This window comes from Janibacter sp. UYMM211 (assembly GCF_040547045.1).
Lineage (GTDB): Bacteria > Actinomycetota > Actinomycetes > Actinomycetales > Dermatophilaceae > Marihabitans > Marihabitans melonis.
Genome location: NZ_JBEPOY010000002.1, coordinates 55,047 through 164,852, shown reverse-complemented (window position 1 = coordinate 164,852; position 109,806 = coordinate 55,047). Strand labels below are relative to the sequence as shown.

The window sequence follows — 109,806 nt, the reverse complement described above, 5'->3', positions numbered from 1 at the left end:
GCTGCGCGACTGCAGCCGGACCGTGTGCGGGTGATCGACGCTCATCTCCGCGACGTCCTCGACGAGCAGGATCCGCTCGTCGGCGGGCACGCAGGCGAGCATCGCGGCGAGCAAGGTGGTCTTGCCGGTGCCGGTGCCCCCGCTGACGACGACCGAGCGACGCTGCGCCACGGCCTGGCGCAGCCGCTCGGCGGTCTCGTCGTCGAGCATGCCGGTGCCGACGAGGTCGTCGAGGTCGCGGTGGCGGTGGCGCGGGATGCGCAGGCTGACGTGGGCTCCCCCGACGACGAGCGGCGGGAGCACGGCGTGCAGACGAGACCCGTCGGGCAGCAGGCCGTCGACCCACGGCTGGGCGTCGTCGAGACGTCGGCCGGCCAGCCCGGCGAGACGGGTCGCCAGGCGCCGCACGTCGACCGGGTCGCCGACGACCACCGGGGCGCGCTCCACCCCTTCGCCGCGGTCGACCCAGACCTGCCCGTCGCCGTTGACGAGGACGTCGGTCACCGAGGGATCGGCGACCACGGGCTCGAGCGGGCCGAGACCCACGAGGGCCGAGCGCAGCTCGTGCTCGCGACGCCGCACGCCCCGGTCGCCCAGGCGCACCGACTCCGCGCGCGCGACCTGCCCGATCGTCGGGACGCTCGGCGTCGCCCCACGCCGGATGAGCTCGTCGGGCGCGCCCGACCCGCTCAGCCCGCCCGGCGCAGCCATCGCAGCTCTCCGCTCCCGTCCGCCCCGGGCACGACCTCGCCGATCTCGCGGGCGACCCGTCCGAGCGGACCGCGGGCCCGCGGGGGGCAGCCGGCACCCTCGTCGCGCGGCACGCCCGGGTGGTCCTCGAGGTGGTCGAGCCAGGGCGCCTGCAGGTGCCCTGCGACCTCCTGCCCCGCCGGCTCTGCGCGGCGCGAGCCCCGGGTGACGAGATGGGCGTCGAGGCCGTGCTCGCGCAAGGACCCGACGACGGCCGCCGCGTCGCGCACCTGTCGCGGGCGCAGGCCGCAGAGCACCACGGCGACGTCGGCGACGTCGAGCCATGGCTCGGCCCGGTGGACGGCCGCGGGCAGGTCGACGACGACGGGGGCCGCCTGGCGCAGGGCGGCGAGCGCGCACCGCACCGCGTCCGGCCCCACCCGGCCCGGGCCGGCCGCCGAGAGCACGGGTGGTCTGGAGCCGGGCAGGTGACGCACGAGCCGGGCGGGGTCGACGTCGCCGTCGAGACCGGCGAGGTCGGGCCAGCGCAGCCCGGGCTCGTCCTCGAGCACGAGGGTCGTGTCGGCGCCGGACCCGTCGAGCAGCCCGTCGACGAGCGTGCCGTCGAGCTGCTGGGCGAGGACCGCCGCGAGCGTCGAGGCGCCCAGACCGCCCGAGGCGCCGATGAGCAGCAGGACGGGATGCATGCCCGACACGCTCCCCCGGCCGCCGCAGGCCCCGCGCGCCCGCCGCCGAGCCTGTGGACGGCGGACGCGGCGCCGTCGCCCCTGTGGACGAGCCGGTCGAAGACGCGGCACGTCGGCAGGGGGCAGACGTAGCGGTGGCCCCGGTCGGGGGGGATCGACCGGGGCCACCTCACGCGCCAGACCCCGGGGGGAGGGAGCTCTGGTGCGCTCGCCGCTACGACCTCCGAGGAGGGAGCGACGTCATCGACTCTACATTCGCAGAAGGATCCGCATCAGAGAGGGGCACAATCCGTTTGTAAGGCTTTGGTAAAGCCGCTGTCACACAAGGCGACCCGCGCGCACGGAGTCCGCGACCCGGGCCCCCTCCTGGGCGGCCTCGACCATCGAGTCGCCGCAGTGGCGCAGCCACAGGCGCACCCCGTCGCTGCCGCCCTGGGCGTAGCCGGTGAGCGATCCCAGGTAGGCCGGCCCGCCCTGCGAGCCGTGACCGGCCTCGGGCACGGCGACCCCCGTCGGGTCGAGCCCGGTGGCCCGCACGAGCACCCGCTCGACGGCGCGGGCGACGAGGGCGTTGCCGACGACGAAGGGGCGGATCGTCGCGATCTCGGCATGGACCACCGCGGCGACGACGAGCGCGGGCGCCTGGTCGGCGCTGCTCATGAGGTCGACGACGCCCGCCAGGCGCACCCTTAGCTCCTCCCCCTGGGGGGCGGGGCCGAGGTCGACGAGCTCGTCGCAGCCCTCGTCGGCGCGCCGCGGCCGGCCGAGCTGCTCGCGGTCCGTCACGAGCTCGGCGGCGGCGACGGTGTGCAGACGGGCCAGCACCTGACCGGGCGCGGAGAGGGCGAGCGAGCCGAGGTGCTCGGTCTCCGCGGTCGCGGCCATGGCGCCGTGGATGACGCGCTCGGCGGGGTCGGGGTGCGGGGAGCGCTCCCGGGCACCGCGCATGAGGTCGCGCACGATCGTGGCGCTGGAGCGCGCCCCGTCGAGCTCGGCGCTCGCCCAGGCACCGCGCACCCGCGACTCGGCGGCGGCCTCCGGGGTGCGGCGGCGCAGGCCCTCGTGCCAGCGCAGCGCGGTGCACGCCTCGCGGGCGCGCTCGCTGGCCGCCGCGACGTCCTCGAGCTCGGCGAGACGATGCAGGGCAGAGACGATCTCGGGCACGACGCACACCCTACGGCGGGCTCGCCCGTAGGCTGTCCGCCCATGACGGGGCTCGACCTGCCGACGGCGCTCGTGGTGGCCGCGGCGGCCGCCGCGCTCGTCGCGCTCGTCACGCTGTACCGCGCGCGCTCGAAGCCCCGCGGCTTCATCTCCGTCGGTGACCAGGCCACCTACGAGACGCTCCACACCGCCTCGTTGGCCGCCCGTCATCTCGCCGACGGGCTCACCGACGACGGCTGCACCCGGGCCGCGCCCTTCCTCCGCGCGCTCATGGCCACCCCGGCCCTGGTGATCTGCGACCGGACCTCCGTCATCGTCTGGGAGGGCGAAGGACGTCACCACCTGCCCGCCGTCGTCGACCAGGCCGCGGCGGCCCTGTCCGGCCGCACCGTCGTCCTCGGGCCCGACGAGGTGACGTGCACCTCGACGGAGTGCCAGGTCCGGGCGGCGGTCATCGCCCCCATCCAGCTCGACACCGGGGTCGTCGGAGCCCTCGCGGTGTACGCGCCCCGCACCTCCGCGGGGCTGACCCGCGCGGTCGAGGAGCTCGCCGGGTGGGTCGCGACGCAGGTCGAGCTCGCCGAGCTCTCCTTCGAGCGCACACGCGCGATGGAGGCCGAGCTGCGTGCGCTGCGGGCCCAGATCAGCCCCCACTTCATCTACAACTCCCTGGCCGCCATCGCCTCCTTCGTGCGCACCGACCCCGCCCGGGCGCGCGAGCTGCTCCTCGAGTTCGCCGACTTCACCCGCTACGCGCTGCGTCGCGGCGGCGCGTACACGACCCTGCAGGAGGAGCTGCGCAACGTCGAGCGCTATCTCGTCCTCGAGCAGGCACGCTTCGGCGAGCGCCTCGGGATCACCCTTCGCGTCGCCCCCGAGGTGCTCCCGGTGCAGCTGCCCTACCTCGCGATCCAGCCGCTCGTCGAGAACGCCGTGCGGCACGGCCTGGCCGCCAAGGACGGGCCCGGCACGGTGACCCTGTCGGTCGCCGACCTCGGCTCCGAGGCCGAGATCAGCGTCGAGGACGACGGGGTCGGGGCGGACCCCTCGGCCATCCGCAAGATCCTCGACGGGCAGAGCCGCAGCGACTCCGTGGGCCTGGGCAACGTCGACGCCCGCCTGCGCCAGGTCTACGGCGAGGGCTACGGGCTCGTCGTCGAGACGGCCCCCGGTGCCGGCATGCGCGTGTCCTTCCGGGTGCCGAAGTTCTCCCCGGCCGTCACCGGCTCGTCCTAGGGTGACACCCATGGCCGGAGGGAGCGAAGCACCTGGCGACGGCCTCGTCGTCCTCGTCGTCGACGACGAGGCGCCTGCTCGCGGCGAGCTCGCGTGGGTCCTCGACCAGGACCCACGGGTGTCCCGTGTGCTCGCAGCCCCCAGCGGCACCGCCGCGCTGGCGGCTCTCGAGCACGAGAGCATCGACGTCGTCTTCAGCGACATCTCCATGCCCGGGCTCGACGGCATGCAGCTCGCGCGGGTCATCAAGCGCTTCGCCGACCCGCCCGCCGTCGTCTTCGTCACCGCCCACGACGCGCACGCGGTGGACGCCTTCGACCTCGACGCCGTCGACTACGTCATGAAGCCGGTGCGCCAGGAGCGGATCGGCGAGGCCGTGCGCCGCTGCCTCGTGAGCATCGAGCGGGCCGACCGCACGGGCGAGGACGACGACGAGACGATCCCCGTCGAGCTCGGCGGGGTCACCCGCTTCGTCTCCCGGGCCGACATCCGCTACGTCCAGGCCCACGGCGACTACGCGCGGCTGCACACGGCGACCGGGTCGCATCTCGTGCGCGTGCCCCTCGCCTCGCTCGAGGAGCGCTGGTCCGAGGCCGGCTTCGTGCGCATCCACCGCAGCACGATCGTCTCGACCCGCCACGTGACCCAGGTGCGCATGGACCAGGGCCGGTGCACCGTCGTCGTCGACGGCGACGTCGAGCTGCAGGTCTCGCGACGTCACACCCGTGCCCTGCGCTCGACCCTGCTGCGGCTCGGCGAGCGGCCGTGACCCACCCTCCCCAGCGGGTCCGGGTCACCCGGACCCGCACGGGTGACACCCGGCCGCGCCGGCCCTCCCTCCACGAGGAGATCGGGCAGCAGAGCCCGCTCGGCGCGGCCTACCTCGACTCCCTCGTGCGCGCGCAGCTGCGCCTGGCCCTCACCGTCGTCGCCAGCCTCGCGCTCGTCCTCGGCCTGCTGCCGGCTCTCTTCGCCCTCGTCCCCGCGGTGCGCGGCGCCCAGGTCGCCGGGCTGCCGCTGCCGTGGCTCGTCCTCGGCCTGCTCGTCTACCCCGCCGCGGTGCTCTCGGCGCGCCAGTACACGCGGGCCGCCGAGCGGATCGAGGCGCAGTTCGCCGACGTCGTCGCCGACCGGTGAGCGGGGGCGGCGGGGTGGCGCGGTGCGCCTGACCGAGGTGGCGACGGGGGCGAGCCTGCCCAGCGTCGGCGCCATCGTCCTCGTGTGCGTCGCGACGCTGACGCTGGGCGTCCTCGGCATGCGCCTGGCCCGCGGCACGAGCGACTTCTACGTCGCGGGGCGGGCGGTGAGCCCGTGGCGCAACGCGAGCGCCATCGGCGGCGAGTACCTCTCGGCCGCGAGCTACCTGGGGGTCGCCGGTCTCGTCTACACCCAGGGCGCCGACATGCTGTGGCTCCCGGTCGGCTACACCATCGGCTACCTCGTCCTCCTCGTCCTCGTCGCGGCCCCCCTTCGCCGGTCGGGCGCCTACACGCTGCCCGACTTCGCCGAGGTCCGGCTGCGCTCCCAGCCCGTGCGCCTGCTGAGCGCCGGTCTCGTCGTCGGCATCGGCTGGCTCTACCTCCTGCCGCAGATGCAGGGGGCCGGGCTCGCGCTGCAGCACGTGAGCGGGCTGCCGACGTGGGTCGGCGGGGTCGTCGTCGCCGCCGTCATCACCGCGGGCGTCGTCGGCGGCGGCATGCGCTCGATCACCCTCGTCCAGGCCTTCCAGTACTGGATCAAGCTCTCGGCGATCGCCGTGCCCGCCTTCGTCCTCGTCTTCGTCTGGCTGCGCGACGGCGCCCCCTCCCCCGTGGCGGACGACCACTGGTGGGAGCCGCTCAGCGGCCCGCGCGAGGACCACCGGCTCTACACGACGTACAGCACCCTGCTCGCCCTGTGCCTGGGCACGATGGGTCTGCCCCACATCGTCGTGCGCTTCTACACCAACCCCGACGGCCGGGCCGCCCGCCGCACGACCGTGGCCGTGCTCGCTCTGCTCGGTCTCTTCTACGTCTTCCCCCCGGTCTACGGCGTGCTCGGCCGCGTGTACCTGCCGGCCGGCGGGGTGCGCGCGGACGAGGTCGTCCTCGGCCTGCCGCAGGCCGTCGTCCCCGGGCTGAGCGCCGACGTGCTCACCGCGATGCTCGCCGGCGGGGCCTTCGCCGCCTTCCTCTCCACCGCATCGGGGCTCGCCCTGTCCGTCGCCGGCGCCCTCGACCAGGACGTCCTGCGCCGCGTCGTGCTGCGGCGCACCGCCGGCGACGCGCACCCCGTCCAGACCTTCCGCGTCGCCGCGGTCGTCGGCGTCCTCGTGCCGCTCGTCATCAGCCAGCTCGTCGACCCGGTCGGCATCTCGCTCGCCGTCGGCCACGCCTTCGCCATCGCCGCCTCGACCTTCGCGCCGCTCGTCATCCTCGGCGTGTGGTGGCGCCGGCTCACCCCGCCCGGCGCGGCGGCCGGCATCCTCGTCGGCGGCACCTGCTCGATCGGCGCGGCGAGCCTGAACATCCTCGGCGGCGGCACGAGCGGCTGGTCCGCCCCCCTGCTCGAGGCGCCCGCGGCGTGGTCGGCGCCGCTGGCGGTCGTCGTCATGATCGGCGTCTCGCTGGCCACACCACGCTCGGTGCCGGCCGCGACCGCGTCGGTCATGGCCCGGCTGCACACCCCCGAGGCCGTGCTCCCCGACCGCTGAGCGCGTCGGACCGACCGCTCGTCGCCGACCCACCAGCCGTACGGCGTGCGGCGGCGCCCACCGGGCGCGCCACGCGCCGCAGCAGGAGACACGGACCTCCCCTCGCCGTCAGGGTGAGCCCAGCCGCGCACGCCGATGTGCGCGCGTCACCCACACCCGGAGGTGATCCCCCATGAGCAACGAGGCTCATGATCTCGGCGAGCGCTACATCGCCGTCCAGGAGTCGAAGGAGTTCGCCGACCTGCGGCGCAGCTTCCGAGGCTTCGTCTTCCCCGTCACCGCGTTCTTCATCACGTGGTACTTCGCCTACGTGCTCCTGTCGATCTTCGCCCCGGGCTTCATGGGCACGAAGGTCGCCGGCAACGTGACGATCGGCCTGATCTTCGGGCTGCTCCAGTTCGTCACGACCTTCGCGATCACCTTCGCGTACGCCCGCTGGGCCAACCGCACCTTCGACCCGAAGGCCGACGCCGTCGGCGCGATGATGGAGCAGGGCGCGAGCCGCGACTTCGAGGGCTCGGGCGACTGGGCCCCGGGTGACGTCGAGCGCGCGCTCGAGGCCGAGCGCCTCGACGACAAGGACCGCAGGTGAGCACCGTGATCGCACTGACCCCCGTCGCCGCCACCTCGGTCGGCAACCCGACCCTCAACATCTCGATCTTCGCCGTCTTCGTCCTCGTGACGCTGACCATCGTCATCAAGGTCGCGGGCGGCAAGAAGACCGCCGGTCAGATGTACACCGGCGGCGCGTCCTTCTCGGGTCGCCAGAACGGCATCGCCATCGCCGGTGACTACCTCTCGGCGGCGTCCTTCCTCGGCATCGCCGGCGCCATCGCGCTGCAGGGCTACGACGGCTTCCTATATTCCATCGGCTTCCTCGTCGCCTGGCTCGTCGCGCTCCTGCTCGTCGCCGAGCTCATGCGCAACACCGGCCGCTTCACCATGGCCGACGTCCTGTCCTACCGCCTGCGCCAGCGCCCCATCCGGGTCGCCGCCGCCACCTCGGTGCTCGCGGTCTCCTTCTTCTACCTCCTCGCGCAGATGGCCGGCGCCGGCGGCCTGGTGTCGCTCCTCCTCGGTGTCGACGGCGCGGCCGCGCAGAACATCGTCATCGCCGTCGTCGGCGTCGTGATGATCGCCTACGTGATGATCGGCGGCATGAAGGGCACCACCTGGGTGCAGATCATCAAGGCCGTCCTGCTCATCACCGCGACGGCGATCATGACCGTGTGGGTGCTCGGCAAGTTCGGCTTCAACCTCTCCTCGCTCATGCAGCAGGCCGTGGACCGCAACCCCGCGGCCGGCGAGAAGCTCCTCACCCCGGGGCTGAAGTACGGGATCAACACGACGACGAAGATCGACTTCATCTCGCTCTCGCTCGCCCTCGTGCTCGGCACCGCGGGTCTGCCGCACGTCCTGCAGCGCTTCTACACCGTCCCGACGAGCCGCCAGGCCCGCAAGTCGGTGGAGTGGGCGATCTGGCTCATCGGTGGCTTCTACCTGCTGACGCTCGTCATCGGCTACGGCGCCGGCGCCCTCGTCGGCCCGGAGGAGATCGCCAACGCCCCGGGCAAGGCCAACGCGGCGGCACCGCTGCTCGCCAACGCCCTCGGCGGATCGGTCCTGCTCGGCATCGTCTCGGGCATCGCCTTCGCGACGATCCTCGCGGTGGTCGCCGGTCTGACGATCACGACGAGCGCGACCTTCGCCCACGACCTGTACAACCAGGTCTTCAAGAACGGCACGGCGACCTCCGAGCAGGAGGTCAAGGTGGCGCGGTACGCGGCCCTCGGCGGCGGTGTCATCGCGATCCTCGGCGGCATGCTCGCCAAGGACCAGAACGTCGCCTTCCTCGTGGCGCTGGCCTTCGCCGTCGCCGCGAGCGCGAACCTCCCGACCATCCTCTACAGCCTCTTCTGGCGCCGCTTCAACACCCGTGGCGCGCTGTGGTCGATGTACGGCGGTCTCATCTCCGCGATCGGCCTGATCGTCTTCAGCCCGGTCGTCTCCGGCAAGCCGGTCGACCCGCTGACGGGCAAGAGCCCGTCGATGCTCCAGGGCGTCGACTTCCACCTCTTCCCGCTCGACAACCCGGGCCTCGTCTCCATCCCGCTGGGCTTCTTCCTCGGCTGGCTGGGCACGGTGACGAGCCGCGAGTTCAACCGCGCGAAGTACGCCGAGATGGAGGTGCGCAGCCTCACCGGTCACGGCGTGGCCGAGGCGATCGAGCACTGATCGTCCCTGATCGGACGGGCGAAGGGGGAGGCCACGGCCTCCCCCTTCGTCGTGCCCGGGGCAGCCCCGGCGGGTCAGTCGTCGCCGATGCCGCGCGCGTGGAGGGCTTCGCCGGTCGCGTGCGCGTCGGCGACGACCCGGACGACGAAGGGGGTCAGCCGGGCGCGCAGGTCGCGCTCGAGACCGCGGGCGAGGGCGGCGTCACGGGTCTCGTGGGCCAGGTCGACGGTCGCGGGCACCGCCCGGAGCACGAGCGAGCAGGCCAGGGCGACCCGCTCCGCGTCGACGCCGAGCGGGCGGAGGGGGCGCAGCACCCGGACGAGGGTGTCGAGCATCGCGTCGACGGGGGTGGTCGTCGTGAGGACGCCGGCGAGGACGACGAGGGCGAGCAGGTCGCCGACGGTCTCGACCGCGCGGGGCCACCCGGACTGCACGACGAGCCAGCCACCGAGGAGCACGGCGACGAGGACGAGGCCCCGCAGGCTGCGCCCGAGCTCGCGCAGCGGGGTGCGCGCGAGCACGGCGAGAGCCAGCGCGACCACGAGCGTGACCACCGCGAGCTGCCAGCTGCGCACGACCGCGAGGACGAGGCTGATGACGACGAGGGCGAGCAGCTTCGCGCCCGCCGGGGTCCGGTGGAGCACGGTCCGGCCCGGGCGGTGCGCCCCGAGGAGCAGCGAGCTCACGCGGTGCTCCGGTAGTGCTCGACGACCTCGGCCGCCTCGCCGTCGGCGGCGACCCGCCCGTCGCGGATCAGCAGGGCGCGGTCGCACCGGGCGGCGAGCTCGAGGTCGTGGGTGACGAGCAGCAGCTGCTGCGGCAGTCCGAGGAGCACCTCGGCGACGTGCCGGGCGTTGCCGAGGTCGAGCAGGGTCGTCGGCTCGTCGGCCACGAGCACGTCGGGCCGGGTGGCCAGGACGCTGGCCAGGGCGAGCAGCTGGGCCTGGCCCCCGGAGAGCGCGTGGACGCTGCGGTCGTGCAGGTCCTCGAGGCCGAAGCCGCGCAGCGCCTCGCGCGCCGCCTCGGCCCGGGCGTGCTTGTCGCGGTGCGAGCGGCGCAGCGACAGGGCGACGTCCTCCCCCGCCGTCGGCATGACGAGCTGGGCCCGCGGGTCGGTGAAGGCGAAGGCCACCCGGCGTCTCACCTCGCGGCCGTGCTCGGCGACGTCGAGGTCGTCGACGCGCACGGTGCCGCTGCTCGCGGGGACGAGACCGTTGACGAGCCGCGCCATCGTCGACTTGCCGGCGCCGTTGGGCCCGACGAGCGCGACCCGGCGCTCGGCGAGCACGACGCTCGTGTCGTGCAGCGCGACGATCTCGCCGTCGGCGGTCGTGCGCCGCACGCTCACCCCGTCGAGGGTGATGCGAGCCATCAGGCGCCGCGGCGCAGCAGCGCCGGGAAGGCGCGGTGCACGGCGGCCGCGACGAGCGCCGTCGCGACGAGCTTGACGAGGTCGCCGGGCACGAAGACGACGTCGACGGCGGCGGCGGCCGACCAGGAGAGGTCCGCGCGCAGGTGCAGCCCGACGATGCCGAGGACGTGGAGGACGACGAGGGCGGGGATCCCCGCGGCGGCGACGAGGACCGGCTGGGTCGCTCGCCCGCGACGGGCGAGGCGCTCGACGAGCACACCGCAGATCGCGACGGCGAGGACCATGCCGACGAGGTAGCCGCCGGTGGGCCCGGCGAAGACCCCCAGCCCCGCCTTGCCGCCCGCGAAGACCGGCATGCCGATCGCGCCGACGGCCATCCACAGGAGGACGGCGAGGACCCCGCGCCGGGCCCCGAGCACGGCACCGGCGAGCAGGACCCCGAAGGTCTGCAGGGTGATCGGCGCGAAGGTCGAGACGTTGATCGCCGGGAGGATCGAGCAGACCGCGACGAGCGCGGCGAAGGAGGCGACGAGCGCCAGGTCGACGGTGGTGGAGCGCGCCTGCACCGGCGACTTCGAGAGGGTGGTCATCATCTGCCTGTCGGTTGGCTGAACGGCGTTCAGTCGGGGGTGAACGGCGTTCAGGCTAGAGTCACCGGAGCGCGGCGTCAACGCGGCGCGCACCCACCCGCGACCCAGCCGAAGGGGGACCCGTGCCCGCAGCGACCCGACGCCCGGTTCGTCGCCGCGCCGACGTCGTCGCCGCGGCGCTGGACCTCCTGGCCCGGGTCGGGCTGCCGGACCTCACGATGCGCGCCCTCGGCGCCGAGCTCGGGGTGCAGCAGAGCGCGATCTACCACCACGTCGAGAGCAAGCAGGCCCTCCTCGGCGCCGTCGCCGACGAGATCCTCGCCCGCGGGCCCCGTCGACGTCCGCGGGCCGACGACGGTCCGCTCGACGTCCTGCGGCTGCGCTGCGAGGACGTCCGCGCCGCGGTGCTCGCCTACCCCGACGGCGCCGACGTCGTCATGAGCATGTGGGCCTTCGGCTTGGGCGGGCGCTCCCCGGTCGCAGAGGTCGACGCGCTGCTCGAGTCCGCGGGCGTGCCGGCCGAGCACGTGACGACGGCCGGGCGCACGGTGCTGCACTTCGTCTACGGGCACGCCTACGACGAGCAGTCCCGAGCCCAGGCGGCCCGGGCCGGCATCGCGACGGCCGACGCCCCGGCCGACTTCGCCACCGGCCTGGGCATCGTCCTCTCCGGGGTGCGGGCGCTGGCCGAGGACGGCCGAGCGGGCGGGTCTCAGCCGGGCTGATCGCCCTCGTCGCCCTCGACGGGGCGGGCCTCGTGACCGGCCTTCCCGTGGGTGCGCCGGTCCTCCTTCATCTCCGCCTCGAAGAGGTGCCGCCGCCCCTCGACGAGCTCCTCGCGCAGCTCGCGCTCGACCCGGCGGAAGGTCTCGTAGTAGCCGTCGTCGTACTCCTCGACGATCTGGAAGCTCCAGCGCCCGTGGAGCACGTTGCGCCCGACCATCTCGCGCTCGACCCGGTCGGCGAGCTCGCCGTGACCGGCCTCGCGCAGCGCGTCCACCCCTTCGCCGAGGGTGAGGTCGGCCGTGCCGCTCATCCGGTGGAAGGTGTAGAGGTGGCCGCGCGCCACCTCGACGGCCTCGAGCGCCTCGGAGATCTTGCCCAGCGCGGAGACCGTCGCGTCGTCGATGCCCTCCGGACGCTCGTGCTGCGGGTCGGGGCGGTCCTCGGCGCTCGTCATGGCACCAACCTAGGCGTGCGCGACCTCTCCGAGCAGGCCTCGGCGCCGGGCTTCTGCGCGCAGCCGCTCGCACGCCTCGTCGTCGGCGCTGTCGAAGAAGGCACCGACGACGTCCTCGAGGTGACCGAGGTCGTGGGCGGCGAAGAGGACCGGCTGGTAGGCCGTGATGTCGTAGTTGAGCGTGCCCATGTCGGCGAGGTCGAGCTCGCGGATCTCCATGTGCGCGTACTCGTCCATCTCGCCGTAGCTCGACAGGATCCCGGCGCCGTAGGCCTTGAGGTCGCCGTCCTCGTGCATGACCCCGAACTCCATGGAGAACCAGAAGACGTCGGCGACGAGCTTCGCCGCGGTCTCGCTCTCCATGCGCGTCAGCGCCGCGCCGGCGGCCTGGGTGATCGCGGCGAAGCGGGGGCTGGCGAGCTGGTTCCCGTGACCGATGACCTCGTGGATGATGTCCGGCTCGGGCGTGTAGAGCGGGCGGCTCGCGTGCCGCAGGTACTGCGTCGAGCTGAAGGTGCTCCGGCCGAGGTCGCCGTAGAAGTCGCGCAGCGGCACCAGACCGGGAGCGGCGATGTAGGACCAGCCGGTGAGCGGCTCGAGCCGCTCCCCCACCTCGTGCAGCTGGGGCACGTGGTCGGTCGGCAGGCCGAGGGCGGACTTCGCCGAGAGGTACTCGGAGTGCGCGTGACGCTCGTGCTTCGCGGCGAGCTCGGCGCTCACGACGCGCCAGATCTCGTGCTCGGCGTCGGTGTAGTCGATGGTGGGCAGCGGCGCACCGCCGGCCCGGTCCCAGGTGAGCGCAGCGGCGGCGATCTCGCCGCGGCGCCGCAGGTACTCGGGGTCGTCCTTGCCCGGGTGCGAGTCGGCGAGGTGGACCTCGACGCTCCCGTCGTCGTGCATCGTCACGGGCGAGTACAGCTGGCCGTCCTCGAACATCGCAGTCCTCCTCGCCGGTCACGCCGTCGTGACCTCATCGGTGGGGTGCACCGTCCCACTCCTGGACGATCTGCGCGAGTGTGCGCGAGATCGGTGGTCAGGTTGACCAGGGTGGGGCGAAGGGGGAGCCGCTGCGGCTGGTCAGGGTGACCAGGCCGGGCGGCGTGCGCGCCCGGACGCGCGCGGACCCGCCGCAGGTCGTCCCTGCGACGGTTTCAGGCCCGGCGGCGTGCCGGCTACCACGCAGTACTGGTCGTGATGACGACCAGTACTGCGTGGTAGCCGGACGCTCAGACGTGGACGGCCAGCACCGGCACGGTCGCGTCGAGCAGGATGCGCTGCGAGACGCTGCCGAGGACGAGCTTGCCGACGGGGGTACGCCGGCGCAGGCCGATGACGACGAGCTCGGCCCCGAGCTCGCGAGCACGGTCGACGACGATGTCGGCCGGGTCGCCCGAGAGGTCGCGCTCGATCTCGTGCTCGACCCCGGCCTCGGCGAGCCGGGCGTCGAGCAGCGGGGCGTCGCTGTCAGAGAGGTAGCGCGGGTCGACGAGGGCCTCCCCCTTCGTCGCGTTGACGACGACGAGACGGGCCGAGCGCAGCCCGGCCTCCTCGATGGCTCGCTCGAGGGCGGCCTCGCCCTGCTCGTTGGGGGTGTAGGCGACGACGATGGTGGGCATGGGGCCTCCTCAGGCCTCGGTGGTCGGACGACGGCGGCGGCTGAGCACGACGGGGATGACGAGCAGCAGCGCGACGGCGATGTAGACGACGACCGCGACCGGCTCGCCGACCAGCGTCCCCCAGTCGCCACCGCTCAGCTGGAGCGACTTGCGCAGCTCGAGCTCGAGGCGGGGGCCGAGGATGACGCCGATGATGAGCGGCAGCACGGGCAGCCCGAAGCGGCGCATGAGCAGCCCGAGCAGACCGAAGACGAGCAGCAGCGCGAGGTCGAAGGCCTGGAGGTTCACCGCGTACGCGCCGAGCGAGGCGAAGAAGAGGATCCCCGCGTAGAGGTAGGGACGCGGCGTGCGCAGCAGCTTCGCCCAGACCGGCGCGAGCGGCAGGTTGAGCACGAGCAGCATCGTGTTGGCGATGAAGAGCGAGGCGATGAGACCCCAGATGAGGGTGGGGTTCGAGGTGAAGAGCCCCGGCCCCGGCTCGATGCCGTAGCTCTCGAGCGAGCCGAGCATGATCGCCGCGGTGGCGTTGACCGGCAGGCCGATCGCGAGCATCGGGACGAGGGTGCCCGCCGCCGACGCGTTGTTCGCGGCCTCGGGGCCGGCGACGCCCTCGATGGCGCCCTTGCCGAACTCCTCCGGGTGCTTCGAGAGCTTGCGCTCGGTGATGTACGACAGCAGCGTCGGCACCTCGGCGCCGCCCGCGGGCAGCGCGCCGAAGGGGAAGCCGAAGGCGGTGCCGCGCAGCCACGGCTTCCACGAGCGCGCCCAGTCGCTGCGGGCCATCCAGGGGCGTCCGACGGGGATGATCTCCGCCGGCGCCCGGCGCAGGTTGGCCGCGACCCAGAGCATCTCGCCGACGGCGAAGATCGCCACGGCGACGACGACGATGTCGATGCCGTCGCTCAGCAGGGGCAGCCCGAGGGTCATCCGCGACTGGCCGGTGAGCTTGTCGACGCCGACGAGCCCGATCGACAGACCGAGGAAGAGCGAGGTCATCCCGCGCAGCTTGCTCGCGCCGAGCACCGAGGTCACGGCGACCATCGCGAGCACCATGAGCGCGAAGTACGACGGCGAGCCGAGGTTGACCGCGACCCGGGCGATGAAGGGCGCGCACAGGACGATGAGCAGCGTGCCGATCGTGCCGGCGAGGAAGGAGCCGATCGCAGCGGTCGCCAGGGCCTGGGCAGCGCGGCCGGCCTTGGCCATCTTGTTGCCCTCGATCGCGGTGATGACCGAGCTCGACTCACCGGGGGTGTTGAGCAAGATCGAGGTCGTCGAGCCGCCGTACATGCCGCCGTAGTAGATGCCGGCGAACATGATGAGCGCGCTCTCCGGGGCGACGGAGTACGTGACCGGCAGGAGCAGCGCGATCGACATGGCCGGGCCGATGCCCGGGAGCACGCCGACGGCGGTGCCGAGGAGCACGCCGATGGCGGCGTACATGAGGTTCTGCGGCGTCAGTGCGGTGCTGAAGCCGTCCATGAGCAGGTTGAGGGTGTCCATGCGACGTCCTGTCAGAGGATCCCGTCGAGCACACCGGGGGGAAGCGGCACCCCGAGCCCGACGTAGAAGGCGTACCAGGAGCCGACCGACAGGACGGCCCCGATGGCGAGGTCACGCACCGGTGTGCGGGACCCGATGACCCACGCGCCGCCGGCGAAGAGCAGGGCGCCGGTGATGGCCCAGCCCAAGAAGTCGATGAGCAGGACGTTGAGCGCGACCAGGGCGACGAGCTGGACGACCGTCGGCCAGTGCGCACCGCCCTCGAGATCGACGTCCTCGCCGGCCTCCTCCTCGCCGCGCTCGCCCCGCAGGATCGAGACCGTGTAGAGGGCCGCGAGCACGAGCAGGCCGATCCCCACGAAGAGGGCGAAGAAGCGCGGGCCGAGGGGGTCTCCCCCTTCGAAGCCGGCGACGACGTCCCAGGTGCTGATGATCATGAAGAGGCCGAGGACGACGAGCAGCGCGACGACGACGAACTGGCCGAAGTCACGCTCCCCCGTCCGCGCGGGCTGCTCGGACGTCGCGGTGACGTCCGCCGGGTCGTTCGTGCTCATACCAGCCCCAGCTCCTTGAGGGTCGTCTCGACGCGGGTGTCCTGCTCCTGCAGGAAGGTGCCGAAGTCGTCGCCAGTGACGAACCGGTCGGTCCACTGGAAGAGACCGAGGACCTCGCCCCACGCGGGCTCGTCGTGCATCTTCGTGAGGAGCTCGATGAACTCCGCCTGCCGGTCTGCGGGCATCCCGGGCGGGCCGATGATGCCGCGCCAGTTGGTGAACTCGAGGTCGATGTCGCTCTGCTTGAGCGTCGGGGCGTCGAGACCCTCGACCGCCTTCGCGCCGGAGACGGCGAGGACGCGCAGCTGGCCCTCCTTCACCTCCTGGTCGAACTCCGTCGCGCCGGACGCGGCGATGTCGACCTTGCCGCCGAGGAGTGCGGGGAGCATGTCGCCGCCGCCGTCGTAGGGGGTGTAGCTCACCTGGCGCGCGGGGATGTCGAGCGCCGCCGCGAGCTGCATCGGGAAGAGGTGGTCCGGCCCGCCCGGCGAGGAGCCGCCGCCGACGCTGACCGCGCCCGGGTCCTTCGTCCACGCCGTGACGAGGTCGTCGATGGTGGCGAAGGGGGAGTCCGCCGGCACGTAGATCGCCTCGGCGTCCTCGATGAGCTGGGCGATGGGGGTGGCGCGGCCGACGGTCGCGTCGGACTTGTTGGTCCGCACGGCGCCGACGACCCCGAGACCCATGGTCATCATGAGGTCGGTGGCCTCGGCGTTGTTGATGAGCTGGGCCATCGCCACGGTGCCGGAGGCGCCGGTGACGTTGAAGACCTCGAAGCGGGCGGTGAGCCCGGCATCTTGGAGCACCTTGACCGCCTGGCGACCGGTCTCGTCGTACCCGCCTCCGGGCTTGTTGGGGATCATCATCCGCAGCCGCTCGGGGCCGCCCTCCTCGCGACGGGTGACCCCGCACGCCGCGAGCGGCGCAGCGAGTCCTGCAAGCAGGAGGCTGCGTCGCGCTATCTGTCCAGGCATGCGGGACATGGTGCACCACAGGGTGACCCGCGTCACCTCGAGTCCACGCCAGTGACAACCCCCCGGTCACATCGTCGAGATGTGCCTCCCGAGCCCCGGCCCGCTCGCCGGTCGAGGGGCGAGCGCAGCGACCCCTTCGTCGGTCGAGGTGCGAGCGCCAGCGCCCCCATCGCTGGTCGAGGTGCGAGCGCCAGCGAGCCTCGAGACCACCCCTTCGCTGGTCGAGGTGCGAGCGCCAGCGAGCCTCGAGACCACCCCTTCGCTGGTCGAGGTGCGAGCGCCAGCGAGCCTCGAGACCCCCCTTCGCTGGTCGAGGTGCGAGCGCCAGCGAGCCTCGAGACCCCCCTTCGCTGGTCGAGGTGCGAGCGCCAGCGAGCCTCGAGACCACCCCGGCGGGGCGGTCAGGGCCGCTGGGCGCGCGGGGCGGTCCGCCCGTCGCCCGGGGCCGAGACCGTGTTGTGCGCTCGCCGAGAGGCGCGGCAGGGTGAGGCCAGCACACTGACGCCGTGCCGACCGGGCACGGGACTCAACGAGGAGGACACGTGTCGGACAGCTACGCACCGAGCGCAGAACTCACCGCGCAGGCCAACGGGCAGGCGGACCTGTTCGATCAGGCCGAGGCCGACTTCGAGGGCTTCTGGGCCGCGCAGGCCCGCGAGCGGATCACCTGGTCGAAGGACTTCGACCAGACCCTGGACTGGAGCGGCGCCCCCTTCGCGAAGTGGTTCGTCGGCGGCGAGCTCAACGCCTCCGTCAACTGCGTCGACCGGCACGTCGACGCGGGCAACGGCGAGCGGGTGGCCATCCACTTCGAGGGCGAAGGGGGAGACACCCGCACCATCACCTACGCCGACCTCCAGCGCGAGGTGGCCAAGACCGCCAACGCGCTCGTCGAGCTCGGCGTCGGCACCGGTGACCGGGTCGCGATCTACCTCCCGATGATCCCCGAGGCCGTCTTCGCGATGCTCGCCTGCGCGCGTCTCGGCGCCCCGCACTCGGTCGTCTTCGGCGGCTTCTCCGCCGAGGCCCTGCACACCCGCATCGCCGACGCCGACGCCCGCGTCGTCATCACCGCCGACGGCCAGTTCCGCCGCGGCAAGCCCGCTCCCCTCAAGGCCGCGGTCGACGCCGCGATCGACCACGGCGACGACGAGAGCCCGGTCGAGAAGGTCCTCGTCGTCCAGCGCACGAAGGGCGACGTCGAGTGGACCGAGGGCCGCGACGTGTGGTGGCACGAGCTCGTCGAGCGCCAGTCCGACACCCACGAGGCGCAGGCCTTCGACTCCGAGCACCCGCTCTTCATCCTCTACACCTCGGGCACGACCGGGAAGCCGAAGGGCATCTTCCACACGACCGGTGGCTACCTCACCCAGGCGGCGTACACGAACTCCGTCGTCCACGACCTGCACCCGGAGACCGACGTCTACTGGTGCACCGCGGACATCGGCTGGGTCACCGGCCACAGCTACATCGTCTACGGCCCGCTCGCCAACGGCGCGACCCAGGTCATCTACGAGGGCACCCCGGACACCCCGCACCAGGGCCGCTGGTGGGAGATCGTGCAGAAGTACGGCGTCTCGATCCTCTACACGGCGCCGACGGCGATCCGCACCTTCATGAAGTGGGGCGACGACATCCCCGCGAGGTACGACCTGTCCTCGCTGCGCGTCCTCGGCTCGGTCGGTGAGCCGATCAACCCCGAGGCCTGGCGCTGGTACCGCGAGCACATCGGCGGCGGCTCGGCCCCGATCGTCGACACGTGGTGGCAGACCGAGACGGGCGCGATCATGATCAGCCCGCTGCCGGGCGTCACCTCGCTCGAGCCCGGCTCCGCGCAGCGCCCGATCCCCGGCATCAGCGCCGAGATCCTCGACGACGAGGGCAAGCCCTTCACCGAGCCCGAGAAGGTCGGCTACCTCGTGCTCACCAAGCCGTGGCCGTCGATGCTGCGCGGCATCTGGGGTGACGAGGAGCGCTACAAGGAGACGTACTGGAGCCGCTTCGGCCCGAAGTACTACTTCGCGGGCGACGGCGCGAAGTACGACGAGGACGGCAACATCTGGCTGCTCGGCCGCGTCGACGACGTCATGAACGTCTCGGGCCACCGCCTCTCGACGGCCGAGATCGAGTCGGCGCTCGTCTCCCACCCCGCGGTGGCCGAGGCGGCGGTCGTCGGTGCCAACGACGAGACGACCGGCCAGGCTCCCGTCGCCTTCGTCATCCTGCGCGGCGACGCCGCGCAGCGCGCGGAGGAGGAGGGCGACGCCCTCGTGCAGGAGCTGCGCAACCACGTCGGCAAGGAGATCGGCCCGATCGCCAAGCCGCGCCAGGTCCTCGTCGTGCCGGAGCTGCCCAAGACCCGCTCGGGCAAGATCATGCGCCGCCTGCTCAAGGACGTCGCCGAGAACCGTGAGGTCGGCGACGTGACGACCCTCGCCGACTCCTCGGTCATGGGCCAGATCCAGGACGGCCTGAAGAAGTAGCCTCGCCGAGGTATGGCAGAAGGCCCCGATCCGGTGACGGATCGGGGCCTTCTGCCATACCTCGCGGGTGCTCGGGGGCGGGTCAGGACGGGTGGGCCTCGGGCCCCTCCGGCGCGCTCTCGTCGTCGGCGTGCTCGGAGTACGAGGTCTCGGCCCGGGTGGGCTGGTCCTCGCCCGGACCCGGCTGCGGCGGCTGCGGGGCCTCCGTGCCGTCGGCGTGCTCGGAGTAGGCGGTCTCGTGCTGCTCGGGACGCTCGCTCATGGCGCTCTCCTGGCGTGGATGGGTGGTCTCGTCAGTCAACCACCGCCACGACGGGGTGGTCCGTGCGAGCAGGCGCCCAACCCTGGGTGAACTCCTCGGTGACCGAGGGCGAAGGGGTGGCGCCTCCCCCTTCGCGCCCGGGAGCATGGGCACCATGAGCGGCCCGGTCCCTCGGTACGGAGATCAGCACGCCCCCCTGGCGATCGCGCACCGCGGGGGCGCCGCGCTGGCCCCCGAGAACACCCTCGCCGCCTTCGGCCGCTCCGTCGCGCTCGGCGTGCGCTACCTCGAGACCGACGTGCGGCTCACCGCCGACGGCGAGCTCATGTGCTTCCACGACGAGGGCCTGCAGCGCGTGACGACCGGCTCCGGCCCCTTCGCCCAGCGCACCCGCGCGGAGCTCGACGCGGTGCTCGTCCGCGGCGCTGACGGCACCCTGGCCCACATCCCCTCGCTGGCCGAGGCCCTCGAGGCCTTCCCCGAGGCGTGCTTCACCGTCGACCTCAAGGACCGCGCGGCGATCGCGCCGATGGCGCGGCTGCTGCGGCGCGAGGACTACGGGCGGCGCGTGTGCGTCGCCGGCGCCTGGGACGGCTGGCTCGAGCTGCTGCGCTCGCAGGCGCCGCACGTGCAGACGGCGCTCGGGTGGCGCTCGCTGACGACGCTGATCTCGACGAGCCGCGCGGGCGCCCCGGTCCCCGCCCGGCTCGTCCAGGGACGCTTCGCCCACGTGCCGCTCCACCTCGGCAGGGTGCCCGTCCACTCCGCCGCGCTCGTGCGCCGCGCCGCCCGCCTCGGCGTGCGGGTCGTCGTGTGGACCGTCGACGACCCCGCGCAGATGCACCACCTGCTCGACATGGGTGTCGACGGGCTCATCAGCGACCGCCCGGACGTGCTCCGCGAGGTGATGATCGAGCGCGGGTCGTGGCCGGGAGAAGGCCGGATCGGCTGGCCCGACGAGGTGGGGGCTCGCGGGTAGGGTTGCGCCGAAGACAGGACGGACCGCGGTCCGTCGCACGCACGACCTCACGCCAGGAGAGAGCCTTGGGCACCCTCGACCGCATGGACCACGACCGCCACGAGACCATCGACCGCTCGGCGCGTCGACTCGTCGGCGAGCCCGCCCCCGGTGAGGGCGAGCGCACCGTCGGCCAGCTCGTCGCCGACGTCAGCCACGATGTCTCTGCCATCGTGCGCAACGAGATCCAGCTCGCGAAGTCGGAGGTGACCGCCGGCCTGAAGATCGGCGGCAAGGGTGCCGGTCTCCTCGGCGCGGCGGCCTTCATCGGACTGCTCGGCCTGATCTTCCTCTTCCACACCATCGCCCAGGTCATCGCGATCTGGCTGCCGGTGTGGGCGGGCTACCTCATCACCACCGCGCTGCTCTTCGTCGTCGCCGGGGTCCTCGGCCTCGTCGGCTACAAGACGGTGACCAAGGCCAAGCCGGTGCCGAAGAAGGCGATCCGCAACGCCCAGGAGACCGTCGAGGCGATCAAGCCGGGGCGCTGAGCACGCCCGACTCCCAGGCGGCTCTCGTCGAGGGTCCCTGGGAGCACCGCTTCGTCGCCGCCAACGGCGCGCGCTTCCACCTCGCCGTCGCCGGGCGCGGGCCCCTCGTGCTGCTCCTGCACGGCTTCCCGCAGTTCTGGTGGGCCTGGCGCGCGCAGATCCCGGCGCTGGCGCAGGCCGGGTACCGCGTCGCCGCGCTCGACCTGCGCGGCTTCGGCGCATCCGACAAGCCCCCCGGCGGGTACGACCCGCTCACCGTGTGCGACGACGTCGCGGCCGTCATCCGCTCTCTCGGGGCGTCGGAGGCGGTCGTCGTCGGTCACGGTCTCGGCGGCAGCATGGCCTGGTCGATGCCGGGCATGCACCCCCGCGTCACCACCGCCGTGGCCTCGCTCGGCATGCCCCACCCCGCGGTCTTCCGGGCCGCCGCGTGGCGGGTCGGTCGTCACCGCCAGGCGACGATCTACGCCCGGGCGCTCGGCTCCCCCTTCGCCCCCGACCGGTGGATCTCGGGCACCCGGACCGTCGAGCAGCACCTGCGCCAGTGGTCCGGTCCGCAGCAGGACTGGCTCGACGACGAGGTCGTCTCCCGATGCGCCGAGATGATGACCCTGCCCTTCGTCGAGCACGCCGCCGACGAGTACCACTCGTGGATGGTGCGCTCACGGGTCACGCCGAACGGCTGGCGCTACATGCACCGCATCAAGGCGCCGATCACCGTGCCGGTGCTCTCGGTGCACGGGCAGGAGGACCCCGCGGTCCTGCCCTCGCTCGCCAACGACAGCGCCCGCTTCGTGCGCGGGCCGCTGCAGCTCGTCACCGTGCCGGGCGCGGGGCACTTCGTGCACGAGGAGCGGCCCGCCGAGCTGACCGCCACCCTGCTGTCCTGGCTGGCCACGGTGCGCCCGCCCGAGCCCGCCTGACCCCGAGCCCGTCTGAGCCCGAGGTCCCGGGCCTCGGATGAGGTCAGGCGCGGCGCTCGACGAAGGGGCGCAGGTACTTCCACGGCAGCGGGCGCACGACCTCGGCGTCCCAGTCACGGGTCTGCCGGCCAGCCGTGAGGAGCATGTCGAGCAGGTGCGCGGTGAAGCCCCACACGTAGAGGTCGTGCACGCCGAATCCGAAGCCCTCGTACTCGTCTCCGACCCGGACGGTGAAGCGGTTGTCCGGGTCGACGAGGTCGGCGACGGCGACGCGCTCGATGCTCGCGACCTCGACCGGGGACGCGACGTCCAGCTCGTGCGGCTCGCGCCACCAGGCCAGCACCGGGGTCACGGAGTTGCGGCTCGGCGTGAGGTAGAGCGGGGGCAGGGTGCCGACGACGTCGACGCTCGCGGGGTCGAGGCCGACCTCCTCCTGCGCCTCGCGGATCGCCGCCGTCGGGGCGTCCTCGCCGGGGTCGACCTGCCCGCCGGGGAAGGAGACCTGGCTCGCGTGCGACCGCAGCTCGGCGGAGCGCTCGGTGAGGACGACCTCGACGACCGGGTCGTCGGGGTCGCTGCCGGGGCGCGGGCCGAGGAGCATGAGGACCGCCGAGCTGCGGCCGGGGTCGTCCGGCGGGGCGAAGCGGGTGAACCACTCGGGCAGGTCGTCCAGGATGCTCGGGACGATCTGCTCGACCCATGCGGGGGGCCGGCTCATGCGTCCTTCTTCGGGGCGAGCTCGTACTTGAGCAGCTTCTCCGCCTTCGCCGGGTCGGTCTCGCCGTCGCCGTAGGACGGGCAGATGCGCGCGACGGGGCAGGCCCCGCACGCGGGCTTGCGGGCGTGGCAGGTGCGCCGGCCGTGGAAGATGAGGACGTGGCTGAGCATCGTCCAGTCGCGCCGGGGGAAGATCGCGCCGATCTCCTGCTCGACGACGACGGGGTCGCTCTCGTCGGTCCAGCCCAGCCGCCGGGCGACCCGGCCGAAGTGGGTGTCGACCGTGATGCCCGGCACCCCGAAGGCGTTGCCGAGCACGACGTTGGCGGTCTTGCGCCCCACGCCCGGGAGCTTGACCAGCTCGTCGAGCCGCCCGGGCACCTCACCGCCGTGGTCGGCGACGAGCGCCTGGCCCAGACCGATGACGGAGCGCGTCTTGGCCCGGTAGAAGCCGGTCGGGCGCAGGATCTCCTCCATCTCCTCCGGGACGGCCGCGGCGAGGGCGGCGGCGGTCGGGTAGCGACGGAAGAGCACCGGCGTCACCTTGTTGACCCCGACGTCCGTCGTCTGCGCCGAGAGGATCGTCGCGACGAGCAGCTGGAGCGGCGTCTCGAAGTCGAGCTCGCAGTGGGCGTAGGGGTATCGGTCGTGGAGCAGGCGGTACCCCTTGCGCGCGCGGCGGGTCCGGGCGAGGGGCGTCTCGAGGGGCGCAGACACATCTCGCACACTACGGGCCGCCACCGACGGTGCATGGCACACTGCCCGGTGTGGACCTCGAAGCAGTGCGACGCGCCCCTCTCTTCGCGACCCTCGACGACGAGGCAGCCCGCGAGATCATGTCCTCGATGGACGCGTTCCGGATGGAGCGCGGCGACGTCCTCTTCCACGAGGGCGACCAGGGCGACCGGCTCTACGTCATCACCGAGGGCAAGATCAAGCTCGGCTGCACGAGCACCGACGGCCGCGAGAACCTCCTGGCGATCCTCGGCCCCGGCGAGATGTTCGGCGAGCTCAGCCTCTTCGACCCCGGCCCCCGCACCGCGACGGCCACGGCGGTTGCCGAGACCCAGCTCATCGGTCTCGGCAACGACCAGCTGCGCCAGCTGCTCGGCAACCACCCGCGCATCGCGGTGACCCTCCTCGCCGCGCTCGCCCGTCGGCTGCGCCGCACGAACGAGAACCTCGCCGACCTCGTCTTCACCGACGTGCCCGGTCGTGTGGCCAAGGCGCTGCTCGAGCTGAGCCAGCGTTTCGGCCGCCCCGTCGAGGAGGGCGTCATGGTCGCCCACGACCTCACCCAGGAGGAGCTCGCCCAGCTCGTCGGCGCCTCCCGCGAGACGGTCAACAAGGCCCTCGCCGACTTCGCCTCCCGCGGCTGGCTGCGTCTCGAGGCCCGCGCCGTCCTCCTCCAGGACGTCGAGCGCCTCAAGCGTCGCGCCCGCTGATCGGTCGTCCCTCGCTGGTCGAGGTGCGACGAATCCTTCGCTGGTCGAGGTGCGACGAAGGAGCCTCGAGACCGCGTCGCCCGGTCACACCCCTTTGCCACCCCCGCTGACGCCCCCTTCGTGACCGAAGGGGGCGGGGTCCGGCGAGCCCGAGCGGGGCGAAGGGGGACCAGCCCTGCGCTACCGCCCCTGCAGGTAGGCGAGCTGGGCCAGCACCGACATCCGCGCGGCGGGCCACACGGACCGGTCGACGTCGGCGTAGACCCGCTCGACGACCGCGTCCGCGCCGTCCGCACCGTCGGCGAGCGCCGCCCGCACCTGGTCGAGCCGCTCGGCGCGGTGCACCCGGTAGAAGTCGACCATCGCCGACGCGTCGGGCACCGTGGGCCCGTGCCCGGGCAGGATCGAGGTCACCGCTCCCCCGCCGGTGAGCGCGGCGATCCGCTCGAGCGAGCCGAGGTAGGCCTCGAGCTCGCCGTCGGGGTGCGCGACGACGGTGGTGCCCCGGCCGAGCACCGTGTCGCCGGTGAGCAGCGCATGGTCGGCGGCGAGGGCGAAGGACACCGAGTCCGAGGTGTGCCCCGGCGTCGCGACGACCCGCAGCTCGATACCACCGGCGTCGAGGACGTCTCCGTCGGCGAGGTCGTCGTGACCCCGCCCGACGGCCCGCACACCCGCTCCGGTGAGACGGGCGAGCCGCGGCGCCCCCTCGCTGTGGTCGTGGTGGCCGTGCGTGAGCACGACCTGCGTGATCCGGGCACCGAGGGCGGCGACGTGGTCGACGACGCGCTGCTGATGGGCCGTGTCGTCCTCACCGGGGTCGACGACGAGCGCGCTGCTCGACCCGGGCGCCATGACGACCCAGGTGTTCGTGCCGTCGAGGGTCATCGGCCCGGGGTTGCCCTGCAGCAGGCAGTACGCATGCGGGCTCACCTGGCCGCCCGCCCACTGCCCGAAGGGGGCGGAGGGCTGCGGCGCGGTGGCGCTCACGGCAGCTCGGCGCGCATGACGGTCCCGGCGCCGGTGTCGACGAGCACGGGCATGACCGGCGCGATCGCCGGCCGCTCCCCCAGCGCGCGCGAGACCGAGCCCGCGGCCTGCAGCTGCTCGAGGCACACGATCGTCGGCGGCATGAGCCGGGCCTCGCCCGCCTCGGCGGCGGCGAGGACGTCCTGCGGTCGCACCCACTCGGCGCGGTCGGCCTCGGTCGTCTCGCCGTCGGGCTCCTGCCCGGGCGGCACCTCGGCGACGAAGAAGCGGGTGTCGTAGCGCCGGGGCTCGATCTCGGGCGTGATCCAGTGCGCGCGGTAGCCGAGCAGGTCCGAGCGCAGCCGCAGACCGGCCCCGCCGAGCAGCTCGGCGAAGCTCAGCTCGCGCCCGACGAGGGCCTGGCGGGCCCGGGCCGCCGCGTCGGTGCCGCCGAGCCGCTCGACCGGGTCGGACCCCTCGTCGTCACCGGCGAGGAGCACGCCCGTCTCCTCGAAGACCTCACGCGCCGCGGCCGCGACGAGGGCGCGCACCTCGTCGGGCGGGCAGTCCATCGTGCGGGCCCAGTCGTCGACGTCCGGGCCGGCCCACGGGAGGTCCTCCGTCGCGTCGCGCAGGTCCACCCCACCGCCGGGGAAGACGTGCATCGACGGCGCGAAGGCCATCGTGCTCACCCGCCGCAGCATGAAGACCTCGAGGCCAACCGAGCCATCGCGCAGGAGCATGACGGTCGCGGCCTGGCGCACCGGGGCCGGGTCGAGGGGCACCTCGAGCAGCTCGCGACCCGCGGCGAAGGGGAAGTCCCGGGTCGTCATCGACGGCTCACGAGATACGCACGCAGACCTCGACCTCGACGCTGGCGCCGAGCGGGAGCACGGCGACCCCGACCGCGGACCGGGCGTGCCGCCCGGCGTCGCCGAAGACCTCGGCGAGCAGGTCGCTCGCACCGTTGACGACCCCCGGCTGCCCGGTGAAGCCGGGGTCGCTCGAGACGAAGCCGACGACCTTGACGACCTGCTGCACCCGGTCGAGGTCGACGGCCGAGGCGACGGCCGCGATGGCGTTGATCGCGCACGTGCGCGCCATCTCCTGCGCCGCGGCCGGGCTGACCAGCCCGGCGCCCTCGCCGACCTGACCGGTCTGCGGCAGCTCGCCGCCGACGACGGGCAGCTGGCCGGAGGTGTAGACGTGGTCGCCGCTGATGACGGCCGGCTGGTAGGAGCCGGCGGGCGTCGCCGCCTCGGGCAGGTCGATGCCGAGCTCGGCGAGACGGTCGGCGACCCGACCCATCACTGGCCCTTGGGTCGCTTGAGGTAGGCCACGAGACCGTTGCCGTCGGGGCCGGCGACGACCTGGACGAGCTCCCAGCCGTCCTCGCCCCACTGGTCGAGGATCTGCTTGGTGGCATGGATCATGAGCGGCACGGTCGCGTACTCCCACTGGGTCATGCCGCCACCCTAGCGACGCCCTCGCGCCGTCTACGCTGCGGAGGTGCCCTCGAGACCGCAGCGACCTCAGGTCGGCCTGCACGTCGTCACCGGCAAGGGGGGCACCGGCAAGTCGACGACCTCCGCAGCCCTCGCCCTCGCGCTGGCGAAGGGGGGTCGCCGGGTCCTCGCGGTCGAGGTCGAGGGGCGTGACGCCCTGGCCCGCCTGCTCGACGTGCCGCCCGGAGAGGGCGAGCGTCCGGCGCTGACGACCGACGCCGGCGGGTCGGTGCACGTCCTCGACGTCGACGCCCGCACCGCGCTGCACGACTACCTCCGCCTCAAGGTGCGGGTGCCCGGAGCCGCGCGGGTGCTCACCGCGGTCGGGGCGGTCGACTTCGCGACCGCGGTCGCCCCCGGCGTCCGCGACGTGCTCGTCCTCGGCGCGATCCACGAGGCGGCCGGGCGCGAGCGGGCGGGTCGCGACGGCCCCCACTACGACGTCGTCGTCCTCGACGCCCCGCCGACCGGCCGCGTCGCGCGCTTCCTCGGCGCACCGGGGCAGACCACCGTCATGGTGCGCAGCGGCCCGGTGCGGCGTCAGGCCGAGCGCGTGCTCTCCTGGCTGCGCGGCCCGGGCACGCAGGTGCACCTCGTCGCCCTGCTCGAGGAGCTGCCCGTGCAGGAGAGCCTCGAGTCCGGCGCCGAGCTCGCCGCCGCGGGCTGGCCGCTCGGCTCGGTGCTCGTCTCCCGCTGGCAGGACCCGGCCCTCGACGACGCAGGACGAGCCGCCGCCCGGTCCGACGCGGCCGTGGGCCAGCTCGCCGACGACCTCTCCCGAGCAGGTCTCGACCTCGGGACGGGCGCGGTGAGCGCCCTGCACCGCGAGCTGCTGGACCGCGTCGAGCGCGACGAGGACCGCGTCGCGCTGCGCGCCCGGCTCGACGACCTCGGGCGCGAGGTGATCCCCCTTCGTCATCTCGGCGAGGAGGTCGAGCGCGACGACCTCGACCGGCTGGCCGACGACCTCGAGGTGCTGACGTGAGCGGACCCCTCGGCGACGTCCTCGAGGACCCGTCGGTGCGCGTCGTCGTGTGCTGCGGGGCCGGCGGCGTCGGCAAGACGACGACCGCCGCCGCCCTCGGCGTCCGGGCGGCGCGGCAGGGACGCCGGGTCGTCGTGCTCACCATCGACCCCTCGCGACGACTCGCCCAGGCCCTCGGCGCCGACCCCTCGAGCAGCGAGCCGCACCCGGTCACCGGGCTCGTGGGCGACGGCTCCACCGGCAGCCTCGACGTGCTCGTGCTCGACATGCGCCGGACCTTCGACGACCTCGTGCGCCAGCACGCGGGTCCTCACCGTGCCGCCGCGATCCTCGGCCACCCCCTCTACGAGAGCCTGTCGACCTCGCTCGCGGGCACGCAGGAGTACATGGCCGTCGAGCGCATCGGTCAGCTGCGCGAGGAGATGACGCGCACCGGGCGCTGGGACCTGCTCGTCGTCGACACCCCGCCGTCGCGCTCCGCGCTGGAGTTCCTCGACGCCCCCGCGCGGCTCGGCCGCTTCCTCGACGGCCGGCTGCTGCGGGTGCTGTCCGCCCCCGCGCGAGCCGGCGGCCGGCTCGGCCGGAAGGTCGCCGGGCAGGGCGTCGCGCTCGGCCGAGGGGTCGTCTCCGCGGTCCTCGGCCCCTCGCTCGTCGGTGACGTGCAGACCCTGCTCGGGGCGCTGGACACGGTGCTCGGCGGCTTCCGCGAGCGCGCCGACGCGACGTACGCGGCGCTGACCTCGCCGACCACCGCCTGGGTGGTCGTCGGGGCACCCGACGACGCCTCCGTCGTCGAGAGCCGCCGTCTGCTCGCCCGGCTGGCCGACGACGAGGTCCGACCGCGGGCTCTCGTCGTCAACCGGGTCGTGCGCGCCACCTCGACCGTGGGCACCGGAGAGGCGCTCGCCGCCGCCGACGCGGTCGAGACCGATCTGGGCCGGGCCGCCCTCACGGCCCATGTGGAGCGGACCCGGAGGGCGCGCCGCCACGCGAGCGTCCTGCGCACGCTGCGAGACCTCGTCGCGGACGAGCAGGTGCCGGTCGTCGTCGTCCCCGACTCACCTCACGACGCAGATGACGTCCAGGCCCTCGACGAGCTCGCTCACCACCTGGTGCGCTGACCCGTCGGGGTCCTGGACGTCATCGGAGCCGGTCGATCACCGGCTGACGGCGGCCCCCCGAGCTGCGCTCTGGAAGAGGTCGGACCAGCTGGCCACATCCGGGCGACGACGCAGCAGCGCGCGGCGCTCCCGCTCCGTCATCCCGCCCCAGACACCGAACTCGGTCCGGTTGTCGAGAGCATCCGCCAGGCACTCCGCGACGACGGGGCATCCCCGGCACGTGAGCTTGGCGGCCCGCTGGTCCTTGCCCTGGACGAAGAGAGCGTCGGGGTCCATCCCCCGGCACCGACCCTCCTTCGCCCAGTCGTCGGTCCAGCTCATCGTTCGCTGCGTTGCAACGCTCATCTGCACTCCTTGACTTCCCCTGGCCCTTACTCCCCGGTAGGGCCGCGTTCATGGTAGGCACCGGAACGGTCCGAGAAACATGGCCCGAAAGGACTACTTCTTGACCATCTCTTGACCAAACCTGAACCAACGCCTAACTCGCGGGCCCTCCCCGGCGCCCGTGCGGCGGCAGCGAGACGGCGCGTCCTCGGCCTCCCTGGCGCTCTCAGGGGGCGCCGTTACCCTGGAGGACATGTCGCGATCTGCCATGCCCAACCTCGTCCGGCTGCTCGGGGCCTTCGTCGCCGTCGCGGTGGGCATGGGGCTCATCAGCGCCGGGCTGCTCATGCCCTTCGCCGGCGCGTCCGGCAGCGCCGCGCGCGGCACCGTCGGGGCCTTCGAGGACCTCGACGGCGAGTTCACCGCGATCTCGCTGGCGCAGCAGTCGAAGATCTACTCGGCCGACGGCAAGGTCCTGGCGACGCCGTACGACGCCAACCGGATCATCGTCCCGATGAGCAAGATCAGCAAGAACATGATCAACGCCCAGCTGGCGATCGAGGACAGCCGCTTCTACGAGCACGGCGGGATCGACCTGCGCGGGACCAGCCGCGCCTTCTTCTCGAACCTCTCGGGTGGGGCCACCCAGGGTGGCTCGTCGATCACCCAGCAGTACGTGAAGATCATGCTGCAGGAGAAGGCGCTGCGCGCCGGCGACACGGAGGGCGCTGTCGAAGCGACCGAGCAGACCTACAGCCGCAAGCTGCAGGAGATGAAGTACGCCCTCGACGTCGAGAAGACCCACACCAAGGGCCAGATCCTCAACAACTACCTCAACCTCGTCTACTACGGCGACCAGGCCTACGGGGTCGAGGCCGCCGCCCGGCACTTCTTCTCCACCTCGGCCAAGAAGCTCACCGTCGGCGAGGCCGCGACCCTCGCCGGGGTCGTGCAGTCGCCGAGCCGGCTGGACATCCGGGACAACCCCAAGGAGGTCCAGGAGCGCCGCGACATGGTCCTGGACCGGATGCTCTCGCTCGGCGACATCACCCCGGGCCAGCACAAGAAGTACACGAAGCAGAAGGTCTCGGACATGGTCCGGATCAAGGACAGCGAGGGCGGCACCTGCACCAAGGCCGTCGACCCGTACTTCTGCAACTACGTCATGGAGTACCTCAAGACGATGCCCGAGCTCGGGCCTGACCCGGGGGCACGCCTGCAGGCGGTCAACACCGGTGGTCTGAAGATCAAGACCACGCTGCGCCGTGACTGGCAGAAGAAGATGCACGAGGAGCTGACCAAGAAGGTCCCCAACGGCGACCCGAAGGTCGGCGCCGGCGCCGCGATGATCGAGCCCGGCACGGGCAAGGTGCGCGCCATCGCGCAGACCTCGCGCTACAAGGTCGGCCTCGACCGGGCGACGACGACCTACTCCGAGCAGGCCTGGACCTACCCCACCCGCTACGGCGGCACCAACGGCTTCGCCATCGGCTCGACGGCGAAGATGTACGTCCTGGCCGCGGCCCTGGCCAACGGCAAGCCGATGAACGGCACCGTCAACGCCCCCACCGCGGCCCCCGGCAACCAGCACGCGTTCCCCAAGACCGCGTTCAACCCCGGCTGCACCGTCGGCGAGCCCACCTGGAAGGTGCAGAACGACTTCCTCACCGGTGGCGTCATGACCCTGCGCAAGGCCACCGCCCAGTCGATCAACACCGCCTTCGCCCAGCTCGCCTCCGACATCGGCTCGTGCAAGATCCCCGGCGTCATGGCCAAGATGGGCCTGTCCGACGGCAACGGTCAGACCTACGGGCTGTCGATCGACTACTCGACGGGCAAGAAGATCAAGGACGACTACGCGATCTCGAACATCGTCCTCGGCTCGGACTCGACCTCGCCCCTCCAGCTCGCCTCGAGCTACGCCACCCTGGCCGCCGACGGCATGTACTGCCCCCCGACGCCGATCGAGTCGATCACCAAGGCCAACGGCAAGCAGATCAAGATCAAGCCCCCGAAGTGCACCCGCGCCCTCGAGACCGGCGTCGCCCGGGGCGTGACGCACCTCCTGCGCGGCACCCTCGAGGACCCGGGCGGCACCGCGGCCACCCAGCGCCTGGCCGACGGCCGCGTCGCCGCGGGCAAGACGGGCACGACGGAGAACCACGGCGAGTCCTGGTTCGCCGGGTACACCCCGCAGCTCGCGACCGCGGTCTGGGTCGGCACGCCGCTGGGCGACGGCCCGAACATGGAGATGGACAACATCACCATCGGCGGCCAGTACTACCCCAGCGTCTTCGGCGGCACCATCGCCGCGCCGCTGTGGAAGCAGATCATGGACGACGCCAGCGCGGAGATGCCCAAGAAGGCCTTCCAGGCGCCCAGCGGCAAGGTCGTCGACGGCGACTACGTCGACCTGCCCTCGGTCATCGGCAAGACCCCGGCCGAGGCCGACTCCATCCTCAAGGGCGCCGGCTTCGACCCGCGCAACGCCGGCGTCACGAGCAGCACCGCACCGGCCGGGACCGTCGCGAGCACCTCGCCCTCGGGCAAGGCGATCAAGGGCGGCCTCGTCGAGTACTACGTCTCCAACGGCGTCGCGCCGGTGACCGCGCCCCCGGCGCCCACCCAGACCCAGGCCGCGGCTCCCCCGAGCACGACGACCCGGGTCCAGGCCTCCCCGCCCTCGCCGACCTCTACGTCGACGGGCGCGGTGCCCACTCGCACGAAGGGGCCGGAGAACCCCAAGACGAACGGCAAGCCGAAGAACACCGGCGACAAGCCCAAGAAGAACGACGGCTGAGCCCAGCCGACCGACGAAGGGGGTGACCCACCAGCTGGTGGGTCACCCCCTTCGTCGTGCTCGAGCGATCAGGAGCCGAGGCGCGCCTTGACCATCGCGGCGACGGCTCCGCCGTCGGCCCGGCCGGCGACCTCTCCCTGGGCGACCTTCATGACCTGACCCATCTGGGCCATGCCCGTCGCACCCGTCGAGGCGATCGCGCGGTCGACGATCTCGGCGAGGGCGGCGTCGTCGAGCTGCTCGGGCAGGTAGCCCTGGAGCACCTCGAGCTCGGCGTCCTCCTTCGCGGCGAGCTCGGGGCGACCGGCGTCGGTGTAGGCGGTGGAGGCCTCGCGGCGCTTCTTCGCCTCCTTGGCCACGACCTTGAGCGTCTCGTCCTCGGAGAGCGTGCGGGCGGTGTCGCCCGAGACCTCCTCGGTGGTGATCGCGGCGAGGACCATGCGCAGCGTCGAGGAGCGCACCTGGTCGCGCTGACGCATCGAGTCGTGCAGGTCGTGCTGGATCGTGGCCTTGAGCGTGTCGGTCATGGTGACATTCTCCCCCGCCTCCCCGGCGGGGGCGACCAGGTATCCCGCAGGCCGTGGGCGACAATGGCGGCGTGACCCACCCCCTGACGCGCAGCGCCCTCGCCCTGACCGCGACCGGAGCGGGTGCGCTGGCCTACGCCGGTGTCGTCGAGCGCCAGCTCTACACGCTGCGACGGTGGACCCTGCCGCTGCTGCCGGAGGGCGCCCGCCCGCTGCGGGTGCTCCAGGTGAGCGACATCCACTTCGTGCCCGGCCAGGAGCGCAAGGCGCGATGGATCCGCGACCTCGCCGGGCTGCGCCCCGACCTCGTCGTCGACACCGGTGACAACCTCAGCCACGAGCGAGCGGTGCCGGGCGTCCTCGACGCGCTGCGCCCGCTGCTCGAGCTGCCGGGCGCCTTCGTCATGGGGTCCAACGACTACTTCGCGCCGGCGCCGAAGAACCCCGCGCGCTACCTCACCCCGCGGTACGGCGAGGCCCCCCGCACCCGTGTCGAGCTACCGACGCACGAGCTGCGGGACGGCATGCTCGCCGGGGGCTGGGCCGATCTCGACAACGCCCGCACGACGCTGCAGGTCGGTGACCTCGCGCTCGACCTCGTCGGGGTCGACGACCCGCACATCGGCCGCGACCGCTACGACGACGTCGCCGGACCGCGCGCGGACGGGGCCGACGTGCTCCTCGGCGTCGCCCACGCGCCCTACCAGCGCGTCCTCGACGCCATGCACGCCGACGGGGCCTCGCTCGTCCTCGCCGGCCACACGCACGGCGGCCAGCTCTGCGTGCCCGGCTACGGGGCGCTCGTCACCAACTGCGACCTCGACCGGCGTCGGGCGAAGGGGGTGTCGCGCTGGTGGCCCGGCGCGGCCGACCGTCCCGACGTGGAAGCCCCGCAGGACGCGTCCTGGCTGCACGTGTCGGCCGGGCTGGGCACCTCCCGCTTCGCCCCGGTGCGCTTCGCCTGCCGCCCCGAGGCCAGCCTGCTCACGCTCGTCCCCGCCGTCGGGCGCGCGGCATGAGGGTCGTCGAGGGCGTGGCCCTGGCCCTCGCGGGCATCTTCGCCACGGGCACCTCGGTCGTCGCGCTCGGACTGGGCCAGGAGCCCGTCGCGGTGCCCGCGCCGGCGACGACGAGCTCCACCACCACCACCACCTCGTCGACGACGTCGCGGACGACGACCCGCACGCGCACCAGCACGACGAGCTCGACGACGACCTCCAGCACGACCACCCCGCTCCCGACCCAGGCACCCACCCCCACGACGACCGAGCCGACGTGGACGCCGGAGCCGACGAGCACGACGACGACCCCGACGTGGACCCCGACGCCGACGTGGACGCCGGAGCCCACCTGGACCCCGACGCCGACGTGGACGCCCACGCCGACCTGGACCCCTCCGCCGACCGTCGACGAGACGCCCGACGAGAGCCCGGAGCCCGACCCGTCGAGCACGAGCCCGACGCAGACCTCCGACGACCCGGGCACGCAGGACCCCGACCCGGGCACGCAGACGCCCTCTCCACGACCCACCGGCAGCCGGTCCTCGGGCCCGATTGTGGGCAGCGCCGGGGACTGAGTTATCCTCACGTGTCGCCGTCCTCGAGACGGCGTCAGCCACGGGGTGTGGCGCAGCTTGGTAGCGCGCTTCGTTCGGGACGAAGAGGCCGCAGGTTCAAATCCTGTCACCCCGACCACCGCGAGGAGAGCCCTCGGACCACCGGTCCGGGGGCTCTCGTCGTCTCCTCACCCTGACCCGACCGCGCGCCCCCTTCGTCGCGCCTCCCAGGCAACGGCGAGGTCTCTGCCATATCCTCAGCCGACCCCACGAGGACGAGGACGGCCATGACGGACACCACCATCACCACCCGCGAGGCGGAGGACCCCCACGAGCGGGCCGCCGTGCGCCGGGGCTGGCAGGACGTGCAGCACCTCGAGGACCTGCGCGAAGGGGCCGCCCGTCGCCTCTTCGCGCACCGCTGGGACGCCGAGCGGGCGCGCGCCAAGGAGTGGTTCGTCTCCCCGCCCGACGAGGGCCTGCTCGGCTCCTTCCGGGCGATGTACGAGTCGCCGTCGAACATCACCCGCTTCCGCCGCACCCTGGACTTCATCACCCCGGGCGAGAGCGTCTTCGAGGTCGGCACGGGCAAGGGCTTCCTCGCGACGCTGCTCCTGCGCGACGGGCAGGTCGGCGGCTACCGCGGGGGCGAGCTCGTCCCCGCGTACGCCCGGACGACCCGTGAGCTGCTCGGGGTCAACGGCTTCGGCGACCGTGCCGACGTCACCGAGCTCGACCTGTACGACCTCACCCGCGAGCGGGTGGGCGACTCCGACCTCGTCATCTGCTGCGAGGTCATCGAGCACGTCCCCGACGCCGAGGCGGCTCTGCGGGCCCTCGCCGACGCCCTGCCCGACGGCGCCGACCTCCTCTTCTCCACGCCCCTCCTCGGGCGCCTCGAGGGCATCTGGGGGCACACGGCGATCTTCGGCGTCGAGCGGCTGCGCGCGATGATCGAGTCCGCCGGGCTCGTCGCCCACCACGTCGAGGCCGTCGACAACACGTGGGTGCTCGTCCTCGCCTCACGCGGCACGGCGCCCTCCCCGCGGGCCCGGGCGGCTGCTGCCGCCGTCACCGACCCCACCGCGGTCCAGGAGCGGGACCCCTACCGGGCCCGCCGGGTGACCAACGTCGACCCCCACGACCTCGAGCAGGTCAAGAGCATCTGGAACAAGCGGATGGACCTCGGCACCGAGCACGTCGTCTCCGAGGACGAGGAGCTCGGAGACGTCAGGGGTCTGCGCATCACCGGGACCCCGCGCCCGGACCGCACCGGCCCGCAGTACTTCGGCCTGGCCTTCCCCATCCCGCCGGAGCACCGGCCCACGCTCGGCGTGCGTCTCGAGCTCGAGGTCCCCCACCCGGAGCAGGTCGAGAAGATCTCCGTGGAGTTCACCCGCGACGGCGAGGCCGTCGCCCGCTGGAGCTGGAAGCCGCAGGAGCACCGCCCCAAGCGGGCGCGGCCCACCTTCGTCCTGCGGGAGGGCTCGAAGGGGACGTACTTCACCCCGTCGCCCGTGGACGGCGACATCCGCACGGCCGACCGCGTCGAGATCTACGGCGCCGTGACCAAGGGCCACGAGCTCGACGTCTCGCTGCTGCGGTGGGGCTGGATCAGCTGACCTGGCCGAGGTCGTCGAGCAGCTCGGCGAACCACGGCGCCTCGACGTCGAAGGGGCGTCCGCCGGCGACCCGGTCGAGCTCGATGGCGCGCAGCTCGCCGCCGCGCTCCTCGTCGTGGCCGACGAGCCCGGAACCCCCGGACAGGGCGGTGTCGACGGCGAGCTCGACGCACTCGCGGATGAGCGCGAGGTCCTCGGGACCGGCGGCGGCCGAGCGGGCGAAGTAGCCCGACTTCTGCACCATGACCTTCTCGGCGCCGACGAGCTCGGCGAAACGTCCGGCGAACCACTGCCCGGGGTTGACCTTGTCGAGCTGGACGTGGCCGAAGGGGTCGCGCGGCACCTCGGCACCCGTGGCCTCGAGATCGGCGACGACGTCCTCGATGCCCGCACCCTCGCTGAGGAAGACGGTGACGCAGCCGATCTCGTCCATCGTCGCGCGGAGCCGCTCGGCCTCCGCGGCGAGGTCGACGTGCCGCTCGGGCACGTAGACCGCGTGCACGTCGAAGCGTCGGCCGTCGGCGCCCATCGCGGGCGCCCAGTCCTGCTCGGCGACCCACGCGTGGTAGCGCCGGGCGGTCTCGGCGGTGAGCCAGCCGGAGTGCCGACCCATCACCTCGTGGATGACGAGCATCCGCGGGTTCGACGAGGTCTCGGCGACGACGTTGCGCGCGAAGATCGCACCCTGCTCCGCCGCCGTCCACGCCCCGAGGCTCTGCCGCACCGGGACGATGTCGTTGTCGATGGTCTTCGGCAGCCCGACGACGCGCATCTCGTGGCCGTGCTCGTGCAGGTAGGCCGCGAGGTCCGCCGCCGTCGTGCTCGTGTCGTCGCCGCCGATCGTGTGGAGCACGTCGACGCCGTCCGCGGCGAGCTGCTCGGCGGCCACCTGCAGCGGGTCGGAGCCCTCGGGCACGAGCCCGCGGCGCACCGCGTCCTCGACGTTGGTCAGCTTGACCCGGCTGTTGCCGAGCGGCGTCCCGCCGAGGTGGTGCAGGCGTGAGGCCTCACGGCGGGCCTGCTCGTCCACCTCGACGGAGCGTCCGGTGAGCAGACCGGCGTAGCCGTCGAGGTAGCCGATGATGCGCACGTCCGGCGCGATCTCGGTGTACCTCTCGACGAGGCCGCCGACTGCTGAGGACAGGCACGGGGCGAGACCGCCCGCGGTGAGCATGGCAACGGTCTGCACTGTCATCGGGCTTCGCAGGGCCTCTCGATGTGGTCCGCGGGTCGCACGTAGGGCGTGACCTCGGGGATGTCGCTGGCGGGGACGAGGTCACTGTATTCATTGCCGAGCACGAGGTCGACGCTCATGCCCTTGCGACCCTCGACGCGCTGCAGCTCGGCGCCCTCGACGTGGTCGGCCAGGCGCTTCGCGGCCTTCTGGCCGTCCGGGCCGTACCGGATGATCGCGGCCTCCTCGGGCAGGAAGGCGCCCGAGGGGTCGTTGCCGGTCTCGCCGGTGCGGAAGCCTCGTGAGCGCAGGTCGGCGGCGACGTCCGCCGCCAGCCCCTCGCGGAAGGTCGTGTTGTAGACCGACACGCGGATCTCGCTCGGCGCGGGCGGCGGGGGCTCCGGCTCGTCCTTGAGGTCCTCGTAGCCGTAGCCGAGGACGACCTGCACGTCCTTGCCGCCGCGGCCGTCGGACCACATCTTCGAGCCGGGGATCTGCTGCTGCACGAGCAGCGCGTTGTCGCGGCTGTCCGGCCCGTAGTAGATCGTCGCGGCGCTCTTGACGTAGACGCGGTCGTCGGCGTTGCCGATGTCGGCGATGACGAAGCCGCGCTCCTCGAGGGTGCGGCCGACGTCGCGGGCCAGGCCCGCGGTGCTGTTGGAGTTCTGCAGGTCGATCTCGAAGGAGTCGCGCTGCGGGGCCTCGACCCGCTCGGGGATGCACACGGGCTCGGGCGCGCCGATGAGGTTCGCGCTGTAGGCAGCGGCCACCGTCGCGGTGCCGAGGAGCAGCCCGGGGAGCGTGACGAAGAGGATCGCCCGCCGACGTCGTCGCCGCGCGAGCACCCGTCGGGTGTCGTCGTCGAGCTCGTCGACGCGCAGCACCTCGTACCCCGCCGCCGGACGTGAAGTCCAGCGCCCGTCCCCATCGGCCATCTCGAGCTCCTCACGCCCGGTCATCAGCTGTCCCCCAGATTGTCACACGAACCACACTCGTCACATGAGTCACATTTGTCACAAGAGGGCATCGCTCCCCGGCCCTCTCCCGTTCATGACGCCGCAGCCAGGTGTCCGGTTGCTGACGCCGGGGTCACCGATCGGTCACGCCCCGGCGGGCGGTCACGCCGGTGACCCGGTCCCCGCGAGCTGACCGGCGATGTCGAGCATCGCCCCCGCGCCGCGGCGCACCGTGTCCGAGCTGAGGAAGAGCTCGACGTTGTGCCGCAGGCCCTCCGGCTGGCGGATCCGCCCGACGAAGCGCGGGTCGATCCCGACGACGTCGACCGGGGTCGGCACCTCTCCCCCGACAGGGGTGTCGACGACGACGAGCGCCGGTGCCTCGGTGAAGACCCGGGCGACCTTGTCCGGGTGGACCGGTCGGGCGAGCCGGGCGTGGATCGACATCGAGTGCGCCGAGACGACCGGCACCTGCACGAGCGTGGCGATGACCGGCACGTGGGGGATGTCGAGGATCTTGCGGATCTCCGCCTCGAGGGCGCGCTCCGCCGTCGTCCAGCCGTCGCCGGCCGGCCGGCCCACCCACGGGATGACGTTCATCCCCAACGGAGCGGGGAAGGGCGATGTCGGCGGCAGGTCGCTCGTGGCCGCCCGGACGTCACCGGGTGACAGACCCACCTTCGGCGTGTCGGCGAGCGCCGAGAGCTCCGAGCGCAGGCGCGAGACTCCCCCTTCGGCCCGGCTGTCGGCCGCGATGAGGCCGGTGACGGTGAGCAGCTGCAGCTCCCACGCCCGGTGGAGGACGTGGGCCGCGTCGACGAGCGCCCAGGTGATCGGGCCCGGGATCGCGACGACCCCGGTGGGGCGGTGGGCGAGCGCGGCGTCGTTGATGCCCGGCACGACGAGCGGCACGTCGTCGTCAAGACGGTGCGCGCCGCTGGCGTCGACGACGGTCGCGCCGGCTGCGACCGCGCAGCGCGACCACGGCCGGGTCTGCTCGGTCGGCAGGTTGAAGAGCGCGATGTCGACGCCGTCGAAGGAGCGCTCGGTGAGCACGTCGATCTGCTGCTCACGCCCACGGACGGGCAGGGTGCTCGTCGTCAGCCGTGGGGAGAGCAGCCGGATCTCGCCCCACGGGTCGTCGTGCAGCGCCATCGCGGCGACGAGCGCCCGCGCGAACCGCCCGGTCGCGCCCACGACCGCCAGCGTGGGGCGGTCGTGGGTGCGCGCGTCGGGGGGCGAGGTCGTCATGCGGGTCTCAGCGGCCGGTGCCGCCGTAGACGACCGCCTCTCCCTGGCTGGAGTCGAGCCCGAAGGCGCTGTGGACCGCGCGGACGGCCTCGTCGAGCTGGTCGCCGCGGGTGACGACGGAGATGCGGATCTCGGAGGTGGAGATCATCTCGATGTTGATCCCGGCCTGGGCGAGAGCACGGAAGAAGGTCGCGGAGACGCCCGGGTGGGTGCGCATCCCGGCGCCGACGAGGCTGACCTTGCCGATCTGGTCGTCGTACTGCAGCTGGGTGAAGCCGACGCCCTCCTGCAGGCGGGTGAGCGCCTGGATCGCGGTCTGGCCGTCGGTGCTCGGCAGGGTGAAGGAGATGTCGGTCAGCCCGGTCTCGGTCGCGGAGACGTTCTGCACGATCATGTCGATGTTGATCTGCGCGTCGGCGACGGCCTGGAAGATCTCGCTCGCCTTGCCGGGGCTGTCGGGCACGCCGACGACGGTGATCTTGGCCTCGCTGCGGTCGTGCGCCACGCCGCCGATGATCGGGTCTTCCACGCTGTCTCCTTCGGGGTTGCTACCACCGACCCACGTGCCCTCCTGATGGGAGAAGGAGCTGCGCACGTGGATGGGCATGTCGAAGCGGCGCGCGTACTCGACGCACCGCAGGTGCAGGATCTTCGCGCCGGACGCCGCGAGCTCGAGCATCTCCTCGTGGGAGATGTGCCCGATCTGACGGGCGGCGGGGACGATCCGGGGGTCGGCGGTGTAGACGCCGTCGACGTCGGTGTAGATCTCGCAGACGTCGGCGTCGAGCGCCGCGGCGAGGGCGACGGCGGTCGTGTCCGAGCCGCCGCGGCCGAGGGTCGTGATCTCCTTGCTCCCCTGGCTCACGCCCTGGAAGCCGGCGACGATGACGATGTGCCCCTCGGCGATCGCGGAGGTGATCCGACCCGGCGTGACGTCGATGATCCGCGCCTTGCCGTGGGTGTCGTCGGTGATGACGCCGGCCTGCGAGCCGGTGAAGGAGCGCACCGTGCTGCCGAGGTTGGCGATCGCCATCGCGACGAGGGCCATCGAGATCCGCTCGCCCGCGGTGAGCAGCATGTCCATCTCGCGCGCGGGCGGGAGCGGGCTCACCTCGTTGGCGAGGTCGAGGAGGTCGTCGGTGGTGTCGCCCATGGCCGAGACCACGACGCACACGTCGTGACCGGCCTTGCGCGCGTCGACGATGCGACGGGCCACCCGCTTGATGCTCTCGGCATCGGACAGGGAGGACCCGCCGTACTTCTGGACGACCAGACTCACCACACACTCCTGACAGGACGAGGCAGGACGCCCGGTCGGGACCGGGCGAGGACCGCAGCCCAGGGTAGTCGGTGGCGCGCAGGCACCGGTCGGCGTCTCAGCGAAGGGGGACCGCGCGGGCTAGCCTGCCCACCATGACGCAGCAGGTGGGGATGTCAGGGGGTCCGGGCGCGCCCGGGCCGGGGAGCGGGCCGCCGGTCGGCGGGGTCGTCGTCCAGGGGGTGCGCCGAGCCTTCGGCCAGGTGCTCGCCGTCGAGGACATGACGTTGCACGCGAGGCCGGGCGAGATCACCGCGCTCATCGGCCCCAACGGGTCGGGCAAGACGACCCTCATGCTCATGCTCGCGACCCTCCTCGTGCCCGACAGCGGCAGCGTGCGCGTCGACGGCTACGACCCGGTGACCCAGCCTCGCGAGGTCCGGGCCCGGCTGGGCTGGATGCCCGACGGCTTCGGCACGTGGGACGCCCTCAAGGTGCGCGAGGTCCTCGAGATCATCGCCAGCGCCTACGGGCTGCGCGGCACCGCCGCCCAGCAGCGGATCGCCGACCTCCTGCGGCTCGTCCACCTCGACGACCTCGCCGACCGCCCGGCCCGCGTGCTCTCCCGCGGCCAGAAGCAGCGCCTCGGCCTGGCCCGCGCGCTCGTCAACGACCCGTCCGTGCTCGTCCTCGACGAGCCGGCCAACGGCCTGGACCCCCGCAGCCGGATCGAGCTGCGCGACATCATGCGCGACCTCGCCGCGCAGGGCCGGACCATCCTCGTGAGCAGCCACATCCTCACCGAGCTGCAGGAGATCGCCGACCGCGCGGTCATCGTCGCGCGCGGCCGCACGATCGAGGGGCAGACCCTCTCCCCCGCGACCACGTCGACGGCCTACCGGCTCGCGTCGTCCGACCCCGCCGCGCTCGTGTCCGCGCTCACAGAGCTCGGGATCCGCAGCACCCGGGCCGGCACCGGTGTCGAGGTGCACGTCGCCGGCGAGGGCGCCGCGACCGACCTCCTGCGCCGGCTCGTGCGCGCCGACGTGCCGCTCACCGCCTTCGCCCCCGCCCAGGGCGCCCTCGAGGCCGCCTACCTCGCCGTCACGGAGGACCGCCGATGAGCGTCCACGGAGTCCTCACCATCGCCCGCCTCGAGCTGCTCCAGCGTGTGCGCGGCGCCCGCTGGGTCGTCGTGCTCGTCGCGTGGGTGTGCGTCATCGCCGGCGTCACCGGGCTGTCGTGGCTGGGGCTGCGCAAGGCCGGCGACGAGCAGCTCGGCTCGACCGTCTACGACGTCGTCCTCTTCTTCGTCCTCGGGCTCGGCATGCTCGTCATGCCCGCCCTCACGTCGACGTCGGTCAACGGCGACCGCGACCAGGGCGTCCTCGCGACGCTGCAGACGACCCTGCTCAGCGCGGCCGACATCGTCCTGGGCAAGCTGCTCGCCGCGTGGCTCATCGCCCTCGCCTTCCTCGCGACGGCGTTGCCCTTCTTGCTCTTCGGCTACGTCAAGGGCGGGGTCGACCTGCTCGGCGCGCTGCGCTCCCTCGTCGTCATCGTCGTCGTGCTCGCCGTCGTGTGCGCCCTGGGCCTGATGTTCAGCACCCTCACCGCGCGGCCCGTCGGCTCGGCGGTCCTCACCTATCTCACGGTGGCGGGCCTGTGCTTCCTCACGACGATCGTCTTCGGGATGCTCGCCTTCCTCGTCTCCGGCGAGGAGGAGCGCCAGGTCTACGGCGTCGACTACGTCACCGAGGGCAGCGTGTCCGACACCCAGCCCCGCTGCACCACGCGCACCGAGGTCCGCGAGACGGTCCACACCGAGCGGATCTGGCCGGTGCTCGCCATCAACCCCTTCGTCATCGTCGCCGACGCGGCCCCGCAGGGGGACGACGAGGCCGAGGGGATGAGCGGCTTCACGCCGCTGCGTTGGATCTCCCAGGGTGCTCGGCTGGCCAAGGCCGGGCCGCAGGAGACGATCGACGAGTGCTGGACCGGTGACGCCATGCCGGCCGACTCGCTCACCGAGGGCGCGGACGACGCCGGGCCGGTCTGGCCCTTCGGCATCGCCTTCCTCGTGCTCATCGGCGGGGGCGCGACCGCGGTCGCCGTGCAGCGCACCCGCACCCCCGTGCGCCGGCTGCCGTCGGGCACCCGCATCGCCTGACCTGGGGCCGGGCGAAGGGGGCCGGCAACTCACCGACCCGCCCGGACTCCCCCTTCGCCCGGTTGGCACCCACATCGGGAAGGAAGCTTCGACCTCGGGAAGCCAATGTTCCTTCCCGAGGTCGAACTTTCCCGCCCTGGGCGGGAAAGCTGTGACCCGGGCGAGGCGAAGGGGTCAGGAGTGGAGGGCGTCGAACTCCGCCTCGGCGACCTCGTCGGCGTCGGCGTCGAGGCGCACGTGCGCGAGCAGGCCGTGGAGGACGCGGACGGCCATCGCGGCGCGCTCGCCCCACGCGGAGAGATAGCTGAACTGCCACCACCAGAGCGCCTCGGTCGTGCGGCCGGCGGCGTGGTGGGCCAGGCCATGGGTGAGGGACTCGGTGACGATCGCGAGGTCGTCGGCGAGGCTGCCCGAGGTCACCTCGACGGAGGTGACGGGGTCCTGCAGGTCGACGTAGGAGTCGAGCCCGTCGAAGAGGCGCCCGATGCCCTCGCGCAGCGGCTCGACCTCGGACTCGGCGATGTCGGGCTCGAAGCGCTCGGCAGGCAGGACGTCGGCGATCGCGCCGAGCCGCGCCCCCATGAGCTGGACCTGGCTCGTCGCGAGGAGGAGCAGCGGGATCGCAGACTCGGGGGCGGCGCCGGAGGCGACACCGGCGACGGTCTCGACGAAGGTGCGGGCCTCGGCGGCGCACTCGTCGGCGAGCAGTCGGGTCGGGTCGGTGGTGTCAGGCATTGAGCAGCTTCCTCCCCTCGAAGGCACGGCCGAGGGTCACCTCGTCGGCGTACTCGAGGTCGCCGCCGACGGGCAGGCCGGAGGCCAGGCGCGTCACCCGCAGGTCGAAGGGCTGCAGCAGCCGGGCGAGGTAGGCCGCGGTGGCCTCGCCCTCGAGGTTGGGGTCGGTGGCGATGATGATCTCGCCGATCTCACCGCCGGAGAGCCGCGCCATGAGCTGGGGCAGGCGCAGGTCGTCGGGCCCGATGCCGTCGAGCGGGCTGATCGCCCCGCCGAGCACGTGGTAGCGACCGCGGAACTCGCGGGTGCGCTCGATGGCGACGACGTCCTTGGGCTCTTCGACGACGCAGATCGCGCTCTGGTCGCGGCGCGGGTCGGCGCAGATCCGGCACTGGGTGCCCTCGGCGACGTTGCCGCACGTCTCGCAGAAGGACACCTTGGCCTTGACCTCGGTGAGCGCCTGGACGAGCCGCGCGACGTCCTGCGGGTCGGACTGCAGGAGGTGGAAGGCGATGCGCTGCGCGCTCTTGGGCCCGACGCCGGGGAGGCGGCCGAGCTCGTCGATCAGGTCCTGGACCACGCCTTCGTACACGTCAGCGACCCTACGCCCGAAGACGGGTGCGACCTACTCGCACCGCCCGTCAGGCTTGGTCCTCGCGGATGACCGTGCCGCCGAGGATCCGCTCGACGACCGCGGGCCCGGCGTCGCCCGCCTCGACGATGTCCTCGTCGTCCTCGCTCACGCCGTACTCGTCGAGCGCACCCCGGCGCAGCGGCGGACGGGGCGCGTGAGCGGCCTCGGAGACCTCCTCGCGCGCCTCGACGCCGACCGGCGACGAGGCGCCCGAGGTCGGGTCGGGGGCGGGCGAGTCGTCACGGGCGGGCGCGGGCGCAGCACCACCGGGGCCGAAGGGGTCGGACGTCGCCCAGCTCGGTGCCGACGAGGGGTCGGCGGGAGCGCTCGACCAGTCGGGACGACCGTCTGTGACGGGTGCCGACGAGGGGACGCCGAGGTCGGCCGACGGGGCGCGGGACGGTGCGGGGTCCTGCCCCGCGGGTCGCTCGGACGCGCGGGCCGGGGCCGGCGTCGACGCCGGGCCGAGGCCGGACCCGCCGCTCGACGGCGGCGGCGTGGCCTGCACCGGCGGGGAGCCCTCGGGGGTCGGGATGCCCTCGACCATGGCCTCGACGCCGAGCGCGTCGATGAGGGCCTGACGCACGACGTCGGCGTGCGAGCCGGCGCGGAAGGCGTTCGCCAGGCCGACCGTGCTGATACCGATGACGAGCCGTCGGCCGTCGTAGGTGAGCACCTGGCCGTGCTCGGACAGGAAGGTCCACGTCGCGCGGCGCATCTGGTAGATCCGGCCGAGGACGTCGGGCCACGACCGGCGCAGCGCCTCGACGTCGATCGTGCCCGGGGTCGGGGTCTCGGGCGCCTGGGGTGCGGCGGCCGGAGGCGCCGCAGCGGCCGCGGGTGCGCTCTCGCGCGCGGCGGCGGGTCGCTCGGGCTCGCGCCGCTGCTCCGGCTGGTGCTGGGGCTCGGGCTGACGCTGCGGCTCCCGCCGACGCTCCGTCTGCTGACGGTCGGACTGGCGCTGCCCCTCAGGGGCACGCTGCGGCTCGGGGGCACGCTGCGGCTCGGGCCGATGCTGCGGCTGCGGCGCGGCCTCCTGCTCCGGCGCCCGCTCGGGCTCCGGAGCCGGCGGGACGGCTGCGGCGACCGGGGAGGGGGCATCCCCCTTCGCCTGGGTCGGGACCCCGCCGACGTCCATCCGCCGCTCGAGGCGGTCGAGCCGCGCGGCGTAGCCGCTCTCCCCCGCGGCGCCGGGCAGGAGCACCCGGGCGGCGATGAGCTCGAGCTGCAGCCGGGGCGAGGTCGCCCCGGACATCTCGGTGAGGCCCTCGTTGACGATGGAGGCCGCCCGGGTGAGCGACGCGCCGCCGAAGGCCGCGGCCTGGGTGCGCATGCGCTCGACCTGGTCCTCGGGCAGACCGCGCAGGATCGCCCGCGCGCCCTCGGGCGCGGCGAGCACGACGATGAGGTCGCGGAGGCGCTCGAGGAGGTCCTCGACGAAGCGGCGCGGGTCCAGACCGGTCTCGATGACGTCGTGGAGGTGACGGAAGACCGCGCCCGCGTCGCCCGCGCCGAAGGCGGTGACCACCGCGTCGAGCAGCTCGACGTCGGTGAAGCCGAGCAGCGAGGACGCACCCTCGTAGGTCAGCCCCTCCGGGCCGGAGCCGGCGATGAGCTGGTCGAGCACCGACAGCGAGTCGCGCACGGAGCCGCCACCGGAGCGCACGACGAAGGACAGGACGCCGGGCTCGACCCGGACCCCTTCGCGCTCGCAGAGGTGCTCGAGGTAGTCCTGCAGCCGGGCCGGCGGCACGAGGCGGAAGGGGTAGTGGTGGGTCCGGCTGCGGATCGTGCCGATGACCTTCTCGGGCTCGGTCGTCGCGAAGATGAACTTCACGTGCTCCGGGGGCTCCTCGACGATCTTCAGCAGGGCGTTGAAGCCCTGCGGCGTCACCATGTGCGCCTCGTCGATGATGTAGATCTTGTAGCGGCTCTGCGCCGGCCCGAAGGACGCCCGCTCGCGCAGGTCACGGGCGTCGTCGACGCCGCCGTGGCTCGCCGCGTCGATCTCGATGACGTCGACGGTGCCCGCTCCCCCGCGGGCGAGAGCGACGCAGCTGTCGCACTCGCCGCACGGCTCGGGAGTCGGGCCCTGCTCGCAGTTGAGGCAGCGGGCGAGGATGCGCGCGCTCGTCGTCTTGCCGCAGCCGCGCGGGCCCGAGAAGAGGTAGGCGTGGTTGACCCGGCCGGTGCGTAGCGCCTGCATGAGCGGCTCGGTGACCTGCTCCTGCCCGATGACGTCGGCGAAGGTCTCGGGCCGGTAGCGGCGGTAGAGGGCGGTGCTCACAGGGCGAGGCTATCCGGGCGGGCCGTCAGCGCCGCGGGCTCATGCACGCAGCGTGGAGACGGCCGCGCCGAGCTTGGCGACGGCCTTGAGCAGGATGCGCAGCTCCTTCGCGCGGCGCTCCGCCGGCACGAAGGTCTGCTCGTCCTCGAAGTCGCCGTGCAGCGACAGCGAGATCTGCGAGCGCACGACGTGCACGTGGACCGCCGGGAGGATCGTGCGCCACTGCTCGACCGCACGCGTGCCGCCGTCGTAGCCGTACGCGAGCACGCCCGCGGCCTTGTGGTTCCACTCCGGCCAGATGACGTCGACCGCGTTCTTCAGGGCGGCGGGCACCCCGTGGTTGTACTCGGGGGTGACGAAGACGAAGGCGTCGAGGGAGTCGATCTTCTCGCTCCACCGACGCGTCTTCTCGCTCGCGTACTGCCGCTTCGCGCCACCGGGCACGGCCGGGTCGTCGAGCAGGTCGAGGTCGTAGTCGGCGAGGTCGACGAGCTCGAGCTCGACGTCTCCGAGGTCGGCGGCCTGCCCGGTGTCGTAGGCCCACTGCGCCACCTGGGCGCCGAGCCGACCCGGTCGGGTGCTGCCGACGATGATGCCGATCTTCATCCGTGCCTCCTTGCGGCGGTGCGCCGCGTCGCTGGTGGGGCCATCGTGCCGCAGGACCGGGGGGTGGGCCCACCTGGCCCCGGACGTGCCTCGGCCCGCCGCGGGTGGGCGGCGGGCCGAGGGCGAAGGGGGATCAGCGGGGCGTGCCGTCGTCCCGGTGGCGCAGGTCGTCGACGCCGTCCTTGATGCGCTCGCCGAGACCGCGGTCGTCGTGACCGTCGGCCGCGTGCCGGCCGTGCTCGTCGCGGCCGAGGTCGTGGTCCGCGGGGGTGCCCGAGGGAGCCGTCGCGTCGCTCGTGCGGGTCACGTCGTAGCCCTCCTCGCGCGGGGGCGGCGGCGCCTCGCCCTGGCCGGGCGGGGGCGGCGGCGGGCCGTCCTGCACCGGCGGGGGCACGTCATGAGTCGCGGGCGGCGGCGGGCCGTCCTGCACCGGCGGGCCGTCGACGCGCTGCTCGTGGTCGGCGGTCCAGGTGTCGGGCCCGGACTCGCTGGTCGCAGCGCCGCTCGTGCCCGCAGCCGCGCCCGTCGTGCCCGCAGCAGCGGTCGTGCCGGCCCCCGTCGCGCGGCGGTCGTCGCGGCGGTCGTCGCGGCGGTCGGGGGAGGAGTCGGCGTAGGAGTCCTCGCTCTCGACGACCCCGTCCCGGTAGCCGTCGCCGTCCCGGTCGCCGTCGTGACGCTCGTCGGCGACCCCGTCGTCGACACGGTTGCCGTGCTTGTCGGTGCGGACGTCCGGGTCAAGGGCATCGGCCCGGCGGAGCTCCTCGTCGCGGGAGTCCTGCAGCACCGAGTGACGGTCGCCCTCCTCTGCGGCGCGACCCTCCAGACGCTCGGCCTCGACGCGCTGACGCTCGGCCTCCGCAGCCTTGAGCTCGGCGTCGGCGCGAGCCGCCTGGGCCTGGGCCTGGGTGTGCGCGGCAGCGGCCTGCTGCTCGCGCAGGTCGATCTCCTGGTCCGCGGCCCGGGCCCGGATGCGGGCTGCCTCGTGACGCTTGGACTCGGCTTGCTTCTTCTTCGCGCTGGAGACGACGAACCCGATGATGACGAGCACGGCGAGGATCGCCAGCCCGATGAGGACCCATGTCATGACCTGCTCCGTCCTGGGTGGCCGGTCGGCCACCTCGTGATCTGCCACGCTAACGAGCAGGGACCCCCGAGGACGGGCCAGCGTCACCCCGTTTCAGGCACCCCCGCGCCAGCTCGACCGGGAAGGGTCAGCGTGGCGACGAGCCCGCCGCCCTCGGGCGACACGAGCGCGACCGAGCCGTGGTTGCGGGCCGCCAGCTCGGAGACGATCGCCAGCCCGAGCCCGGTGCCCGGCACCGCGTCCCGCTCGGCCACCGGGGCGCGGTAGAAGCGGTCGAAGGCGTGCTCGAGCTCGTCGGGTGCCATGCCGGGCCCGGTGTCGCTGACGACGACGCCCACCGTGCCGTCCTCGTGCTCGACGGTGCGGGTCGTCACCCGCCCGTGGGGCGGGGTGAACTTCACCGCGTTGGCCAGCAGGTTGGTGAGCATCCTCGTGAGGTCGTCGGGGTCGGCGTACGCCGTCCCCGAGCACCCGGCGACGTCGAGCGTCATCTCCTTGCGGTCGGCGAGCACCCGGACGTTGCCGAGCACCTCGGTGACGAAGGGCCCGAGCGCGATCTCCCGGGGCTCGACCCCGTCGCGGTCCGCCTCGATCCGCCCGATGGCGAGCAGGTCCTCGACGAGGGCCGAGAGCCGGTCGGCGTTGCGCGTGACGACCTCGAGCCACCCCCGCTCCCGCTCGGTCAGCCCTGGCGAGTCCTCGAGGAGCTCGACGTAACCGACGATGCTCGCGATCGGGGTGCGCAGCTCGTGGCTCGTCGTGGCGACGAAGTCCTCGCGCTGGCGCTCGAGGTCCGCCCGCGTGACCCGAGCGGCCTGCTGCTCCTGCTCGGCCGCCAGCGTCGCCGCCTGCATCCGCAGCGGCTCCGTGACGTCGACGAGCTGGACGGAGAAGTGGTCGGGCTCGTCGGGGACGAGGTTGGCGGCGACGGTGAGGGTGCGATCGTCGAGCTCGACCGTCACGGGGTCGCCCGAGCGCAGGGCCTCGTCCGCGGCATCGGCGAGCGGGCCCTGCCAGGACCTGTCGGCTCCCTCGCCCACGAGGGCCGCCGCCGTCGGGTTCGACCACCCGACCCGCACCCGCCCGTCCGCACGCCGCTGCGCGATGGCCAGCCCGACCGACGCCTCGAGGAGGCTGCCCGAGAGGAGCCGGGATGTCGCGGCAAGCCGACGGGTCGCGTCGCGCAGCTCGTACTGAGCAGCGCTGATGACGACGGAGAAGCCGGCGAAGGTCACGAGGAAGGTCTCGGCGAGCGCGGCCCGCACGGCGAGGTCGAGCCCCTCGTGGTTGAAGGGCCCGCCGCCGGCGATCGTGAGCGCGAGGATGGCGCACGACGCGAGCAGCGTCTGCACGGCGACGACCCGGACGGGGAAGCGGAAGGCCGCCCAGGCCAGCACCGGGTAGGGCAGGAAGGCCAGCGGCAGGTCGGCGCCGTCGCGGAAGACGAGGGCGATGACGGCCGCGAGGGCGACGACGTGCAGGGCGAGCTCGAGCGGGCCGGCCCGCACCGGCACCCGCCGCGGGAAGAGCGCGAAGGGGGCGATCATGACGACCGCCGCGGCATGGGACGCGGCGACGTACGCCGCCGTGGACCGGAAGGCCCCGTCCTCCAGGCCGGCGATGGTCGCGCCCGCGAGGAGGCCGACGACGACGGCGCCGGCGATGACGGCGAGGCAGAAGTAGATCGCCGAGGCGAGGCTGCGCAGCTCGAAGCGCGGCCGGCCGCGACGGGCGAGCAGCGCCGTCACGACGAGGGCCTCCGCCGCGTTGGCCACCCCGAAGCACAGGGCGGCCAGGGGCGGGCGACCGCCGATCGCGTTCGCCAGGGCTGTGGCGCCGAGGACGAGGAGCAGCCCTGCCCACCGGCGCCGGGGCGGCGTGAGCACGAGGAAGAGGACGGCGATCCCCGCGGCCGGCCACCAGACCGCGACGCGGCTGCCCTGCGGGGCGAGGCCGACCCCGACGACACCGGCCACGACGACGAGCAGGGCGACGACGGGCCAGGACCACAGCGGCAGGTACCGGGGCCGCGCCGGGGGGTCGAGGGGCCGGAGAGCGCTGGCTCCCGGCGCGAGAGCCGTCATAGGGGAGAAACTAGGCGCCGCACGGCGATGTCGCGCGATGAGGCGCTCCCCCTTCGGGGTGCGTCCAGGGTGACGTGACCCACCCGAGCCCGCGGCAGACGTCCCCGGACATGAGAAGACACCCCACGTACCTGGAAGAGCTCACCTGCCCTTGCTGCGTTCCCGCCCTGGGGGAGTTCAGTGAGGTACCACCACGTGGGGTGCCGCGCCCACTCTAACCCGAGCGGGCCGCGAGGACCCAGCCGCCGTCGGCCAGGGGCGGTCCGGGAGGATGGGGGCGTGCACCTGCCCTCTCCCCTGCGCCTCTTCCGGATCGTCGCGACCGCCGAGGCGGTGACGTGGACCCTCCTCGTCGTCGGGATGGTGCTCAAGTACGTCACGAAGACCACCGAGCTCGGCGTGCGCGTCGGCGGGATGCTCCACGGCGTCGTCTTCATCGCCTACGTCCTCACCTGCGTCGCCCTGTGGGTCGACCAGCGGTGGAGCCCGCGGACCGCCCTCACGGCGCTCGCGAGCGCGATCCCGCCGTGGCTCACCCTGTGGTTCGAGCGTCGCGTCGAGCGCGACCACCTCGTCGGGCAGCAGTGGCGGCTCGGGGCGGGCGGGCAGCGCCCTGCCTCCGCCCCCGAGCGGGTCCTCGCCGCCGCGCTGGCGCGGCCGCTCCTGGGTCTCGTCGTCGCGCTCGTCGGCATCGCCGCGGTGACCGCGGTCCTTCTCGTCGTCGGCCCTCCGGTCCCGAAGAGCTGAGCGGACCCCCTTCGCGAAGGGGGGCGCTCAGGGCGGCGAGGACGCGCTCGCGAGGCGCCCGGAGAGCTCGGCCGCGGCGAGCCGCAGCGGCTCGGGACCGACGACGGCGAAGGGGGCGTCGAACCTCAGGACGTGGGCGAGCAGACCCGTCCACGACCACGAGCCGACGGTGAGCAGGGTGCGCGTCGGCGACACCGGCTCGACCTGACCGTCGCCCGCCCACCGGGCCACCGCGGCCAGCGGCAGGTCGACGAGGACCTCCCCCGTGCACGGCCAGACGTCCTCGGTCTCCGCCCCCTTCGCCCGGGCCTGGACGAAGGTCGAGGCGTCGCCGGTGGGGATCGCGCGCGGCACGAAGCGAGCACCCGCCGGGGAGCGGGGCTCGAGGTGGTCGAGACGGAAGATGCGCCAGCCCGCCACGTCGAGGTCCCACGCGACGAGGTACCAGCGGCTCGCCCGGACGACGACCGCGTGCGGCTCGACACGCCGGACCTCCGGCGCACCCCGGTACCGCATCCGCAGGACCCGCTGCTCCCGCACGGCCACGCTCACCGCCTCGAGCACCGCGGGCGCGACCTGCGCACCCGGCCCGACACCGTCGAAGCGGATGCCCTCGACCCGGTGGCGCAGCCGCGCGGGCATCACCTGCTGCACCGTCGCGAGCGCGCGGGCCGCGGCCTCCTCGAGGTCGACGCCCGTCGTGGCGGCGGCGCGCAGGGCCACGGCGACGGCCACGGCCTGCTCGTCGTCGAGGAGCAGCGGCGGCATTTGGGAGCCCGCTGCGAGGCGGTATCCCCCGTCCGGCCCCTTCGTCGCGGAGATGCGGTAGCCGAGGTCGCGCAGCCGGGTGACGTCGCGGCGCACCGTGCGAGGGGTGACGCCCAGCCGCTCGGCGAGCGCCTGCCCCGACCAGTCGCGACGGGTCTGGAGCAGCGAGAGCAGGGACAGCATCCGAGAGGGGCTAGCGGTCATGACGCCATCCTCGCGCAGGTAGCGGACCGGATCTGACCTCTACCCCTGGCACCGTCGTCCTCGGCGGTAGGTCGCCGCCACCACGACCAGACGGAGGACGGGCATGACCCTCACCACCACGACCCATCTCAACTTCCGGGGCACCGCGAGCCAGGCCCTCGACTTCTACCAGGAGGTCTTCGGCGGCGAGGTCACCCGTGCGACGTACGCCGACACGGGGATGCCGGTAGGGGCACCTGGCGCCGACAAGGTCGTCTTCGGCCAGCTCGACGGGCCCGTGCGGCTCATGGCGTACGACATCCCCGGGCAGGACAGCACCGACGTCGCGCCGACGGCGGGCACGACGACGCGCGAGGACGGGGCGACCGTCACCGACCGCACGTTCTTCCAGTCGGTGCGCGGCGGCACGCTCGAGGAGATCACGACGTGCTGGGAGGCGCTCGTGCAGGGAGCCGAGGTGATCGAGCCCCTCGCCGCGTCCGCGTGGAGCCCCGGCTTCGGGATGCTCACCGACCGCTTCGGGGTCACCTGGGTCGTCGACGTCGCCCCTGCCCAGGACTGACCATGGAGCAGGTGGGCCCGTGTCGCGCCACGGGCCCACCTGCTCCCGGGGGGAGGGTCCCGCCGCAGGTCGGCTCGTGAGCACCCACGAAAGGATTGGACAAAGATAGGACAGGACGGCTGTCCTGCGGGACCCCCTCGGCCCACCTTTTTCGTCGCCAGGATCCACCACCCACCCGCGCCGACACGCCCTGTCACCGGCCCGGTCGGCGCAGGCCGCGCACCACGGCGGCGTCTCGCGAGAGCACCCGGTTCGGGTCGGACTCGACCGGGGCGAGGCGGTCGGCGGCGACGACGACGAGGCGCAGCTCGCCCCCGTCGACGACCACGACGAGCGCGAGCCACCTGCCCCGCGGGCGGTCTCGCTCCCACCGCAGGAGCAGCCCCTGGCGCGGCTGCGCCCCCGGCTCGCCGGAGGGGCGGACCCACACGTGCCGGGGGCGCTGCGGGGGCCACTGCTCGTGCCACCGCGCCCTGCTCATCGCCCGATGCTCCCACATCCGGTCGAACACGTGTTCGACTGATCGTCGGCCGGGCGCACGACCAGGCGGACGACCGGCCGGACGCGTGCCCCTCCCCCGCGCCGCACGCGCGAGACTGCGCGCATGACCGGCACCGCACACGCCGCCGAGGCCGCCGAGACCGCGCGCACCCACGCCCTCGTGGCCGGCGTCGTCTGCGGTCTCGTGGGCTACACGAGCTCCTTCGCCGTCGTCCTCGCCGGTCTCAGCGCGGTCGGGGCGAGCCCCGCCGAGGCGACCTCCGGCCTCACCCTGCTCTCGCTGACGATGGGGCTGGGCTGCGTCGTCTTCAGCTGGCGCACGCGGATGCCGATCACCCTCGCCTGGTCGACCCCGGGGGCCGCCCTCCTGGCCAGCGCGGCCGTCCCTGCGGGCGGGTGGTCGGCAGCCGTCGGGGCCTTCCTCGCCGCCGGCCTGCTGCTCGCCCTGCTCGCGCTCGTGCGCCCGCTGGCCCGGCTCGTCGCGGCGATCCCCACCGAGCTCGCGAGCGCGATGCTCGCCGGGGTCCTGCTCGTCCTGTGCGTCGCCCCCTTCCGCGCCCTCGCCGCCGACCCGGCCGTCATCGCCCCCGTCGTCGTGGTGTGGGCGCTCGCCCTCGTGCTCGTGCGCCGATGGGCGGTGCCCCTGGCCCTCGTCGCCGCGGTCGTCGTCGTGCTCGTCGCCGGGTCGCCCGGCGACCTCGGCCTGCACGACCTCACCCCGGTGCTCACCTGGACCACCCCGGTGCTCGACCCCGGCGCCCTGCTCGCCATCGCCGTGCCGCTCGTCGTCGTCACGACGACGAGCCAGAACCTGCCCGGCCTGGCCGTGCTCCGCTCCTTCGGCTACGAGCCCGACCCGCGCCCGCCGCTGCTCTACGCCGGCGCCGCGACGGCGGCGGCCGCCCCCTTCGGCGCCCACGCCATCAACCTCGCGGCGATCTCCGCGGCCCTGGCCGCAGGCCCCGAGGCCGGGCCAGACCCCCGTCGACGCTGGCCGGCCGGTGTGGCGTGCGGCGTGACCTATCTCGTGTGCGGGGCGCTGACCCCCTTCGTCGTCGCCGTCGCCTCCGCCTCCCCCGCCGGGCTGCTCGAGTCGATCGCCGGGCTCGCCCTGCTCGGCACGCTCGCCGCCTCCGGCGCGGCCGCCCTCGGGCCGACCGAGCACCGCGAGGCGGCGGCCCTCACCCTCGCGGTCGCCGCGTCGGGGGTGAGCATCGCCGGGATCGGCGGGGCCTTCTGGGGTCTCGTCGCCGGCGGCACGCTGCTCGCGCTCGTGCGGCTGCGGGGACGGCGGGCCCACGCGGCCTGAGCGAGACGGCCACGCCCGGGCAAAGAAGAGCTCCCCGGCCCTGGAGGGGCTCGGGGAGCTGGTGGCGGAGGATATGGGATTTGAACCCATGAGGGGTTTCATCCCCAACACGATTTCCAATCGTGCGCACTAGGCCACTATGCGAATCCTCCACCGGGGAGGGTACCCGACCCTCGCGTCGCGACCGAATCGAGCCCGGGCGTCCTCCAGGGCGGGCTCAGCCGATCTCGTAGAGCGCGTCGCCGCGGGGTGTCGTCGCGACCTTGACGACCCCCAGCGAGGAGGTCGGGTAGAGGTCCCGACTCCACACCGGGGTGGCCGCGGAGCCGCCGGTCGCCGAGACGTAGAGCTTCGAGCGGGCGAGCATCCCCGCCGGCGTCACCCAGCTGCGGGTGAGGGCGCACGGGATCATCACCGAGAGGACACGTCCGGGCCGCAGCTCGTGCTCACCGGTGCGGGTCGTCACCGACCGCGCGAGCCGGTGGTCGCGCTTGCGCGCCTTGGTCTGCCAGTCGACGTCGCTCGTCGCGAGCGCCTCGGGCACGAGGACGGCGGGATGGCCGTAGACGTCGTCCTCGAGCAGGACGCTCACCGCGTGCCGGCTGACGAAGGCCGCCTCGCAGGTCTGCCCCGTCCAGGGGACGTCCTCCACCGCCCGGCCCGCCGACGCGGTCGCGCCGAGGGCCGCCGTGGCCACGAGGGTGGCCGCGGCGCACCGGGCCGCCCACGAGGTCCGCGTCGTCGTCACGACCCCGATCGTGCCACCTGGCCGGGGGGCGCGCCCGCGGAGCGCAGGTGCACCTCGTGGTGCGGCAGCTGGTGCGTCCGCCAGCGAAGGGCGAGCAGCCGCGCCCCGTCGAGGGCGTCACCGGCGGCCGGTCGCAGGACCCGTCCGTGACGCGCCACCTCCTCCTCGAGGGCGGCGCGGACCCGGGCGGCGACGAGCAGCCCGCCCACGGCCGCGAGGGGCACGTCGGGCAGCCCGGCCGCCGCGTCGAGGAGCGAGCAGGCGAGCGCGGTGCCGGCCCGGGCGCACAGCTCGGCCGCGACCTCGTCACCCCCGTCCGCCGCAGCCGTGACGGCCGGCGCCATCGAGCCGAGAAGCGCCGGGGCGTGGGGTCCGGTCATCGTCTGGCGGGGCCAGGTCGCGGGCTCGCCGAGCAGCCCGCGGGCGGCGTCGAGCAGGGCCCGCGAGCCCCCGGGCCGGTCGTCGACCGCCCGCAGCGCCGCACGCATCCCGGCCAGCCCGAGCCACGCCGAGGAGCCCTCGTCGCCGAGCACGTGCCCCCAGCCGTCCACCCGGCGCCACGTCGCGTCGAGGTCTGTCGCGAAGGCGACCGCACCCGTGCCGGCGGCGACGACCGCGCCCGGCTCGACCACCCCGAGAGCACCGACGAGCGAGCCGACGGCGTCGCTGACGATCGCGACGTGCGCGCACCCGGTGCGGGCGACGAGCATCTCCCGCAGCGGTCCGGGGTCCTGGAGCATGAGACCCCGGGTCGACCACACGAGGCGGTCCACCCCTTCGCCCCGTCCGTCGTCGACCTCGCCGGCGAGCGACAGGGCGCGCTCGACGAGGTCGGCCGAGTCGATCCCCGTCGGACCGAGCCGCACTCCCCCGGACCGGCCCACCGGTCCGGGGCGCTCCCCCGCCCACGTCACCCGCAGGCCGGAGCCGCCGACGTCGACCGCGAGGCACCTCATGGCGCGCAGCGGATCACTTGCTCATGCCGGCGGTCAAGCCGGCGACGATCTGCTTCGTCGCGACGAGGAAGAGGATGATGAGCGGCACCGTCGTGATGACCAGCCCGGCGAAGACCGCGGCGAAGTTCGTCGCGTTCTCGCCGAAGAACTGGGTCAGGCCGACCGGGAGCGTGTACTTCGCCTCGTCGCGCAGGAGTACCAGCGGGAAGAGGAAGTCGTTCCAGATCGGCACGAAGCGGAAGACCGCGACGGTGGCCACGGCGGGCTTGACGAGCGGCACCATGATCCGCCAGAAGGTCTGCCAGGCGTTCGCCCCGTCGAGCCGCGCGGCCTCCTCGAGCTCCTCGGGCAGCTGCCGGAAGAAGGTCGTGAGGACGAAGATCGAGAAGGGGATGCCCGACGCGCCGTACATGAGCGACAGGCCGAGACGGGAGTCGACGAGCCCCACCGAGTCGAAGAGGTAGAAGATCGGCAGCAGCGCGAGGTGGATCGGCAGCATGAGGCCGGAGATGAAGAGCGACTCGACGGCCTGCATGACCCGCGAGCGCGAGCGCGCCAGCCCGTAGGCGGCCATCGTGCTCACCGTCGTCGAGACGACGACCGCGCCGATGGTCACGGCGAGGCTGTTGCCGAAGTACGTCGCGAAGCTGCCGGTGGTCCACGCCTCCTTGTAGCTCTCGACGGACAGCGGCCACGGGATCCCGATGGGGTCGCGGATGATGTCGCCGTTCGTGCGGAAGCTGCTGAGCAGCATGATGACGAGCGGCAGCAGGGCCAGGGCGGCGTAGGTCCACAGCAGGACCGACGCCACGGGGCCCCCGACGGCGCGGCCCCTCATGCGCGCATCCTCCGCTCGTGCCGGCGCAGGACCGACGTCGCGAGCATCGCCCCGCCGAAGATCACGAGGAAGAGCACGGTCGCCAGCGCCGAGGAGGTGCCGATCGAGTCCGTCGCGCCGGAGTCGAAGGCCGTGCGGTAGAAGAGCAACGAGACGAAGTCGGTCGAGCGCGCCGGGCTGCCCGTCGACCCGCCGAAGGCGTACGGCAGGGCGAAGGCCTCCATCGCGAAGATGAAGGTCAGCACGCTCACCGTGCCGATGGCCGGCACGAGGAGGGGCAGGGTCACCTTGCGGAAGGCCTGCCAGTGGCTCGCGCCGTCGACGCGTGCCGCCTCGCCGAGCTCCTCGGGGATGCCGCCGAGCGCCGCGCCGTAGAGCAGCACCGGGAAGCCGATCCACTGCCACACGCTGACGAGCACGACGACCCACAGGGCCGTGTCGGGGTCACCGAGCCAGGGCCGCGCCCAGCTCTCCAGACCCACCGCGTCGAGGAGCGTGTTGACCGGTCCGAAGGCCGGCGAGAGCAGCAGGGTCCACAGGTAGCCGATGACGATCGGGCTGACGAGGTAGGGCATGGCGTAGAGGGTCTGGAGCATGCGCCGGGTGCGCTCACGGGTGTGCAGGAGCACGGCGATCCCCAGACCGACGGTGTTCTGCAGCAGCATCGTCCCGGCGAAGAAGATGAGGTTGTGCGACAGCGCGCGGGGCAGGTCGGTGCGGAAGGGCTCCCTGGTGACGAGCGCCTGGAAGTTCGTGATCCCCGCGAAGCCGACCTGCCGCGTCCCCTCCCACGAGTAGAAGGCGTAGGAGAAGGCCGTGACCATCGGGTAGAGGACGAAGACGCCGAAGACGAGCAGGGCGGGGGTGACGAAGAGCAGCGAGGTGCGTCGCCTCATCGGGCGCTCCCGAGGAGGCGACGCACGCGCGCGGCGACGGGGGCCGCGATCACTTCTTCGTCGGCTCGAACCAGGACTTCACGCCCTTGTCGAGCTCGGAGCTGACCTGGGTCGCGTCCTTGTCGCCGAGGAGCATCTCCTGGATCCCGGTGCCGAGCAGGTCGGTGCCGGCGGGCGAGCCGTAGCGGAAGTCGGTGAGCAGCAGGTACGGCGAGGGGTTGGCCTCGTAGCTCTTCGCCATCTCGCCGAGCACGCGATCGCCGTAGGTGACGCCGGGGACGGCGGAGAGCTGCTTGACCTCGTCGGCGACCATCTGGCCGAACTCCTTCGTGGCCATCCAGCGCACGAGCTCCATGGCCTCCTCCTGGTGCTCGGACTTCTTCGACACCGCGAAGTTGCCGTCGGACCAGCCGGCGGTCGTCGGCTCCGAGCCCTCGGGCGAGCCGGGGGGCGCGGGCACCTGGAAGGTGCCGATCTCCATCTCCGGGTTGCCCTTCTGCAGCACGGCGAGGTCGAAGGACCCGCCGGGGATCATCGCGGCCTGCTCGGAGGTGAACATCGTCTGGGCGTCGGTCGCGGCCAGACCGGTGACGTCCTTGGGCATGTACTTCTTGAGGTCGCCGACCACCTGGACCGAGGCGACCCAGTCGGGGTCGGTGAAGTCCTTCTCGCCGGTGGCCACGGCGTCCTGGAAGTCCGCCCCGCCGAAGCGCGGCGCGGCGAGCACCTCGTGGACGATCGGCAGGGTCCAGTCGTCCTTCGCCCCGACGGCGATCGGGGTGATCTCGTCGGCCAGGAGCGCGTCGTTCATCGCGACGAAGTCCTCCCACGACGTGGGGACCTCGAGGCCCTTCTCCTCCAGCAGACCCTTGTTGTAGAACATCTGGACCGTCTGGGTCGCGAGCGGCACGGAGTACAGGGAGCCGTCGGTCCCCTTCGCGCTCGCCACGGCGTTGTCGTCCCAGCCCTCGAGGTCGATCTCGTCGTCGAGGGGGACGAGGGAGCCGGAGGCGATCGTCGGCTGCAGCTGCCCGTAGGAGCGCACCTGCGGCACGTCCGGACCGTCCGAGCCCGAGAGGCCGGTCGCGAGGATCTTGTTGTACTCCGTGGCCTTGAAGGTCTTGAAGTCGACGGTCACGCCCTCGTTCTTCGCCTCGTAGGCGTCGAAGATCTTCTCGTAGGCCGCCTGGTCCTCGACGCGCCACGACCACACGGTCAGCGTCGTCTCGCCCCCTTCGCCCCCGCTGCCGCTGCCGCTATCCGAGCTCGAGGGGGCGCAGCCGGCGAGGCCGATCCCCAGACCGAGGGTGGTCGCGAGAGCCAGGGCCCGTCCGCGCTGACCGATCATGGCGTGTCTCCGTTCCTAGTGATGCTGTCCGTGGTGCCCGTCGCGGCCGTGCCGGACGTCGTCGTGGGGCCCGCTGCGGGGCCGGTCGCCGAGGGGTCGAGCCGGCGCAGGGCGTCGGCGAGCACGCCCTGGGCCTCGTGGAGGGCGTCGCGGGCGGTCGGCAGGTCGACGTCCGCGAGCAGGGAGAGCAGGGCCGGCTTGAGCTCGCCGTCGGCCTGGGCGAGACGCTCGCGGGCCTGCTCGGGCGAGGCGCCGGTCGACTCGACGAGGATGACGACGAGGCGCCCGCGCAGCTTCGCGTTCGTCGCGACGACGTCGACCATGAGGTTGGACCAGGTCCGGCCGAGCCGGACCATGACGGCCGTGGAGAAGGCGTTGAGCACGAGTTTGAGCGCCGTGCCCGCCTTGAGCCGGGTCGACCCGGAGAGGGCCTCGGGCCCGGTGTCGGGGGCGACGACGTGGTCGACGAAGGGGGCGAGCTCGGCCTGGGGGTTCGAGGTCACCAGGGCGGTGACGGCGCCGACCTCACGGGCCCGGCGCAGCGCGCCGGCGACGTAGGGGGTGCGCCCGGAGGCGGTGAGGCCGATGACGACGTCGAGACCGGTGGCCCCGGCGAGGTCGGCCGCCCCCTGCTCGACGTCGTCCTCGACGTTCTCGACCGCGCGCAGCAGGGCCGACGGGCCGCCGGCGTGATGGGCGACGACCATGCCGTCGGGGGCGTTGAAGGTGGGGCGCAGCTCGGCGGCGTCGAGGACGCCGAGCCGGCCGGAGGTGCCGGCACCGACGTAGTGGACCCGCCCGCCCGCGCGGATCGCGGCGACCGCGGAGTCGACGAGCACGGAGAGCTCGGGGAGGGTCTGCGCGACCGCGGGGGCCACCGTCGCGTCCTGGGCGTTGAGGGCCTCGAGGAGCGCGAGGGTGCTCATCGTGTCGAGCCCCACCGTGGCGGGGTTGCGCCCCTCGGTCGGGGAGATCACCGTGACGTCGCTGTGCACACGAGCAACGTAAACGATTTACATCGAGGCGGCAACAGATGTAAATCAGTTGCGGATGTGCCGGCGGGCGACCGCCTGCTTCGTCTCCTCGACGGCTCGGCGCGCGCGACGCAGGTTGCGCTGCGCGACGAGGATGTAGAGGCAGTCGACGACGGTGAGCGCGGCGATCCGGCTCGCGGTCGCGCCCGAGCGCAGCTCGGTCTCACGGGCCGCCGTCGTGAGCACGACGTCGGCTGCCCTGGCGAGCGGGCTGCCCGGGTGGTTGGTCACGGCGACGGTGCGCGCACCACGCTCGGCGGCGGCGCTCAGCACGTCGTGGACCTCGACCGTCGTGCCCGAGTGCGAGATGCCCACAGCGACGTCTCCGCGGCCGAGGAGCGTCGCGCTCGTCAGGGCGAGGTGGGGGTCGAGCCAGGCGAAGGCGGGGATGCCGATGCGGTGCAGCTTCTGCTGCAGGTCCGCGGCGACGATCCCCGAGGCGGCGATGCCGTAGACGTCGACCCGGCCGGCGCCGGCGATCGCGTCGGCGGCGGCGACGAGCGAGGCCTCGTCGAGCTGCTGGACGGTCTCCTCGACGGCGAGGGTGTCGGCGTAGGCGACCTTCGCGATGACGTCCTGCACGGTGTCGCGCGCGCTGATGTCGCCGGTGCCCACCCCCTTCGCCGGGGTGCGGGCCGACTCCTCGGCGAGGGCGAGCCGCAGCTGCGGGTAGCCGCGCAGACCGAGCCGTCGGCAGAAGCGCAGGACGGTGGTCTCCGACGTCCGGGCCTGCCCGGCGAGCTCGGAGATCGTCAGGCCGGCGACCGCGCGCGGGTCGGCGAGGACGAGCTCGGCGACCCGGTCCTCGGCGGGCGAGAGACCGGGCCGCGCCCCGCGCAGGCGCACGAGCAACGAGGTCCCGAGGTGGTCGTGGTCCTCGGGCCGTCGCGTCATGGCCATACGCTACGACGCCGCGCCGCGGGTCTCCGCGTCCTGGGCGGTGTAGCCCGGTGGGTCGCTCGCACGCCGCGCCGACGGCAGCGGCTCCCGGCCCTGGGCGAGGGCCAGGCCACGCGCCCACGCCTGCCGAGCGGGGTTGACGCTCCCCCACGACCGCGACGGGTGCACGCGGTTGGTCAGCAGGATCGCGAAGGACTGCGAGGAGAAGTCGACGACGAGCGAGGTGCCCGTGTACCCGGTGTGCCCGGCGGTGCGCGGGCCCGACAGGGCGTCCATGTACCAGGGCTGGTCGAGCTCGAAGCCCAGCCCGTGCGCGTTGCCGGGGAAGGCGGCGTTGTAGTCCGTGACGAGCAGCTCGACCGAGCTCGGGCGCAGGACCCGCCCGTGGCGGTAGCTGCCGCCGTTGAGCAAGGCCTGCGCGAGCACCGCCAGGTCGTCGACGGTGGAGAAGACGCCGGCGTGCCCGGCGACGCCGCCGAGCGACCACGCGTTCTCGTCGTGCACCTCGCCGCGGACCATCCCGCGCGGCGGCGAGGTCTGGTGCTCGGTCGCCGCGCAGCGAGACGCGCGGCGGGGGTTGTAGCCCGTGCTGCGCATGCCGATCGGGCGGGTGATGCGGTCACGGACGACGGCGTCGAGGGGCCTGCCCCGCAGCCGCTCGACGAGCACGCCGAGCGCGATGAGGTTGAGGTCGGAGTAGCGGTAGACCGTGCCGGGCGGGTCCTGGGTGGGCTGACGCATCACCGCGGCGATGCGCGCGGCGCGGTCGGGGTGGGCGCTCCACAGCGGCAGCCACGCGACGAAGCCCGAGGTGTGCGTCAGCAGGTGCTGGACGGTCACGCCCTCCTTGCCTCCGGCGGCGAACTCGGGCAGGTAGCGCGCGACCGGCGCACCGAGCTCGACGCGGCCCTCCTCGACGAGCTGCACGGCCGCGATCGAGGTGAAGAGCTTGCTCACGGACGCGAGGTCGAAGACCGTGTCGCGGCGCATCTCGACCCGCTCGCGCGGGGGCAGCTCGGTCGTCGCGTCGGCATAGCGCACGGCGTCGCCGCACACCTCGACGGCGACGACCCGGGCGCGGTGCGCCATGAGACCCACCGCCCCGGGGTACATCGGGTAGCCGTTCGCCTGCGGCTCCATGTACCCGCGGATCGCCGCCCGGGCCGCCTCGATCGGCGCCGCGTCGAGCCCGACGTGGTGAGGGCGCCCGGGACGCAGCACCTCCGGCCGACGCCCCCCGCCGGCGAGGGAGGGCCCGGCGCCGAGGAAGGTCACTCCTGCGCCGCCCATCGACGCGAGCACGGCGCGCCGGCCCACGGCCGCCATCTCAGCGCCCCGCCCGACGCGGGCCCGGGTAGAGCAGCACGGGCTGACGGCGCCGCTCGAAGTCGGCGAGCTCGGAGCGCCACGCGGCCATGACCTCTCGGGCCGAGGACCCGGCCGTCACCATCTCGCGCAGGCGGGTCGAGCCGGTGAGCTTGTCAATCCAGTACGGCCGGGCGGTGTCCCAGCTGTCCTGGCGCCACGCGAAGTCGGGGTAGAGGGCCCTGAGGGCGACGAGCATCTCGACGCCCACCCGGATCGGGTCGACCTTCGCGGCGTCGGTGATGTGCACCTGGACCCCGCCGCAGACGGCACCGGAGTGCTTGGAGAAGGTCGGGGTGAAGTACGCCTCGCGGAAGAGCACGCCGGGGACGTCCGCCCGCTCGAGGCGCTCGGCCCAGCGGTGGTCGACGTAGGGCGCTCCGACGAGCTCGAAGGGGCGGGTCGTGCCGCGGCCCTCGCTGAGGTTGGTCCCCTCGAACATCCCCGTGCCCGGGTAGAGCAGGGCGGTGTCGGCGGTCGGCATGTTCGGGCTCGGCATGACCCAGTGCAGACCGGTGTCGGCGTGCAGCATGTCGCGCCGCCACCCCGTGCACTCGACGACGTCGAGGTCGGCGAGACGTCCCCCTTCGTCCTCGTCCATGAAGTGACGGTTCGCGTACCGCGCGACCTCGCCGACGGTCATGCCGTGGGCCTGGACGACCGCCTCGGCGCCGACGCCCGACGTGTACTTCTCCGTCATCATCGGACCCCGCGCCACTCCGCCGATCGGGTTGGGCCGGTCGAGGACGACGAAGCGGGCGCCGACGCGGTGGGCGGCGCGCATGCCCGTGTACATCGTCCAGATGTAGGTGTAGAAGCGCGAGCCGACGTCCTGGATGTCGAAGACGACGGTCTCGACGCCCGCGGTGCGGAACATCGTCGTCAGCGCGTCCGGCCCGGCGCCGTACGCGTCGTAGACGGTGATGCCGGTGCGGGGGTCGACCGAGGTGCCCTCGGACTCGCCGGCCTGCGCGGTGCCGCGGAAGCCGTGCTCCGGGCCGAAGACGCCGACGACGTCGACCTGCGCCGACTCGTGCATGACGTCGACGATCGAGCGCAGGTCGGCCGTGACCCCCGTCGGGTTGGTGATGACGCCGACCTTCTGGCCGCGCAGGGTCGACCACCCGCTCGCGGCGGCGATGTCGGCGCCGGTGCGCACCCGGCGCCCGCCGGGGCGGCCGTGGGCGACCGCGGGGACCGCGCCCGCGGTGGCGGCGACGGCGGTGCCGCCGGCGCCGGCCACGAAGAGTCGTCTGCTGGGGGTGCTCATGACGTGCTCCTGATCAGTAACGAAGGCCGTGGCCGAAGGGGTAGAGGACGGTGCCGGGGTCGTCGGCGGCGGGGATGTCGACGGGCAGGGTGCCGGTGGGCTCGACCTCGCCGGTGAGCACGCGCACGAGGGCGCCCATCGCGACGGCGTTGTAGGCGTAGGTCGCGAGGTAGGTCGGGACGTCACCGAGGTGGGCGATGTCGTAGGGGTCGCGCACGGCGACGACGACGGTCGGCACGCCGCTGGCCTGCAGCGCCGCGACGAGCTTCTGCTGCCCGCGGGTCTTGTCGGTGACGGCGGTGTCCCAGGCCTTCATCGTCAGCACGACGACGGCGTCCTTGCCCCTCGCCGCCGCGACGGCGGAGGCGATCTGCGCGTCGGTGGGCGAGGCACCCGTCGTCGACAGCGTCGTCGTGGCGCCTGCGGCGGTCAGCTCGTCGGCGACGGTCTTCGTCGTCGTCGCGCCCCACCCGGTGACGAGCACCGAGGCCCCTGCCGCGGTCATCGGCAGCACGCCGTCGTCGTTGGTGACGAGGGTCGTCGTGCGGTCGGTGATGGCGTCGGCGGCCGCGAGGTTGCGCGGGGTGCCGACGACGGAGGCGAGACGGGCGGGGTCGGCGTACGGGTGGTCGACGACGCCGCGGCGAGCCTTCATGAGCAGGACGCGGGTCACCTTCGCGTCGAGCTCGCGGCGGCTGATGCGGCCGCTCTCGACGGCGGCGACGACGGCCGGGAGCGCCTTCTGCAGCGCGGGCGACATGAGCAGCTGGTCGGCGCCGGCCTCGAGGGCACGGACCGCGACCTCGGCGTCGCCGTACTTCTGGCGCACGCCCTCCATCTCGAGGGAGTCAGTGATGATGACGCCCTCGTAGCCCAGCTCCTCGCGCAGCAGACCGGTGAGGATCGGCCGGCTGAGGGTGGCCGGGTCGCCCGAGTCGTCGAAGGCCGGCATCGCCAGGTGCGCGGTCATGATCATGTCGATGCCCTCGGCGATCGCGGCGACGAAGGGGGGAGCGTCCAGCTCCTCCCACTCCTCGCGGCTGTGCGTGATGACGGGGAAGGCGACGTGGCTGTCGGTCGCCGTGTCGCCGTGGCCCGGGAAGTGCTTGCCCGAGGAGGAGACCGAGCCGTCGCGCTGGTAGCCGCGGACCTGCGCGCGCACCATCTCGGCGGCGAGCTCGGGGCGCGAGGAGAAGGAGCGGGTCCCGATGACGGGGTTGAGCGGGTTGACGTTGACGTCGCACACCGGGGCGAAGTCGGTCGTGATACCCATGGCCCGCAGCTCGCGACCGGTGATCGCGGCGGCCGTGCGGGCGTCGGTCGCGCTGCGGCCCGCGCCGAGCGCCATCGACCCGGGCAGCTGGGTGGCCGGCGGACCGATGCGCGTGACGACGCCCTGCTCCTGGTCGACCGAGATCGTCAGCGGCACGCGTGCGCCCTTGCCGCGGCCGGGCCCACCCCTGCCCTGGCGGTCGGCGCCGAGCGCGGCTCGCTGGAGGCCGTTGGACAGCCCGAGGATCTGCTCGGGGTCGCGCACGCTGTCGGTCCACGCGAAGTAGCAGACGCCGCCGAGGTGGTAGCGGCGGATGACATCGGCGGGGGCGGCGACGCCGTAGAGCGGCACGTTGCGCTGGTCGGGAGTCGTCGCGTCCGAGCCGTAGACGTGCTGGACGAAGAGCTGGCCGACCTTCTGCTGGAGGGTCATCTCGCGCAGGGTCTTGCGGGCCCAGGCCCGGTGGCGGCCGTCGCCGTGCCCGGGGCCGCCCGGCCCCGGCGAGGCGACGGCGTGGCCGACGGGGGTGGCCGCGGCCAGGACGGCGGCGGCGCTCCCCGTGACGACGGTGCGGCGGGACGGTCGGTACTGGCTCATGACGCCTCCTGGGGGTCTTCGTCGACCGGGTGGGTGCGTGAAAATTTCACGCGTCATACGTCTTCGATGGAAGTTAGTCACAGCACAGCGGGCCCGCAACCGGAGCGGCGCGGGGCCGGGCAGGATGGGTGCATGCAGTCCATGACCCTGGACCAGGCCGCATCGCTCGTCGAGGCACGAGGGGCTGCCGAGCCCCGGGTCGTCGCCTCGGGCAACTTCGCGACACCCGTGCCTCTCGTCGAGGCGGTGCTCGCCCGCCTCCCCCGCGCCCGCCTGCACCTGCTCAACGCCCAGCCCGGGCTGCCGGTCCACGACGGGGTCGTGCCGGAGACGACCTTCGTCGGACCGGGCTTCCGGCGCCATCCCCGCCTGTCCTACGTGCCGAGCCGGCTGTCGATGGTGCCGCGCCTCTTCCACGGCGCGCTGCGGCCCGACGCCGTGCTGCTCCACACGACCCCGCCCCGCGACGGCCGCGTGAGCCTGGGCCTCGAGTGCAACATCCTCCCCGGCGCGGTCGAGGCGGCCCGGGCCGTCGGTGCCCCGGTGGTCGCGATGGCCAACCCGCGCATGCCGTGGACCTCCGGCGACGCCGAGCTGTCGGTCGACCTGCTCGACGGCCTCGTCGAGGTCGAGGCACCGCTGCTCACCCACCCGGCTCGCGCCGGGGTCGACGACGCGTCCGCGGTCATCGGCGCGCGGGTCGCCGCCGAGATCCGCGACGGCTCGACCCTCCAGGCCGGGATCGGCGAGGTGCCCGACGCCGTCATGGCCGGCATCGCGCAGCGCCGCGGCCTGCGCGTGTGGACCGAGATGTTCGGCGACGGCGTGCTGCGCCTCGAGCAGGCCGGCGCGCTCGACCCCGACGTCCCCCTCGTCACCTCCTTCGTCTTCGGCACCGCCGAGCTCTACGCGTGGGTGCACGACAACCCGCGTGTGCGTCTGACCCGCACCGAGACGACGAACTCCCCCGCCCGCATCGCCCAGCAGCCGCGGATGACCTCGGTCAACACGGCGCTGCAGGTCGACCTGCTCGACCAGGCCAACGCCTCTCGGATCAGGGCGCGCATCTACTCCGGCTTCGGCGGGCAGACCGACTTCACGGTCGGGGCCTCGCACAGCGAGGGCGGCCGCGCCTTCATGGCGCTGCGCAGCTGGCACCCGCGCGCTGACGTCTCGACGATCGTCCCTCTCGTCGACGAGCCGGTGACCTCCTTCCAGCACAGCGCCGTCGTCACCGAGCAGGGCGTCGCCTGGATCGCCGGCCACGACGAGCGCGCGCAGGCGCTCCACCTCATCGAGGAGGCGGCCCACCCGAGCGTGCGCGACGAGCTGTGGGAGGAGGCCGCCGCCCTCGGGCTGGCGTGACGGCCCCCTTCGCCGCGTGCTGAGATAGCGCCCGTGCCCTCCTCCATCGCCGCCGAGCTCGTCGCTGTCATCCTCAGCGTCGACGAGGGGAGCCCCCGCGTGCTGGCGTCCGGCGCCCCGCCGGCCCTGCCCCACGGACCGCTCGAGCCGGAGCACCGCTCCCTCCAGGCGGGTCTGCGGGCGTGGACCCGCGAGCGCGAAGGGGTCGAGCTCGGCTTCGTCGAGCAGCTCTACACCTTCGCCGACGTCGGCCGCTCGGGCCGGGCGGGGCGCACCGTGGCCATCTCCTACCTCGGACTGACGCGGGCGAAGGGGGAGCGCGGCTGGCTCGACGTCTACGACCTTCTGCCGTGGGAGGACGCCCGGGACGGCGTCCCCGAGCTCGCCCGCGAGCTCGGCGAGCGCGCGCTGCGCTGGGCCGGTGACGACGCCGAGCGGCTCGAGCGGGCCCGGCACGCCTTCGGCATGGCGGACTGGGCCTGGCGCCCCGAGCTCGTGCTCCAGCGCTACGAGCTGCTGTGGGAGGCGGGTCTCGTCGCCGAGTCCGGCGATCGCGACGGCGACGGCGACGGCCTCGGGCCGGCGATGCTCCACGACCACCGCCGCATCCTCGCGACGGGCCTGGCCCGGCTGCGCTCGACGCTGCAGTACCGCCCGGTGATCTTCGAGCTCATGCCCCCGGACTTCACCCTCGGCGGGCTGCAGGCGACGGTCGAGTCGCTCGCGGGCCAGCGCCTGCACAAGCAGAACTTCCGGCGGACCGTCCAGGACCAGCTGGGTCTCGTCGAGCCCACCGGCGAGACCGAGCGCGACACCGGCGGCCGCCCCGCCGCGCTCTACCGCTTCCGCAGCGAGGTGCACGCCGAGCGCCGCCACGTCGGCACGAAGCTCCCCCGCCCCCGTACCCGCTGATCCCTCCCCCTTCGCCCCCCTCTCGCCAACCCACCCCTCTCGCCAACCCACCCCTAGAAGCTGGCACCCGCGCCAGTCACAACCCGCGCAGCTGCCAACATCCCGGACCCCTCCCCCGAGAAATTCGCACCCGCGCCAGTCACAACCCACGCACCCGCCAACATCCCGGACCCCTCCCCCGAGACGTTGGCACTCGCGCCAGTCACAACCCGCGCATCTGCCAACATCCCGGACCCCTCCCCCGAGACGTTGGCACTCGCGCCAGTCACAACCCACGCATCTGCCGACATCCCGGGTCTCACCGGCTTGCCGCGGCTCGCCTCCCCTGCTTATGCTCAACCTGAGCATGTGCTCATAGTCAGCAGAAGGAGCTGCAGATGTCCGTCACCAGCCTCCCCACGCCGGGGACCCGTCCTGCGCACGACGCCGTCGAGGCGACCCGCGACGTCTACGAGCGGGTGCGCCACGTCATCCCCGAGGCGGAGTGGGCGACCTTCGCGCAGGACGTCGTCGCGATCCAGGAGCTCAAGCGCTCGCGGCGGGCCGTCGTCCTCGCGCACAACTACCAGACGCCGGAGATCTTCCACGGCGTCGCGGACGTCGTCGGCGACTCGCTGCTCCTCGCCCAGCGCGCCCAGGACGTCGACGCCGACGTCATCCTGCTCGCCGGCGTGCCCTTCATGGCCGAGACGGCGAAGCTGCTCAACCCCGCGAAGACGGTCCTCGTCCCCGACATCACCGCGGGCTGCTCGCTCGCCGACGGCATCACCGCCGAGGACGTCCTCGCCCTGCGCGCGGAGCACCCGGGCGTGCCGGTCGTCACCTACGTCAACTCCAGCGCCGCGGTGAAGGCCGTGAGCGACATCTGCTGCACCTCGGGCAACGTCGAGCGGGTCGTGCGCCACCTCGGCGTCGACCGCGTCATCCTCATCCCCGACGAGTACCTCGCCCGCAACGTCGCACGGGCGACCGGGGTCGACGTCATCACCCACCCGACCCGCTGCGAGGTGCACGAGCGCTTCGACGTCGCGCAGGTCGAGCAGCTGCGGGCCGAGACCCCCGGGCTCACCGTCCTCGCCCACCCAGAGTGCTCGCCCGAGGTCGTCGCCGCCGCCGACGTCGCGGGCTCGACGGCCCAGATGATCGACTACGTCACCACCCACCGGCCGCCGCACGTCGCACTCATCACCGAGTGCTCGATGGCCGACAACATCCGCGCGGCCGACCCCGCGCTGCACTACGTCCAACCGTGCAACATCTGCCCGCACATGCGCCGATCGACCCTCGCGAAGATCCGCCTCGCCCTCGAGACGGGCGGCCCGGAGATCGTCCTCGACCCGACCACCGCCGCGGCCGCCCGCCGCGCGGTCGAGCGCATGCTGGAGCTGTCGTGAGCGCGCGCGTCGTCGAGACCGACGCCCCGGTCGTCGTGGGGTCCGGGCTCGCCGGGCTGAGCGTCGCCCGTCACCTCGGCGGCCCGTGCGTCGTCGTCGCCCCCGCCGGCCTCGGCGAGGGCACGGCGAGCGCCTGGGCGCAGGGCGGCATCGCCGCGGCGGTGGGCCCCGGGGACGACCCGCAGCAGCACGCGGACGACACCGCGCGGGCCGGGTCCTTCGCCGGTGACACCGCGACGATCGCCCGGATGACCCAGGCCGCCCCCGCTCTCGTCGCCGAGCTCGTGGCGGCCGGCGTCCCCTTCGACCGGGACGCCTCCGGTGAGCTCTCCCTCGGGCGCGAAGGGGGCCACGGCCGGCACCGGGTCTGCCACGTCGGCGGCGACCGCACAGGAGCGGCGGTCGTCGACACCCTCGCGCCGCAGGTCGCCGCCACCTCCGACGTCGCCGTCGTCCGCGGGCGAGCACTGGAGCTGCTCGTCGACGACGACGGCGTCGCCGGCGTCCTCGTGCTGGATCCTGGCGGTCCGCTGGAGCTGCGGACCCGCCGCGTCGTGCTCGCGACGGGTGGCGGCGCCGCCCTCTACCGCGACACGACGAACCCGCTCGGCTCCTGGGGCAGCGGGGTGGTCCTCGCCGGACGTGCCGGGGCCCGGCTCGCCGACCTCGAGCTCGTGCAGTTCCACCCCACGAGCCTCGACGTCGGCGGCGGCTCGGGGGCTCCCCTGCCGCTGGTCACCGAGGCGGTCCGTGGCGCCGGCGCTCACCTCCTCTCCGACGGGCGACGCTTCGTCGACGAGGTGAGCCCGCGCGACGTCGTCGCCGCCGCGGTCCACCGCGAGCGCGTGCTCGGGCGCCAGGTCGCGCTCGACTGCCGCCACGTCCCCGACCTGCTCGAGCACTTCCGCGGCCTCGCGCAGCGGTGTGCCGACATGGGGCTGGACCCCGCACGCGACCTCCTGCCGGTGCGCCCCGCCGCCCACTACCAGATGGGCGGCGTGCTCACCGATGCCCGCGGCCGTACCGACGTGCCCGGGCTCTGGGCGTGCGGAGAGGTCGCGTGCACCGGTCTGCACGGGGCCAACCGGCTGGCCTCGAACTCGCTGCTCGAGGCGGGGGTGATGGGCACTGCGGTCGCACAGGACGCCGCCTGCTGGCCCGGGCGGACCGCCTCATGGGCCACGGACCGCGTCGACCCGGTGCCGCCCGAGCGGACGACCACCCTCGCGCCCGTCGACGGACGACGCGGCTCGCCCACGTCGCCGGAGATCGCCTCGGTCGAGGTGCGCGCCGTGATGTCCGACCTCGTCGGTGTCGTGCGCGACGCCGACGGCCTCGCGCAGGCCATCGGCCGGCTCGACGACCTGCCCGGCGACGACGCCCTCCTCGGCGGGCTCGTCGCCCGCCGGGCGCTGGCCCGCCGCGAGAGCCTCGGGGCCCACCTGCGCGCCGACGCCCCCGCCCCGGCAGTGGCGTGATGACGGCCCCCCGCGACGTCGCCCCGCTCGTCCGGGCCGCTCTCGACGAGGACCTCGGCACGCTCGGCGACATCACCTCGCTCGCGACGATCGCCCGCGACGCCCGCGGCGAAGCGACGCTCGTCGCCCGGGCCGACGGGGTGGTCTCGGGCACCGACTTCGTCGTCGAGACCTACGCGCAGGTCGACCCGCAGGTGCGGGTGCGGCTCTCGTCGGAGGACGGCGACCGGGTGAGCGCCGGCGACGTCGTCGCGCACGTCGAGGGACCGTCACGCTCGCTGCTCACGGGCGAGCGGGTGGCGTTGAACTTCGTCGGCCTGCTCAGCGGGGTCGCCACCGCCACCGCCCGGCTCGTCGACCTCGTCGAGGGCACGGGCGCGGTCGTCGTCGACACCCGCAAGACGGTGCCGGGCCTGCGTGCCGCGCAGAAGCGGGCCGTGCGCCACGGCGGTGGTGCCAACCACCGCCTCGGGCTCGACGACGCGGTCATGGTCAAGGACAACCACCTCGGTCTCGCCGGCGGTCTCGCACCCGCGCTGGAGCGGGTGCGTCGACGCCCGGGCCCGGTGGGGCACATGACGCGGGTGGAGGTCGAGGTCGACTCCCTCGACCAGCTCGACGAGCTCCTCGCGATCGAGTCCGAGCAGGTCGCAGCCGGCGCTCGACCGGTCGTCGACGTCGTCCTGCTCGACAACATGGGGCCCGACGAGGTCCGAGCGGCGGTGGCGGCGATCCGCGCCGCGCGCAGCGGTCTGCTCGTCGAGGTCTCCGGCGGTGTCACCGAGACGAGCATCCGCGCGCTCGCCGAGGCCGGTGCCGACGTCATCTCCGCGGGGGCGCTCACCCACAGCGCCCCGTGGCTCGACGTCGCGCTCGACCTGTAGCGCCCGGCCTCGGCCGTCAGCGTCGTCGGCGCGAGGTGCCGAAGAGGGAGCGGGTGATCTCGCGCCCGATGACGGTGCCGGCCGAGCGCAGCGCGGAGCGGAAGGCCGAGGACTGCACGACCTGCTCGACCACCCCGGGCTGCTCCTTGGGCGCCCGGCCCCGGGGTGCGGGTGCCGGCGGGGCGCCCTGCGGCGCCGGCGGCTGGGTGGGAGCGGGCGCCGGCGCCTGCTCGGGGGTCGGCGCCTTCGTCAGGCGGGCGGCGAGCAGCTCGTAGGCCGACTCCCGGTCGACCGGCTCGGCGTACTTCGGGGCGAGGGCCGAGCCGGCGATCGCGCCGTCGACGACGCCCTCGGCGCTGGGAGCCATGAGCGACTCGGGCGCGCGCATCTTCGTCCACGCGACGGGGGTGGGAGCGCCCCGCTCGGAGAGCACGGTGACGACGGCCTCGCCGGTGCCGAGCGTCGTCAGCAGCTCGGCGAGGTCGTACTCGGTGTGGGGGTAGGTCGAGACCGCGGCCTTGAGCGCCTTGCTGTCCTCCGGCGTGAAGGCGCGCAGCGCGTGCTGCACACGGTTGCCGAGCTGGGCGAGCACGCCCGAGGGCACGTCCTTCGGGCTCTGGGTGACGAAGAATACGCCGACGCCCTTGCTGCGGATGAGCCGCACCGTCTGCTCGATCGCGTCGAGGAAGGACTTGGACGCGTCGTCGAAGAGCAGGTGCGCCTCGTCGAAGAAGAAGACGAGCTTGGGCTTGTCGACGTCGCCGACCTCGGGCAGGTCGTGGAAGAGGTCGGCGAGCATCCACATGAGGAAGGTCGAGAAGAGCTGGGGGCGGTCCTGCACCGCGGGCAGCTCGAGGCAGGTGACCATCCCGCGGCCGTCCGGCGCGACCCGCAGGAGGTCGGCCGTGTCGAGCTCGGGCTCGCCGAAGAAGACGTCGGCGCCCTGGTCCTCGAAGGCGATGAGGTTGCGCAGGATGACCCCGGCCGTGGCCTTCGACAGGCCGCCGAGAGACTTCAGCTCCTCCTTGCCCTCGTCGGACGTGAGGTGGGTGATGACCGCCCGCAGGTCCTTGAGGTCGAGCAGCGCCAGGCCCTGCTTGTCCGCGTAGTGGAAGACGAGGCCGAGGCTCGACTCCTGGGTGTCGTTGAGCCCGAGGACCTTGCTGAGCAGCGTCGGCCCGAAGGACGTGATCGTCGTGCGCACGGGGATGCCCTTGCCCATGCCGCCGAGCGAGAGGAACTCGGTGGGGAAGCCCGCTGCGGTCCACGTCTGCCCGACCTCCGCCGCGCGCGAGGTGAGCTTCTCCCCCCCTTCGCCCGGGCTCGCCAGACCGGAGAGGTCGCCCTTGATGTCGGCGAGGAAGACGGGGACGCCCTGGGCCGCGAGCTGCTCGGCCATGACCTGAAGCGTCTTGGTCTTGCCGGTGCCGGTCGCGCCCGCGACCAGCCCGTGACGGTTGAGCACCGACAGCGGGATGCGCACGGGGGTGTCGGCATGGGTTGCGCCGTCGACGACGGCGGCACCGAGCTCGAGCACCGGCCCGTCGAAGGTGTAGCCGGCGCGGATCTGGTCGAGGAGCGGCGTCGTCGTCACCCGCCCGAGCGTAGGACACGGCGGCGGGCGAAGGGGTGGTGACGAGTCGGTCACGGCGCCCCGCCCCGGGTGGGCGCTGACGGGTCGTACCCCTATCGTGGCGGCGTGATCTTCAAGGCCGTGGGCGACTCGCGCCCGTACCCCGACCACGGGTACGACTCCGCCCGCGACTGGGCGCAGATCCCGCCGCGGATGATCCGTCTGGACCTGCTGACGACGACGCGCAGCTCGCTGGACCTGCACAACCTGCTCGCCGAGGACTCGACCTTCTACGGCGACCTCTTCCCGCACGTCGTGTCCTGGCGCGACCGGCTCTTCCTCGAGGACGGGCTCCATCGCGCGGTGCGCGCCGCGCTGCAGCAGCGTCCGACAATCCACGCACGGGTGCTGGAGCTCGAGGGCTGACGATGGCGCGGGGGGACTACGAGGAGGCCGACCGGGGTCGGTCGCAGGGACGGCGCACCTTCGTCACGGTGCTCGTCGTGCTCCTCCTGCTCTTCTTCGCCTTCTGGTACGCGATGAGCTACATCCGCGCCGACGAGGAGGGCCGTCGCCAGCCGGGCGCGTCGGCGTCGACGAGCTCGGTGTGCGCGATCCAGCCGAAGGACGTCGTCGTCAACGTCTACAACGGCACCGGCCGGGACGGGCTCGCGGCATCGGTCGCGCGTGACCTGCGCAAGCGCGGCTTCCAGATCCGCAAGATCGAGAACTACCACGGCGGGCGCGTCGGCGGGGTCGGGCTCATCCGCTACGGCGACAAGGGCGCCCCGAAGGTCAAGGTCGTCGGGCGGCACGCCGGCGCGATGCAGAAGGTCCGCGACAAGCGCGTGCGCTCGATCATCGACGTCGTCGTCGGCAAGGACTTCGAGGACCTCGAGCCGCTGTCCGTCGCCCGCCGCTGCTGAGAGCGCCGGGGTCAGCGCACGCGGCTGATGGTGAAGTCGAGCGAGCCGTCGCCCACGGCGCGGCACTCGACCGAGCTGTCCCCGACGGGGACGCTCTGCCCCTGCTCGCACGTGTAGGTCCCGCCCTCGGTGCCCCCGGCGGAGAAGGTGGCGGCTCCCCCTTCGGTGGCCGACTCGAGCCGGAAGCGGTCGCCGACGCTGCCGAGAACCGGTCCGGAGACGGGGAAGGGCAGGTCGTTGAACTTGCTGCCCGAGACGGAGATCTCGCAGCTGCGCAGCTGGGTGTCGGTCGTGCACTTCTCCGACCATGTGTCGACCTGGCAGCCGGCGAGCGCCGCGGTCGTCAGGGCGAGGGCCAGGAGGGATCCGGTGGCTCGTGCGCGCATGGCCCCACCCAACCAGAGCGGCCCCGGCCGCGCGAAGGGGAGCCCTCCCCGGCCCTACCGGCCGGTGGCCGCCGCGAGCGCGGCCGCGAGGTAGCGGTCGGTGATCGCGGTCTGCACCCGACGGGAGACGAAGGGGGCGACCCGGCTCCCGAGAAAGGCGGGCCGGCTCACGGCGGAGATCTCGACGCGTGCGCCGTGCTCGTCGCGCACGACCTCGAAGCGCTCGACCCCGGTCTCGGGGTGGCCGGGCAGGGTCGTGTACTCGAAGCCGACCCGGCCGTCCTCACGCACGAAGGAGGTGACGCGGCAGGGCGAGACGGCGACGACGGGGCCGAGCCGCAGACCGAGGACGACCGTGGCGCCGAGCTCGACGTCGCGGTCGGCGAGGACCTGGAGCCCGGCGTCGCGGTGCATCCCCCAGGACATGAGGGCATCGGCGCAGCGGTCGACGTCCGCGCCGGCCGGCAGCGGCTGGACGCGCTCGACGTGGTGGGTCCTCAGTGGCGGTGCCGTCAGCCAGCCCGCCACCCCCGGTGCGGGCTGCTCCGCGGCAGCCCGTCGCAGGGCGGAGGGGAGGTCGGGCCGCAGGGTCATCACGGGTCCATCATGGCGGCCGGGCGGGCCGCGACGCCGTCGTCGGACCGGGGGTGGCTCCGCGTCGGTACCGATTCGGAGCAATAGTTCAGGACGGCCTGTCAGATCCTCCTGGACCGTCTAGGTTGAGCCCCGCCACCCCCTTCGCCCGCCACGGCCTGTCCCTCCGGAGACCTCCTCATGCCCTCGCGTACCCGAACTGCCGCCACGCTCATCGCCTTCTCGGGGCTGACGCTCGGGGCGCCGGTCGCCGCCGCCCACGCCGCCGACCCGGTGCCCGTCACGGCGGCCACACCCGTCGTCTCGGACCAGACCTGCGGTATCAGCCAGGACACTGTCCTCATCCCGGAGACGGAGGGCGTGACGTACTCCTTCACCGCAGAGCGAGAGCGGGTCATCCTCCCGGAGGGGGTCGAGCTGCCCGGCGCGCTCGTGGCCCTGGCCTCCAGCGGTTCTGAAGAGGACCCCTTCGCGATCTGGGATGACGAGGTATCCGTGACGCTCGATGTGACCGCGGACGAGGGCTACGTGCTCGCGACAGACACTCCCACCACGGTTGTGGTGACTGTTGACGCCGCCGGCTGCCCGCAGGTGGAACAGCCGTCCGTCGAGGTGAGGAGCGACGAGTGCGAGAGTCTGACCCTCACCAACCCGTCAAGCAGCGAGGTAACCGTCACGCTCAATGACTGGTCCAGCTGGGAGCCGACGGGTTACATCGAGGAGACCCTTGCGCCTGGAGCCACGTCGACTCTCACGATGGTTGAGGGCGAGTACGAATGGTTCGGTGTGGACTCGCGCGCGGCGAGCCCGTGGCTCACCGGCGATCTCGAGGAGGGCGAGCGCGAGAGCTCTGCGACGGGGACCAGGTTGACGGAGAAGTCCGTCAAGAGCGCCTTGAAGAAGCTCCCCCGAGCACTCGGCGGCCGAGTCGCGGATCCGGACGACTACGTCATCACCGACCAGGAGCTGCAGCTGATCAGCGAGCTGGGGGTGATCATCGACGGCTTCGACTCCGGGGAGTTCTTCTTCGGGGAAGGGATGATCTATGTCGAGTTCTGCGACAACGCGACGTCAGAGCCGACCCCGCCGGTCACCCCAGTGGACGTCGACGGTGCGCCGGGTACCGCAGACCCCGCCGACGAGGCGCCCCGTGTGCCCGCCGTGGTCCAGACCGACGGCGGCTCGCTCGACCGCAGCCCGGCCGGCGGGCTCGTGCTCGTCGGCGGGCTCCTCCTGGGCGCCGGCGCGGTAGTGCGCCGGGTCGTGCGCGGTTGAGTCAGGCCCGACGCGGATGAGGCGAGGTGGTGCGATGGACGACAGGCGGCGCGAGCGCATCACCTGGTCGCGATGAGCGGCCGCCGCCGCTCACGAGATCGCCCGCCCCCCCCCTTCGTCGGCGTCGTAGGCGACCTAGGCGGCCTCGGGTCCGTGCTTGCGGCAGGAGGGCAGCACCACCTGCACCGCGACGGGAGCGACGTACAGCCCCCAGTAGAGCGGGCCGGAGACGTAGCCCGCCGCCCCGGCGGCGACCACGCCGAGGAAGACCAGCCCGAGGACGACTGCTAGGACTCGTCTTCGACACAGAGTGCCGTCAGGGTGCCTGAGCCATGAGGTCGACATCGTCGCTCCGATCAGGAGGGGGGATGTCTGCGGAGCATAGGCCTCAGCTCTCCCCCTGCACGACGAAGCCCGGTGGACCGTGACGGTCCACCGGGCTTCGGCGATGCTGGCGGTGGCGGTGGGATTTGAACCCACGGTGGGCGTGAACCCACACGCGCTTTCGAGGCGCGCTCCTTAGGCCGCTCGGACACGCCACCGCCGGTGACTCTACAACGGGGCGTCGGCAGCGAAAAATCAGCGTCGCTGCGAGAAGAAGTCGACGAGCAGCCGCGAGCACTCCTCCTCGAGCACCCCACCGACGACCTCGACCCGGTGCGGCGAGCGGCGGTCGCGCACGACGTCCCACACCGAGCCGCACGCGCCGGTCTTCGGGTCCCATGCGCCGAGGACGACCCGGTCCACCCGCGCGAGGACGCCGGCCCCCGCGCACATGGGGCACGGCTCGAGCGTCACGACGAGGGTGCAGCCGTCCAGACGCGAGGTGCGAAGGGAGCGTGCGGCCTGCCGCAGCGCGGTCATCTCGGCGTGGCCGGTCGGGTCCGCCTCGCCCTCGCGGGTGTTGCCCCCTTCGCCGACGACTGCGCCCTCGGGGTCGAGGACGAGAGCACCGACCGGGATCTCGCCACGCTCCCCCGCGGCGGCGGCGAGCTCGAGCGCGCGACGCATCCACTCGGCCTCCGCATCGCGACCGGGACGGGCAGGATGTGCCGAGCGCGTCATGCCCACAGTCTCTCCCGAGGAGGACCCATGCTCGACAGCTTCCCCGACGACCCCTTCGCCACGACGGTCGTCGTCATCATCGCCCTCGGCTTCGTGCTCGTCATCGGGATCCTCCTCACCGCGGTCGTGCGGGGCTCGATGCAGTGGAGCCGCAACAACGCCTCGCCGGTCGAGACGCTGACCGCCCGCGTCACCGGCAAGCGCACCTCCGTGAGCGGCGGCCACGGGGACTCCTCGGCGTCCACCTGGTACCACGCGACCTTCGAGCTGCCCGACGGCCGACGTGACGAGCTCGCGATCTCGGCGAAGGACTACGCCCAGCTCGCCGAGGGCGACCGTGGGCAGCTGACCCGCCAGGGCACCCGCTTCAAGGGCTTCCGGCGTGATGGCGTGAGCGGCTTCGCGCGGTAGGTTCGGGGCCATGCGCGTCCTGACCGCCGACCACCCGCTGGTCGCTCACAAGCTGACCTACCTGCGCAAGAAAGACACGGACAGCCCGACCTTCCGCCGGCTGGCCGACGAGCTCGTCACCCTCCTCGCCTACGAGGCGACGCGCGAGGTGCGCACCGAGCCCTTCGACATCGAGACCCCGGTCTCGGCGACCCAGGGCGTCAAGCTCTCCTCCCCCAAGCCGCTCGTCGTGCCGATCCTGCGCGCCGGCCTGGGGATGCTCGACGGCATGGTGCGACTGCTGCCGACGGCCGAGGTCGGCTTCCTCGGCATGCTGCGCGACGAGCAGACCTTCGAGGCAAAGACCTACGCCAACCGCCTGCCCGACGACCTCTCGGGCCGCCAGTGCTACGTCCTGGACCCGATGCTCGCGACCGGCGGCACCCTCGCGATGTCGATCCGCTACCTCGTCGACCGCGGCGCCGACGACATCACCGCCGTCACCCTCCTCGCCGCACCCGAGGGCATCGAGGCCCTGGGCGAGCAGATCGCCGATCTCGACGTGCCCGTCACCCTCGTCACCGGTGCGGTCGACGAGCGGCTCAACGAGCAGGGCTACATCGTCCCCGGCCTCGGCGACGCGGGCGACCGCCTCTACGGCGTCGTCTGATCCCCCTTCGCCGTGGGTCCTCGCCCCGGCGTGTCGGACGACCGGCCCCAGAAGTCACATCTGCCACACTGACCTCAGGCCGACGCCCGGCCCCTGGTCGTCGACCCCTGCTGCGGAGAGAGAGTCATGTCCACGCCACCGATCAAGAAGATCCTGCTCTGGCTGCTCACGATCTTCCTCATCTACGCGATCCTCACCTCGCCGAGCGAGGCTGCCGACATCGTCGGCACCGCGGGTGACGTCATCGGCAACGGCGTGACGAACATCGGCCGCTTCTTCGACTCGCTGATCGCGAGGTAAGCCCGATGGAGGAGGTCGCCCACCGGGGCCTGCGGCGCTATCTCCTCCCCGGCGAGACCCCGGTGGCGGAGATCCGTCACCACGCGATCGTCCTGCTCAAGCCTGCCCTCGCCGTCGTCGGGGCCACCGTGGTCGCCGGCTGGCTCGACGTCTCGACGTCCGACTCGGGCAGCCAGGTGCTGTCCTTCGTGTGGCTGGTCTGGCTCGCCGTCGTCCTGTGGGCGCTGTGGCAGTGGGTCGAGTGGCGGCACACTCGGGTCGTCGCGACCGACAAGCGCGTCGTGCTCTTCGAGGGGTGGATCAACCACAAGGTCTCGATGATGCCGTTGAAGAAGGTCACCGACATGGGCTACGAGCGCTCCCTGGTCGGGCGCCTCCTCGGCTACGGCACCTTCATCCTCGAGAGCGCCGGCCAGGACCAGGCCCTCTCCCGGATCGCCTTCGTCCCCGACCCCGACGAGAACTACCGGGCGATCTGCTCGGTGGTCTTCGGCGTCGTGCCGGGCGAGGAGGACGAGGACGAAGGGGGCGACGACCGGGCCTGGGAGACCTCGCAGGACTACGCGACCCGCCTCGGCGTCGTCGACGGCCGCTACGTCGGCACCGCGCCGCACCCGGCGCCGCACCACGAGCCGATCTACCGCAGCTCCGACCTCGTGCGTCGCACCCGCGACGACGACACCGGCGAGCTCCCGCCGTACGACCCCGACGCCTACTGAGCCGACGGCCGGCGGCCCCCGCTGCGCGTCGAGCCGTCGCGGACGAGCCAGGCGCGGCGGACCGAGGCGACGGCGTCCCACCCGCAGATGACGACGATCCCGACGGCCACGGCGGGGTAGGACACCGACCAGTCGAGGTCGGTGCCGAAGCGCTCGGCGAAGACCGTCGGCAGGTCCGTGAGCAGCTGGTCGCTGAGCAGCAGCCAGACGAGGAGCACGGCGGAGACGACGTTCGCGAGGACGTTGACGGCCGCGAGGGTGGGCGTCCAGCGCCCGACCCGCCAGGCGGCGAGCGACACGGCGGCGTCGAGGACGAAGAGGCCCACGAGGACGAGCTTCCACACGAGCGGCAGCTGCGGGTCGAGCACCTGCACGCCTCGCTCCCCCACCCCGGAGAGCTGCCAGACGAGCAGGACGACCATCGCCGCGCTGAAGCTGACCTCGGCGGCCATCTCGCCGAAGCGGGGCGCACGCCACGGCGCGTCGCCGGGCAGCTGGTCGGGGTCCCACGGCGTGATCGGGGCGTCGCGCTCGGACTCGCTGCGGCTGCGCTCGATGATGACGAAGACGAGGGTGGTCCAGAAGACGAGGTGCACACCGGTCTGCAGCACCGCGCCGATCGTGCGCCCGAGGACGTCGCCGAAGCCCCGGTCGGTCGCGAGCGACTGGGTGATGAGCACCCCGAGGACGACGCACGGCAGGACGACGGCGAGCAGCACCTTGAGCAGACGGACGTAGTCGGCGTAGACGGCCGGGCCGACGAGGTGCTGGGGCCGGCCTCCGTACTCGCGGGCCAGGACGTCGGGGTCGCCGAGCTCGGCGACCGCAGCCCGCTCGGCGGCGCTCGGGTCCTCGCCCGCGGCGACGCGGTCCTCGACGGCCTCCTCGAGGGTGACGCGCAGCTCGCGGGCGACGTCGGGGCCGCTCTCCTGCGGCAGCTGTCGGGTGACCGTCCAGATGTAGCGGTCGGTGAGGGTGCTGGGACTCATGGCGTCTCCGTCTCCAGTGCGTCGATCGCGCGGTCGAGCGACCGCCACTCCTGCATCAGGTGGGCGCGCACCCGCGCGCCGGCCGGGCTCGTGCGGTAGAACTTCCGCGGCCGGGCCTCGTCGGTGTTCCACTCGCTCGTCAGCAGGCCGTGCTTCTCCAGGCGCCGCAGCAGCGGGTAGAGCGTGTTGCCGTCGACGGCGAAGCCTCCGGCGTCGAGCGTCTCGAGCAGGGCGTATCCGTACCGGGGCTGCTCGAGGACCGCCAGGCACGCGAGGACGACCGTGCCGCGCCGCAGCTCCTGCACGTGCCCCGCCAGCAGCTCGTCGTCCATGCGTCACATCATAGTGTGCGTCACACACCATTGTCTATGGCACATGCTCACCTGCCCCCACTTTCCCGCCCAGGGCGGGAAAGCTCGACCTCGGGAAGGAAATGTCCCTGCCCGAGGTCGAACCTTCTTGCCCGAAGGGGGACCGGTCCCCCCTTCGCATGCCGTCCACAGGCGACGAGCTGTCGGAGCGGTTATCAACAGGACGGGGACATCGCCGCATCGCACGCCTGCGAGCAGCAGACCCTCGTGCATGCGCACTCTCCCCGCCGAGGTCGTCGACCTCGCCCACGGTCAGCGCGGTGCCCTGACCACTGCCCAGGCCCGTGTCCTGGGCCTCCTCCCGAGCGACCTCGTCGAGCTCGCCGGCCACCGGCAGCTGGAGCACCCCTTCCGGGGCGTCTACACGCTGCCGCCTCCACCCGGCGAGGACGCCGAGGGCCGGCACCTGAGGCTGTGCGCAGCGCTGCGGCTGCTCTACCCCCAGGGCGCGCTCACCGGCGTCAGCGCGGTCCTCGCGCACGGCGCGGCCGTGTCTGGTGCGGATCTCAGCCGGCCGGTCCTGCGGTGGTCCAAGGACCGCGGCACCGGGGTCAAGGGAGCCGTCTTCCGACGCTCCACCGGCCCTGTCGTCGAGACGTCGCTCGGCCCGACGACCGCGCTCCCCCAGGCGCTCGTCGAGGTGGCGATGGACTCCGGACCGGTCGCCGGGGTCGTCAGCGCGGACCACGCCCTGCACTCCCGGGCGGTCACTCTCGAGCAGCTGTCTGCTGCGCTGGACGACGTCCGCCGGTGGCCCCGCGCCGGCCGGGTCCGCTCGATGCTGGCGCTCGTCGACGCTCGGTCCGAGTCCGTCGGGGAGAGCCAGACCCGCTGCCAGCTGAGCATCGCCGGGATCGTGGCGGTGCCGCAGGTCGAGATCCGCGACGAGGACGGCGAGCTCGTCGCCCGGGTCGACCTGCTCGTCGACGACTGGGTGGTCGTCGAGTTCGACGGCCGCATCAAGTACGCCGACGGCGACCCCTCGGTGCTGTGGCGGGAGAAGAAGCGCGAGGACGCGCTGCGCCGGCTCGGCTACGTCGTCGTCCGGGTGACGTGGGCGGACCTGCGGGTCCCCGGCAAGGTCGCCGCCATGGTGCGCCGAGCACGCCAGGACGTCCGCCCCGCCTGACCTCGGGCAAGAACCTTCGACTCTGGGAAGGACATGTTCTTGCCCGAGGTCGAGCTTTCCCGCCCTGGGCGGGAAAGCTGGGACGGGGCGAAGGGGGTCAGAGGGCCTTGAGGATGTCGGAGACCCGGTCCTTCGCGTCCCCGAAGAGCATCTGGGTGTTCTCGCGGAAGAAGAGCGGGTTCTGCACCCCCGCGTACCCCGTCGCCATGGAGCGCTTGAAGACGACGACGTCCGCGGCGTTCCACACCTCGAGCACCGGCATGCCGGCGATCGGGCTCGTCGGGTCCTCCGCCGCGGCCGGGTTGACCGTGTCGTTGGCGCCGATGACGAGGACGACGTCGGTCTGCGGGAAGTCGTCGTTGATCTCGTCCATCTCGAGCACGACGTCGTAGGGCACCTTCGCCTCGGCGAGCAGGACGTTCATGTGCCCCGGCAGACGGCCGGCCACCGGGTGGATCCCGAAGCGGACGTCCACCCCCTTCGCCCGCAGCCGCGCGGTGAGGTCGGCGACGGGGTACTGCGCCTGGGCCACCGCCATGCCGTACCCGGGCGCGATGACGACCGACGACGCGTCCGAGAGCAGCTCGGCCACCCCCTCGGCGGTGATCTCGCGGTGCTCGCCGTAGTCGCGCTCCTCCCCCGTCACCGCGCCGTCGGAGCCGAAGCCCCCGGCGATGACGGAGATGAAGGAGCGGTTCATCGCCCGGCACATGATGTAGCTGAGGTACGCACCCGAGCTGCCGACGAGCGCACCGGTGATGATGAGCAGGTCGTTGCCGAGCAGGAAGCCGGCCGCGGCCGCCGCCCACCCCGAGTAGCTGTTGAGCATCGAGACGACGACGGGCATGTCGCCGCCGCCGATCGAGGCGACGAGGTGCCAGCCGAGACCGAGGGCGAGCAGGGTGATGACGCCGAGGATGCTCTGGCGCAGCGCGTCCTCGTCGTGCGGGACGACGACGTAGAGCACCGTGAGCAGCACGAATGCGACGAGCACCCCGAGGTTGAGCACGTGCCGCGCGGGCAGCACGAGCGGCGAGCTCTTCATCCGCCCCGAGAGCTTGAGGTAGGCGACGACCGAGCCGGTGAAGGTCACGGCACCGATGAAGACGCCGACCGCGACCTCGCCGTCGTGGATCTTGGGGTTCGCGCTCGCCTCGTAGGCGGAGTTCCACCCGACGAGGACGGCGGCGAGACCGACGAAGGAGTGGAGCAGGGCGATGAGCTCGGGCATGCCGGTCATCTCGACCCGGCGGGCCCGGGCGACGCCGATCGCTCCCCCGACGCCCATCGCGAGCGCGATGAGGACGAAGCCGGCCAGGCCGGCGCCGTCGTCGACCTCGAGACCGCCGACGGAGGTGCCGACGGTCGCGGCGAGGACGGTGACGACGAGCGCGATCGCCATGCCGGCGACGCCGAAGCGGTTGCCCGAGCGGGCGGTCTCGTGCTTGCTCAGACCGGACAGCGCGAGGATGAAGAGCAGCCCGGCGACGATGTAGGCGCCCTGGACGAGGGTGAGCGGGATCGACATCAGGCGTCACCCTTCCGGAACATCTGGAGCATCCGCGCGGTGACCGTGAAGCCGCCGAAGACGTTGATGCTCGCGAGGAGGATGGCGACGAAGGCGAGCGCCGAGACGGCCACCCCGCCGTCGTGCCCGACCTGCAGGAGCGCACCGACGACGATGATCCCGCTGATCGCGTTGGTCACCGACATGAGCGGCGTGTGCAGCGCGTGGTGGACGTGGCCGATGACGTAGAAGCCGACGACGACCGCGAGCATGAAGACCATGAAGTGCCCGAGGAAGGGCGCCGGGCTCACCGCGGCGACGAGGAGGAAGAGCAGGGCGCCCGCCCCGCCGAGCGCGAGCCGGGTCGTCGGGCTCATCGGCTCCTTCGGCGGCGGTGGTGGGGCCACCTCGGCCGAAGGGGGTGGGGCCGGGGCGGCCGAGACCTGCACCGGCGGCGGGGGCCACAGCGTCTCGCCGTCGCGCGCGACGGTCATGCCGCGCACGACGACGTCGTCGAGGTCCAGGACGAGCTGCCCGTCCTTGCCGGGGGTCAGCAGCTTGAGCAGGTTGACGACGTTCGTCCCGTAGAGCTGGCTGGCCTGGGTGGGCAGGCGGCCGGCGAGATCGGTGTAGCCGATGATCTTCACCCCGTGGTCGGTGACGACCATCTCGTCGGGCACCGAGCCCTCGACGTTGCCGCCGTTGCTCGCGGCCATGTCGACGACGACCGAGCCCGGCCGCATCGCGTCGAGCATCGCGGCGGTGATGAGCCGGGGCGCGGGGCGTCCGGGGATGAGCGCGGTCGTGATGATGATGTCGACGTCGCGTGCCTGCTCGAGGTAGAGCGCCGCGGCCGCCCGGTCGAAGTCCTCGCCGGCCTCCTTCGCGTAGCCGTCGCTCGAGCGCTCGGTGACGACGTCGACGGTGAGGAAGTCCGCGCCCATCGACTCGACCTGCTCGGCGACCTCGGGCCGCACGTCGAAGGCGCGCACGATCGCGCCGAGGCTGCCCGCGGTGCCGATCGCGGCGAGCCCGGCGACGCCCGCCCCGCAGACGAGGACCTTCGCCGGGGGCATCTTGCCCGCGGCCGTCACCTGACCGGTGAAGAGGCCGCCGTACTCGCCCGCGGCCTCGATGACGGCGCGATACCCGGCGATGTTGGCCATCGAGGACAGGACGTCGAGCGACTGCGCGCGCGAGATGCGCGGGACCGCGTCCATCGCGAGCGCGGTGATCCCGGCCCGGGTGACCCGCTCGACGGCCGCGGGGTCGATCGCCGGGGCGAGGAGGCTCGCGAGGGTGGCCCCGGGCCGCATCATCGCCAGCTCGGCCTCGGTGGGCGCGTTGACGTGCACGACGACGTCGGCGGCCCAGGCCTGGGCGGCGGTGCCGATCTGCGCGCCCGCCTCGGCGTACGCCTCGTCGGGGTACGAGGACCGGGCACCGGCCCCGCTCTCGACGACGACGTCGTAGCCGAGGGCGACGACCTGCCCCACGGTCTTCGGTGTCGCGGCCACCCGGGTCTCCCCGGTCCTGGACTCGGCGGGTACTCCAACCTGCATCGGCGATCCTTCGCGAAGCGCTGGGGGCAGGGCGCACGCGGGCGCCCTCGGCTGGCCCGAACCTATTGCCTCGCCGTCGACGACGCCCGACTTTGTGACCGCACCGATAGACGCGCCGCCCTCGGCGCCTCACATCGTGAGACGCGGTCGGCCACTGCGAGGCTCACGCCCGGTGGAAGCCCGCCCGCTCGGCCGTCGCGGCGTCGGCGAACCACACGTCGACCGTCGTCTCGTCGTACCAGGGGCTGCCGGGCTCGTGGTACTGCATCCACTCGCGGTGCCCCTTGACCGGGTGCCCCGGGGGCATCGAGCCGTCGGCGAAGGGGGCGGCCGAGCCCCACCCGTAGCCGCCGTCGACGACGGCGCGGGCCGGCGGGGTGGTGTCGTCGTCGGCGAGCGACTCGGCCCGCCGCTCGCGCTCGACCTCCTCGTCGTCCCAGTACGTGTGGCCCGGGTCGTCGGTGACGGCCGGCGTGGGGGCCGGCGGCGGCTCGACCGGGTCGGGGGCCGACGGGTGCGCGACCGGCTCGGGGGCGGGGGTGGGTTCGGGGGCAGGTGCGGGCGACGGGGTCGCCGCGGGCGAAGGGGGCGGCGGGGTGCTCGAGGTGGTGCCCGCCGAGGAGCTGAGGTCCTCGACCGGTCGGGGCGAGCTGCGCGAGATGCGCACCGTCTGCTCGACGTCGTCGCTCGGCGCGTGCACGGTCGGCGCCTGCGACTCCACGTCGGCCGCATCCGCGCCGCTCGTCGGCTCGGTGCTCGTCGACGGCTCGGCGGTTGTCGACGGATCCGTGCCCGCCGTCTCGAAGACCTGCGTCGTCGGCTCTGCCGATGTCTCGTCGTGCGTCGGGGTGCTCTCCTGCGAGCCCTCCCAGTCCCCGGAGAGCGAGGTGCTCTCGTGGGGCGCGACGTAGGGCGCGGTGCCGCTCGATCGGGTGTGCGCACCGGGCGTCTGCTCGGCGGCCGCCTGACGGATCGCGTCGTACGAGGGGATCGCGCTCTCCTGCTGCTTCGAGCGGCGCATGAGCACGAAGGCGACGACGGCGGCCGCGATGACGACGAGCACGCACACGACACCGATGAGGGCGAGCAGGACATCGACAGCCACAGGGACCTCCGGCAGACGCTGATGACGACCCCGGCGGCCGTCGCGACGACTCTAGCGGCGAGCAGGCCCCCGCCTGCCCTGGACGACCGCCGCCGGGCAGGCGAGGATCACGTCATGAGCGACCCGAAGCAGACCCTGTCCACCGCGGAGGTCGTCGAGTCCGGCCTCGACGACTGGCGCCAGCTCCTGGGGGTGATCCGGGCTCGCTACCGCACCGGCGACTTCGCCACCGGCCTCGCCCTCGTCGACCGGGTCGGAGCCCTCGCCGAGGCAGCCGACCACCACCCCGACATCACCCTCACCTACCCCGAGGTGGTCATCTCGATGTCGAGCCACGACGTCGACGGCATCACCAGCCGCGACATCGACCTCGCCCGCGAGATCTCCGCCGTCGCCCGCGAGCTCGGTGTCACCGCGGACGTCGCCGGCCTCACCCAGCTCGACATCGGTCTCGACACCGACGACGGCAGCACGCACGGCGCCTACTACGCAGCGCTGCTCGGCAGCGACCTCAAGGACGGCGAGCCGGTCGACCCCAGCGGCCAGGTGCCGACGATCTGGTGGCAGACCCCGGGCGACGCCGACCCCGGCGACCCGACCCTGCCGCCGCCGCCCGTCGAGCAGCGGTGGCACCTCGACGTGTGGGTCCCCCACGACGACGTCGAGCGCCGGCTCCAGGCCGTGCTCGACGCGGGTGGTCGGCTCGTCAGCGACGCGGCCGCCCCCTCCTTCTGGGTCGTCGAGGACACCGACGGCAACCGCTCCTGCATCTGCACCTCGACAGGGCGCTGAGGCTCCCCCCTTCGAGGCTCCTGGGTCGCACCTCAGGACGACGCCTTCGAGGCCCCTGCCCGCGACGCGCCAAAGGACGAAACCCGGGCGCGGCGCCGGCGGGGGCCCTGCGAGGATGCGGGCATGCGCCCGATCCGCCAGTCCCTCAAGCTGCAGCACGTCCGCTACGACGTCCGGGGACCGATCCTCGCCGAGGCCCAGCGGCTCGAGGCCGAGGGCCACAAGGTGCTCAAGCTCAACATCGGCAACACGGCCCCCTTCGGCTTCGAGGCGCCGGAGGCGATCGTCGCCGACATGACCCGGCACCTGCCCGACGCGCAGGGCTACGTCGACAGCAAGGGCATCTACTCGGCGCGCACGGCCGTCGCGCAGTACTACCAGTCGCGTGGCCTGCGGGAGACGACCGTCGAGGACGTCTACATCGGCAACGGCGTCTCCGAGCTCATCTCGATGGTGCTCCAGGCCTTCGTCGACGACGGCAACGAGATCCTCGTGCCCGCCCCCGACTACCCCCTGTGGACCGGCGCCGTCGCGCTGGCCGGCGGTACCCCCGTGCACTACCGCTGCGACGAGAGCAACGGGTGGGACCCCGACCTCGCGGACATCGAGGCCAAGATCACCGAGCGCACCCACGCGATCGTCATCATCAACCCCAACAACCCGACCGGCGCCGTCTACAGCGAGGCGACCGTCCGGGGGCTCGTCGACATCGCCCGGCGCCACGACCTCGTCGTCATGGCCGACGAGATCTACGAGAAGATCATCTTCGACGACGCGGTCCACCACCACGCCGCGTCCTTCGCCGGCGACGACGTCCTGTGCCTCACCTTCTCCGGGCTCTCCAAGGCCTACCGGGTGTGCGGCTACCGCGCGGGCTGGGTGATGATCTCGGGCCCGAAGCACCTCGCCGAGGACTTCCTCGAGGGGCTCACCCTGCTGGCGAACATGCGCATGTGCGCCAACGTCCCCGCGCAGCACGCGATCCAGACCGCGCTCGGCGGCTACCAGTCGATCACCGAGCTCGTCGAGCCGGGCGGGCGCTTCTACGAGCAGGCCAAGCTCGCCTCGAGGCTGCTCAACGACATCCCCGGCGTCAGCTGCGTCGAGCCGCGCGGTGCCCTGTACTGCTTCCCCCGGCTCGACCCGGAGGTCTACCCGGTCGCCGACGACGAGGCCTTCGTCATCGACCTGCTGCGGGCCAAGAAGATCCTCGTCACCCACGGCACCGGCTTCAACTGGTTCGAGCCCGACCACTTCCGCGTCGTCTGCCTGCCCGACGAGGAGCTGCTCACCGAGGCCATCGGGCGGATCGGCGACTTCCTCGAGTCGATGCGGGCGTGAGCACGAAGGGGGCGACCCCCGACGCACCCGCCTCGTCCGCCGTGGCATCCCCGCGCGCCGAGATCGGCGCCGTCGCGCTCGGCGGTGCTCTCGGGTCGGCCGGGCGGTGGCTCGTGAGCCTCGCCCTGCCCGGCGCTGCCGGTGGGCTGGCCTGGGCGGCCCTCGTCGTCAACCTCAGCGGAGCGCTCGCCATGGGGCTGCTCGTCGCGTGGCTCGAGACCCGCCGCTCCACGCACCCGCTCGTGCGCCCCTTCGCCGCGGTCGGCCTGCTCGGCGGGTGGACCACCTACTCCACCCTCGTCCTCGACGTGCGCACGACGCTCGCCGACGGCCGCGCGGGCGAGGCGCTCCTCTACGTCGTGCTGACGCTCGTGCTCGGCGTCGGTGCCGCGGTGGCGGGCCTCGCGCTCGGACACGGGTGGTTCGGCGGTGACGACACCCATGCCGGGTCGGTCGTCGAGGAGGACGAGCTGTGAGCGGGGTCGACCTCGTGCTCGTCGCCCTCGGAGGTGCCGCCGGGGCGACCTCGCGTCATCTCGTCGTCGGGTGGGCGCGGCGGGCGCTCGGGGCGACACCCACCGGGGGCACGGTGCTCGTCAACGTCGTCGGGTCCTTCGTCCTCGGGCTCGTCGCCGCGGTCGTCGCATCCGGCGGCCCGGGATGGGTGCTGGCGCTCGTCGGCGCCGGCTGGTGCGGCGCCTTCACGACCTTCAGCAGCCACGCGGTCGAGGTCGCGGCAGCGCTGCGCGCCGGCCGCGCCCGGGTCGCGGTGGTCAACCTCGCGGTGAGCCTGATCGGCTGCCTGCTCGTCGTCGTCCTCGGGTGGACGCTCGGCAGCGCCCTGGCCTGACCCCCTTCGCCGCCTTCCCTCCCCACAGGACGGGGCCGGTCGACCCGGCCCCGTCCTCGGCAGCCGGCGAAGGGGGAGTCTCAGGCGGCCTGCGCGACGGACAGCGCTCGGCCGGCCTCGCGGGCCGAGGCGAGGGCGCCCTGGTGCATCTCGGCGGCGAGATCGGTGAAGTCGTCGAGAGCGGGGTTGGCCCCGACGAGGGTGAGCTCACGCTCGACGACGGTGAGGTCGGCGCCCCAGACGTCGGCGACGATGCGACGCAGGTAGGAGGTCGCGTGGTCCCAGCCCTCGCGCGGGGTGCCCGCGCCGTAGGCACCGCCCCGCACGGTGCACAGGACGACCTTCGTGCCGGCGAGGAAGGGCGGTGCGCCGGCCGCGGCACGCGGGTCCGAGATGATGAGGTCGACCCACGTCTTGACGTGCTGGGAGACGCCGTAGTTGTACAGCGGGACGGCCAGCAGGACCGCGTCGGCGGCGACGAGCTCGTCGACGAGCTGCGCGGCGAGCGCCGCCGCGGTCCGCTGCTCCTCGGTGCGCTCCGCCTCGGGGGTCTGGCTCGCGGCGACCGCGTGGCCCCAGGCGTCGGCGGGCAGGACGTCGACACCGATGTGCCGGCGCTCGACCGTGTCGCCGGGGTGGGCTGCGAGCCACTCGGACTCGACGACGTCGGCGATCTCTCGGCTCGCCGAGCCGTCCGTGCGGATGCTGGCGTCCAGGCGGAACAGGGTCATGCGGTCCTCCGATATCAGTGGTTCAAGGTTGAAACCATCGTTCGTTACTTCATGCTTGAAGTCAAGTGGGGTCCACGTCGTAAGGTGTCGCCATGCCCGTCGCCCCGCCGCCCGCCGACCCGGAGGCCCCGCGCTGGCTGTCCGAGGAGGAGCAGCGCGCCTGGATCGCGGTCGCCCGGCTCGTCCTGCAGCTGCCGGGCGCGCTGGACGCGCAGCTGCAGCGCGACGCAGGCATCAACCTCTTCGAGTACCTCGTCGTCAGCCGGCTGTCGATGGCGCCGGAGCGGACCCTGCGCATGGGTGAGCTCGCGGACATGACCGGGGGCTCGCAGTCGCGCCTGTCGAACGTCGTCAAGCGCCTCGAGCACCGCGGCCTCGTGCGGCGCGAGCCCGACCCCGCGGACGGGCGCTACACCCTCGCGATCCTCACGGAGGTCGGGTGGTCGACGGTGGTCGCCGCAGCCCCGGGCCACGTCGACGCCGTGCGCCACCTCGTGCTCGACCCCTTGGACGCCTCGCAGATCACCGCGCTCAGCGAGATCGGCGAGCAGCTGCGCACGCACGTGCGCAGCGAGTGCGACGCCGCTGCCCACGGATCGGGCGGCGCCCTGGCCGGCGCTCCCGACGACCTCAGCGGCTGCGACGCGTCCTGACCCGGGTCAGTGGGTGATCGGGGCGACGCAGCGGTACTCGCCGGGCGGCCCGGTCCCGTCGACCTCGAGGGTGACGCGCCGCTTCGTGACGGCACCGACGAGGCAGGTGCGCGGGCCGGTGACGACTCCGACGAGCACGCCCGGGGTCGCCGCCGGGTCGCCGAGGTGCTCCTGGATGTCGATGACCTCGACGTCGTCCTCGCCGTAGCCGAGGCCGAGCACGGTCGCCCGCGTCTCGTCGACACCGATCTCGCCGCGGCGGCGCTGGGTCTCCAGGGCTGAGCGCACCGTGGGCAGGGCGGCGCGGGCAGAGCTCGAGTCGCTCGGTGACGGGTCCTGCCGGCGGGTGGCAGCGGCGTTCTCCTCGTCGTGGGGAGCGACGAGGTCCGAGGTCGGGCCCGGCGTCGCGCCCGACGTGCTGCTCGGCTGTGGCGTCGAGGTCGAGGACCCTCCGGGACTGGCCGGCACTCCCTCGCCGCACCCGCCGACCACCGTCACGGCAGCCAGGCACCCCACGACACGTGACGCGACCGGTATGCCCATGACTCCCCCTTCGCTCCGTCCCATCGCACCACAGCGGACCGGTCCGCGCCTGCTCAGCAAGACAAACCCCGGGTGAGCACGAGTCCCTGACTCATGCTCACCCGGGGTTTATCGGGTCACCCGAGAAACTTGGGGCTCGAGGGACTCGCCGGGCCTCACCCGAGCTCGAAGTCCCCTGCACCCGCCCGCATCCGGGCGAGGACCTCCACGAGGGTGGTCGTGTCCTGCGCCGAGAGGCCGAGGGCGCCGAAGACCTCGTCGTTGAGCCGCCGGGTGCACTCCCGCGCGACGCGGGCGCCCTCGGGGGTGATGCCGACGAGCACGGTGCGGCGGTCCTGCGGGTGGGGGCTGCGGGCGACGAGCCCGGCGGCCTCGAGCCGGTCGACCGCATTGGTCACGCTGCTCTGGTGGACCTGCAGGCGCGAGCTGATCGCGCGCATCGGCAGGGCGTCGTGGCGGGTGAAGCCGAGGAGCATGAGCACCTCGTAGCGCGCGAAGGTCACCCCGCTGCCCTGCAGCGCCGCGTCGACCCGGCGCATGAGGATCGCGTGCGCCCGGATCACCGACGTCACCGCGGCCATCCCGTCGGCGGCCTCGACCCAGCCGCGCTCCACCCACTGGGTGCGCGCCGCGTCGATCGGGTCGAAGGAGAGCACGGCAGCACCTTACATTGACGCGCAATATTTGGACGTCCTACTGTTTGAGGCGACACCGACGTCCTACAGGAGCTCAGTCATGTCTTTGCACACGCCCACCCACCCGGTGCGCTTCGTCACCGCGTCCGCCCTCTTCGACGGGCACGACGCGTCGATCAACATCATGCGGCGCATCCTCCAGAGCCAGGGGGCCGAGGTCATCCACCTCGGGCACAACCGCTCCGTCGCCGAGGTGGTCCAGGCGGCGATCGACGAGGACGTGCAGGGCGTGGCGATCAGCTCCTACCAGGGCGGGCACGTCGAGTACTTCGAGTACCTCGTCCAGCTGCTCCGCGAGCGCGGTGCCGGGCACGTCCAGGTCTTCGGCGGGGGTGGCGGCGTCATCGTGCCCGCCGAGATCCAGCGGCTGTGCGACGCGGGCGTGCGTATCTTCTCCCCCGAGGACGGCCAGCGCCTCGGCCTGCCCGGCATGATCAACACCCTCATCGAGACGTGCGACGTCGACCTGTGGGAGCAGGGGCCGGCCGACGTCGACGCCGTCCTCGCCGGCGACCGGGCGGCCGTCGCCCGGGCGATCACCGGGGCCGAAGGGGGACGCCTCGACGAGACCTTCCTCGCCCGCATCCGCGAGGCGGCCGCCCGGCACGCCGCCCCGGTCCTCGGGCTCACCGGCACCGGTGGCTCGGGCAAGTCCTCGCTCACCGACGAGCTCGTGCGCCGCTTCCGCGTCGACCAGGAGGACAAGCTGCGGGTCGCGGTCATCGCCGTCGACCCCACCCGCCGCAAGGGCGGCGGCGCGCTCCTCGGCGACCGCATCCGGATGAACTCGATCGGCGACGACGGCGCCAGCCCCGTCCTCTTCCGCAGCCTGGCCACCCGCGGGGCGCACGAGATCCCCGAGCACCTCAGCGCGGTCATCGACATCGCCAAGGCCTCCGGCCACGACCTCGTCCTCGTCGAGACCCCCGGCATCGGCCAGGGCGACGCGGCCATCGTCCCCTTCGTCGACCACTCGATGTACGTCATGACGCCCGAGTTCGGCGCGGCCAGCCAGCTCGAGAAGATCGACATGCTCGACTTCGCCGACACCGTCGCGATCAACAAGTACGAGCGCCGCGGCGCCGCCGACGCGATGCGCGACGTGGGCCGCCAGCTCGTGCGCAACCGCGAGGCCTTCGGCGCCCAGCCGCACGACATGCCGGTCTTCGGCACGAGCGCCGCGACCTTCAACGACGACGGCGTCACCGCGCTCTACCAGCACCTGCGCGACGCGCTCGCCGAGCACGGGCTGCCGGTCACCGAGGGCACCCTCCCCCGCGTCGACACGCGCCACTCCACGCGGATCGGCCAGGTCGTGCCGCCCGAGCGCGTGCGCTACCTCGCCGAGATCACCGCCACCGTGCGCGGCTGGCACGAGGACACCCGGCGCCTGGCCGCCGCGGCTCGGCGCGTGCAGCGGATCGACGCGGTCGCGCAGGAGCTGCCCGAGGGGCAGGGCGCCGACGACGTGCGCCGGCTGCTCGAGCAGGCCCGCGCCGACCTGCCGGCCGAGGTCGCCGGGCTCGTGCAGGGCTGGCCCGCCGTCGTCGAGTCCTACTCGGGCGACGAGCAGGTCGTGCGCATCCGCGACCGCGAGATCCGCACCCGCCTCACCCGCGAGAGCCTGTCGGGCAACCGGATCAGCCGGGTCGCCCTGCCGCGGCACACCGACCACGGCGACCTCGTCACCTTCCTGCGCGGCGAGGGGCTGCCCGGCGCCTTCCCGTACACGGCGGGCGTCTTCCCCTTCAAGCGCGAAGGGGAGGACCCCGCCCGGATGTTCGCCGGCGAGGGCGACCCCTTCCGCACGAACCGACGCTTCAAGCTGCTCTCCCAGGGCCAGAGCGCGACCCGGCTGTCGACCGCCTTCGACTCGGTGACCCTCTACGGCCGGGACCCCGACGAGCGCCCCGACATCTACGGCAAGGTCGGCACGTCGGGCGTCTCCGTCGCGACGCTCGAGGACATGAAGCAGCTCTACGACGGCTTCGACCTCGTCGACCCGACGACCTCGGTGTCGATGACGATCAACGGCCCCGCACCGACGGTCCTCGCCTTCTTCCTCAACACCGCGATCGACCAGCAGCTCGAGGCCTTCCGCGCCCGCGAGGGCCGCGAGCCCACCGGCGCCGAGGCCGAGGAGGTGCGCACGAGCGCGCTGCAGCAGGTGCGCGGCACGGTCCAGGCCGACATCCTCAAGGAGGACCAGGGGCAGAACACCTGCCTCTTCTCCACCGAGTTCTCGTTGCGGATGATGGCCGACATCCAGGAGTGGTTCATCGAGCAGGGGGTGCGCAACTTCTACTCGGTCTCGATCTCCGGGTACCACATCGCCGAGGCCGGGGCGAACCCCATCAGCCAGCTCGCCTTCACCCTGGCCAACGGCTTCACCTACGTCGAGGCCTATCTCGCGCGCGGGATGGACATCGACGACTTCGCGCCGAACCTGTCCTTCTTCTTCTCCTCCGGCATGGACCCCGAGTACGCCGTCCTCGGCCGGGTGGCCCGACGGATCTGGGCGGTGACGATGCGCGAGCGCTACGGCGCCAACGAGCGCAGCCAGAAGCTGAAGTACCACATCCAGACGAGCGGGCGGAGCCTGCACGCGCAGGAGATGGACTTCAACGACATCCGCACGACCCTGCAGGCGCTCAACGCCCTCTACGACAACGCGAACTCCCTGCACACGAACGCCTACGACGAGGCGGTGACCACCCCTTCGCCCGAGTCGGTGCGCCGGGCGCTCGCGATCCAGCTCATCATCAGCCGCGAGTGGGGCCTGTCGATGAACGAGAACCCGCTCCAGGGCTCCTACGTGATCGACGAGCTCACGGACCTCGTCGAGGAGGCCGTGCTCGCCGAGTTCGACCGGATCAACGAGCGCGGCGGCGTGCTCGGCGCGATGGAGACCGGCTACCAGCGCGGGCGGATCCAGGACGAGTCGATGCTCTACGAGCACCGCAAGCACGACGGCAGCCTGCCGATCGTCGGGGTCAACACCTTCCTCGCCGAGCGCGGTGACGACGAGGTGCCCGTCGAGGTCGAGCTGGCCCGGGCGACCGAGGAGGAGAAGGAGTCCCAGCTGCGGCGCGTGCGCGCCTACCAGGAGGCCCACCGCGACGAGGCGACCGAGGCGATCGACCGGCTCAAGGCGGCCGCGGCCGGCACCGAGAACGCCTTCGCCGTCCTCATGGACGCCGCCCGCGTGTGCACCCTGCAGCAGGTCACCGACGCCTTCTTCGAGGTCGGCGGCCAGTACCGGCGCAACGTCTGAGCCGGCGGGGTCGTCAGTACGGTGAGCGGGTGAGCGCGCGCGAGAGGTGGCCGGCCCGGGTCTACGGCGAAGGGGACGAGCCGGACTACCGCTTCTCCCTCGCCAACGAGCGGACCTTCCTCGCGTGGCTGCGCACCGGCCTCGCGCTCCTCGCCGCCGGTGTCGCCATCGACGTCCTCGACCTCTCGCTCGGCGAGAACGAGACGCGGGTGGCCGCGGTCGTCCTGCTCGTCCTCGGCGTCCTCGCACCGGTGCTCGCCTGGCTGCGCTGGGCGGCGGCCGAGCGCGCCATGCGCCGGCGTGAGCCGCTGCCCGGTCTCGGCGTGGCGGCCGGCGGCGTCGCCGGGCTGCTGCTGCTCACCGCCGTCGTCCTGCTCGTCCTCGTCGGGCTGTGAGCGGAGAGCGGTGAGCACCGACGCGGCGAGCAGCCCGCCCACCCCCGGGGCGCAGCCGGAGCGCACCGCGCTGGCCTGGCAGCGCACCGCACTGGCGGCGGCCACCGGCGCCGCCGTCGTCGGTCGCCTCACGCTCGCCGACCTCGGACCGGTCGCCGTCGTCGTCATGACCGCGAGCCTCGTCATGGCCCTGGCCGCCTTCGCTCTCGGCCGGCGGCGCTACCTCGCGCCGCACGAGGAGCCGAGCCGGCGCCGGGACGGCCGCGCCCCGGCGCTGCTCGCGCTCGCCGTCCTCGCCATCGGCGTCACCGAGCTCGTCGCGCTGCTCAGCCGGTAGCCTCGCCGCGATGACCCGCTCGCTGACCGACGACCTCGGCACGGTCCTCGACCTGCCCGACGCACCGACCCGGGTCGTCTCGCTCGTCCCCAGCCTCACCGAGGCCGTCGCCGCGACCGCGCCGGGCCTGCTCGTCGGCGCCACCGACTGGTGCACGCACCCGACGGACCTCGACGTCGCCCGCGTCAGGGGGACGAAGAACCCCGACCTCGCCGCCGTCCGGGCCCTCCGTCCCGATCTCGTCGTCACGAACAAGGAGGAGAACCGCGAGCTCGACGTACGCCGGCTGCGCGAGAGCGGGGTCGCGGTGTGGGTCACCGACATCGAGACCGTGCCCGAGGCGCTCGCCTCGATGCGGCGCCTCATCACTGGTCCGCTCGCCCTCGACGCGCCGACCTGGCTCGACGAGGCCGACGAGCTGTGGGGCGGCCCGCCACCCCCGGTCCGCGACCGCGTGGCCGTGCCGATCTGGCGCGACCCGTGGATGGTCGTCGGCCCCCGCACCTACACGACCGACCTCCTGCGGCGGATGGGGCACGACAACCCCTTCGCCCACGGCACCGCGCGCTACCCCGCCGTCGAGATCACGCAGGTCGACGCCGACGGCGTCGACGAGGTGTGGCTGCCCGACGAGCCGTACGTCTTCACCGAGGAGGACGGCCCCGAGGCCTTCACCCGCACGCCGACCCGGCTCGTCTCCGGGCGGCTGCTCACCTGGTACGGCCCGGCGATGGTGCAGGCCCACCACGAGCTGCGCTGAGCCGCCGGGAGGGACGACGAAGGGGGACCAGCCGCCGTGGCGACCGGTCCCCCTTCGTCGTGCTGACGGGTCAGCGGTTGAAGGTCACCGCGTTGTACGCGTTGACGATCCCGTCGCCGTAGAAGCCGTTGAAGCCCGGCTTGCTGACGCACGTCGCGGTGAACTCCGCGTCGCGGCCCTCGTTGGTGTACTCCTGCACGCCGCCCTCGGGGCAGGCGTGGTCGGCAGCCGACTTCTTGAGCACGTAGGCGACGTCACGCGAGTCGTGGCCGAACCACATGCCCTTGCCGGAGCCCCGTGCGCTCACGATGAGCGCGGCGACGCCGGAGGCGTGCGGCGCGGCCATCGAGGTGCCCTGGAGGTACTCGTAGTAGCCGCACTTGTTGGCGCCCTTGCTCACCGGCGTCGTCGAGCACTGCTTGATGACCCCGGCGTCCTTGCCGTCCTGGGTGATGTAGCCCCACTTGCTCACGAGGCCCTGCTCCTGCAGGTAGCGCTGCGAGGCCGTCGAGAGGATGAGGTTCTCGTTCGTGCGGAAGGTGTCGGTCCCGAAGCCGTCACGGAACCAGCCACCGGGGGCCGAGACCTCGATCTCGCCCGAGCTGAGGTCGGTCGCCCAGTTCGAGTAGTCCGCCTTCGTGCCCGACGGGCCGACCGCGGAGGTGCCGATGACGTTGGCGCCCTCGGTCGGCAGGTCGAAGCAGGTGGCGTTGTCGATGGTGCGCTCGTGCGAGACGCCCTCGGGGAAGTTCGGGCTCTCGAGATCGTTGCGCGGGTTCGACAGGTCGTCGTGCCCGTTGCCGAGCGCGGCGACCATCGTCACGTCGCGGCGGTGGGCGTAGTCGAGGACCCGCTCCATCGTCTCGATGGTCACGTCCTGCTGAGCGGCCTGCTCCGGGCTGTCCTCCGGGGCTCCCCCGCGGCAGTTGAAGGCCCACGGGTCGACGTAGAAGGACATGTTGACGACGTCCATCCGCTTGTCGGCGGCCCAGGTGATGGCGTTGGCCACCGGCCCGAGGAAGAAGTAGCCGCTGTCCTGGCCGGCGCGGACGTTGGCGAGGACGACGTTCGGCGCGACGCCGGAGACACCGAAGCCGTTGGCCTTCGCCGCGATGGTGCCGGCGACATGGGTGCCATGACCGCCGTGGTCGACCGTCGCGGGGTCGACGCAGCCGTCGTACTCGCAGTCGCCGTCGATCGCGGGGATGTCGCGGGTGAAGTTCTTCGACAGGGCGGTGCTGAAGTTGCCCGCGATGTCGGGGTGGTTGGCCTGGACACCGGTGTCGATGACGCCGACGCGCACGAGGCGGTTGCCCGGGTTGACCGCGCGCGCCTTGAAGGAGTCGACCATCTCCAGGCCCCACAGCTTGGAGTCCAGCGGGTCGCCCTTCGTCGCGGCCGCGCTCTTCGAGCCGGCGACGGAGCGCTGCGTGCTCTTCGTCGCGGCCGCGCTGCGCTGGTGCTCCCGGAGCACCTGGTCCTTGGTGACGACGCTCTTCGGCGAGCGGCCGACGGAGATCTCGGCGGCGGCCTGCTTGACGCCGGCCAGGCCGCGGGCCTTCGAGGCGAAGGAGCGGTTGCTCGAGTCGACGGTGATCATGCCGATCTGGCGGTTGATCGAGGTGACCGTGCCGCCGGCGGCCTTGACCCGTCGCACGACGGAGTCGATGTCGGCGCCCTTGTCGGCGAGGACGACGTAGGCGCCGCTCGTCATCGACGGGCCCGAGGGCTGCGCGGCCACGGCCGGCGCGGAGACAGGTGCTGCAGGTGCTGCGGCGGTGGCGGTCGTGGCACTCGCCAGGCCGGTGACACCGAGGGCGGTGGCCCCGACCAGTGCCATGAGCTTCGTGTGACGCATGGATGTCCTCCCGACGATCCTCGGCAAGGAGCCGAGAGGCGTCAGGCTAGGGGGCAGGTCCGCACGCTGGGAAGACCCCGAAGGTCTGCATTCGGTCAGGACGCGCGAGGGCGGCGACGCCCCGCGTCGCCGCCCTCGGTGCCCGGGTCGGGCCCAGCCGGGAGCTGGCTACTTCAGCTCGCGGCTGGAGTAGCCGAGCAGCCGGCGGGCGATGACGAGCAGCTGGATCTGCTGGGTGCCCTCGAAGATGTCGAGGATCTTGCTGTCGCGCGCCCACTTCTCGAGCAGCTCGGTCTCGGCGTAGCCGGTCGCGCCCGCGAGCTCGACGCAGGCGAGGGAGACCTCGACGCACGTGCGCCCGGCCTTCGCCTTGGCCATCGAGGCCTCCATCGAGTTGGGCTTGCCGTTGTCGGCCATCCACGCCGCACGAAGGGTGAGCAGGTAGGCGGCCTGGTAGTCGGCCTCCATCTGCAGCAGCCGGGCGGCGGCCGCGGGCTGGGTGGCGGCCGGCCGGTCCGGGTCGGGCACGACGCCGGCGTCGGCGAGCAGCTCGGTCGTGCGGTCCAGGCTCGCGCGGGTCAGGCCCAGGGCCATCGCGGCGACGAGCGGCCGGGTGTTGTCGAAGGTCTGCATCGCGCCGCCGAAGCCGCCCTCGATGCGGATCCCCGGGTCGCCGAGGAGGTCCTCGGCGGGCACCCGGCAGTCCTCGAGGCTGAAGGCGGCGGTGTCGCTCGCCCGGATGCCGAGCTTGTGCTCGAGCCGCACGAGCCGCATCCCGGGGTTGTCGCGGCGCACGACGAAGGACTTGATCGCCTGCTTGCCCAGGCTGCGGTCGAGGGTCGCCCACACGACGACGAGCTCGGCCCGCTCTCCCGCGGTGACGTAGATCTTCTCGCCGTTGATGACGTACTCGTCGCCGTCCTTGACCGCCGTCGTGCGGATCGCCCCGGAGTCCGAGCCGACCTCGGGCTCGGTGATCGCCATCGCGGCCCACTTGCCCGCGTAGCGGGCCTTCTGCTCCTCAGTGGCGACGGCCGCGATCGCGGCATTGCCCAGGCCCTGGCGCGGGATCGACAGGGTGAGCCCGACGTCGCCGCGGCAGGTCTCGAGGATCGAGAGCACCGAGGAGAGATTAGAGCCGTTCCTGTTCTCCCGCTCCCCCTTCGCCCGCCGACCGGACCCGACGGCGGCGACGTCGCCCTCGGTCGCGCCGTCGTCCTTCGCCCGGGTCGAGGAGGACGCGCCGGCGCCCTGGCCGGCGCCCGAGTCGCTCAGCCCGTCGATGACGGCCGAGACGAGGTCGAGCTCGGCCGGGTACTCGTGCTCCGCGCGGTCATACTTGCGCGAGATCGGCCAGAAGACCTCCTCGGCCATGCCGCGGGCCTGGGCGACGAGCGGGCGGAACTTCTTCGGGACCTCGAGGTCGATCATGTCGGCAGTCCTTGTCGTGTCGGGGGACGAAGGGGGATGAGCGAAGGGGGACGAGCGGCCCGCTCAGACGAGCAGGGTGCCCTCGAGCAGCCCGGCACCGCGCAGGTCGCGGTACCAGCGCTCGTTGTCGAACTCCTTGACGAAGCCGTGGCCGCCGAGCATCTGCACGCCGTTGCTCCCGACGAGGGTGAGGTGGCGGGACGTCAGCGCGCGGGCCTGGGCGATCTCGGCGGACGCGTCCTCGCCGCGGTCGAGGCGAGCAGCCGCCTTCCACACGACGAGGCGCAGGGCAGCGATCTCGACGGCCATGTCGGCGACGGTGAAGGCGACGGCCTGGCGGTGACCGATCGGCTCGCCGAACGCGGTGCGCTCCGTGACGTACTGCGAGACCTGGTCGAGCACGGCCTGGCCGGTGCCGACGGCGGCGGCCGACCACGCGAGCCGGGCACGACGCACCGCGTCGAGGTGGTCGTCGGTCGTGCCGAGGAGGTGGGCCGAGGGGACGCGCACGCCGGTGAGGTGCAGGCGCGAGGTGCGCGCCGCGCGCAGCCCCATCGCCGGGTCGTCCTCGACCTCGACGCCGGGGGTGCCGGGCTCGACGAGGATGAGCCGGGGCTGCCCGTCGACGCTCGCGCTGACGACGAAGAGCTCGGCCCGGTCGGCACCGGGCACGAGGGCCTTGACCCCGTCGAGGACGACCTCGTCGCCCTCGGTGCGACCGGTGGTGCGGGGCGAGAGCGGGTCGAAGAGCGGCTGCGGCTCCATGAGCGCGAGCGCGGCGACCGGCGGGTCCTCCCCCGTCAGCTCGGGCAGGTAGGTCGCCTGCTGGTCGGCGTCGCCGTAGCTGGCGATCGCGGTGGCGACGGCGGCCGGGGCCATGATCGCGGTGGCGATGCCCATGTCGCCGCGGGCGAGCTCCTCGAGCACGAGCACGGCGGTGACGGCCGAGCGCTCCTCGGCGATGCCGTCGAGCTCGGCCGGCACGCCGATGAGGTGCAGGCCCATCTCGGCCGCGGCGCTGCGCACCTCGGCGGGGACGGCGCGCTCGGCGTCGGCCTGCTTCGCCGCCGGACGGACGACCTCGTCGGCGAGCTCGCGCGCCACCGACCGGATCATCTGCTGGTCCTCGGTGGGCGTGAGGTCGAACATCTGGCGGGGGCGCGCGGGTGCGGTGCGGGCGGCCTGGCCCGAGCCCTTCTTCTTCGCGAAGGCGCGACCCGCGGCGGTCTGCGCGCGGAAGCTCGTCACCGCGCCCTTGTAGAGGTAGCGCTCGACGGTCGCCCGGACCTTCGGGTCCTTCAGACCGGGCAGACCGCCGGCCTTGGCGATGAGGCGGAGCCCGAGACGCTGCCCCTTGTCGGCCAGCGACGTGGATTCGGTGGTGGCCATGCGGCGTACCCCTTCGTGACGCTCGTCGGCGACCGGTCGCGCGAGGCGACGTCGGCCAGGTGTGCGATACCGACAGTACCTGCTACCGCGCGTACCGGTAACCCCGCGTCTCAGGTGAGGCCCACCACAGCCCCGACGTCACATGCCGCCGGCTGGCTGCGGCCCCGCCTCGTCGACCGGCGCCGCCCCACCGGCGACCTTGCCCCGGCGGTTGATCCGGCGCTCGAGGTAGCCCGCGAAGGTCGTCAGCGAGAAGTTGAGGACGATGAAGATCAGCGCGGCGACGACGAGGGGCTGCAGGGTGTTGCCGCCGGCGGCGAGGTTGCGCGCCTGACGAAGCAGCTCGGGGTAGGTGATGATCGCGCCGAGCGCGCTGTCCTTGAGGATGACGACGAGCTGGCCGACGAGCGCGGGCAGCATCGCGGTGATCGCCTGCGGCAGCTGGATCGCGCGCAGGGTCTGCCCCGGGGTGAGACCGATGGACAGCCCCGCCTCGCCCTGCCCCGCGGGCAGCGAGCCGACGCCCGAGCGGACGAGCTCGGCGATGACGGCGCCGTTGTAGAGGGTCAGCGCCGCGACGACGGCGACGAAGGGGTTGGTCTCGGGCGCGAAGACACCGCGCAGCGCGAGGAAGTAGAAGAAGGCGATCATCATGATGAGCACCGGCACGCCGCGGAAGAACTCGACGACGATGCCGCTCACCCAGCGCACGGCCCGGTGCTGCGAGAGCCGTCCCATGCCGAAGACGAAGCCGAAGACGAGGGCGAGGACGACGGCGACCGCCGCCGAGCGCAGCGTGCTGATGATCCCGGGGACGAAGTAGAACTCCCAGGACTGGCGGGTGAACATCGCCGTCCACTTCGCCGCCTCGAGCTCTCCGCGCTCCTGGAGCCGGCTGAGGGCCACGTAGACGAGCCCGGCGAGGACGAGCGCGGAGAGGATCGTGAGGATCAGATGACGCCGGCGGGCCTTGGGGCCGGGGGCGTCGAAGAGGACCGAGGTGCTCATCGGCGCACCGCCACCTTCCGCGAGAGCGAGGTCAGCCCGACACCGATGGGCAGGGTGAGGGCGAGGAAGAAGAGGGCGATGAGCCCGAAGAGCTGCCACGTGAGGTCGGGGCGGAACTCCAGCCCCTCGGCCATGAAGTACGAGGCCTGCGCGACCCCGATGATCGAGGCGACCGTCGTGTTCTTGATGAGCGCGATGAGGACCGAGGCGAGCGGCGCGACGGCCCCGCGGAAGGCCTGCGGCAGCACGACGTGGCGCAGCGACTGGCCGAAGCCCAGCCCGATCGAGCGGGCCGCCTCGGCCTGGCCGGGCGGCACGGTGTTGACGCCGGAGCGCAGCGCCTCGCACACGAAGGCCGCGTGGTAGACCGACAGCCCGAAGATCGCCCAGCGCACGGCCTCGTCGACGAGCGCCGTCTGGCTGGTCTGGTCGACGATCGAGATGCCCAGACGGGTGCCGAGCACGGTGAGCGAGAAGAGGACGACGAGCGTCAGCGGGGTGTTGCGCACGACGTTGACGTACGACGTGCCGACCCCGCGCAGCACGGGGATCGGGCTGACCCGCATCACCGCGAGGAGCGTGCCGAGCAGGCTCGCCCACAGCGCCGACCACAGCGAGAGCTTGATGGTCATCCAGAAGTAGGACCAGACCGGGAACTGGTCGAAGAGCTCACCCATGCTCGGGGCGCTCCTTTCGCTGCGGCGGAGAGAGGGTCGGGACGGGACGAAGGGGGCGCGGCAGCCGCGCCCCCTTCGTCACCGCGTCGAGAGGGTCAGGCGCACTCGTCGACCTTCGGCGGGTTCACCGAGTCGTCGACCTCGAAGCCGGCCGGGCCGAAGTTGTCGTCGACCGCCTTCTGCCAGGCGCCGTCGTCGACCATCTTCGTGAGGGCCTCGTTGATCTGGGTGCACATCTCGGTGTCGCCCTTCTTGATCCCGACGCCGTAGCGCTCCTCGGAGAAGGTCTTGCCGACGACCTTGAGCTTGCCCTTGTAGGTGTCCTGCGCGGCGTAGCCGGCGAGGATGGTGTTGTCCGTCGTCAGGGCGTCGAGCTGGCCGTTGACGAGGCCGTCGAGGCACTCGGAGTAGGTGTCGAACTCGCGCAGCTGCACGCCGGGCACCTCCTCCTTGACGTTCTCGGCGGAGGTCGAGCCGGAGACCGAGCACAGGCGCTTGCCGTCGAGGTCGTCGACGCTGGCGATGTCGGAGTCGTTGGCGACGAGGAGGTCCTGACCGGCGATGAAGTACGGACCGGCGAAGGAGACCTTCTCCTTGCGCTCGTCGGTGATCGAGTAGGTCGCGAAGATCATGTCGACCTGACCGGTCTCGATGAGGGTCTCGCGCTGGGGGCTGGGGGCCTGGACGAACTCGACCTCCTTGCCCATCTCCTTGGCGACGTAGTTGGCGACGTCGACGTCGAAGCCGCTGTAGGTGTCGCCCTCCTTGAAGCCCAGGCCGGGCTGGTCGAACTTGATGCCGACCTTGACGGTGTCGCCGGAGCCGCCGCCGTCGCCCCCGGCGTCGCCGCCCGAGTCGCCGCCGCAGGCGGTCAGACCGAGGGCCAGGGCCGCGGCGGAGCCGATGGCGAGGATGCGTCGCTTGCTCATGATTTCTCCTTCGTCGGGGCCGCGGTCACGGCCCGTGGGGGTCGATCGAGGTGGGTCAGTGGGTGAGGATCTTGCCGAGGAAGTCCTTGGCCCGGTCGCTCGTGGGGTTCGTGAAGAACTCCTCGGGCGTGGCCTGCTCGACGATCTCGCCGTCGGACATGAAGACGACGCGGTCGGCGGCGCGGCGGGCGAAGCCCATCTCGTGGGTGACGACGATCATCGTCATGCCGGTCTGCGCGAGCTGGGTCATGACGTCGAGGACCTCGTTGATCATCTCCGGGTCGAGGGCCGAGGTCGGCTCGTCGAAGAGCATGATCTTCGGGTCCATCGCCAGGCTGCGGGCGATGGCGACGCGCTGCTGCTGACCGCCGGAGAGCTGGGCCGGGTACTTGCCCGCCTGGTGGCCGACGCCGACTCGCTCGAGGAGCTCCATGGCGCGCTTGTTCGCCTCGGCCTTCTTCTTCCCGCGGACCTTCATCGGGCCGAGGGTGACGTTGTCGAGGATGCTCTTGTGCGCGAAGAGGTTGAAGGACTGGAAGACCATGCCGACGTCGGCGCGCAGCCGCGCGAGCGCCTTGCCCTCCGAGGGCAGCGGCTCGCCGTCGATGGTGATCGTGCCGGACTCGAAGGTCTCGAGCCGGTTGATGGTGCGGCACAGCGTCGACTTGCCCGAGCCGGACGGCCCGATGACGACGACGACCTCGCCGCGACCCACGGTGAGGTCGATGTCCTTGAGGACGTGGAGGTCGCCGAAGTGCTTGTTGACGCCGTCGAGCACGACGAGGGGATCAGCCATGCCGGGCAACCTAGTCGCTGCGGGGCGGCCCGCCCCCTCCCCCGGCGCGGCCGTTGCCAAAGGGTGACCCGCCCCCTTCGCCTGTACCGGTCGCCGTCGACGAGCGGTCACGTCCTACGCTCAGGCCATGGCCAAGCACATCCCCAAGGACCGCACCGGGCTGAGCCTGGGCTACCGGGCGCTGTGGCGCACCCGCTACGTGCTCTACACCTTCTTCGGCCCGGCGACCCAGAGCGGGATGCGCGACCCCCACTACCGGATGCGCGCCGAGCGCCTCGAGCGCGTCAACGCCGCCCGCGCCGCCCAGGGCCTCGAGCCCGTCGAGGACGTCGACCCCCGCACCCGCTGACGCAGAGGCTGGCACCAGCCCCGGTTGCAACCCGCGCACCTGCCACCATCCCGAGCACTCCCCCGAGACGTTGGCACCAGCCCTGGTTGCAACCCGCGCACCTGCCGACATCCCGAGCACTCCCCCGAGACGTTGGCACCAGCCCCGGTTGCAACCCACGCACCTGCCAACATCCCGAGCACTCCCCCGAGACCTTGGCACCAGCCCCGGTTGCAACTCACGCACCTGCCAACATCCGAGGCTCATGATCCACGCGCCCGTCGGATGAGACCCGCGACGTACGACGGGCGGTCGAGGTCGGCCCAGGTGAGGCGGATGACGCGGTAGCCGAGAGCCCGCAGCCGGTCCTCGCGGATCTTCTCCGCCATGAGAGCATCACGCCCCTCGGCGCCGTCGTACTTCACCGCACCGTCGAACTCGACGACGACATCGCCGTCGACGAGGAAGTCGACGCGTCCGACGAAGTCACCGTCGTCGTCGTAGATCGCCACCTGGCTACGGACGTCCAGACCGAGCTCGACGAGCACGAGCCGGGCTCTCGACTCGCCCACCGACTCGCATCTCGGGTCGCTGAGGCGGATCAGCCGGTAGCCATGAGACCTCGCGCCCGCCCCGACGAGCCGAGCGACGACCGCTTCGACCTCGGGAGTGGTGCACCGTCCCTCGTGGAGGGCTGCATCGAGCGCGACAAGGGCATGGGGAAGCCCGTGCCCCAGAAGTGTCTGGACAACCGCGACGGGGATCGGCACAGCACGCGATGACCCGGTCGGAGCCGACCCCGCGCCCACGAGACGCCCGCTCTCGAGCTCGTCGGGGGTGGCCCCGCTCACCTCGGGGTCGATGGTGCTGATAGCGCGAGGGTAGAGGCGGAAGCCGCGGTCACGTCTGACCCGGAGCACGTCCGAGGCCAGCTCGACGTCGGCGAGGTGGGGGTCGAGCACCGGGAGCCCGTGGAGGGCCAGAGCACTGCGATGGCTGGAGATGTCATGGGCATTCTGGCGGGCAGCGAGGACGGCACGCGTCCGCATCGCGAACCGCTCGGTGGGATCGGCTCCTTCCCACGCGGCGCCGAGGACGTAGGCGTTGCGTCGCACCCGGATCGCCTCACCGCTGCGGCAGATGCGACGTAGATGCCGGTCGTCGAGGTCGAGGGCCAGCACGTCGGCCCGGGTGAAGACGTCTCCTCGGGCGACCGCCCGTGCGACGAGTCGTGGGTCCATCACCTCATCGTTGCGGCGCACCCACCGACCGGCACTCAGTTCTCCACAGCCCCCAGAAGTTGGCAGATGCTCGGGTTGCAACCCGGGCGCGTGCCGACATCCCGGAGGGGTGCTCGGGATGCCGACGTCTGCGGGGGTTGTGACTCAGGCCGGCGCCGACATCTGCGGGTCGGCGGGTGCACCGTGCGGCGACGCACGAGACCCGCGCACCCGGTGGTCGGGTGCGCGGGTCTCGTGCTGCGGCGAAGGGTGTCAGCCCTGGAGGTCCTCGAGGTCCTTCGCGACCCGGCGGTGCGCCTGCCAGATCTGCTCGGGCAGGTCGTGGAACTGCTGGAGGTGCTCCTCGCGGTAGCCCATCTCCTCCTGCCAGCGCGCCTTGTCGATCGTGAGGACGGTGTCGAGGTCGGCGAGCGCCTGCTCGTCGAGGCCCTCGAGCAGCAGCTCGTCACGGGTCGGGATGACGCCGACCGGGGTGCGCTGGCCGGTAACCTCGCCGGCGCGGTACTGCATGAGCCACACGAGGGGACGCAGGTTCTCGCGGTAGCCCGGCCACAGGAAGCGGCCGTCCTCGCCGCGCTGGAACCAGTTGACGTGGGCGAAGACCGGCTGGTTCTTCGCCTGGCCGACGACGTCGAGCCAGTGCTGGGCGTAGGCGCCCTCGCCGTAGCTCATGAAGGGGCGCATCGACATCGGGTCGTAGCGCAGCACGCCCTCCTTGCCGTCCGCCGCCGCGGTCGCCTCGGCGCCGAGCGTCAGCCCGTCGTAGACGCCCTCTGCGAGGTCGTCGATGGCGCGGATGAGCGGCTCGCGGTCGCGGGTGCGACCGCCGAAGATGATGCCGTGGATCTCGACGCCGCGGGGGTCCTCGTAGTCGTCGGCGACGTTGGGCACCTGCGACAGGACGGTCGTGAAGCGCGAGTTCGGGTGCGCCCAGGGGGCGTCCATCTCGTCCTCGGACCGGTCGGCGATGCGCTCGCCCTTCCAGTCCAGCCAGCCGTCGAGGTCGCTCGGGCGCTCGCCGCGGCCCTCCCACCACACGTCGCCGGTCTTCTCGTTGTAGGCGACGTTGGTGAAGATCGCGCCGGAGCCGGGCTGGATCGACTCGATCGCCGTCGGGTTGGTCTTCTCGTTCGTGTCCTTGGCGACGCCGAAGACGCCGTTCTCGGGGTTGAAGCCGCGCAGGACGCCGTCCTCGTCGACCCAGATCCACGCGATGTCGTCGCCGTAGAACTCGACGTAGTAGCGGTCACCGAGGGCGTCGGGCGCCAGGGTCATCGCGAGGTTGGTCTTGCCCGAGGCGCTGGGGAAGCCGCCGGCGATGTTGTACTTCTTGCCGGTCTGCTTGTCGGTGATGCCGAGGAGCATGAACTGCTCGACGAGGAAGCCGTTCTTCCACCCGTCGTAGGAGCCCTGGCGCAGGCCGTGGGCGATCTTGCCGAGCAGCGCGTTGCCGCCGTAGGAGCTGCCGAAGTGCAGGATCGTGCGCTCGTCGGCGACGGTGACGAAGTTGCGCATGTCGTCGGGCGTGCCCTGCTTGAGGTTCTCGAGGTCACCGGTGACGTGGACGGCGCGCACGAAGTCGTCACCCATGTCGTTGACGTACTCGACGCCCACGCGGGCCATGCGGATCATCTGCATGACGACGTTGCGGTTGTCGGTGAGCTCGACGCCCGCCGCGAACTTCGCGAGGGCGGACCCCTTCGGCGCCATGAGGTAGGGGATGACGTACATCGTCTTGCCGGCGAGGGCGTCCTTCATGTGGCCCTCGACGACCGGGCGCACCTCGGAGGCCGGCTTCCAGTTGTTGTACTGGCCGCGGTCGGCCTCGTCGCTCGTCGCGACGATGGTGCGCTCCTCGGAGCGGGCGGTGTCCTTGCTGAAGGAGCGGGAGTAGTACATCCCCTCGCCCGCCGGCTTGAGCTCGCCGGCCTCGAGCGCCTCCTGCACGAGGCGCGCGTCGTCAGCAGCGCTCACGACCTCGATCCGCTCTGCACCGGTGTGCTCGGCCCACTGGCGCACGAACTGCGCCACGGACTCGTTGGTCAGACCTGCCGCCTCGAGCGCCTGGTCCACATCGGCCGTCGTCGTGATCACGCTTCTCCGCCCTTCGATGACACCCCGGCGCGTCCGCGCCGGGACCGCAGGACGTCGTCGGGTGACTCGTCTCGTCACCACGGGCGACGGCGTCCGCGGGCCCACCTAACCACGCCAAGGACCCCCGCTAGACCACCCGGCCGGGGATCGCCAGGAAAGTGTGAGCCACTCGTCACGAGCCTGCTGACCAGGCCTGATGCCGGGCAGAGAACGGCCCCGAACTTGCAACGTCCTGCAAGAAACAAGCCCCGCCCGGCGCTCGTCAGCCGAGCAGCCCGAGCCGCTGGTAGAGCGGGTGCAGCACCTCGAAGCGCGCGCGGGCGTCGCAGCGCTCACCCCCGCCGAGGTGGGAGACGAGGTCCTCGACGTGCACCTGGTCGCCCGCTGCGTAGGCGGCGACCTGGTCGAGCGGGACGCCGTGGTCCTCGACGATGAGGTGGGTGCACTCCCCTTCGACGTCGAGGCTGATCTCGAAGCGCCCGTCCGGCTGGTCCGGGGTGCTCGTCTCGACGACGAGGCGCTCGCCCGGTCGGCACTCGCGCACCCGGACCACGCCCTCCCAGCCGGTCGCGACGAAGCGGGCTCTCAGCTCGCCCCCTTCGCGCAGGTCGCCGTCGACCTCACCGAGCCACACCGCCAGGCGGTCACGACTGGTGAGGGCCGACCACACGTCGTCGGGCGCCGCCCGGACGCGGTCCTCGAGACGCACCACGCCGCGGCCGTCCTCGGCGCGCAGGCTGCCGAGCACCCGTGCGCTCTCGTGCTCCTCGGGCGTCGTCACGCCGGCCACCCCCGCCGCGCACCTGACCGGAGCAGCCGACGGTCCAAGAGCAGCATCGTCCCCATGCCGGCGAGCGTAGGGCAGCAGGTCGGCGTGGACCGTCAGGAGGTCGCGGCCGCGGTCGGCTCTCACACCTCGACCACCCCTGGGGACACGACGAGGGCCTCGGCCGGCGCATCCGCCGGGCCGAGGCCCTCGTCCCTCTGTCTCAACACAGAGTGCGCCCGAAGGGATTCGAACCCCTAACCTTCTGATCCGTAGTCAGATGCTCTATCCGTTGAGCTACGGGCGCGTGTCTCCTGGCGTGACGCCTGGCGACGAGGGCCGACTTTACCCCGTCCGTGCCGAGCAGACGAAATCGGCCGTCGAGGCCCCCTGCTCAGCGCGTCGCGGCGCCCGCCCAGCCCGCTCCCGGAGGGAGCCTGACCGCCTCGTCCGGCAGGGATCGCAGCACCTCGAGCATCGTGCGCACGGCCGGGCTCGGCTGACGCCGCGGGTCGGTGAGGACGCCGACCTGACGGCGCACGACCGGGTCGACGAGCGGCACGGGCACGAGCTCGGCGAAGGCCATGAGCGGCACCACGAAGCCGGGCACCGCGGTCACGCCGAGTCCCGCCGCGCACATGCCCGCGACCGTCGCGACGTTGCGCGCGGTGAGCCGCCGACGCGGCTCGACGTCGCACTCGGCGAAGGTCGCGTCCGTGATCGCCCGGATCGAGCTCGCCTCGTCGAAGGAGATGAAGGGCTCGCTGGCCAGCTCGGCCCAGGCCAGCTCCGCGCGACGGGCGAAGGGGTGGCCTCGCGCAACGAGGCACACGAGGTCGTCGCCCGCGACCACCTCGAAGCGCAAGGGGTCATCCCCCTTCGCCCCGGGCGGGCCACCGGTCTCGGCGGTGAGGGCGAGGTCGACCCGGCCGGCTCGCACGGCCGCCGCGAGCTGGGCGGCGAGCGAGTCCTCGAGCTGCACGTCGACCCCCGGCAACGCCTCGCGGAAGCGGTCGACGACCTGCGGCAGCAGCGTCGCGGCGAGCGAGGGGAGCGCGGCGACCCGCAGCACCCCCCGCTGACCCTCGAGGTAGCCGCCGAAGTGCGCCAGCTCCTCGTCGTAGACCCGCAGGATGCGCTCGGCCATCTCGATGAAGGCGACGCCCTCGGCGGTCGGCGCGACGTGCCGGGTCGTTCGCGCGAAGAGCTGCACGCCGCACGCCCTCTCGACCTCCGCGACCGTGCGGCTCAGCGAGGACTGGGCGACGTGCAGCCGGCGGGCCGCCTGGCTGAAGCTGCGATGGCGCGCCACGGCGACGACGGCGCGGCACTGCGCGAGTGTCGGGTTGATGCTCACAGCCGATCAATCTATCGAGAAGAGGTGTTGGACACGCATAAGTAGGCGCGGACACACTCGGTCGGTCGGCGCCGACGCCTCGGGGCCGATCCGTCCCCACGGAGGTCTCGTCATGCTCGCCGTCCTCGGATTCGCCACCGTCGGCGTCTTCC

113 protein-coding genes, 4 tRNA genes, 1 other RNA gene and 1 pseudogene (1 of these 119 cut by a window edge) are annotated in these 109,806 nt (G+C 72.9%); 47 read left to right on the top strand and 72 right to left on the bottom strand.

Annotated features, from left to right (window positions below):
• The 3 genes from ABIB53_RS05895 to ABIB53_RS05885 all read right to left on the bottom strand — a co-directional run.
• Window positions 1-711, bottom strand: the 5' portion of a protein-coding gene (locus ABIB53_RS05895) for a TadA family conjugal transfer-associated ATPase (protein WP_354587496.1). The gene continues 348 nt to the left of window position 1, outside the view; only the first 711 of its 1,059 coding nucleotides appear in the window; its start codon is at window positions 709-711; its stop codon lies beyond the left edge, outside the window.
• Complete coding sequence (locus ABIB53_RS05890) at window positions 690-1,397, bottom strand: CpaE-like family protein (RefSeq protein WP_354587495.1); 708 nt, start codon at window positions 1,395-1,397, stop codon at window positions 690-692. The genes ABIB53_RS05895 and ABIB53_RS05890 overlap by 22 nt, the downstream gene beginning before the upstream one ends.
• A 318-nt stretch (window positions 1,398-1,715) precedes the next feature.
• Window positions 1,716-2,561, bottom strand: coding sequence for a Fic family protein (locus ABIB53_RS05885; protein ID WP_354587494.1), 846 nt, complete (start codon window positions 2,559-2,561; stop codon window positions 1,716-1,718).
• A 42-nt stretch (window positions 2,562-2,603) separates the two neighbouring features.
• Here ABIB53_RS05885 and ABIB53_RS05880 point away from each other — a divergent pair, with 42 nt between their 5' ends.
• The 6 genes and pseudogenes from ABIB53_RS05880 (at window position 2,604) to ABIB53_RS05855 (ending at window position 8,724) form a co-directional block, all read left to right on the top strand.
• Window positions 2,604-3,797 carry a sensor histidine kinase gene (locus ABIB53_RS05880; RefSeq protein ID WP_354587492.1) on the top strand — a complete coding sequence of 398 codons (1,194 nt, stop codon included), beginning with the start codon at window positions 2,604-2,606 and terminating at the stop codon, window positions 3,795-3,797.
• Between the two features lie 10 nt (window positions 3,798-3,807).
• Entirely contained in the window at window positions 3,808-4,566 is a 759-nt protein-coding gene (locus ABIB53_RS05875) for a LytR/AlgR family response regulator transcription factor (RefSeq protein ID WP_123091345.1), read from the top strand.
• Window positions 4,563-4,934, top strand: coding sequence for a hypothetical protein (locus ABIB53_RS05870; RefSeq protein ID WP_068272935.1), 372 nt, complete (start codon window positions 4,563-4,565; stop codon window positions 4,932-4,934). The genes ABIB53_RS05875 and ABIB53_RS05870 overlap by 4 nt, the downstream gene beginning before the upstream one ends.
• 22 nt (window positions 4,935-4,956) lie before the next feature.
• Window positions 4,957-6,489 carry a sodium/solute symporter gene (locus ABIB53_RS05865; protein ID WP_354587491.1) on the top strand — a complete coding sequence of 511 codons (1,533 nt, stop codon included), beginning with the start codon at window positions 4,957-4,959 and terminating at the stop codon, window positions 6,487-6,489.
• 172 nt (window positions 6,490-6,661) lie between these two features.
• Window positions 6,662-6,991, top strand: a pseudogene (locus tag ABIB53_RS05860) (DUF485 domain-containing protein); the annotation flags it as partial.
• Window positions 6,992-7,086: 95 nt separating this feature from the next.
• Complete coding sequence (locus tag ABIB53_RS05855) at window positions 7,087-8,724, top strand: monocarboxylic acid transporter (RefSeq protein WP_354587934.1); 1,638 nt, start codon at window positions 7,087-7,089, stop codon at window positions 8,722-8,724.
• Window positions 8,725-8,798: 74 nt separating this feature from the next.
• Here ABIB53_RS05855 and ABIB53_RS05850 read toward each other — a convergent pair whose 3' ends face one another.
• From ABIB53_RS05850 to ABIB53_RS05840, 3 genes are read right to left on the bottom strand one after another with little or no spacing between them, the layout of a single operon-like run.
• Window positions 8,799-9,410: an energy-coupling factor transporter transmembrane component T family protein gene (locus tag ABIB53_RS05850; protein ID WP_354587490.1), complete on the bottom strand. Its 612-nt coding sequence runs from the start codon at window positions 9,408-9,410 to the stop codon at window positions 8,799-8,801.
• The gene (locus tag ABIB53_RS05845) at window positions 9,407-10,096 is read right to left on the bottom strand and encodes an energy-coupling factor ABC transporter ATP-binding protein (protein WP_354587489.1); all 690 of its coding nucleotides are present in this window, start codon (window positions 10,094-10,096) and stop codon (window positions 9,407-9,409) included. The genes ABIB53_RS05850 and ABIB53_RS05845 overlap by 4 nt, the downstream gene beginning before the upstream one ends.
• The gene (locus tag ABIB53_RS05840; protein ID WP_354587487.1) at window positions 10,096-10,689 is read right to left on the bottom strand and encodes a biotin transporter BioY; all 594 of its coding nucleotides are present in this window, start codon (window positions 10,687-10,689) and stop codon (window positions 10,096-10,098) included. The genes ABIB53_RS05845 and ABIB53_RS05840 overlap by 1 nt, the downstream gene beginning before the upstream one ends.
• A gap of 119 nt (window positions 10,690-10,808) precedes the next feature.
• Between ABIB53_RS05840 and ABIB53_RS05835 the strand changes: the two genes are divergently transcribed.
• Window positions 10,809-11,411, top strand: coding sequence for a TetR/AcrR family transcriptional regulator C-terminal domain-containing protein (locus ABIB53_RS05835; RefSeq protein ID WP_354587485.1), 603 nt, complete (start codon window positions 10,809-10,811; stop codon window positions 11,409-11,411).
• On the opposite strand, the gene ABIB53_RS05830 is transcribed toward ABIB53_RS05835, so the two are convergent.
• The 6 genes from ABIB53_RS05830 to ABIB53_RS05805 form a co-directional block, all read right to left on the bottom strand.
• Window positions 11,399-11,866, bottom strand: coding sequence for a hypothetical protein (locus ABIB53_RS05830; protein WP_354587484.1), 468 nt, complete (start codon window positions 11,864-11,866; stop codon window positions 11,399-11,401). The two genes, ABIB53_RS05835 and ABIB53_RS05830, sit on opposite strands and share 13 nt — an antisense overlap.
• 9 nt (window positions 11,867-11,875) lie before the next feature.
• Window positions 11,876-12,802: a phenylalanine 4-monooxygenase gene (locus tag ABIB53_RS05825; RefSeq protein ID WP_201465429.1), complete on the bottom strand. Its 927-nt coding sequence runs from the start codon at window positions 12,800-12,802 to the stop codon at window positions 11,876-11,878.
• A 290-nt stretch (window positions 12,803-13,092) separates the two neighbouring features.
• Complete coding sequence (locus ABIB53_RS05820) at window positions 13,093-13,482, bottom strand: universal stress protein (protein ID WP_068272911.1); 390 nt, start codon at window positions 13,480-13,482, stop codon at window positions 13,093-13,095.
• Window positions 13,483-13,491: 9 nt separating this feature from the next.
• A complete protein-coding gene (locus tag ABIB53_RS05815; RefSeq protein ID WP_354587483.1) occupies window positions 13,492-14,985 on the bottom strand; it encodes a tripartite tricarboxylate transporter permease in 1,494 nt (497 codons plus the stop codon).
• An 11-nt stretch (window positions 14,986-14,996) separates the two neighbouring features.
• Window positions 14,997-15,539, bottom strand: a complete 543-nt coding sequence (locus tag ABIB53_RS05810; protein ID WP_354587482.1) for a tripartite tricarboxylate transporter TctB family protein — start codon at window positions 15,537-15,539, stop codon at window positions 14,997-14,999.
• Window positions 15,536-16,513, bottom strand: coding sequence for a Bug family tripartite tricarboxylate transporter substrate binding protein (locus ABIB53_RS05805; RefSeq protein WP_354587481.1), 978 nt, complete (start codon window positions 16,511-16,513; stop codon window positions 15,536-15,538). Before ABIB53_RS05805 ends, ABIB53_RS05810 begins: the two co-directional genes overlap by 4 nt.
• Window positions 16,514-17,055: 542 nt before the next feature.
• Here ABIB53_RS05805 and acs point away from each other — a divergent pair.
• Window positions 17,056-18,996, top strand: a complete 1,941-nt coding sequence (acs, locus tag ABIB53_RS05800) for an acetate--CoA ligase (protein ID WP_354587480.1) — start codon at window positions 17,056-17,058, stop codon at window positions 18,994-18,996.
• Window positions 18,997-19,078: 82 nt separating this feature from the next.
• On the opposite strand, the gene ABIB53_RS05795 is transcribed toward acs, so the two are convergent.
• Window positions 19,079-19,258: a hypothetical protein gene (locus tag ABIB53_RS05795; protein WP_354587479.1), complete on the bottom strand. Its 180-nt coding sequence runs from the start codon at window positions 19,256-19,258 to the stop codon at window positions 19,079-19,081.
• A gap of 154 nt (window positions 19,259-19,412) precedes the next feature.
• Between ABIB53_RS05795 and ABIB53_RS05790 the strand changes: the two genes are divergently transcribed.
• The 3 genes from ABIB53_RS05790 to ABIB53_RS05780 all read left to right on the top strand — a co-directional run bounded on the left by ABIB53_RS05790 (window position 19,413) and on the right by ABIB53_RS05780 (window position 21,690).
• On the top strand, window positions 19,413-20,237 hold the full coding sequence (locus ABIB53_RS05790) for a glycerophosphodiester phosphodiesterase family protein (protein WP_354587478.1): 825 nt from the start codon (window positions 19,413-19,415) through the stop codon (window positions 20,235-20,237).
• An 83-nt stretch (window positions 20,238-20,320) separates the two neighbouring features.
• On the top strand, window positions 20,321-20,767 hold the full coding sequence (locus ABIB53_RS05785; protein ID WP_083968659.1) for a phage holin family protein: 447 nt from the start codon (window positions 20,321-20,323) through the stop codon (window positions 20,765-20,767).
• A gap of 107 nt (window positions 20,768-20,874) precedes the next feature.
• Window positions 20,875-21,690, top strand: coding sequence for an alpha/beta fold hydrolase (locus ABIB53_RS05780; protein WP_354587477.1), 816 nt, complete (start codon window positions 20,875-20,877; stop codon window positions 21,688-21,690).
• A 43-nt stretch (window positions 21,691-21,733) separates the two neighbouring features.
• Here ABIB53_RS05780 and ABIB53_RS05775 read toward each other — a convergent pair whose 3' ends face one another.
• Both ABIB53_RS05775 and nth read right to left on the bottom strand, forming a co-directional pair.
• A complete protein-coding gene (locus tag ABIB53_RS05775) occupies window positions 21,734-22,408 on the bottom strand; it encodes an NUDIX hydrolase (RefSeq protein ID WP_354587476.1) in 675 nt (224 codons plus the stop codon).
• Window positions 22,405-23,124 carry an endonuclease III gene (nth, locus tag ABIB53_RS05770; RefSeq protein WP_354587475.1) on the bottom strand — a complete coding sequence of 240 codons (720 nt, stop codon included), beginning with the start codon at window positions 23,122-23,124 and terminating at the stop codon, window positions 22,405-22,407. Before nth ends, ABIB53_RS05775 begins: the two co-directional genes overlap by 4 nt.
• Window positions 23,125-23,174: 50 nt before the next feature.
• Here nth and ABIB53_RS05765 point away from each other — a divergent pair, with 50 nt between their 5' ends.
• Window positions 23,175-23,852 carry a Crp/Fnr family transcriptional regulator gene (locus ABIB53_RS05765; protein ID WP_068272886.1) on the top strand — a complete coding sequence of 226 codons (678 nt, stop codon included), beginning with the start codon at window positions 23,175-23,177 and terminating at the stop codon, window positions 23,850-23,852.
• A 180-nt stretch (window positions 23,853-24,032) separates the two neighbouring features.
• Here the strand turns inward: ABIB53_RS05765 and ABIB53_RS05760 are convergent, their stop codons facing one another.
• From ABIB53_RS05760 to sp36, 4 genes are read right to left on the bottom strand one after another with little or no spacing between them, the layout of a single operon-like run.
• Window positions 24,033-24,842 (bottom strand): MBL fold metallo-hydrolase, encoded by an 810-nt coding sequence (locus ABIB53_RS05760; RefSeq protein WP_502914627.1) that lies wholly within the window; start codon window positions 24,840-24,842, stop codon window positions 24,033-24,035.
• Complete coding sequence (locus tag ABIB53_RS05755) at window positions 24,839-25,654, bottom strand: NUDIX hydrolase (protein ID WP_354587474.1); 816 nt, start codon at window positions 25,652-25,654, stop codon at window positions 24,839-24,841. Before ABIB53_RS05755 ends, ABIB53_RS05760 begins: the two co-directional genes overlap by 4 nt.
• Before the next feature lie 7 nt (window positions 25,655-25,661).
• Window positions 25,662-26,129 carry a RidA family protein gene (locus ABIB53_RS05750; RefSeq protein ID WP_354587473.1) on the bottom strand — a complete coding sequence of 156 codons (468 nt, stop codon included), beginning with the start codon at window positions 26,127-26,129 and terminating at the stop codon, window positions 25,662-25,664.
• Window positions 26,129-26,287, bottom strand: a complete 159-nt coding sequence (sp36, locus tag ABIB53_RS05745) for a Sp36 family protein (protein WP_123091359.1) — start codon at window positions 26,285-26,287, stop codon at window positions 26,129-26,131. The genes ABIB53_RS05750 and sp36 overlap by 1 nt, the downstream gene beginning before the upstream one ends.
• A gap of 43 nt (window positions 26,288-26,330) precedes the next feature.
• Between sp36 and ABIB53_RS05740 the strand changes: the two genes are divergently transcribed.
• Together ABIB53_RS05740 and ABIB53_RS05735 are read left to right on the top strand one after the other, a co-directional pair.
• Complete coding sequence (locus tag ABIB53_RS05740; protein ID WP_354587472.1) at window positions 26,331-27,311, top strand: ArsA-related P-loop ATPase; 981 nt, start codon at window positions 26,331-26,333, stop codon at window positions 27,309-27,311.
• Window positions 27,308-28,432, top strand: a complete 1,125-nt coding sequence (locus ABIB53_RS05735; RefSeq protein ID WP_354587471.1) for an ArsA family ATPase — start codon at window positions 27,308-27,310, stop codon at window positions 28,430-28,432. The genes ABIB53_RS05740 and ABIB53_RS05735 overlap by 4 nt, the downstream gene beginning before the upstream one ends.
• 36 nt (window positions 28,433-28,468) lie before the next feature.
• Here ABIB53_RS05735 and ABIB53_RS05730 read toward each other — a convergent pair whose 3' ends face one another.
• Window positions 28,469-28,777 carry a WhiB family transcriptional regulator gene (locus ABIB53_RS05730; protein ID WP_225212903.1) on the bottom strand — a complete coding sequence of 103 codons (309 nt, stop codon included), beginning with the start codon at window positions 28,775-28,777 and terminating at the stop codon, window positions 28,469-28,471.
• Between the two features lie 232 nt (window positions 28,778-29,009).
• Here ABIB53_RS05730 and ABIB53_RS05725 point away from each other — a divergent pair, with 232 nt between their 5' ends.
• On the top strand, window positions 29,010-31,556 hold the full coding sequence (locus ABIB53_RS05725) for a transglycosylase domain-containing protein (protein ID WP_354587470.1): 2,547 nt from the start codon (window positions 29,010-29,012) through the stop codon (window positions 31,554-31,556).
• A gap of 68 nt (window positions 31,557-31,624) precedes the next feature.
• On the opposite strand, the gene ABIB53_RS05720 is transcribed toward ABIB53_RS05725, so the two are convergent.
• Window positions 31,625-32,083 (bottom strand): GatB/YqeY domain-containing protein, encoded by a 459-nt coding sequence (locus ABIB53_RS05720; protein WP_354587469.1) that lies wholly within the window; start codon window positions 32,081-32,083, stop codon window positions 31,625-31,627.
• Window positions 32,084-32,154: 71 nt separating this feature from the next.
• Between ABIB53_RS05720 and ABIB53_RS05715 the strand changes: the two genes are divergently transcribed.
• Window positions 32,155-33,102: a metallophosphoesterase gene (locus ABIB53_RS05715; protein WP_354587468.1), complete on the top strand. Its 948-nt coding sequence runs from the start codon at window positions 32,155-32,157 to the stop codon at window positions 33,100-33,102.
• On the opposite strand, the gene ABIB53_RS05710 is transcribed toward ABIB53_RS05715, so the two are convergent.
• Complete coding sequence (locus ABIB53_RS05710; RefSeq protein ID WP_354587467.1) at window positions 33,068-33,568, bottom strand: hypothetical protein; 501 nt, start codon at window positions 33,566-33,568, stop codon at window positions 33,068-33,070. The genes ABIB53_RS05715 and ABIB53_RS05710 overlap by 35 nt on opposite strands.
• A gap of 132 nt (window positions 33,569-33,700) precedes the next feature.
• On the opposite strand from ABIB53_RS05710, the gene ABIB53_RS05705 reads away from it, so the two are divergent.
• Window positions 33,701-33,777 (top strand) — tRNA-Pro (locus tag ABIB53_RS05705).
• 148 nt (window positions 33,778-33,925) lie between these two features.
• The gene (locus ABIB53_RS05700) at window positions 33,926-35,260 is read left to right on the top strand and encodes a methyltransferase domain-containing protein (protein ID WP_123091366.1); all 1,335 of its coding nucleotides are present in this window, start codon (window positions 33,926-33,928) and stop codon (window positions 35,258-35,260) included.
• Here the strand turns inward: ABIB53_RS05700 and ABIB53_RS05695 are convergent.
• On the bottom strand, window positions 35,253-36,455 hold the full coding sequence (locus ABIB53_RS05695; protein ID WP_354587466.1) for a pyrophosphate--fructose-6-phosphate 1-phosphotransferase: 1,203 nt from the start codon (window positions 36,453-36,455) through the stop codon (window positions 35,253-35,255). The two genes, ABIB53_RS05700 and ABIB53_RS05695, sit on opposite strands and share 8 nt — an antisense overlap.
• Window positions 36,452-37,159, bottom strand: coding sequence for a LytR C-terminal domain-containing protein (locus tag ABIB53_RS05690; RefSeq protein ID WP_354587932.1), 708 nt, complete (start codon window positions 37,157-37,159; stop codon window positions 36,452-36,454). The genes ABIB53_RS05695 and ABIB53_RS05690 overlap by 4 nt, the downstream gene beginning before the upstream one ends.
• Before the next feature lie 52 nt (window positions 37,160-37,211).
• On the opposite strand from ABIB53_RS05690, the gene ABIB53_RS05685 reads away from it, so the two are divergent.
• Window positions 37,212-37,583, top strand: coding sequence for a hypothetical protein (locus ABIB53_RS05685; protein WP_354587465.1), 372 nt, complete (start codon window positions 37,212-37,214; stop codon window positions 37,581-37,583).
• Here the strand turns inward: ABIB53_RS05685 and ABIB53_RS05680 are convergent.
• On the bottom strand, window positions 37,553-38,641 hold the full coding sequence (locus tag ABIB53_RS05680) for an aspartate-semialdehyde dehydrogenase (protein WP_354587464.1): 1,089 nt from the start codon (window positions 38,639-38,641) through the stop codon (window positions 37,553-37,555). The two genes, ABIB53_RS05685 and ABIB53_RS05680, sit on opposite strands and share 31 nt — an antisense overlap.
• Window positions 38,642-38,648: 7 nt before the next feature.
• Window positions 38,649-39,920, bottom strand: coding sequence for an aspartate kinase (locus tag ABIB53_RS05675; protein WP_068272844.1), 1,272 nt, complete (start codon window positions 39,918-39,920; stop codon window positions 38,649-38,651).
• A 134-nt stretch (window positions 39,921-40,054) separates the two neighbouring features.
• On the opposite strand from ABIB53_RS05675, the gene ABIB53_RS05670 reads away from it, so the two are divergent.
• Both ABIB53_RS05670 and ABIB53_RS05665 read left to right on the top strand, forming a co-directional pair.
• The gene (locus ABIB53_RS05670) at window positions 40,055-41,023 is read left to right on the top strand and encodes an ABC transporter ATP-binding protein (protein WP_229300460.1); all 969 of its coding nucleotides are present in this window, start codon (window positions 40,055-40,057) and stop codon (window positions 41,021-41,023) included.
• Entirely contained in the window at window positions 41,020-42,069 is a 1,050-nt protein-coding gene (locus ABIB53_RS05665) for an ABC transporter permease (protein WP_354587463.1), read from the top strand. The genes ABIB53_RS05670 and ABIB53_RS05665 overlap by 4 nt, the downstream gene beginning before the upstream one ends.
• Before the next feature lie 174 nt (window positions 42,070-42,243).
• Here ABIB53_RS05665 and ABIB53_RS05660 read toward each other — a convergent pair whose 3' ends face one another.
• The 7 genes from ABIB53_RS05660 to ffs all read right to left on the bottom strand — a co-directional run bounded on the left by ABIB53_RS05660 (window position 42,244) and on the right by ffs (window position 49,707).
• On the bottom strand, window positions 42,244-42,804 hold the full coding sequence (locus tag ABIB53_RS05660) for a DUF5063 domain-containing protein (protein ID WP_354587462.1): 561 nt from the start codon (window positions 42,802-42,804) through the stop codon (window positions 42,244-42,246).
• Entirely contained in the window at window positions 42,797-43,396 is a 600-nt protein-coding gene (gene recR / locus ABIB53_RS05655; RefSeq protein WP_068272833.1) for a recombination mediator RecR, read from the bottom strand. Before recR ends, ABIB53_RS05660 begins: the two co-directional genes overlap by 8 nt.
• 49 nt (window positions 43,397-43,445) lie before the next feature.
• Complete coding sequence (locus ABIB53_RS05650; protein WP_354587461.1) at window positions 43,446-45,725, bottom strand: DNA polymerase III subunit gamma and tau; 2,280 nt, start codon at window positions 45,723-45,725, stop codon at window positions 43,446-43,448.
• A 39-nt stretch (window positions 45,726-45,764) separates the two neighbouring features.
• Window positions 45,765-46,331: an NADPH-dependent FMN reductase gene (locus ABIB53_RS05645; protein ID WP_123091374.1), complete on the bottom strand. Its 567-nt coding sequence runs from the start codon at window positions 46,329-46,331 to the stop codon at window positions 45,765-45,767.
• A 133-nt stretch (window positions 46,332-46,464) separates the two neighbouring features.
• Window positions 46,465-47,415, bottom strand: coding sequence for a hypothetical protein (locus ABIB53_RS05640; RefSeq protein WP_354587459.1), 951 nt, complete (start codon window positions 47,413-47,415; stop codon window positions 46,465-46,467).
• Window positions 47,416-47,498: 83 nt separating this feature from the next.
• The gene (locus ABIB53_RS05635; RefSeq protein WP_354587458.1) at window positions 47,499-49,499 is read right to left on the bottom strand and encodes a sensor histidine kinase; all 2,001 of its coding nucleotides are present in this window, start codon (window positions 49,497-49,499) and stop codon (window positions 47,499-47,501) included.
• Between the two features lie 111 nt (window positions 49,500-49,610).
• Window positions 49,611-49,707: signal recognition particle sRNA small type (gene ffs / locus ABIB53_RS05630), an RNA gene on the bottom strand.
• 71 nt (window positions 49,708-49,778) lie between these two features.
• On the opposite strand from ffs, the gene ABIB53_RS05625 reads away from it, so the two are divergent.
• On the top strand, window positions 49,779-50,246 hold the full coding sequence (locus tag ABIB53_RS05625) for a DUF3817 domain-containing protein (RefSeq protein ID WP_354587457.1): 468 nt from the start codon (window positions 49,779-49,781) through the stop codon (window positions 50,244-50,246).
• 27 nt (window positions 50,247-50,273) lie between these two features.
• On the opposite strand, the gene ABIB53_RS05620 is transcribed toward ABIB53_RS05625, so the two are convergent.
• Window positions 50,274-51,218, bottom strand: a complete 945-nt coding sequence (locus ABIB53_RS05620) for a helix-turn-helix transcriptional regulator (protein ID WP_354587456.1) — start codon at window positions 51,216-51,218, stop codon at window positions 50,274-50,276.
• A 103-nt stretch (window positions 51,219-51,321) separates the two neighbouring features.
• On the opposite strand from ABIB53_RS05620, the gene ABIB53_RS05615 reads away from it, so the two are divergent.
• Window positions 51,322-51,780, top strand: a complete 459-nt coding sequence (locus ABIB53_RS05615; protein ID WP_354587455.1) for a VOC family protein — start codon at window positions 51,322-51,324, stop codon at window positions 51,778-51,780.
• A 193-nt stretch (window positions 51,781-51,973) separates the two neighbouring features.
• Here the strand turns inward: ABIB53_RS05615 and ABIB53_RS05610 are convergent, their stop codons facing one another.
• Window positions 51,974-52,261 (bottom strand): hypothetical protein, encoded by a 288-nt coding sequence (locus tag ABIB53_RS05610; protein ID WP_148041546.1) that lies wholly within the window; start codon window positions 52,259-52,261, stop codon window positions 51,974-51,976.
• A 123-nt stretch (window positions 52,262-52,384) separates the two neighbouring features.
• Here ABIB53_RS05610 and ABIB53_RS05605 point away from each other — a divergent pair, with 123 nt between their 5' ends.
• Entirely contained in the window at window positions 52,385-53,590 is a 1,206-nt protein-coding gene (locus ABIB53_RS05605; RefSeq protein ID WP_354587454.1) for a benzoate/H(+) symporter BenE family transporter, read from the top strand.
• Window positions 53,591-53,652: 62 nt separating this feature from the next.
• On the opposite strand, the gene ABIB53_RS05600 is transcribed toward ABIB53_RS05605, so the two are convergent.
• The 11 genes from ABIB53_RS05600 to ABIB53_RS05550 form a co-directional block, all read right to left on the bottom strand.
• Window positions 53,653-53,742, bottom strand: a tRNA-Ser gene (locus tag ABIB53_RS05600).
• A gap of 65 nt (window positions 53,743-53,807) precedes the next feature.
• A complete protein-coding gene (locus ABIB53_RS05595) occupies window positions 53,808-54,338 on the bottom strand; it encodes a hypothetical protein (protein WP_354587453.1) in 531 nt (176 codons plus the stop codon).
• Window positions 54,335-55,294 (bottom strand): N-acetylglucosamine kinase, encoded by a 960-nt coding sequence (locus tag ABIB53_RS05590; protein ID WP_354587452.1) that lies wholly within the window; start codon window positions 55,292-55,294, stop codon window positions 54,335-54,337. Before ABIB53_RS05590 ends, ABIB53_RS05595 begins: the two co-directional genes overlap by 4 nt.
• A 13-nt stretch (window positions 55,295-55,307) precedes the next feature.
• On the bottom strand, window positions 55,308-56,132 hold the full coding sequence (locus tag ABIB53_RS05585; protein ID WP_354587451.1) for a carbohydrate ABC transporter permease: 825 nt from the start codon (window positions 56,130-56,132) through the stop codon (window positions 55,308-55,310).
• Window positions 56,129-57,028, bottom strand: coding sequence for a carbohydrate ABC transporter permease (locus ABIB53_RS05580; RefSeq protein WP_123091385.1), 900 nt, complete (start codon window positions 57,026-57,028; stop codon window positions 56,129-56,131). Before ABIB53_RS05580 ends, ABIB53_RS05585 begins: the two co-directional genes overlap by 4 nt.
• A 49-nt stretch (window positions 57,029-57,077) precedes the next feature.
• Entirely contained in the window at window positions 57,078-58,376 is a 1,299-nt protein-coding gene (locus ABIB53_RS05575) for an ABC transporter substrate-binding protein (protein WP_354587450.1), read from the bottom strand.
• Complete coding sequence (gene murQ, locus ABIB53_RS05570; protein WP_354587449.1) at window positions 58,373-59,371, bottom strand: N-acetylmuramic acid 6-phosphate etherase; 999 nt, start codon at window positions 59,369-59,371, stop codon at window positions 58,373-58,375. Before murQ ends, ABIB53_RS05575 begins: the two co-directional genes overlap by 4 nt.
• A gap of 45 nt (window positions 59,372-59,416) precedes the next feature.
• The gene (locus ABIB53_RS05565) at window positions 59,417-60,304 is read right to left on the bottom strand and encodes a MurR/RpiR family transcriptional regulator (protein ID WP_083968653.1); all 888 of its coding nucleotides are present in this window, start codon (window positions 60,302-60,304) and stop codon (window positions 59,417-59,419) included.
• A gap of 9 nt (window positions 60,305-60,313) precedes the next feature.
• Window positions 60,314-61,627: a serine hydrolase domain-containing protein gene (locus tag ABIB53_RS05560; protein WP_354587448.1), complete on the bottom strand. Its 1,314-nt coding sequence runs from the start codon at window positions 61,625-61,627 to the stop codon at window positions 60,314-60,316.
• Window positions 61,628-61,637: 10 nt separating this feature from the next.
• Window positions 61,638-62,945: an exo-beta-N-acetylmuramidase NamZ family protein gene (locus ABIB53_RS05555; protein ID WP_354587447.1), complete on the bottom strand. Its 1,308-nt coding sequence runs from the start codon at window positions 62,943-62,945 to the stop codon at window positions 61,638-61,640.
• A gap of 13 nt (window positions 62,946-62,958) precedes the next feature.
• The gene (locus tag ABIB53_RS05550) at window positions 62,959-64,815 is read right to left on the bottom strand and encodes a glycoside hydrolase family 3 protein (RefSeq protein WP_354587446.1); all 1,857 of its coding nucleotides are present in this window, start codon (window positions 64,813-64,815) and stop codon (window positions 62,959-62,961) included.
• Window positions 64,816-64,947: 132 nt separating this feature from the next.
• Between ABIB53_RS05550 and ABIB53_RS05545 the strand changes: the two genes are divergently transcribed.
• The 5 genes from ABIB53_RS05545 (at window position 64,948) to nadC (ending at window position 70,848) form a co-directional block, all read left to right on the top strand.
• Entirely contained in the window at window positions 64,948-66,180 is a 1,233-nt protein-coding gene (locus ABIB53_RS05545; protein WP_354587445.1) for an acetyl-CoA hydrolase/transferase family protein, read from the top strand.
• Between the two features lie 33 nt (window positions 66,181-66,213).
• Window positions 66,214-67,092, top strand: a complete 879-nt coding sequence (locus ABIB53_RS05540; protein WP_123091391.1) for an NUDIX hydrolase — start codon at window positions 66,214-66,216, stop codon at window positions 67,090-67,092.
• Between the two features lie 377 nt (window positions 67,093-67,469).
• Entirely contained in the window at window positions 67,470-68,486 is a 1,017-nt protein-coding gene (gene nadA / locus ABIB53_RS05535; protein ID WP_354587444.1) for a quinolinate synthase NadA, read from the top strand.
• A complete protein-coding gene (locus tag ABIB53_RS05530) occupies window positions 68,483-69,964 on the top strand; it encodes an L-aspartate oxidase (RefSeq protein WP_354587443.1) in 1,482 nt (493 codons plus the stop codon). The genes nadA and ABIB53_RS05530 overlap by 4 nt, the downstream gene beginning before the upstream one ends.
• The gene (gene nadC, locus ABIB53_RS05525; RefSeq protein ID WP_354587442.1) at window positions 69,964-70,848 is read left to right on the top strand and encodes a carboxylating nicotinate-nucleotide diphosphorylase; all 885 of its coding nucleotides are present in this window, start codon (window positions 69,964-69,966) and stop codon (window positions 70,846-70,848) included. Before ABIB53_RS05530 ends, nadC begins: the two co-directional genes overlap by 1 nt.
• Window positions 70,849-70,864: 16 nt before the next feature.
• Here the strand turns inward: nadC and ABIB53_RS05520 are convergent, their stop codons facing one another.
• Window positions 70,865-72,442 (bottom strand): helicase HerA-like domain-containing protein, encoded by a 1,578-nt coding sequence (locus tag ABIB53_RS05520; RefSeq protein ID WP_354587441.1) that lies wholly within the window; start codon window positions 72,440-72,442, stop codon window positions 70,865-70,867.
• 105 nt (window positions 72,443-72,547) lie between these two features.
• On the opposite strand from ABIB53_RS05520, the gene ABIB53_RS05515 reads away from it, so the two are divergent.
• Both ABIB53_RS05515 and ABIB53_RS05510 read left to right on the top strand, forming a co-directional pair.
• Window positions 72,548-72,847 (top strand): type II toxin-antitoxin system VapB family antitoxin, encoded by a 300-nt coding sequence (locus ABIB53_RS05515; RefSeq protein WP_068272770.1) that lies wholly within the window; start codon window positions 72,548-72,550, stop codon window positions 72,845-72,847.
• A 2-nt stretch (window positions 72,848-72,849) separates the two neighbouring features.
• Window positions 72,850-73,347, top strand: coding sequence for a LytR C-terminal domain-containing protein (locus ABIB53_RS05510; protein ID WP_123091395.1), 498 nt, complete (start codon window positions 72,850-72,852; stop codon window positions 73,345-73,347).
• A gap of 11 nt (window positions 73,348-73,358) precedes the next feature.
• On the opposite strand, the gene ABIB53_RS05505 is transcribed toward ABIB53_RS05510, so the two are convergent.
• Window positions 73,359-73,733, bottom strand: coding sequence for a hypothetical protein (locus ABIB53_RS05505; protein WP_354587440.1), 375 nt, complete (start codon window positions 73,731-73,733; stop codon window positions 73,359-73,361).
• 54 nt (window positions 73,734-73,787) lie between these two features.
• Complete coding sequence (locus tag ABIB53_RS05500) at window positions 73,788-74,327, bottom strand: DUF1990 family protein (protein WP_354587438.1); 540 nt, start codon at window positions 74,325-74,327, stop codon at window positions 73,788-73,790.
• 180 nt (window positions 74,328-74,507) lie between these two features.
• Between ABIB53_RS05500 and ABIB53_RS05495 the strand changes: the two genes are divergently transcribed.
• Window positions 74,508-75,602: a hypothetical protein gene (locus ABIB53_RS05495; protein ID WP_354587437.1), complete on the top strand. Its 1,095-nt coding sequence runs from the start codon at window positions 74,508-74,510 to the stop codon at window positions 75,600-75,602.
• A 135-nt stretch (window positions 75,603-75,737) separates the two neighbouring features.
• Here the strand turns inward: ABIB53_RS05495 and ABIB53_RS05490 are convergent, their stop codons facing one another.
• The 3 genes from ABIB53_RS05490 to tadA all read right to left on the bottom strand — a co-directional run bounded on the left by ABIB53_RS05490 (window position 75,738) and on the right by tadA (window position 76,667).
• Window positions 75,738-75,860 (bottom strand): hypothetical protein, encoded by a 123-nt coding sequence (locus ABIB53_RS05490; RefSeq protein WP_354587436.1) that lies wholly within the window; start codon window positions 75,858-75,860, stop codon window positions 75,738-75,740.
• A gap of 194 nt (window positions 75,861-76,054) precedes the next feature.
• A tRNA-Ser gene (locus tag ABIB53_RS05485) sits at window positions 76,055-76,144 on the bottom strand.
• Between the two features lie 37 nt (window positions 76,145-76,181).
• On the bottom strand, window positions 76,182-76,667 hold the full coding sequence (gene tadA, locus ABIB53_RS05480) for a tRNA adenosine(34) deaminase TadA (protein WP_354587435.1): 486 nt from the start codon (window positions 76,665-76,667) through the stop codon (window positions 76,182-76,184).
• 27 nt (window positions 76,668-76,694) lie between these two features.
• Here tadA and ABIB53_RS05475 point away from each other — a divergent pair, with 27 nt between their 5' ends.
• From ABIB53_RS05475 to ABIB53_RS05460, 4 genes are all read left to right on the top strand, one after another.
• Window positions 76,695-77,078: a DUF2500 domain-containing protein gene (locus ABIB53_RS05475; protein ID WP_354587434.1), complete on the top strand. Its 384-nt coding sequence runs from the start codon at window positions 76,695-76,697 to the stop codon at window positions 77,076-77,078.
• A gap of 10 nt (window positions 77,079-77,088) precedes the next feature.
• Window positions 77,089-77,727: a uracil phosphoribosyltransferase gene (gene upp / locus ABIB53_RS05470; protein ID WP_354587433.1), complete on the top strand. Its 639-nt coding sequence runs from the start codon at window positions 77,089-77,091 to the stop codon at window positions 77,725-77,727.
• A 126-nt stretch (window positions 77,728-77,853) separates the two neighbouring features.
• Window positions 77,854-78,027 (top strand): hypothetical protein, encoded by a 174-nt coding sequence (locus tag ABIB53_RS05465; RefSeq protein ID WP_191564115.1) that lies wholly within the window; start codon window positions 77,854-77,856, stop codon window positions 78,025-78,027.
• 5 nt (window positions 78,028-78,032) lie between these two features.
• A complete protein-coding gene (locus ABIB53_RS05460) occupies window positions 78,033-78,746 on the top strand; it encodes a PH domain-containing protein (protein ID WP_354587432.1) in 714 nt (237 codons plus the stop codon).
• Here the strand turns inward: ABIB53_RS05460 and ABIB53_RS05455 are convergent.
• Together ABIB53_RS05455 and ABIB53_RS05450 are read right to left on the bottom strand one after the other, a co-directional pair.
• Complete coding sequence (locus ABIB53_RS05455) at window positions 78,740-79,735, bottom strand: permease prefix domain 1-containing protein (RefSeq protein WP_354587431.1); 996 nt, start codon at window positions 79,733-79,735, stop codon at window positions 78,740-78,742. The genes ABIB53_RS05460 and ABIB53_RS05455 overlap by 7 nt on opposite strands.
• Window positions 79,732-80,067 (bottom strand): PadR family transcriptional regulator, encoded by a 336-nt coding sequence (locus ABIB53_RS05450; protein ID WP_191564113.1) that lies wholly within the window; start codon window positions 80,065-80,067, stop codon window positions 79,732-79,734. The genes ABIB53_RS05455 and ABIB53_RS05450 overlap by 4 nt, the downstream gene beginning before the upstream one ends.
• 250 nt (window positions 80,068-80,317) lie before the next feature.
• Between ABIB53_RS05450 and ABIB53_RS05445 the strand changes: the two genes are divergently transcribed.
• Window positions 80,318-81,235, top strand: a complete 918-nt coding sequence (locus ABIB53_RS05445) for a type IV toxin-antitoxin system AbiEi family antitoxin domain-containing protein (RefSeq protein WP_191564112.1) — start codon at window positions 80,318-80,320, stop codon at window positions 81,233-81,235.
• A 97-nt stretch (window positions 81,236-81,332) separates the two neighbouring features.
• Here ABIB53_RS05445 and pntB read toward each other — a convergent pair whose 3' ends face one another.
• The 3 genes from pntB to ABIB53_RS05430 form a co-directional block, all read right to left on the bottom strand.
• Window positions 81,333-82,763 carry a Re/Si-specific NAD(P)(+) transhydrogenase subunit beta gene (gene pntB / locus ABIB53_RS05440; RefSeq protein ID WP_354587430.1) on the bottom strand — a complete coding sequence of 477 codons (1,431 nt, stop codon included), beginning with the start codon at window positions 82,761-82,763 and terminating at the stop codon, window positions 81,333-81,335.
• A complete protein-coding gene (locus ABIB53_RS05435) occupies window positions 82,763-84,304 on the bottom strand; it encodes a Re/Si-specific NAD(P)(+) transhydrogenase subunit alpha (protein WP_354587429.1) in 1,542 nt (513 codons plus the stop codon). The genes pntB and ABIB53_RS05435 overlap by 1 nt, the downstream gene beginning before the upstream one ends.
• A gap of 163 nt (window positions 84,305-84,467) precedes the next feature.
• Entirely contained in the window at window positions 84,468-85,409 is a 942-nt protein-coding gene (locus ABIB53_RS05430) for a sunset domain-containing protein (protein ID WP_354587428.1), read from the bottom strand.
• A 114-nt stretch (window positions 85,410-85,523) separates the two neighbouring features.
• Between ABIB53_RS05430 and ABIB53_RS05425 the strand changes: the two genes are divergently transcribed.
• The 4 genes from ABIB53_RS05425 to ABIB53_RS05410 all read left to right on the top strand — a co-directional run bounded on the left by ABIB53_RS05425 (window position 85,524) and on the right by ABIB53_RS05410 (window position 88,392).
• Complete coding sequence (locus ABIB53_RS05425; RefSeq protein WP_354587427.1) at window positions 85,524-86,201, top strand: 4a-hydroxytetrahydrobiopterin dehydratase; 678 nt, start codon at window positions 85,524-85,526, stop codon at window positions 86,199-86,201.
• A 123-nt stretch (window positions 86,202-86,324) separates the two neighbouring features.
• Window positions 86,325-87,542 (top strand): pyridoxal phosphate-dependent aminotransferase, encoded by a 1,218-nt coding sequence (locus ABIB53_RS05420; protein WP_191563748.1) that lies wholly within the window; start codon window positions 86,325-86,327, stop codon window positions 87,540-87,542.
• Window positions 87,539-88,018 carry a fluoride efflux transporter FluC gene (locus tag ABIB53_RS05415; protein WP_354587426.1) on the top strand — a complete coding sequence of 160 codons (480 nt, stop codon included), beginning with the start codon at window positions 87,539-87,541 and terminating at the stop codon, window positions 88,016-88,018. The genes ABIB53_RS05420 and ABIB53_RS05415 overlap by 4 nt, the downstream gene beginning before the upstream one ends.
• On the top strand, window positions 88,015-88,392 hold the full coding sequence (locus ABIB53_RS05410) for a fluoride efflux transporter FluC (RefSeq protein ID WP_251719923.1): 378 nt from the start codon (window positions 88,015-88,017) through the stop codon (window positions 88,390-88,392). The genes ABIB53_RS05415 and ABIB53_RS05410 overlap by 4 nt, the downstream gene beginning before the upstream one ends.
• Window positions 88,393-88,472: 80 nt before the next feature.
• Here the strand turns inward: ABIB53_RS05410 and ABIB53_RS05405 are convergent, their stop codons facing one another.
• Window positions 88,473-89,123 (bottom strand): FMN-dependent NADH-azoreductase, encoded by a 651-nt coding sequence (locus ABIB53_RS05405; RefSeq protein WP_354587425.1) that lies wholly within the window; start codon window positions 89,121-89,123, stop codon window positions 88,473-88,475.
• A 92-nt stretch (window positions 89,124-89,215) separates the two neighbouring features.
• Here ABIB53_RS05405 and ABIB53_RS05400 point away from each other — a divergent pair, with 92 nt between their 5' ends.
• Window positions 89,216-89,776, top strand: coding sequence for a MarR family winged helix-turn-helix transcriptional regulator (locus ABIB53_RS05400; protein ID WP_354587424.1), 561 nt, complete (start codon window positions 89,216-89,218; stop codon window positions 89,774-89,776).
• 6 nt (window positions 89,777-89,782) lie between these two features.
• Here ABIB53_RS05400 and ABIB53_RS05395 read toward each other — a convergent pair whose 3' ends face one another.
• Both ABIB53_RS05395 and ABIB53_RS05390 read right to left on the bottom strand, forming a co-directional pair.
• Window positions 89,783-90,319 (bottom strand): hypothetical protein, encoded by a 537-nt coding sequence (locus ABIB53_RS05395; protein ID WP_354587422.1) that lies wholly within the window; start codon window positions 90,317-90,319, stop codon window positions 89,783-89,785.
• Between the two features lie 155 nt (window positions 90,320-90,474).
• Entirely contained in the window at window positions 90,475-90,975 is a 501-nt protein-coding gene (locus tag ABIB53_RS05390; protein ID WP_354587421.1) for a MarR family winged helix-turn-helix transcriptional regulator, read from the bottom strand.
• Between the two features lie 79 nt (window positions 90,976-91,054).
• On the opposite strand from ABIB53_RS05390, the gene icmF reads away from it, so the two are divergent.
• From icmF to ABIB53_RS05370, 4 genes are read left to right on the top strand one after another with little or no spacing between them, the layout of a single operon-like run.
• Window positions 91,055-94,288, top strand: coding sequence for a fused isobutyryl-CoA mutase/GTPase IcmF (gene icmF / locus ABIB53_RS05385; RefSeq protein WP_354587420.1), 3,234 nt, complete (start codon window positions 91,055-91,057; stop codon window positions 94,286-94,288).
• Between the two features lie 29 nt (window positions 94,289-94,317).
• Window positions 94,318-94,683, top strand: a complete 366-nt coding sequence (locus ABIB53_RS05380) for a YidH family protein (protein ID WP_191563741.1) — start codon at window positions 94,318-94,320, stop codon at window positions 94,681-94,683.
• A gap of 10 nt (window positions 94,684-94,693) precedes the next feature.
• Window positions 94,694-95,020: a DUF202 domain-containing protein gene (locus ABIB53_RS05375; RefSeq protein WP_354587419.1), complete on the top strand. Its 327-nt coding sequence runs from the start codon at window positions 94,694-94,696 to the stop codon at window positions 95,018-95,020.
• 10 nt (window positions 95,021-95,030) lie between these two features.
• A complete protein-coding gene (locus ABIB53_RS05370; RefSeq protein ID WP_354587418.1) occupies window positions 95,031-95,780 on the top strand; it encodes a helical backbone metal receptor in 750 nt (249 codons plus the stop codon).
• Window positions 95,781-95,850: 70 nt separating this feature from the next.
• On the opposite strand, the gene ABIB53_RS05365 is transcribed toward ABIB53_RS05370, so the two are convergent.
• The 7 genes from ABIB53_RS05365 to ABIB53_RS05335 form a co-directional block, all read right to left on the bottom strand.
• Window positions 95,851-97,638: a S8 family serine peptidase gene (locus ABIB53_RS05365; protein WP_354587417.1), complete on the bottom strand. Its 1,788-nt coding sequence runs from the start codon at window positions 97,636-97,638 to the stop codon at window positions 95,851-95,853.
• Between the two features lie 168 nt (window positions 97,639-97,806).
• Window positions 97,807-99,069 (bottom strand): acyl-CoA dehydrogenase family protein, encoded by a 1,263-nt coding sequence (locus ABIB53_RS05360; RefSeq protein WP_354587416.1) that lies wholly within the window; start codon window positions 99,067-99,069, stop codon window positions 97,807-97,809.
• 63 nt (window positions 99,070-99,132) lie between these two features.
• On the bottom strand, window positions 99,133-100,458 hold the full coding sequence (locus ABIB53_RS05355; protein ID WP_354587415.1) for an acyl-CoA dehydrogenase family protein: 1,326 nt from the start codon (window positions 100,456-100,458) through the stop codon (window positions 99,133-99,135).
• A gap of 138 nt (window positions 100,459-100,596) precedes the next feature.
• Window positions 100,597-101,466 carry an amino acid ABC transporter permease gene (locus ABIB53_RS05350; protein ID WP_354587414.1) on the bottom strand — a complete coding sequence of 290 codons (870 nt, stop codon included), beginning with the start codon at window positions 101,464-101,466 and terminating at the stop codon, window positions 100,597-100,599.
• Window positions 101,463-102,143 carry an amino acid ABC transporter permease gene (locus ABIB53_RS05345; RefSeq protein WP_354587413.1) on the bottom strand — a complete coding sequence of 227 codons (681 nt, stop codon included), beginning with the start codon at window positions 102,141-102,143 and terminating at the stop codon, window positions 101,463-101,465. The genes ABIB53_RS05350 and ABIB53_RS05345 overlap by 4 nt, the downstream gene beginning before the upstream one ends.
• Before the next feature lie 95 nt (window positions 102,144-102,238).
• The gene (locus ABIB53_RS05340; RefSeq protein WP_201465255.1) at window positions 102,239-103,072 is read right to left on the bottom strand and encodes a glutamate ABC transporter substrate-binding protein; all 834 of its coding nucleotides are present in this window, start codon (window positions 103,070-103,072) and stop codon (window positions 102,239-102,241) included.
• A gap of 55 nt (window positions 103,073-103,127) precedes the next feature.
• Complete coding sequence (locus tag ABIB53_RS05335) at window positions 103,128-103,868, bottom strand: amino acid ABC transporter ATP-binding protein (RefSeq protein ID WP_068272648.1); 741 nt, start codon at window positions 103,866-103,868, stop codon at window positions 103,128-103,130.
• 127 nt (window positions 103,869-103,995) lie between these two features.
• Between ABIB53_RS05335 and ABIB53_RS05330 the strand changes: the two genes are divergently transcribed.
• The gene (locus ABIB53_RS05330) at window positions 103,996-104,217 is read left to right on the top strand and encodes a hypothetical protein (protein WP_068272645.1); all 222 of its coding nucleotides are present in this window, start codon (window positions 103,996-103,998) and stop codon (window positions 104,215-104,217) included.
• 242 nt (window positions 104,218-104,459) lie between these two features.
• Here the strand turns inward: ABIB53_RS05330 and ABIB53_RS05325 are convergent, their stop codons facing one another.
• The 5 genes from ABIB53_RS05325 to ABIB53_RS05305 all read right to left on the bottom strand — a co-directional run bounded on the left by ABIB53_RS05325 (window position 104,460) and on the right by ABIB53_RS05305 (window position 109,654).
• Complete coding sequence (locus ABIB53_RS05325) at window positions 104,460-105,437, bottom strand: type IV toxin-antitoxin system AbiEi family antitoxin domain-containing protein (protein WP_354587412.1); 978 nt, start codon at window positions 105,435-105,437, stop codon at window positions 104,460-104,462.
• 252 nt (window positions 105,438-105,689) lie between these two features.
• Window positions 105,690-107,531, bottom strand: coding sequence for a phosphoenolpyruvate carboxykinase (GTP) (locus ABIB53_RS05320; protein ID WP_354587411.1), 1,842 nt, complete (start codon window positions 107,529-107,531; stop codon window positions 105,690-105,692).
• Window positions 107,532-107,793: 262 nt separating this feature from the next.
• Window positions 107,794-108,312 (bottom strand): SRPBCC domain-containing protein, encoded by a 519-nt coding sequence (locus tag ABIB53_RS05315; protein ID WP_354587409.1) that lies wholly within the window; start codon window positions 108,310-108,312, stop codon window positions 107,794-107,796.
• A 219-nt stretch (window positions 108,313-108,531) separates the two neighbouring features.
• Window positions 108,532-108,604, bottom strand: a tRNA-Arg gene (locus tag ABIB53_RS05310).
• Window positions 108,605-108,691: 87 nt separating this feature from the next.
• Window positions 108,692-109,654 carry a LysR family transcriptional regulator gene (locus ABIB53_RS05305; RefSeq protein WP_354587408.1) on the bottom strand — a complete coding sequence of 321 codons (963 nt, stop codon included), beginning with the start codon at window positions 109,652-109,654 and terminating at the stop codon, window positions 108,692-108,694.
• Window positions 109,655-109,806: the final 152 nt, after the last annotated feature.

Bases quoted from the DNA above. Each gene is read 5' to 3' on its own strand.
- ABIB53_RS05460 (WP_354587432.1), top strand. From the start codon at position 78,033: ATGGAGGAGGTCGCCCACCGGGGCCTGCGGCGCTATCTCCTCCCCGGC.
- ABIB53_RS05465 (WP_191564115.1), top strand. From the start codon at position 77,854: ATGTCCACGCCACCGATCAAGAAGATCCTGCTCTGGCTGCTCACGATC.
- ABIB53_RS05605 (WP_354587454.1), top strand. From the start codon at position 52,385: ATGACCGGCACCGCACACGCCGCCGAGGCCGCCGAGACCGCGCGCACC.
- ABIB53_RS05825 (WP_201465429.1), bottom strand. From the start codon at position 12,802: ATGTTCGAGGACGGCCAGCTGTACTCGCCCGTGACGATGCACGACGAC.
- ABIB53_RS05555 (WP_354587447.1), bottom strand. From the start codon at position 62,945: ATGAGCACCCCCAGCAGACGACTCTTCGTGGCCGGCGCCGGCGGCACC.
- ABIB53_RS05620 (WP_354587456.1), bottom strand. From the start codon at position 51,218: ATGACCGCTAGCCCCTCTCGGATGCTGTCCCTGCTCTCGCTGCTCCAG.
- ABIB53_RS05590 (WP_354587452.1), bottom strand. From the start codon at position 55,294: ATGAGGTGCCTCGCGGTCGACGTCGGCGGCTCCGGCCTGCGGGTGACG.
- ABIB53_RS05845 (WP_354587489.1), bottom strand. From the start codon at position 10,096: ATGGCTCGCATCACCCTCGACGGGGTGAGCGTGCGGCGCACGACCGCC.
- ABIB53_RS05420 (WP_191563748.1), top strand. From the start codon at position 86,325: ATGCGCCCGATCCGCCAGTCCCTCAAGCTGCAGCACGTCCGCTACGAC.
- ABIB53_RS05750 (WP_354587473.1), bottom strand. From the start codon at position 26,129: ATGGGTCGGGTCGCCGACCGTCTCGCCGAGCTCGGCATCGACCTGCCC.
- ABIB53_RS05365 (WP_354587417.1), bottom strand. From the start codon at position 97,638: ATGCGTCACACGAAGCTCATGGCACTGGTCGGGGCCACCGCCCTCGGT.
- ABIB53_RS05550 (WP_354587446.1), bottom strand. From the start codon at position 64,815: ATGAGCCAGTACCGACCGTCCCGCCGCACCGTCGTCACGGGGAGCGCC.
- ABIB53_RS05795 (WP_354587479.1), bottom strand. From the start codon at position 19,258: ATGAGCGAGCGTCCCGAGCAGCACGAGACCGCCTACTCCGAGCACGCC.
- ABIB53_RS05340 (WP_201465255.1), bottom strand. From the start codon at position 103,072: ATGAGCAAGCGACGCATCCTCGCCATCGGCTCCGCCGCGGCCCTGGCC.
- nadC (WP_354587442.1), top strand. From the start codon at position 69,964: ATGACGGCCCCCCGCGACGTCGCCCCGCTCGTCCGGGCCGCTCTCGAC.
- ABIB53_RS05755 (WP_354587474.1), bottom strand. From the start codon at position 25,654: ATGACGACCCGGGACTTCCCCTTCGCCGCGGGTCGCGAGCTGCTCGAG.
- pntB (WP_354587430.1), bottom strand. From the start codon at position 82,763: ATGTCGATCCCGCTCACCCTCGTCCAGGGCGCCTACATCGTCGCCGGG.
- ABIB53_RS05660 (WP_354587462.1), bottom strand. From the start codon at position 42,804: ATGCCTGACACCACCGACCCGACCCGACTGCTCGCCGACGAGTGCGCC.
- ABIB53_RS05425 (WP_354587427.1), top strand. From the start codon at position 85,524: ATGAGCGACCCGAAGCAGACCCTGTCCACCGCGGAGGTCGTCGAGTCC.
- ABIB53_RS05330 (WP_068272645.1), top strand. From the start codon at position 103,996: ATGGCCAAGCACATCCCCAAGGACCGCACCGGGCTGAGCCTGGGCTAC.
- ABIB53_RS05830 (WP_354587484.1), bottom strand. From the start codon at position 11,866: ATGACGAGCGCCGAGGACCGCCCCGACCCGCAGCACGAGCGTCCGGAG.
- ABIB53_RS05395 (WP_354587422.1), bottom strand. From the start codon at position 90,319: ATGGGCATACCGGTCGCGTCACGTGTCGTGGGGTGCCTGGCTGCCGTG.
- ABIB53_RS05325 (WP_354587412.1), bottom strand. From the start codon at position 105,437: ATGGACCCACGACTCGTCGCACGGGCGGTCGCCCGAGGAGACGTCTTC.
- ABIB53_RS05695 (WP_354587466.1), bottom strand. From the start codon at position 36,455: ATGACAGTGCAGACCGTTGCCATGCTCACCGCGGGCGGTCTCGCCCCG.
- ABIB53_RS05875 (WP_123091345.1), top strand. From the start codon at position 3,808: ATGGCCGGAGGGAGCGAAGCACCTGGCGACGGCCTCGTCGTCCTCGTC.
- ABIB53_RS05700 (WP_123091366.1), top strand. From the start codon at position 33,926: ATGACGGACACCACCATCACCACCCGCGAGGCGGAGGACCCCCACGAG.
- ABIB53_RS05335 (WP_068272648.1), bottom strand. From the start codon at position 103,868: ATGGCTGATCCCCTCGTCGTGCTCGACGGCGTCAACAAGCACTTCGGC.
- ABIB53_RS05820 (WP_068272911.1), bottom strand. From the start codon at position 13,482: ATGCCCACCATCGTCGTCGCCTACACCCCCAACGAGCAGGGCGAGGCC.
- ABIB53_RS05405 (WP_354587425.1), bottom strand. From the start codon at position 89,123: ATGACCCTGTTCCGCCTGGACGCCAGCATCCGCACGGACGGCTCGGCG.
- ABIB53_RS05500 (WP_354587438.1), bottom strand. From the start codon at position 74,327: ATGACCCTGCGGCCCGACCTCCCCTCCGCCCTGCGACGGGCTGCCGCG.
- ABIB53_RS05610 (WP_148041546.1), bottom strand. From the start codon at position 52,261: ATGAGCAGGGCGCGGTGGCACGAGCAGTGGCCCCCGCAGCGCCCCCGG.
- tadA (WP_354587435.1), bottom strand. From the start codon at position 76,667: ATGACGCGCTCGGCACATCCTGCCCGTCCCGGTCGCGATGCGGAGGCC.
- ABIB53_RS05790 (WP_354587478.1), top strand. From the start codon at position 19,413: ATGAGCGGCCCGGTCCCTCGGTACGGAGATCAGCACGCCCCCCTGGCG.
- upp (WP_354587433.1), top strand. From the start codon at position 77,089: ATGCGCGTCCTGACCGCCGACCACCCGCTGGTCGCTCACAAGCTGACC.
- ABIB53_RS05615 (WP_354587455.1), top strand. From the start codon at position 51,322: ATGACCCTCACCACCACGACCCATCTCAACTTCCGGGGCACCGCGAGC.
- ABIB53_RS05580 (WP_123091385.1), bottom strand. From the start codon at position 57,028: ATGAGGCGACGCACCTCGCTGCTCTTCGTCACCCCCGCCCTGCTCGTC.
- ABIB53_RS05730 (WP_225212903.1), bottom strand. From the start codon at position 28,777: ATGAGCGTTGCAACGCAGCGAACGATGAGCTGGACCGACGACTGGGCG.
- ABIB53_RS05545 (WP_354587445.1), top strand. From the start codon at position 64,948: ATGCAGTCCATGACCCTGGACCAGGCCGCATCGCTCGTCGAGGCACGA.
- ABIB53_RS05810 (WP_354587482.1), bottom strand. From the start codon at position 15,539: ATGAGCACGAACGACCCGGCGGACGTCACCGCGACGTCCGAGCAGCCC.
- ABIB53_RS05680 (WP_354587464.1), bottom strand. From the start codon at position 38,641: ATGACGACCTCGCCCCCCGACGCGCGCACCCACGACCGCCCCACGCTG.
- ABIB53_RS05775 (WP_354587476.1), bottom strand. From the start codon at position 22,408: ATGAGCCGGCCCCCCGCATGGGTCGAGCAGATCGTCCCGAGCATCCTG.
- ABIB53_RS05725 (WP_354587470.1), top strand. From the start codon at position 29,010: ATGTCGCGATCTGCCATGCCCAACCTCGTCCGGCTGCTCGGGGCCTTC.
- ABIB53_RS05880 (WP_354587492.1), top strand. From the start codon at position 2,604: ATGACGGGGCTCGACCTGCCGACGGCGCTCGTGGTGGCCGCGGCGGCC.
- ABIB53_RS05575 (WP_354587450.1), bottom strand. From the start codon at position 58,376: ATGATCGGTCAGCGCGGACGGGCCCTGGCTCTCGCGACCACCCTCGGT.
- ABIB53_RS05350 (WP_354587414.1), bottom strand. From the start codon at position 101,466: ATGAGCACCTCGGTCCTCTTCGACGCCCCCGGCCCCAAGGCCCGCCGG.
- sp36 (WP_123091359.1), bottom strand. From the start codon at position 26,287: ATGACCCAGTGGGAGTACGCGACCGTGCCGCTCATGATCCATGCCACC.
- ABIB53_RS05450 (WP_191564113.1), bottom strand. From the start codon at position 80,067: ATGGACGACGAGCTGCTGGCGGGGCACGTGCAGGAGCTGCGGCGCGGC.
- ABIB53_RS05360 (WP_354587416.1), bottom strand. From the start codon at position 99,069: ATGATCGACCTCGAGGTCCCGAAGAAGTTCCGCCCGCTCGTCGCCCAG.
- ABIB53_RS05785 (WP_083968659.1), top strand. From the start codon at position 20,321: ATGGACCACGACCGCCACGAGACCATCGACCGCTCGGCGCGTCGACTC.
- ABIB53_RS05435 (WP_354587429.1), bottom strand. From the start codon at position 84,304: ATGCAGGTTGGAGTACCCGCCGAGTCCAGGACCGGGGAGACCCGGGTG.
- ABIB53_RS05445 (WP_191564112.1), top strand. From the start codon at position 80,318: ATGCGCACTCTCCCCGCCGAGGTCGTCGACCTCGCCCACGGTCAGCGC.
- ABIB53_RS05400 (WP_354587424.1), top strand. From the start codon at position 89,216: ATGCCCGTCGCCCCGCCGCCCGCCGACCCGGAGGCCCCGCGCTGGCTG.
- ABIB53_RS05665 (WP_354587463.1), top strand. From the start codon at position 41,020: ATGAGCGTCCACGGAGTCCTCACCATCGCCCGCCTCGAGCTGCTCCAG.
- ABIB53_RS05370 (WP_354587418.1), top strand. From the start codon at position 95,031: ATGACCCGCTCGCTGACCGACGACCTCGGCACGGTCCTCGACCTGCCC.
- ABIB53_RS05640 (WP_354587459.1), bottom strand. From the start codon at position 47,415: ATGACATGGGTCCTCATCGGGCTGGCGATCCTCGCCGTGCTCGTCATC.
- ABIB53_RS05645 (WP_123091374.1), bottom strand. From the start codon at position 46,331: ATGAAGATCGGCATCATCGTCGGCAGCACCCGACCGGGTCGGCTCGGC.
- ABIB53_RS05475 (WP_354587434.1), top strand. From the start codon at position 76,695: ATGCTCGACAGCTTCCCCGACGACCCCTTCGCCACGACGGTCGTCGTC.
- ABIB53_RS05840 (WP_354587487.1), bottom strand. From the start codon at position 10,689: ATGATGACCACCCTCTCGAAGTCGCCGGTGCAGGCGCGCTCCACCACC.
- ABIB53_RS05815 (WP_354587483.1), bottom strand. From the start codon at position 14,985: ATGGACACCCTCAACCTGCTCATGGACGGCTTCAGCACCGCACTGACG.
- ABIB53_RS05585 (WP_354587451.1), bottom strand. From the start codon at position 56,132: ATGAGGGGCCGCGCCGTCGGGGGCCCCGTGGCGTCGGTCCTGCTGTGG.
- nadA (WP_354587444.1), top strand. From the start codon at position 67,470: ATGTCCGTCACCAGCCTCCCCACGCCGGGGACCCGTCCTGCGCACGAC.
- ABIB53_RS05565 (WP_083968653.1), bottom strand. From the start codon at position 60,304: ATGACGCGACGGCCCGAGGACCACGACCACCTCGGGACCTCGTTGCTC.
- ABIB53_RS05720 (WP_354587469.1), bottom strand. From the start codon at position 32,083: ATGACCGACACGCTCAAGGCCACGATCCAGCACGACCTGCACGACTCG.
- ABIB53_RS05495 (WP_354587437.1), top strand. From the start codon at position 74,508: ATGCCCTCGCGTACCCGAACTGCCGCCACGCTCATCGCCTTCTCGGGG.
- ABIB53_RS05890 (WP_354587495.1), bottom strand. From the start codon at position 1,397: ATGCATCCCGTCCTGCTGCTCATCGGCGCCTCGGGCGGTCTGGGCGCC.
- ABIB53_RS05505 (WP_354587440.1), bottom strand. From the start codon at position 73,733: ATGCGCGCACGAGCCACCGGATCCCTCCTGGCCCTCGCCCTGACGACC.
- ABIB53_RS05670 (WP_229300460.1), top strand. From the start codon at position 40,055: ATGACGCAGCAGGTGGGGATGTCAGGGGGTCCGGGCGCGCCCGGGCCG.
- ABIB53_RS05455 (WP_354587431.1), bottom strand. From the start codon at position 79,735: ATGAGTCCCAGCACCCTCACCGACCGCTACATCTGGACGGTCACCCGA.
- ABIB53_RS05510 (WP_123091395.1), top strand. From the start codon at position 72,850: ATGGCGCGGGGGGACTACGAGGAGGCCGACCGGGGTCGGTCGCAGGGA.
- ABIB53_RS05805 (WP_354587481.1), bottom strand. From the start codon at position 16,513: ATGCCTGGACAGATAGCGCGACGCAGCCTCCTGCTTGCAGGACTCGCT.
- icmF (WP_354587420.1), top strand. From the start codon at position 91,055: ATGTCTTTGCACACGCCCACCCACCCGGTGCGCTTCGTCACCGCGTCC.
- ABIB53_RS05355 (WP_354587415.1), bottom strand. From the start codon at position 100,458: ATGGCCACCACCGAATCCACGTCGCTGGCCGACAAGGGGCAGCGTCTC.
- ABIB53_RS05345 (WP_354587413.1), bottom strand. From the start codon at position 102,143: ATGGGTGAGCTCTTCGACCAGTTCCCGGTCTGGTCCTACTTCTGGATG.
- ABIB53_RS05635 (WP_354587458.1), bottom strand. From the start codon at position 49,499: ATGACGGCTCTCGCGCCGGGAGCCAGCGCTCTCCGGCCCCTCGACCCC.